Source organism: Actinosynnema sp. NPDC004786, from assembly GCF_053601135.1.
In genome coordinates this window covers 56,333-170,004 of sequence record NZ_JBSGBG010000014.1, presented here as the reverse complement: position 1 = coordinate 170,004, position 113,672 = coordinate 56,333, and the positions used below count along the sequence as shown (strand labels likewise).

The 113,672-nt window shown below is 72.8% G+C and carries 112 protein-coding genes, 1 pseudogene and 1 riboswitch (2 of these 114 running past the window's edge); of the genes and pseudogenes, 34 read left to right on the top strand and 79 right to left on the bottom strand.

Annotation, left to right across the window (positions count from 1 at the left end):
* The 3 genes from ACWEFJ_RS15550 to ACWEFJ_RS15540 form a co-directional block, all read right to left on the bottom strand.
* Positions 1-1,011, bottom strand: the 5' portion of a protein-coding gene (locus ACWEFJ_RS15550; RefSeq protein ID WP_378092783.1) for a Fic family protein. The gene continues 486 nt to the left of window position 1, outside the view; only the first 1,011 of its 1,497 coding nucleotides appear in the window; it begins with the start codon at positions 1,009-1,011; its stop codon lies off the left edge, out of view.
* 39 nt (positions 1,012-1,050) lie between these two features.
* Positions 1,051-2,181: an aminotransferase class V-fold PLP-dependent enzyme gene (locus ACWEFJ_RS15545; protein ID WP_449714096.1), complete on the bottom strand. Its 1,131-nt coding sequence runs from the start codon at positions 2,179-2,181 to the stop codon at positions 1,051-1,053.
* A 61-nt stretch (positions 2,182-2,242) separates the two neighbouring features.
* Positions 2,243-3,787, bottom strand: a complete 1,545-nt coding sequence (locus ACWEFJ_RS15540) for an ABC transporter substrate-binding protein (protein ID WP_378092745.1) — start codon at positions 3,785-3,787, stop codon at positions 2,243-2,245.
* Between the two features lie 29 nt (positions 3,788-3,816).
* Here ACWEFJ_RS15540 and ACWEFJ_RS15535 point away from each other — a divergent pair, with 29 nt between their 5' ends.
* Positions 3,817-4,593: a carbon-nitrogen hydrolase family protein gene (locus ACWEFJ_RS15535; protein WP_378092747.1), complete on the top strand. Its 777-nt coding sequence runs from the start codon at positions 3,817-3,819 to the stop codon at positions 4,591-4,593.
* Positions 4,594-4,705: 112 nt separating this feature from the next.
* Positions 4,706-5,650, top strand: a complete 945-nt coding sequence (locus tag ACWEFJ_RS15530) for a DUF2382 domain-containing protein (protein WP_378092749.1) — start codon at positions 4,706-4,708, stop codon at positions 5,648-5,650.
* Between the two features lie 46 nt (positions 5,651-5,696).
* Here the strand turns inward: ACWEFJ_RS15530 and nadC are convergent, their stop codons facing one another.
* The 3 genes from nadC to nadA all read right to left on the bottom strand — a co-directional run bounded on the left by nadC (position 5,697) and on the right by nadA (position 9,239).
* Positions 5,697-6,527, bottom strand: a complete 831-nt coding sequence (nadC, locus tag ACWEFJ_RS15525) for a carboxylating nicotinate-nucleotide diphosphorylase (protein WP_449714111.1) — start codon at positions 6,525-6,527, stop codon at positions 5,697-5,699.
* 2 nt (positions 6,528-6,529) lie between these two features.
* Positions 6,530-8,152, bottom strand: a complete 1,623-nt coding sequence (locus ACWEFJ_RS15520; protein ID WP_378092751.1) for an L-aspartate oxidase — start codon at positions 8,150-8,152, stop codon at positions 6,530-6,532.
* Positions 8,153-8,219: 67 nt separating this feature from the next.
* Positions 8,220-9,239 carry a quinolinate synthase NadA gene (gene nadA / locus ACWEFJ_RS15515; protein WP_378092754.1) on the bottom strand — a complete coding sequence of 340 codons (1,020 nt, stop codon included), beginning with the start codon at positions 9,237-9,239 and terminating at the stop codon, positions 8,220-8,222.
* Positions 9,240-9,303: 64 nt separating this feature from the next.
* On the opposite strand from nadA, the gene ACWEFJ_RS15510 reads away from it, so the two are divergent.
* The 5 genes from ACWEFJ_RS15510 to ACWEFJ_RS15490 all read left to right on the top strand — a co-directional run bounded on the left by ACWEFJ_RS15510 (position 9,304) and on the right by ACWEFJ_RS15490 (position 13,740).
* Positions 9,304-9,993: an NUDIX hydrolase gene (locus ACWEFJ_RS15510; RefSeq protein ID WP_378092756.1), complete on the top strand. Its 690-nt coding sequence runs from the start codon at positions 9,304-9,306 to the stop codon at positions 9,991-9,993.
* Positions 9,990-10,670: an LON peptidase substrate-binding domain-containing protein gene (locus ACWEFJ_RS15505; RefSeq protein ID WP_449714095.1), complete on the top strand. Its 681-nt coding sequence runs from the start codon at positions 9,990-9,992 to the stop codon at positions 10,668-10,670. The genes ACWEFJ_RS15510 and ACWEFJ_RS15505 overlap by 4 nt, the downstream gene beginning before the upstream one ends.
* 30 nt (positions 10,671-10,700) lie before the next feature.
* Positions 10,701-11,453, top strand: coding sequence for a type I 3-dehydroquinate dehydratase (gene aroD / locus ACWEFJ_RS15500; protein WP_378092760.1), 753 nt, complete (start codon positions 10,701-10,703; stop codon positions 11,451-11,453).
* 278 nt (positions 11,454-11,731) lie between these two features.
* Positions 11,732-12,991 (top strand): MFS transporter, encoded by a 1,260-nt coding sequence (locus ACWEFJ_RS15495; RefSeq protein WP_449714094.1) that lies wholly within the window; start codon positions 11,732-11,734, stop codon positions 12,989-12,991.
* Positions 12,988-13,740 (top strand): putative hydro-lyase, encoded by a 753-nt coding sequence (locus tag ACWEFJ_RS15490; RefSeq protein WP_449714093.1) that lies wholly within the window; start codon positions 12,988-12,990, stop codon positions 13,738-13,740. The genes ACWEFJ_RS15495 and ACWEFJ_RS15490 overlap by 4 nt, the downstream gene beginning before the upstream one ends.
* A gap of 6 nt (positions 13,741-13,746) precedes the next feature.
* Here the strand turns inward: ACWEFJ_RS15490 and ACWEFJ_RS15485 are convergent, their stop codons facing one another.
* From ACWEFJ_RS15485 to bioD, 4 genes are all read right to left on the bottom strand, one after another.
* Positions 13,747-14,343, bottom strand: a complete 597-nt coding sequence (locus ACWEFJ_RS15485; protein WP_449714092.1) for a DUF2567 domain-containing protein — start codon at positions 14,341-14,343, stop codon at positions 13,747-13,749.
* 40 nt (positions 14,344-14,383) lie between these two features.
* Positions 14,384-14,587 carry a biotin synthase auxiliary protein BsaP gene (gene bsaP / locus ACWEFJ_RS15480; protein ID WP_449714091.1) on the bottom strand — a complete coding sequence of 68 codons (204 nt, stop codon included), beginning with the start codon at positions 14,585-14,587 and terminating at the stop codon, positions 14,384-14,386.
* Complete coding sequence (gene bioB / locus ACWEFJ_RS15475; RefSeq protein WP_449714090.1) at positions 14,584-15,600, bottom strand: biotin synthase BioB; 1,017 nt, start codon at positions 15,598-15,600, stop codon at positions 14,584-14,586. Before bioB ends, bsaP begins: the two co-directional genes overlap by 4 nt.
* Positions 15,601-15,716: 116 nt before the next feature.
* Positions 15,717-16,433 (bottom strand): dethiobiotin synthase, encoded by a 717-nt coding sequence (gene bioD, locus ACWEFJ_RS15470; protein ID WP_378092771.1) that lies wholly within the window; start codon positions 16,431-16,433, stop codon positions 15,717-15,719.
* A 187-nt stretch (positions 16,434-16,620) separates the two neighbouring features.
* On the opposite strand from bioD, the gene ACWEFJ_RS15465 reads away from it, so the two are divergent.
* Positions 16,621-16,860, top strand: a complete 240-nt coding sequence (locus ACWEFJ_RS15465; protein ID WP_378092773.1) for a glutaredoxin family protein — start codon at positions 16,621-16,623, stop codon at positions 16,858-16,860.
* A gap of 1 nt (position 16,861) precedes the next feature.
* Positions 16,862-17,485, top strand: a complete 624-nt coding sequence (locus ACWEFJ_RS15460) for a hypothetical protein (RefSeq protein ID WP_449714089.1) — start codon at positions 16,862-16,864, stop codon at positions 17,483-17,485.
* Here the strand turns inward: ACWEFJ_RS15460 and ACWEFJ_RS15455 are convergent.
* The 3 genes from ACWEFJ_RS15455 to dnaE form a co-directional block, all read right to left on the bottom strand.
* A complete protein-coding gene (locus tag ACWEFJ_RS15455) occupies positions 17,465-18,733 on the bottom strand; it encodes an adenosylmethionine--8-amino-7-oxononanoate transaminase (RefSeq protein ID WP_378092775.1) in 1,269 nt (422 codons plus the stop codon). The two genes, ACWEFJ_RS15460 and ACWEFJ_RS15455, sit on opposite strands and share 21 nt — an antisense overlap.
* Positions 18,720-19,952: a cytochrome P450 family protein gene (locus tag ACWEFJ_RS15450; RefSeq protein WP_378092777.1), complete on the bottom strand. Its 1,233-nt coding sequence runs from the start codon at positions 19,950-19,952 to the stop codon at positions 18,720-18,722. The genes ACWEFJ_RS15455 and ACWEFJ_RS15450 overlap by 14 nt, the downstream gene beginning before the upstream one ends.
* A gap of 88 nt (positions 19,953-20,040) precedes the next feature.
* On the bottom strand, positions 20,041-23,574 hold the full coding sequence (gene dnaE, locus ACWEFJ_RS15445) for a DNA polymerase III subunit alpha (protein WP_449714088.1): 3,534 nt from the start codon (positions 23,572-23,574) through the stop codon (positions 20,041-20,043).
* 167 nt (positions 23,575-23,741) lie between these two features.
* Between dnaE and ACWEFJ_RS15440 the strand changes: the two genes are divergently transcribed.
* Positions 23,742-24,653 carry an AsnC family protein gene (locus ACWEFJ_RS15440; protein ID WP_378092781.1) on the top strand — a complete coding sequence of 304 codons (912 nt, stop codon included), beginning with the start codon at positions 23,742-23,744 and terminating at the stop codon, positions 24,651-24,653.
* Positions 24,654-24,798: 145 nt separating this feature from the next.
* Here the strand turns inward: ACWEFJ_RS15440 and ACWEFJ_RS15435 are convergent, their stop codons facing one another.
* The 5 genes from ACWEFJ_RS15435 to ACWEFJ_RS15415 all read right to left on the bottom strand — a co-directional run bounded on the left by ACWEFJ_RS15435 (position 24,799) and on the right by ACWEFJ_RS15415 (position 30,686).
* Positions 24,799-26,004, bottom strand: coding sequence for a multidrug effflux MFS transporter (locus ACWEFJ_RS15435; RefSeq protein WP_378085072.1), 1,206 nt, complete (start codon positions 26,002-26,004; stop codon positions 24,799-24,801).
* A 107-nt stretch (positions 26,005-26,111) separates the two neighbouring features.
* Entirely contained in the window at positions 26,112-27,044 is a 933-nt protein-coding gene (locus ACWEFJ_RS15430; protein ID WP_449714087.1) for an RluA family pseudouridine synthase, read from the bottom strand.
* Entirely contained in the window at positions 27,041-27,625 is a 585-nt protein-coding gene (gene lspA, locus ACWEFJ_RS15425; protein WP_378085068.1) for a signal peptidase II, read from the bottom strand. The genes ACWEFJ_RS15430 and lspA overlap by 4 nt, the downstream gene beginning before the upstream one ends.
* 23 nt (positions 27,626-27,648) lie before the next feature.
* Complete coding sequence (locus tag ACWEFJ_RS15420; protein ID WP_449714086.1) at positions 27,649-28,983, bottom strand: aminotransferase class V-fold PLP-dependent enzyme; 1,335 nt, start codon at positions 28,981-28,983, stop codon at positions 27,649-27,651.
* Between the two features lie 39 nt (positions 28,984-29,022).
* Positions 29,023-29,137, bottom strand: a riboswitch (SAM riboswitch).
* A 67-nt stretch (positions 29,138-29,204) separates the two neighbouring features.
* Complete coding sequence (locus ACWEFJ_RS15415; protein WP_378085064.1) at positions 29,205-30,686, bottom strand: potassium/proton antiporter; 1,482 nt, start codon at positions 30,684-30,686, stop codon at positions 29,205-29,207.
* Positions 30,687-30,894: 208 nt separating this feature from the next.
* Here ACWEFJ_RS15415 and ACWEFJ_RS15410 point away from each other — a divergent pair, with 208 nt between their 5' ends.
* On the top strand, positions 30,895-31,845 hold the full coding sequence (locus ACWEFJ_RS15410) for a M28 family metallopeptidase (protein WP_378085062.1): 951 nt from the start codon (positions 30,895-30,897) through the stop codon (positions 31,843-31,845).
* On the opposite strand, the gene ACWEFJ_RS15405 is transcribed toward ACWEFJ_RS15410, so the two are convergent.
* On the bottom strand, positions 31,842-32,123 hold the full coding sequence (locus ACWEFJ_RS15405) for a DUF167 domain-containing protein (RefSeq protein ID WP_378085060.1): 282 nt from the start codon (positions 32,121-32,123) through the stop codon (positions 31,842-31,844). The two genes, ACWEFJ_RS15410 and ACWEFJ_RS15405, sit on opposite strands and share 4 nt — an antisense overlap.
* Complete coding sequence (locus ACWEFJ_RS15400) at positions 32,116-32,664, bottom strand: TetR/AcrR family transcriptional regulator (protein ID WP_378085058.1); 549 nt, start codon at positions 32,662-32,664, stop codon at positions 32,116-32,118. The genes ACWEFJ_RS15405 and ACWEFJ_RS15400 overlap by 8 nt, the downstream gene beginning before the upstream one ends.
* Before the next feature lie 58 nt (positions 32,665-32,722).
* Here ACWEFJ_RS15400 and ACWEFJ_RS15395 point away from each other — a divergent pair, with 58 nt between their 5' ends.
* The 4 genes and pseudogenes from ACWEFJ_RS15395 to ACWEFJ_RS15380 form a co-directional block, all read left to right on the top strand.
* Entirely contained in the window at positions 32,723-33,187 is a 465-nt protein-coding gene (locus tag ACWEFJ_RS15395; RefSeq protein WP_449714085.1) for an SRPBCC family protein, read from the top strand.
* 68 nt (positions 33,188-33,255) lie between these two features.
* Positions 33,256-33,816 carry an RNA polymerase sigma factor gene (locus tag ACWEFJ_RS15390; protein ID WP_378085054.1) on the top strand — a complete coding sequence of 187 codons (561 nt, stop codon included), beginning with the start codon at positions 33,256-33,258 and terminating at the stop codon, positions 33,814-33,816.
* A 98-nt stretch (positions 33,817-33,914) separates the two neighbouring features.
* Positions 33,915-34,481 (top strand): RNA polymerase sigma factor, encoded by a 567-nt coding sequence (locus ACWEFJ_RS15385; protein WP_378085086.1) that lies wholly within the window; start codon positions 33,915-33,917, stop codon positions 34,479-34,481.
* 490 nt (positions 34,482-34,971) lie between these two features.
* A pseudogene (locus ACWEFJ_RS15380) lies at positions 34,972-36,030 on the top strand (transposase family protein); the annotation flags it as partial.
* Positions 36,031-36,151: 121 nt separating this feature from the next.
* On the opposite strand, the gene ileS reads toward ACWEFJ_RS15380, so the two are convergent.
* The 16 genes from ileS to ACWEFJ_RS15300 all read right to left on the bottom strand — a co-directional run bounded on the left by ileS (position 36,152) and on the right by ACWEFJ_RS15300 (position 52,255).
* Positions 36,152-39,259 (bottom strand): isoleucine--tRNA ligase, encoded by a 3,108-nt coding sequence (ileS, locus tag ACWEFJ_RS15375; protein WP_449714084.1) that lies wholly within the window; start codon positions 39,257-39,259, stop codon positions 36,152-36,154.
* Positions 39,260-39,544: 285 nt separating this feature from the next.
* Positions 39,545-40,141, bottom strand: coding sequence for a hypothetical protein (locus tag ACWEFJ_RS15370; protein ID WP_449714083.1), 597 nt, complete (start codon positions 40,139-40,141; stop codon positions 39,545-39,547).
* Between the two features lie 28 nt (positions 40,142-40,169).
* A complete protein-coding gene (gene wag31 / locus ACWEFJ_RS15365) occupies positions 40,170-40,985 on the bottom strand; it encodes a DivIVA-like cell division protein Wag31 (RefSeq protein WP_378085048.1) in 816 nt (271 codons plus the stop codon).
* Between the two features lie 45 nt (positions 40,986-41,030).
* Positions 41,031-41,315, bottom strand: coding sequence for a YggT family protein (locus ACWEFJ_RS15360; protein WP_233812844.1), 285 nt, complete (start codon positions 41,313-41,315; stop codon positions 41,031-41,033).
* Between the two features lie 20 nt (positions 41,316-41,335).
* Positions 41,336-41,953: a cell division protein SepF gene (locus ACWEFJ_RS15355; protein ID WP_378085046.1), complete on the bottom strand. Its 618-nt coding sequence runs from the start codon at positions 41,951-41,953 to the stop codon at positions 41,336-41,338.
* A gap of 70 nt (positions 41,954-42,023) precedes the next feature.
* On the bottom strand, positions 42,024-42,722 hold the full coding sequence (locus ACWEFJ_RS15350) for a YggS family pyridoxal phosphate-dependent enzyme (protein WP_449714082.1): 699 nt from the start codon (positions 42,720-42,722) through the stop codon (positions 42,024-42,026).
* On the bottom strand, positions 42,719-43,423 hold the full coding sequence (gene pgeF / locus ACWEFJ_RS15345) for a peptidoglycan editing factor PgeF (RefSeq protein WP_378085042.1): 705 nt from the start codon (positions 43,421-43,423) through the stop codon (positions 42,719-42,721). Before pgeF ends, ACWEFJ_RS15350 begins: the two co-directional genes overlap by 4 nt.
* Positions 43,424-43,761: 338 nt before the next feature.
* Entirely contained in the window at positions 43,762-45,090 is a 1,329-nt protein-coding gene (gene ftsZ / locus ACWEFJ_RS15340; protein WP_378085040.1) for a cell division protein FtsZ, read from the bottom strand.
* 209 nt (positions 45,091-45,299) lie between these two features.
* Positions 45,300-45,812: a DinB family protein gene (locus ACWEFJ_RS15335; RefSeq protein WP_378085038.1), complete on the bottom strand. Its 513-nt coding sequence runs from the start codon at positions 45,810-45,812 to the stop codon at positions 45,300-45,302.
* 84 nt (positions 45,813-45,896) lie between these two features.
* Positions 45,897-46,655 (bottom strand): cell division protein FtsQ/DivIB, encoded by a 759-nt coding sequence (locus ACWEFJ_RS15330; RefSeq protein WP_449714081.1) that lies wholly within the window; start codon positions 46,653-46,655, stop codon positions 45,897-45,899.
* A complete protein-coding gene (gene murC, locus ACWEFJ_RS15325; RefSeq protein ID WP_378085034.1) occupies positions 46,652-48,049 on the bottom strand; it encodes a UDP-N-acetylmuramate--L-alanine ligase in 1,398 nt (465 codons plus the stop codon). The genes ACWEFJ_RS15330 and murC overlap by 4 nt, the downstream gene beginning before the upstream one ends.
* On the bottom strand, positions 48,046-49,149 hold the full coding sequence (gene murG / locus ACWEFJ_RS15320) for an undecaprenyldiphospho-muramoylpentapeptide beta-N-acetylglucosaminyltransferase (RefSeq protein ID WP_378085032.1): 1,104 nt from the start codon (positions 49,147-49,149) through the stop codon (positions 48,046-48,048). Before murG ends, murC begins: the two co-directional genes overlap by 4 nt.
* 41 nt (positions 49,150-49,190) lie before the next feature.
* Positions 49,191-50,642 (bottom strand): putative lipid II flippase FtsW, encoded by a 1,452-nt coding sequence (ftsW, locus tag ACWEFJ_RS15315; protein ID WP_378085030.1) that lies wholly within the window; start codon positions 50,640-50,642, stop codon positions 49,191-49,193.
* A 148-nt stretch (positions 50,643-50,790) separates the two neighbouring features.
* Positions 50,791-51,159: a hypothetical protein gene (locus ACWEFJ_RS15310; protein WP_449714080.1), complete on the bottom strand. Its 369-nt coding sequence runs from the start codon at positions 51,157-51,159 to the stop codon at positions 50,791-50,793.
* Between the two features lie 36 nt (positions 51,160-51,195).
* Positions 51,196-51,387, bottom strand: coding sequence for a DUF397 domain-containing protein (locus ACWEFJ_RS15305; RefSeq protein ID WP_449714079.1), 192 nt, complete (start codon positions 51,385-51,387; stop codon positions 51,196-51,198).
* Positions 51,388-51,406: 19 nt separating this feature from the next.
* Positions 51,407-52,255, bottom strand: coding sequence for a helix-turn-helix domain-containing protein (locus ACWEFJ_RS15300; protein ID WP_449714078.1), 849 nt, complete (start codon positions 52,253-52,255; stop codon positions 51,407-51,409).
* A 101-nt stretch (positions 52,256-52,356) separates the two neighbouring features.
* Between ACWEFJ_RS15300 and ACWEFJ_RS15295 the strand changes: the two genes are divergently transcribed.
* A complete protein-coding gene (locus tag ACWEFJ_RS15295) occupies positions 52,357-52,650 on the top strand; it encodes a hypothetical protein (protein ID WP_378085020.1) in 294 nt (97 codons plus the stop codon).
* On the opposite strand, the gene murD is transcribed toward ACWEFJ_RS15295, so the two are convergent.
* From murD to mraZ, 8 genes are all read right to left on the bottom strand, one after another.
* Positions 52,638-54,002 (bottom strand): UDP-N-acetylmuramoyl-L-alanine--D-glutamate ligase, encoded by a 1,365-nt coding sequence (murD, locus tag ACWEFJ_RS15290; protein ID WP_378085019.1) that lies wholly within the window; start codon positions 54,000-54,002, stop codon positions 52,638-52,640. The genes ACWEFJ_RS15295 and murD overlap by 13 nt on opposite strands.
* A 2-nt stretch (positions 54,003-54,004) precedes the next feature.
* Positions 54,005-55,093: a phospho-N-acetylmuramoyl-pentapeptide-transferase gene (gene mraY / locus ACWEFJ_RS15285; protein ID WP_378085017.1), complete on the bottom strand. Its 1,089-nt coding sequence runs from the start codon at positions 55,091-55,093 to the stop codon at positions 54,005-54,007.
* A complete protein-coding gene (locus ACWEFJ_RS15280; protein WP_378085015.1) occupies positions 55,090-56,550 on the bottom strand; it encodes a UDP-N-acetylmuramoyl-tripeptide--D-alanyl-D-alanine ligase in 1,461 nt (486 codons plus the stop codon). The genes mraY and ACWEFJ_RS15280 overlap by 4 nt, the downstream gene beginning before the upstream one ends.
* Positions 56,547-58,124, bottom strand: coding sequence for a UDP-N-acetylmuramoyl-L-alanyl-D-glutamate--2,6-diaminopimelate ligase (locus ACWEFJ_RS15275; protein ID WP_378085084.1), 1,578 nt, complete (start codon positions 58,122-58,124; stop codon positions 56,547-56,549). Before ACWEFJ_RS15275 ends, ACWEFJ_RS15280 begins: the two co-directional genes overlap by 4 nt.
* A gap of 482 nt (positions 58,125-58,606) precedes the next feature.
* Complete coding sequence (locus ACWEFJ_RS15270; RefSeq protein WP_449714077.1) at positions 58,607-60,511, bottom strand: peptidoglycan D,D-transpeptidase FtsI family protein; 1,905 nt, start codon at positions 60,509-60,511, stop codon at positions 58,607-58,609.
* 46 nt (positions 60,512-60,557) lie between these two features.
* Entirely contained in the window at positions 60,558-61,190 is a 633-nt protein-coding gene (locus ACWEFJ_RS15265; RefSeq protein ID WP_449714076.1) for a hypothetical protein, read from the bottom strand.
* Positions 61,187-62,134 carry a 16S rRNA (cytosine(1402)-N(4))-methyltransferase RsmH gene (gene rsmH / locus ACWEFJ_RS15260; RefSeq protein WP_378085009.1) on the bottom strand — a complete coding sequence of 316 codons (948 nt, stop codon included), beginning with the start codon at positions 62,132-62,134 and terminating at the stop codon, positions 61,187-61,189. The genes ACWEFJ_RS15265 and rsmH overlap by 4 nt, the downstream gene beginning before the upstream one ends.
* Positions 62,135-62,299: 165 nt before the next feature.
* Positions 62,300-62,731, bottom strand: coding sequence for a division/cell wall cluster transcriptional repressor MraZ (gene mraZ / locus ACWEFJ_RS15255; RefSeq protein ID WP_073899631.1), 432 nt, complete (start codon positions 62,729-62,731; stop codon positions 62,300-62,302).
* Positions 62,732-63,193: 462 nt separating this feature from the next.
* Here mraZ and ACWEFJ_RS15250 point away from each other — a divergent pair, with 462 nt between their 5' ends.
* Genes ACWEFJ_RS15250 through ACWEFJ_RS15240 form a run of 3 tightly spaced genes read left to right on the top strand, consistent with a single transcriptional unit; the run spans position 63,194 to position 68,040 of the window.
* On the top strand, positions 63,194-64,303 hold the full coding sequence (locus ACWEFJ_RS15250) for an AAA family ATPase (RefSeq protein ID WP_449714075.1): 1,110 nt from the start codon (positions 63,194-63,196) through the stop codon (positions 64,301-64,303).
* A gap of 1 nt (position 64,304) precedes the next feature.
* Positions 64,305-65,570 (top strand): DUF58 domain-containing protein, encoded by a 1,266-nt coding sequence (locus ACWEFJ_RS15245; RefSeq protein WP_378085004.1) that lies wholly within the window; start codon positions 64,305-64,307, stop codon positions 65,568-65,570.
* A gap of 1 nt (position 65,571) precedes the next feature.
* Positions 65,572-68,040, top strand: coding sequence for a transglutaminase TgpA family protein (locus tag ACWEFJ_RS15240; RefSeq protein WP_449714074.1), 2,469 nt, complete (start codon positions 65,572-65,574; stop codon positions 68,038-68,040).
* Positions 68,041-68,385: 345 nt separating this feature from the next.
* On the opposite strand, the gene ACWEFJ_RS15235 is transcribed toward ACWEFJ_RS15240, so the two are convergent.
* From ACWEFJ_RS15235 to ACWEFJ_RS15210, 6 genes are all read right to left on the bottom strand, one after another.
* Positions 68,386-68,769: a DUF3040 domain-containing protein gene (locus ACWEFJ_RS15235; protein ID WP_378085000.1), complete on the bottom strand. Its 384-nt coding sequence runs from the start codon at positions 68,767-68,769 to the stop codon at positions 68,386-68,388.
* A gap of 1,267 nt (positions 68,770-70,036) precedes the next feature.
* Positions 70,037-70,954, bottom strand: coding sequence for a hypothetical protein (locus ACWEFJ_RS15230; protein WP_449714073.1), 918 nt, complete (start codon positions 70,952-70,954; stop codon positions 70,037-70,039).
* 168 nt (positions 70,955-71,122) lie between these two features.
* Complete coding sequence (locus ACWEFJ_RS15225; protein ID WP_378084997.1) at positions 71,123-71,389, bottom strand: hypothetical protein; 267 nt, start codon at positions 71,387-71,389, stop codon at positions 71,123-71,125.
* A gap of 85 nt (positions 71,390-71,474) precedes the next feature.
* On the bottom strand, positions 71,475-72,116 hold the full coding sequence (locus ACWEFJ_RS15220) for a Crp/Fnr family transcriptional regulator (protein ID WP_378084995.1): 642 nt from the start codon (positions 72,114-72,116) through the stop codon (positions 71,475-71,477).
* 238 nt (positions 72,117-72,354) lie between these two features.
* Positions 72,355-73,638, bottom strand: coding sequence for a DNA polymerase IV (locus ACWEFJ_RS15215; RefSeq protein WP_378085082.1), 1,284 nt, complete (start codon positions 73,636-73,638; stop codon positions 72,355-72,357).
* 39 nt (positions 73,639-73,677) lie between these two features.
* On the bottom strand, positions 73,678-74,778 hold the full coding sequence (locus tag ACWEFJ_RS15210; RefSeq protein WP_378084993.1) for an amidohydrolase family protein: 1,101 nt from the start codon (positions 74,776-74,778) through the stop codon (positions 73,678-73,680).
* Between the two features lie 36 nt (positions 74,779-74,814).
* On the opposite strand from ACWEFJ_RS15210, the gene ACWEFJ_RS15205 reads away from it, so the two are divergent.
* A complete protein-coding gene (locus ACWEFJ_RS15205; protein ID WP_449714072.1) occupies positions 74,815-76,146 on the top strand; it encodes a glutamine synthetase in 1,332 nt (443 codons plus the stop codon).
* Positions 76,147-76,153: 7 nt separating this feature from the next.
* On the opposite strand, the gene shbA is transcribed toward ACWEFJ_RS15205, so the two are convergent.
* The 3 genes from shbA to ACWEFJ_RS15190 form a co-directional block, all read right to left on the bottom strand.
* Complete coding sequence (shbA, locus tag ACWEFJ_RS15200; protein ID WP_449714071.1) at positions 76,154-76,765, bottom strand: RNA polymerase sigma factor ShbA; 612 nt, start codon at positions 76,763-76,765, stop codon at positions 76,154-76,156.
* Between the two features lie 210 nt (positions 76,766-76,975).
* A complete protein-coding gene (locus tag ACWEFJ_RS15195) occupies positions 76,976-77,566 on the bottom strand; it encodes a sigma-70 family RNA polymerase sigma factor (protein WP_378084987.1) in 591 nt (196 codons plus the stop codon).
* 78 nt (positions 77,567-77,644) lie between these two features.
* The gene (locus tag ACWEFJ_RS15190; RefSeq protein WP_378084985.1) at positions 77,645-78,367 is read right to left on the bottom strand and encodes a class I SAM-dependent methyltransferase; all 723 of its coding nucleotides are present in this window, start codon (positions 78,365-78,367) and stop codon (positions 77,645-77,647) included.
* A 34-nt stretch (positions 78,368-78,401) separates the two neighbouring features.
* Here ACWEFJ_RS15190 and ACWEFJ_RS15185 point away from each other — a divergent pair, with 34 nt between their 5' ends.
* From ACWEFJ_RS15185 to ACWEFJ_RS15170, 4 genes are read left to right on the top strand one after another with little or no spacing between them, the layout of a single operon-like run.
* A complete protein-coding gene (locus ACWEFJ_RS15185; RefSeq protein WP_378084984.1) occupies positions 78,402-79,238 on the top strand; it encodes a ParA family protein in 837 nt (278 codons plus the stop codon).
* Entirely contained in the window at positions 79,235-79,867 is a 633-nt protein-coding gene (locus ACWEFJ_RS15180) for a LysE family translocator (RefSeq protein ID WP_449714070.1), read from the top strand. The genes ACWEFJ_RS15185 and ACWEFJ_RS15180 overlap by 4 nt, the downstream gene beginning before the upstream one ends.
* A complete protein-coding gene (locus ACWEFJ_RS15175; protein WP_378084980.1) occupies positions 79,854-80,648 on the top strand; it encodes a DNA-formamidopyrimidine glycosylase family protein in 795 nt (264 codons plus the stop codon). The genes ACWEFJ_RS15180 and ACWEFJ_RS15175 overlap by 14 nt, the downstream gene beginning before the upstream one ends.
* Positions 80,649-80,658: 10 nt before the next feature.
* Positions 80,659-81,681 carry a quinone-dependent dihydroorotate dehydrogenase gene (locus tag ACWEFJ_RS15170; RefSeq protein ID WP_449714069.1) on the top strand — a complete coding sequence of 341 codons (1,023 nt, stop codon included), beginning with the start codon at positions 80,659-80,661 and terminating at the stop codon, positions 81,679-81,681.
* Position 81,682: 1 nt separating this feature from the next.
* Here the strand turns inward: ACWEFJ_RS15170 and ACWEFJ_RS15165 are convergent, their stop codons facing one another.
* Positions 81,683-82,078, bottom strand: a complete 396-nt coding sequence (locus ACWEFJ_RS15165; protein WP_449714110.1) for a MarR family winged helix-turn-helix transcriptional regulator — start codon at positions 82,076-82,078, stop codon at positions 81,683-81,685.
* A 130-nt stretch (positions 82,079-82,208) separates the two neighbouring features.
* Between ACWEFJ_RS15165 and ACWEFJ_RS15160 the strand changes: the two genes are divergently transcribed.
* Positions 82,209-82,988, top strand: coding sequence for a nitroreductase/quinone reductase family protein (locus ACWEFJ_RS15160; protein ID WP_449714068.1), 780 nt, complete (start codon positions 82,209-82,211; stop codon positions 82,986-82,988).
* A 6-nt stretch (positions 82,989-82,994) separates the two neighbouring features.
* Here the strand turns inward: ACWEFJ_RS15160 and ACWEFJ_RS15155 are convergent, their stop codons facing one another.
* From ACWEFJ_RS15155 to rimO, 7 genes are all read right to left on the bottom strand, one after another.
* Positions 82,995-84,239: a uracil-xanthine permease family protein gene (locus tag ACWEFJ_RS15155; RefSeq protein WP_449714067.1), complete on the bottom strand. Its 1,245-nt coding sequence runs from the start codon at positions 84,237-84,239 to the stop codon at positions 82,995-82,997.
* A gap of 229 nt (positions 84,240-84,468) precedes the next feature.
* Entirely contained in the window at positions 84,469-85,248 is a 780-nt protein-coding gene (gene pspM, locus ACWEFJ_RS15150; RefSeq protein ID WP_449714066.1) for a phage shock envelope stress response protein PspM, read from the bottom strand.
* A gap of 16 nt (positions 85,249-85,264) precedes the next feature.
* Positions 85,265-86,122, bottom strand: coding sequence for a PspA/IM30 family protein (locus ACWEFJ_RS15145; protein ID WP_449714065.1), 858 nt, complete (start codon positions 86,120-86,122; stop codon positions 85,265-85,267).
* Between the two features lie 283 nt (positions 86,123-86,405).
* Complete coding sequence (locus ACWEFJ_RS15140; protein ID WP_378084967.1) at positions 86,406-86,834, bottom strand: helix-turn-helix domain-containing protein; 429 nt, start codon at positions 86,832-86,834, stop codon at positions 86,406-86,408.
* A gap of 156 nt (positions 86,835-86,990) precedes the next feature.
* Positions 86,991-87,464, bottom strand: coding sequence for a CinA family protein (locus ACWEFJ_RS15135; RefSeq protein ID WP_449714064.1), 474 nt, complete (start codon positions 87,462-87,464; stop codon positions 86,991-86,993).
* Positions 87,461-88,045, bottom strand: coding sequence for a CDP-diacylglycerol--glycerol-3-phosphate 3-phosphatidyltransferase (gene pgsA, locus ACWEFJ_RS15130; protein WP_378084963.1), 585 nt, complete (start codon positions 88,043-88,045; stop codon positions 87,461-87,463). Before pgsA ends, ACWEFJ_RS15135 begins: the two co-directional genes overlap by 4 nt.
* Entirely contained in the window at positions 88,042-89,418 is a 1,377-nt protein-coding gene (gene rimO / locus ACWEFJ_RS15125) for a 30S ribosomal protein S12 methylthiotransferase RimO (protein WP_449714109.1), read from the bottom strand. Before rimO ends, pgsA begins: the two co-directional genes overlap by 4 nt.
* A 722-nt stretch (positions 89,419-90,140) precedes the next feature.
* On the opposite strand from rimO, the gene ACWEFJ_RS15120 reads away from it, so the two are divergent.
* The 4 genes from ACWEFJ_RS15120 to ACWEFJ_RS15105 all read left to right on the top strand — a co-directional run bounded on the left by ACWEFJ_RS15120 (position 90,141) and on the right by ACWEFJ_RS15105 (position 92,764).
* Entirely contained in the window at positions 90,141-90,641 is a 501-nt protein-coding gene (locus ACWEFJ_RS15120; protein WP_378084957.1) for an amino-acid N-acetyltransferase, read from the top strand.
* A 63-nt stretch (positions 90,642-90,704) separates the two neighbouring features.
* Positions 90,705-91,568 (top strand): MerR family transcriptional regulator, encoded by an 864-nt coding sequence (locus tag ACWEFJ_RS15115; protein ID WP_378084955.1) that lies wholly within the window; start codon positions 90,705-90,707, stop codon positions 91,566-91,568.
* A gap of 139 nt (positions 91,569-91,707) precedes the next feature.
* Positions 91,708-91,977: a hypothetical protein gene (locus ACWEFJ_RS15110; RefSeq protein WP_378084953.1), complete on the top strand. Its 270-nt coding sequence runs from the start codon at positions 91,708-91,710 to the stop codon at positions 91,975-91,977.
* Between the two features lie 355 nt (positions 91,978-92,332).
* Entirely contained in the window at positions 92,333-92,764 is a 432-nt protein-coding gene (locus ACWEFJ_RS15105; protein WP_449714063.1) for a phospholipase, read from the top strand.
* A gap of 57 nt (positions 92,765-92,821) precedes the next feature.
* Here ACWEFJ_RS15105 and ACWEFJ_RS15100 read toward each other — a convergent pair whose 3' ends face one another.
* Together ACWEFJ_RS15100 and ACWEFJ_RS15095 are read right to left on the bottom strand one after the other, a co-directional pair.
* A complete protein-coding gene (locus tag ACWEFJ_RS15100; RefSeq protein WP_378084949.1) occupies positions 92,822-93,499 on the bottom strand; it encodes a glycoside hydrolase family 12 protein in 678 nt (225 codons plus the stop codon).
* Between the two features lie 240 nt (positions 93,500-93,739).
* Positions 93,740-96,202, bottom strand: coding sequence for an FtsK/SpoIIIE family DNA translocase (locus ACWEFJ_RS15095; protein ID WP_378084947.1), 2,463 nt, complete (start codon positions 96,200-96,202; stop codon positions 93,740-93,742).
* Between the two features lie 130 nt (positions 96,203-96,332).
* Between ACWEFJ_RS15095 and ACWEFJ_RS15090 the strand changes: the two genes are divergently transcribed.
* Positions 96,333-97,112 (top strand): lysophospholipid acyltransferase family protein, encoded by a 780-nt coding sequence (locus tag ACWEFJ_RS15090; RefSeq protein ID WP_449714062.1) that lies wholly within the window; start codon positions 96,333-96,335, stop codon positions 97,110-97,112.
* Between the two features lie 37 nt (positions 97,113-97,149).
* Here the strand turns inward: ACWEFJ_RS15090 and ACWEFJ_RS15085 are convergent, their stop codons facing one another.
* The 9 genes from ACWEFJ_RS15085 to thyX all read right to left on the bottom strand — a co-directional run bounded on the left by ACWEFJ_RS15085 (position 97,150) and on the right by thyX (position 104,778).
* On the bottom strand, positions 97,150-97,323 hold the full coding sequence (locus ACWEFJ_RS15085; RefSeq protein ID WP_449714061.1) for a DUF397 domain-containing protein: 174 nt from the start codon (positions 97,321-97,323) through the stop codon (positions 97,150-97,152).
* A complete protein-coding gene (locus ACWEFJ_RS15080) occupies positions 97,295-98,152 on the bottom strand; it encodes a helix-turn-helix domain-containing protein (RefSeq protein ID WP_449714060.1) in 858 nt (285 codons plus the stop codon). The genes ACWEFJ_RS15085 and ACWEFJ_RS15080 overlap by 29 nt, the downstream gene beginning before the upstream one ends.
* Before the next feature lie 104 nt (positions 98,153-98,256).
* On the bottom strand, positions 98,257-98,826 hold the full coding sequence (locus ACWEFJ_RS15075) for a dienelactone hydrolase family protein (RefSeq protein WP_449714059.1): 570 nt from the start codon (positions 98,824-98,826) through the stop codon (positions 98,257-98,259).
* A 31-nt stretch (positions 98,827-98,857) separates the two neighbouring features.
* Positions 98,858-100,540 (bottom strand): ribonuclease J, encoded by a 1,683-nt coding sequence (locus tag ACWEFJ_RS15070; RefSeq protein WP_378084937.1) that lies wholly within the window; start codon positions 100,538-100,540, stop codon positions 98,858-98,860.
* The gene (dapA, locus tag ACWEFJ_RS15065) at positions 100,537-101,433 is read right to left on the bottom strand and encodes a 4-hydroxy-tetrahydrodipicolinate synthase (RefSeq protein WP_378084935.1); all 897 of its coding nucleotides are present in this window, start codon (positions 101,431-101,433) and stop codon (positions 100,537-100,539) included. The genes ACWEFJ_RS15070 and dapA overlap by 4 nt, the downstream gene beginning before the upstream one ends.
* Positions 101,434-101,471: 38 nt before the next feature.
* Positions 101,472-102,092 carry a TIGR03085 family metal-binding protein gene (locus ACWEFJ_RS15060; protein WP_378084933.1) on the bottom strand — a complete coding sequence of 207 codons (621 nt, stop codon included), beginning with the start codon at positions 102,090-102,092 and terminating at the stop codon, positions 101,472-101,474.
* Positions 102,093-102,101: 9 nt separating this feature from the next.
* The gene (locus tag ACWEFJ_RS15055; protein WP_449714058.1) at positions 102,102-103,559 is read right to left on the bottom strand and encodes a serine/threonine-protein kinase; all 1,458 of its coding nucleotides are present in this window, start codon (positions 103,557-103,559) and stop codon (positions 102,102-102,104) included.
* 70 nt (positions 103,560-103,629) lie between these two features.
* Positions 103,630-104,019, bottom strand: a complete 390-nt coding sequence (locus tag ACWEFJ_RS15050; RefSeq protein WP_449714057.1) for an ACT domain-containing protein — start codon at positions 104,017-104,019, stop codon at positions 103,630-103,632.
* Between the two features lie 6 nt (positions 104,020-104,025).
* On the bottom strand, positions 104,026-104,778 hold the full coding sequence (gene thyX / locus ACWEFJ_RS15045) for an FAD-dependent thymidylate synthase (protein WP_449714056.1): 753 nt from the start codon (positions 104,776-104,778) through the stop codon (positions 104,026-104,028).
* A gap of 110 nt (positions 104,779-104,888) precedes the next feature.
* On the opposite strand from thyX, the gene ACWEFJ_RS15040 reads away from it, so the two are divergent.
* Both ACWEFJ_RS15040 and ACWEFJ_RS15035 read left to right on the top strand, forming a co-directional pair.
* A complete protein-coding gene (locus ACWEFJ_RS15040; RefSeq protein ID WP_378084925.1) occupies positions 104,889-105,410 on the top strand; it encodes a toxin-antitoxin system HicB family antitoxin in 522 nt (173 codons plus the stop codon).
* A 12-nt stretch (positions 105,411-105,422) separates the two neighbouring features.
* Positions 105,423-106,310: a DUF4097 family beta strand repeat-containing protein gene (locus ACWEFJ_RS15035; protein WP_378084923.1), complete on the top strand. Its 888-nt coding sequence runs from the start codon at positions 105,423-105,425 to the stop codon at positions 106,308-106,310.
* A 22-nt stretch (positions 106,311-106,332) separates the two neighbouring features.
* Here ACWEFJ_RS15035 and ACWEFJ_RS15030 read toward each other — a convergent pair whose 3' ends face one another.
* The 4 genes from ACWEFJ_RS15030 to ACWEFJ_RS15015 form a co-directional block, all read right to left on the bottom strand.
* Positions 106,333-107,502 carry an MFS transporter gene (locus tag ACWEFJ_RS15030; protein WP_449714055.1) on the bottom strand — a complete coding sequence of 390 codons (1,170 nt, stop codon included), beginning with the start codon at positions 107,500-107,502 and terminating at the stop codon, positions 106,333-106,335.
* On the bottom strand, positions 107,499-108,086 hold the full coding sequence (locus ACWEFJ_RS15025; RefSeq protein ID WP_378084919.1) for a TetR family transcriptional regulator: 588 nt from the start codon (positions 108,084-108,086) through the stop codon (positions 107,499-107,501). The genes ACWEFJ_RS15030 and ACWEFJ_RS15025 overlap by 4 nt, the downstream gene beginning before the upstream one ends.
* Before the next feature lie 53 nt (positions 108,087-108,139).
* Positions 108,140-109,153, bottom strand: coding sequence for an aldo/keto reductase (locus ACWEFJ_RS15020; RefSeq protein WP_449714054.1), 1,014 nt, complete (start codon positions 109,151-109,153; stop codon positions 108,140-108,142).
* 63 nt (positions 109,154-109,216) lie between these two features.
* On the bottom strand, positions 109,217-110,428 hold the full coding sequence (locus ACWEFJ_RS15015) for a winged helix-turn-helix domain-containing protein (protein ID WP_449714053.1): 1,212 nt from the start codon (positions 110,426-110,428) through the stop codon (positions 109,217-109,219).
* A 357-nt stretch (positions 110,429-110,785) separates the two neighbouring features.
* Between ACWEFJ_RS15015 and ACWEFJ_RS15010 the strand changes: the two genes are divergently transcribed.
* Together ACWEFJ_RS15010 and ACWEFJ_RS15005 are read left to right on the top strand one after the other, a co-directional pair.
* Positions 110,786-111,337, top strand: coding sequence for a GNAT family N-acetyltransferase (locus ACWEFJ_RS15010; protein ID WP_378084913.1), 552 nt, complete (start codon positions 110,786-110,788; stop codon positions 111,335-111,337).
* A 79-nt stretch (positions 111,338-111,416) separates the two neighbouring features.
* Positions 111,417-111,863: a hypothetical protein gene (locus tag ACWEFJ_RS15005; RefSeq protein WP_378085074.1), complete on the top strand. Its 447-nt coding sequence runs from the start codon at positions 111,417-111,419 to the stop codon at positions 111,861-111,863.
* Here ACWEFJ_RS15005 and ACWEFJ_RS15000 read toward each other — a convergent pair.
* The 3 genes from ACWEFJ_RS15000 to dapB all read right to left on the bottom strand — a co-directional run.
* Complete coding sequence (locus ACWEFJ_RS15000) at positions 111,814-112,200, bottom strand: PRC-barrel domain-containing protein (RefSeq protein ID WP_378084911.1); 387 nt, start codon at positions 112,198-112,200, stop codon at positions 111,814-111,816. The genes ACWEFJ_RS15005 and ACWEFJ_RS15000 overlap by 50 nt on opposite strands.
* Before the next feature lie 230 nt (positions 112,201-112,430).
* On the bottom strand, positions 112,431-112,886 hold the full coding sequence (locus tag ACWEFJ_RS14995) for a hypothetical protein (protein ID WP_378084909.1): 456 nt from the start codon (positions 112,884-112,886) through the stop codon (positions 112,431-112,433).
* Between the two features lie 8 nt (positions 112,887-112,894).
* Positions 112,895-113,672, bottom strand: partial view of a 4-hydroxy-tetrahydrodipicolinate reductase gene (gene dapB / locus ACWEFJ_RS14990; RefSeq protein ID WP_449714052.1) — the 3' portion only. The gene runs 14 nt beyond the window's last position; 778 of the gene's 792 nt are visible here — the last part of the coding sequence; its start codon lies beyond the right edge, outside the window; the stop codon is at positions 112,895-112,897.

Sequence of the window (113,672 nt, the reverse complement as noted above, 5' to 3'; positions counted from 1 at the left end):
CTTCCGCTGGATCCCGTCGGCGAGTGCGGCGACCCTGGCGGACCGATCGACCGTTCCGCCGGCGGCACGCAGCTCCCGCAGTCGACCGATCCCCGCTTCGAGCACGGTCAGGGCGCCCCCGCCCTCGGCGAGCGCGTGCTCGGCGGCCACCGGGCGCTCCAGCTCACTGCGCAGGGCGCCGATCTCCAGTTCCGCGAAGAACCGCACCAGCGGCCGCAGGTCACCCTCGTTGGCCTGGTCCAAGCACCGCAGGTAGCGGGTGCGCTCCCGCCTGTCCACGACCAGCGGCGCCAGGTCGTGCTTGAGCAGGATGAGCAGCGTGAGGCACCGCGCAACACGACCGTTGCCGTCCTCGAACGGATGAATCCGGACGAAGCGGTGGTGCAACCACGACGCTTGGATGATCGGATCGCGGTCGCCGTAGTCGTGGTACAGCTCGACCAACCGGTCCATCTGCGACGCCACCTGCTCGGGAGGGGTGTACTCGAGCAGTGACCCATCCGGTCGAGTCACGTGGTTGACCTGCTGCTTCCACTCACCGTGGTGCAGAGTCGCCTGGAAGACCATGCCGGTCGGACCCGTGGCGGTGTACGTCGACTGCCGCCTGGTGAGTGCGACGTGCAGTTCCTTGATGAGGGACACCGACAGGTCCCGCCCTTCACGGGCGGACTGGACCAGGAATTCCAGGGTTTCGTACTGGGACCGGACGACTTCGAGCACGTCCTCGTTGACGGAACCGTCACCCGCGCGGGCAACCGCGTCAGCCGTCAGCCCTTCCGCGACCAAGGCTTCCGTGACGCCCCAGTCGATGTCGTAAAGGCGCTCGATGATGCCCGTTTCAATGGCATGGCGGCGCAACGACCTCCGACGCGCCTCGTGGAATGCCTCGTCGTTGGCCGAGACAACGGATTTCCACGCACCTTGGATGGCCCGTACCGTGTCGAGCAGCGGCTGGAGGTCGCCGTTGAGCGTGGGAAGCGGTTCGACCTCAGTCCACGGCATGTCGGCCATCGTCACCGGCGGATGGTATCGCCGGTCAGGCGACTACCTTCACCGGGCGCACCTGCTGACGGCCGCCACGGCCTGATCGACCTGCGCGGGCTCGACGAAGTAGTGCGGTGACGCCCTCACCACCTCGGCGAGCCCGCGCCGGGTCATGTCCAGCAGCGTGGACGACGCCGTGCTGACGGTGACGGTGACGCCGTCGCGGGCCAGCCGGTCGCGCACCTCGGTCGCCGGCAGGCCGTCCACGGTGAACGTGACGATGCCCGACTTGCGCACGCCGGGGTCGCGCACCGTCACGCCGGGCAGCGCGGCCAGGCCCTCCCGCAGCCGCCGCGCGCGGTCGCCGACCTCCCGTTCGATCACGTCCAGGCCCTTGGCCAGCGCGTACCGGACCGCCGCGATGAGGCCGAGCCGGTCGGCGACGCTCGACTCCCAGATCTCGTGCACCCGGGCGTCGTCGCGCAGCCGGATCTCGTCCGGCGCGACCCACTCGGCGCTGTGCAGGTCGACCAGCCGGGGCCGCAGGCGGGCGGCGGCCTCGCGGCGCACGACCAGCACGCCCGTGCCGCGCGGACCGCGCAGCCACTTGCGCCCGGTGCCCGTGATCAGGTCCACGCCCAGCTCGTCGGCCCGCACCGGCAGCTGCCCGATCGACTGGCACGCGTCCAGCAGCACCAGCGCGCCCACCTCGTGCGCGACCTCGGCCACCTCGCGCGCCGGGTTCACCAGGCCGCTGTTCGTCGGCACGTGCACCAGGGAGACGAGCTTCACCCGCTCGTCCAGCATGTCCTTCAACGCGGTCACGTCCACCTGCCCGGACGGGTCCGACGGCACCGCCTCGGCGGTCGCGCCGACCTCGCGCGCCCGGTGCAGGATCGGGATCGCGGTGCCCGCGTACTCCGCCTCGCTGAACAGCACCCGGTCGCCCGCGGCCAGCGGCACCGCGTCGAACGCGGTCAGCCACGACCGGGTGGCGCTGTCGGTGAACGCGACCTCGTCCGGCGACGCGCCCAGCAGCTCGGCCACCACCGCGTAGCCCTCCCGCAGGTCGTCGGCCCGCTCCCGGGCGGCGACGTACCCGCCGACCTCGGCCTCCCGCCGCAGGTGGCCGATCACCTCGTCCAGCACCTCGCGCGGCGGCAGGGAGGACCCGGCGGAGTCGAGGAAGATCGTCACTGCGTCCCCTTAGGCTCGTGGATACCCCACTATCGCCAACGGAGTGCAAGAAGACCAGGGGTCAGCGGGGAGTCCACTTCTCCAGGTTCCACCACGGCCCCCAGGACAGCGCGCCGCGCTCGGCCGGGTCCACGACCTCCTGGTAGCCGTTCCAGTTCTCCCGCACCACGTACGTGTGCTGCACGGAGGCCAGCACGACCATGCCGGGCGCGGCCACGTACGCCCGCTGGAACTGCTTGTACGCCGCCGCCCGCTGCGCCGGGTCCAGCAGCGTGCGGCCGGTGTCGAGCGCGGCGTCCACCTGCGGGTTCGAGTAGCCCCACGGGTTCGGCGTGTGCAGCTGCCGGTAGGTCATCAGGTCCGGGTCGAACGGGGTGCCGCCGCCGTGCAGCGACGCGTCCGCGCCGAGCCGGGGCGTGATGGCGTCCGGGCTCAGCCCCGCGAGCTGCACGTCGATGCCGACCGCCTTGGCGTCCGCGGCGAACGCGGTGGCCAGGTCGGCCCGCACCACGTCGCCGATCGGGTACATCAGGGTGAACCGTGCGGGCACGCCGCCCCGCGCCCGCACGCCGTCCGCGCCGCGCACCCAGCCCGCCTGGTCGAGCAGCAGCTCCGCCTGCGCCTTGTCGTGGGAGAACCGGGCCCCGGTCTCGACGAACTCCGGCAGCGCCCCGGGCACCGGCGTGCTCGCCGGCTCGCCCTTGCCGCCGAGCAGGTTGTCGACCATGCCCTTGCGGTTGACCGCGTGGTTCAACGCCATCCGGATCGCCGCGTCGCCGGTCACCGGCCCGGTGGGCAGCGTGACCGCGCGCAGGTCGGCGGTGCGGTGCGTGATCACCCGCAGGCCGTTGGCGTTGCCGAACGACGCGGCCAGCCGGGGCGGCAGCTCGGTGCCGTCGAACTCGCCCGCCTGCATGCGCTGGGCGCGCGTGTTGTCGTCCGGCACGAACACCACGGTCAGCTTGCGGATCCCGGGCTCGCCGCCGAAGTAGGAGGCGTTGGCCTCCAGCACCATCCGGTCGCCCTTGCGCCACTCCACGAGCTTGTACGGGCCGGTGCCGACGGGCCGCACGTCGCGCAGCGGCACGTCGAACGCCTCGCTGGGCAGGATGCCGAGCACCAGCGTGTGCGGGAACGCCGCCCACGGCCTGGCCAACGTGAACCGCACGGTGCGCACGTCGAGCTGCTCGACCCCGGTCAGCTCCGCGTACGCGGCCCGTTCGGTCGAGCCGGACGCCGGGTCGAGCAGCGCCCGGTAGGTGGCCACCACGTCCTCGGGCCCGAACGACGTGCCGTCGGTGAACTTCACGTCCTCGCGCAGCGCCACGGTCCAGCTCAGCCCGTCCGCGGCGGGTTGGGGCGCGTCCGCCGCCAGCCGGGGCCGCACCGACCCGTCCGCGCGGTGGTCCACCAGCCCGTCGTAGAGCTTGGACACGCCCTCGCGGCCGTAGCCGAGCAGCGGGTTCAGCGTGGTCGGCTCGACCGGGTCGGCCAGCACGAGCGCGCTGTTGTCCGACGTGCCCTCGGCGCTGGGCGTCGTCGTGCCGGTGCAGCCCGCGGCGGCGAGGACGGCCGCGACGACGAGCGGGGGCAAGAGGGAGCGCACGGGACCCGACACTACCTAGAGTGGGCCGCATGCGTGTCGCCCTGTGCCAGATCAGCTCGTCCACCGACCCGGCGGCCAACCTCGACCTGGTGCGTTCGGAGACCGCGCGCGCGGCGGCCGGCGGCGCACGCCTGGTGGTGTTCCCGGAGGCCACGATGTGCCGGTTCGGCGTGCCCCTCGGGCCCGTGGCCGAGCCGCTGGACGGGCCGTGGGCGAGCGCCGTGCGCGACATCGCCGACGAGCACGGCGTGGTCGTGGTGGCGGGCATGTTCCGGCCCGCGCCCGACGGCCGCGTGACGAACACCCTGCTGGTCACGGGCGGCGGGCACCACGTCGGCTACGACAAGATCCACCTGTTCGACGCGTTCGGGTTCACCGAGTCCCGCACGGTGGCGCCCGGCGCCGCGCCGGTCGCGGTGACCGTCGACGGCGTCACGATCGGCCTCACCACCTGCTATGACGTGCGGTTCCCCGAACTGTTCCGGGAGCTGGCCGACCGCGGCGCGACGGCCGTGCTGGTGTGCGCGTCGTGGGGCGCGGGTCCGGGCAAGCGCGAGCAGTGGGAGCTGCTGGTGCGCGCCCGCGCGCTGGACTGCACGTCGTGGGTGCTGGCGTGCGGCCAGGCCGACCCCGGCGTGGACCACGGCGCGCCCACCGGCGTGGGCTACAGCACGGTCGCCACGCCGCTGGGCGCGGTGGTCGAGCAGCTGGCCGGCGAACCGGGTCTCATCCTGACCGAAGTGGACACGGAGAGTGTCACGCGCGCGAGGGAAACGTTGCCCGTCCTGGCGAATCGTCGTCTCTGAATCTCTTTCGGGGGGCGTTGCCTCACACGAACAGGTGGCGGCCGAATAGGTGGCGTCGGGCCGCGGGAAGCCTCCTCCGGGACGAAAAACGAGACCCGGAGGGGACACGGCCATGATCAACCAGGCCGAAGTGGACCGCCTGTACGACTGCGAAGTGATCGACGAGCACGGTGAGCGCATCGGCTCGGTGAAGCAGGTGTGGCTGGACGACCGGGACGGGCGCCCCATGTGGGCCTCCGTGCACACCGGGCTGTTCGGCCTCAAGGAGTCGTTCGTGCCGATCCAGGACGCGACCCTGGGCGACGGCGTCGTGACCGTGCACGTGGACAAGCAGCAGGTCAAGGACGCGCCCCGGATCGACGTGTCCGACGAGCACATGTCCGACCAGCAGCAGGACGAGCTGTACGCCTACTACGGCCTGATCCCGTCGCACCGCACCGGCGAGCACGACCGGCTCCCGGGCCGGGAGCGCACCGGGACCACCGGCCGCACCGAGACCAAGCCGATGTCCGGCACGGGCCGGACGGGTCAACCCGCCGGGGCGGCGGGCACGGGCCGGACGGGACCGCAGGGCGGTATGCCGCAGGGCGAAGCCACCCGGGCGGCGGACGCCGGCCGGACGGGGCCCCAGGGCGGCATGCCGCAGGGCGACGTGCGCGGCCGCGGCCGCCACGAGGCCCGCGAGGGCGGCGACTCCGTCACCCGCTACGAGGAGGACATCGAGGTCGGCACCCGCGACGTCGAGGCCGGCCGGGTGCGCCTGGTCAAGCACACGGTGACCGAGCAGCGGGACGTGAGCGTGCCGGTGACGCACGAGGAGGTGCGCGTGGTGCGCGAGCCCGCCGAGGGCGCGCCCACCGACCGCGCGTTCACCGACGAGGAGGCCGAGGTGACGCTGCGCCGGCAGGAGCCGGTGGTCGAGAAGAAGACCAAGCCGGTCGAGAAGGTCCGGCTCGACAAGCAGAGCGTGACCGAGGAGGAGCACGTCCGCGGCGAGGTGCGCAAGGAACGGGTGGACGTGGAGCGCGACGACCGGACCAGGCGGCGCGACTCCTGAACAGGGCGTGCCCGCGCCTGTGCCCCGGGCGCGGGCACGCTCCCGCTCAGCGCAGGTCCAGCCCCAGGTCGAGGGCCGGCGCGGAGTGCGTGAGCCCGCCCACGGCCAGGTAGTCCACGCCGGTTTCGGCGTAGGCCCTGGCCACGTCCAGCGTCAGCCCGCCGGACGCCTCCAGCGCGACACCGCCCGCCCGGCGCACCGCCTCCGCGCACTCGGCGGGGGTGAAGTTGTCCAGCAGGACCAGCTCCGCGCCCTCGGCCAGGGCCTCGTCGAGCTGGTCCAGCGAGTCGACCTCGACCTCGCACGCCAGGTGCGGCGCGTGGGCCCGCACGGCCGCCAGCGCGGCCCGCACCGAGCCCGCGGCGCGCACGTGGTTGTCCTTGATCAGCACCGCGTCGCCGAGGCCGAGCCGGTGGTTGACGCCACCGCCGCAGCGCACCGCGTACTTCTCCAGCAGCCGCAGGCCCGGCAGCGTCTTGCGGGAGTCGCGCACGCGGGCCTTGGTGCCCGCGACCTCGTCCACCCAGGCCGCGGTCAGGGTGGCCACGCCGGACAGGTGGCACAGCAGGTTCAACGCGGTCCGCTCGGCGGTGAGCAGGCCGCGCACCGGGCCGCGCAGGACCAGCGCGGGCTCGCCGGGCACGGCCTTGTCGCCGTCCTCCCGCCGCTCCAGCACCTCCACGTCGGCGACCTGCCGGAACACCTCCAGCGCCACCGGGATGCCCGCGAGCACCCCGGCCGCGCGGGGCGTCAGCTCCGCGACCGCCACCGCGTCCGCCGGCACGGTCGCCTCCGTCGTCGCGTCCGCGCCGTACCGGAGGTCCTCCTCCAGCGCCGTCGCGATCACCCGACGCGCGTCGTCCAGGTCCAGCTCGATGTTCACGCCACTCCCCTCGCCACCGCGGGATCGGCCAGCACGGGCTGGCCGGACGGGTTGAGCCGGACCACCTGGCTGCGCTGCCCGCGCACGTCGTCCCGCTCGGTGAAATCGGTGCGCACGTGGCACCCGCGCGACTCCTCGCGCTCCGCCGCGGCCGCGATCAACGCCCGCGCGGCCACCGTGAGCGCGGCGTCCTCGACCAGCTGCCGGCTGTCCAGCACGCGGTCCGCGGTGGACAGGTCGAGCACCGAGCCGACCACGGCCAGTCCCTCGGCGTCGCGGCCGATCGCCGCGTAGCGGGACATGACGCGCTGCAACGAGTCCCGGTCCGCCACCGGCGCGGTCGGCAGGTCCACCGCGACCGCCGCGAGCGGGCGGGCCAGCACGCCCAGCGCGAGGTCCGCCGCGACCGCCTCGGCCGCGCGCGTGCCCACGACCAAGCCCTCCAGCAGGCTGTTGGAGGCCAGCCGGTTCGCGCCGTGCAAGCCGGTGCGGGCCACCTCGCCCGCCGCGTACAGGCCCGTCACCCCGGTCCGTCCGTCCACATCGGACACCACGCCGCCGCACGCGAAGTGCGCCGCGGGCGCGACCGGGATCGGGTCGGCCGCCGGGTCGACGCCCGCCGCGAGGCAGGCCGCGTGCACGGTCGGGAACCGGCGCGCGAAGTCGGAGATGCCCGTGGCATCGAGGAAGACGTGGTCGTCCACGCCGCCGGGGCCGTCGGCCATGTGCCGGGTGATCGCCGCGGCCACCACGTCGCGCGGCGCGAGGTCCGCCAGCGGGTGCACGCCGCGCATGACCCGCGCGCCGGTCGCGTCGACCAGCACCGCGCCCTCGCCGCGCACCGCCTCGGTCACCAGCGGGCAGCGGCCCCGTGCGCCGCGCCCGGTGTAGAGCACGGTCGGGTGGAACTGGACGAACTCGACGTCCGCCGCCACCGCGCCCGCGCGCAGCGCCAGCGCGAGGCCGTCGCCGGTGGCCACCTCCGGGTTCGAGGTGGCCTGGTAGAGCTGGCCGAGGCCGCCGGTGGCCAGCAGCACGGCGGGCGCGCTGAGGACGCCGGGCACGCCGTTGCCGTCCAGCACCAGCAGGCCGCACACCGCGCCGAGCGGCGTGCGCACCGCGTCCACCGCGATGTGGTCCTCCAGCAGCGGCACCCGGCCGTCGGACGCCGCGGCCAGCAGCGCCCGCTCCACCTCCGCGCCGGTCGCGTCGCCGCCCGCGTGCACCACGCGGAACGCGCTGTGCCCGCCCTCCCGCGTGCGGGCCAGCCCGCCGGTCGGCGCGGCGTCGAACACCGCGCCCCGCTCGCGCAGCCGCGTCACCGCGGCCGGGCCGTCGGCGATGATCGCCGCGACCGCGGCCTCGTCGCACAGCCCCGCGCCCGCGACCAGCGTGTCCCGCACGTGCGCGTCGACCGTGTCGCCCTCGTCGTGCTCGCCGGGCAGCACGACCGCCACGCCGCCCTGCGCCCACCGCGTGTTGCCGTCGCCGCCGGCCGCCTTGGTCACGACCAGGACCCGCAGCCCCAGCTCACGCGCGCGCAGCGCCGCCGTCAGCCCGGCCACCCCCGTGCCGACCACGAGCAGGTCGGCGCGGGCCTCCCACAGGGGCGTGCTCATGACTCCTCCTCGCCGGGGCTCGGAGAACCCGTGGGCGTGCTCGTGGCGCGCGACGGCGCCACCCCGCTCATTCGCCGCCGCCGGGCTGCCCGATCTCGATCATGCGCTGCACCGCGCCCTGCGCCCGCTTCGCGGTCTCCAGGTCGACGTGCACCTCGTCCTTGCCCTCCCGCAGCCCGCGCAGCAGCGCGGCGGGGGTGATCATCTTCATGTACCGGCACGACGCCCGGTCGTTCACCGCGCGGAAGTCGATCTCCGGCGCGGCCCGGCGCAGCTGGTGCAGCATGCCGATCTCGGTCGCCACGAGCACCGACTTCGCGCTGGTCCGCCGGGCGGCGGTGATCATGTCGCCGGTCGAGAGGATCTTCACCTTGTCGGCCGGGACGGTGCCTTCGCCCGCGAGGTAGAGCGCCGACGTGGCGCAGCCGCACTCGGGGTGGATGAACAGGTCCGCGTCCGGGTTCGCGGCCGCGCGCTCGGCCAGCTCCGGGCCGTTGATGCCGGCGTGCACGTGGCACTCGCCCGCCCAGACGTGCAGGTTCTCCCGGCCCGTCTCGCGCTTGACGTGCGCGCCGAGGAACTGGTCCGGCAGGAACAGCACCTCCCGGTCCTCCGGGATCGACCGCACCACGTCCACCGCGTTCGACGACGTGCAGCAGATGTCGGTCTCGGCCTTCACCTCGGCCGTGGTGTTGACGTAGGAGACGACGATCGCGCCGGGGTGCTCGGCCTTCCACGCGCGCAGCTGCTCGCCCGTGATCGAGTCGGCCAGCGAGCAGCCCGCCCGCTCGTCCGGGATCAGCACGGTCTTGTGCGGCGCGAGGATCTTCGCGGTCTCGGCCATGAAGTGCACGCCGCAGAACACGATGGTGGACGCGTCGCTCGCGGCCGCGATGCGGCTCAGCGCCAGCGAGTCGCCGGTGTGGTGGGCGATGTCCTGGATCTCGGGCAACTGGTAGTTGTGCGCGAGGATGACCGCGTCGCGCCGCCGGGCCAGCTCCAGCACCTCGTCGCGCCAGGCGGCGTCCGGCGCGATGCCGTCGTAGGCGCCGTCGGAGGTCCGCTCCACGTAGGCGGTGGCGACCATGGGTTCCTCCCTTGAGCCAGGTTTTCGCCTAACGGTCGAAAACGTGGCCGATAGTATCAGCCGAGTGGGACTGGCGGTACATGAGGTGCTGGCCGCGGTGCTCCAGGTGAGAGCCGGATCACTCCAGGTCATGCTGTGGGAACGTGCCCGGGAACCGCACGCCCGCCGCTGGTCGCTGCCGGGTGGCGGGCTCGGCGACGACGAGGACGTCGAGGCGTCGATCCGGCGTCAACTGGCGGAAAAAGTCGACGTGCGACAGTTGTCACACGTCGAGCAGCTGGCCGTGTTCAGCAACCCGGCGCGGGTGCCGGGGCCGCGCGTGGTCGCGACCGCGTTCCTCGGCCTGGTGCCCTCGCACATCGACCCGGTGGTGCCGGCGGACACCGCGTGGCACCCCGTGGACGCGCTCCCCCCGACCGCGTTCGACCACGAGGCGATCTGCGTCCGGGCCCGCAGCCGGCTCGCGTCGAAGCTGTCGTACACGAACCTCGGTTTCGCGCTGGCCCCGCCGGAGTTCACCATCTCCGCCCTGCGCTCGCTGTACTCGGCGGCGTTGGGCTACAAGGTCTCGGCGACGAACCTGCAACGCGTGCTGTCGCGGCGGGGGCTGCTGGAGCCGACCGGCGGGACCATGCAGTCCGGGCCGTCCGGCGGCCGGCCCGCGGCGCTGTTCCGGTTCGTGTCCGGCGAGATGCGGGTCACCGACCCGTTCGCCGTGCTGCGGCCACCCTCCACCCGTAGCTTGGGGTCGTGACCACGACGCTGCCCCTGTTCCCGCTGGGCACCGTGCTGCTGCCCGGAGCGTCCCTGCCGTTGCACGTGTTCGAGCCGCGGTACCGGCAGCTCACCGTCGACCTGGTCACGGGCGCGGTGCCGGAGCGGACGTTCGGCGTGGTGTCGATCAAGCAGGGGTGGGAGGTCGGCGCGGAGAACGTGGCGGCGCTCCACGACGTCGGCTGCACGGCCGTGCTGCGGGAGGCGCGGCGGCTGCCGGACGGCCGGTTCGACCTGACCACCCGGGGCGGCCGGCGGTTCCGGCTGCTGGACGTGGACGAGGACAGCGCGCCGTACCTGGTGGCGTCGGTGGAGTGGCTGCCGGACACGGCGGGGCCGCCGGAGGTCGAGGCGGTGCTGCCGCTGCTGGCGGAGAGCGCGCGGGCGGCGCACGGCCGGTACCGGGAGGCGGCGTTCCAGAGCGCGGGGCGGCGGCCGCCGGGGCCGGACGTGGCGGTCGCGGACCTGGCGTACGCGCTGGCGGGCGACTGCCTGCTGACGATGGAGGACCGGCAGCGGCTGCTGGAGGAGACCTCGCCCGCCCGGCGGCTGCGCCTGGTGCGGAAAGTGCTGCACCGCGAGGCGGGCATTCTGGACGCGTTGAGCGCCGTGCCCGCGCCGTTGTCGGAATTGGGCCACCTGCCTCATCGCAACTGACCTGTTCGGCCGTCGGTGTACGATCCGGGAATGAGCACCATGCGCGCGCTGGTCGACGGCGGTGTCCCCCTCGTCGCGGTGAGCTTCGACGACCACGAGAGCGCGCGTGCGGCGGCGGAAGCCCGTTCCCTCGGGGTGGACGTGGCCGAATTGCGCATCGACCGGTTCGCCCGGACCGACGTCGACCACGTGCGCGAGCAGGTGCGCGCGTTCTCGGGGTTGCCGGTGCTGGCGACCGTGCGCTCGGCGGCCGAGGGCGGCGGTTGGACCGGGTCGGAGGAGGCGCGGCTCGAGGTGTTCCGCGCGGTCGCGCCGCTGGTGGACGCGGTGGACGTCGAGTTGTCGTCCGGCGCGATCCTGGCCGACGTGATCGCCGCGGCGCGGGCGCACGACACGCTGGTGATCGTGTCGTACCACAATTTCGACCACACCCCGGACGGGGCGGAACTCGCCGAGGTCGCGCGTGCCGCGAAAGAGGCCGGCGCGGATGTGGTGAAGATTTCCACGATGGCGAACTCGAACGCGGACCTGAAAGTCCTCGCGTCATTGTTGGTGAATGCGGACGACGATTCGAAAATGATCGTGATCGCGATGGGCGAGATCGGCACGGCGTCCCGCATCTTCTTCCCGGCGCTCGGTTCGCTGGTGACTTACACGTTCATCGGGCACCAGCCCACGTCGGGTCAGCTCGACTTCGCCGAGACGTTCCGGCTCATGCGCCGGTTCCACCCGGCGTACGACCGGCGCAAGAGCGCCGAGCCGGAGCCGAGCGCGACCGCCTGACCGGCGTCACCCCCGTGCCGCACGTCCCGCCACGACCGGAGCGTGCGCTTCGGCGTGCCCCGAGCGTTGAACTCGGGGGTCCTGAACGTAGGACTCTCAGGTCCTGAACGTAGGACTCTCAGGTCCTGAACGTAGGACTCACGCGTTCTGAACGTAGGACACGCGTGTTCTGGAGGTAGGACACGCGAGGGTCGCTCGATTGCAGTATCGTGGGATTGTTCAACAATCCTCTACGGTGTGGGGCACGGCACACCCACACCAGCGAGGTGATCAGCGACATGAGCACCACGGACACCGACACCGCGAGGGGCGGACCGCTCGCCTGGTTCCACTCGCTCGGCCGCGACGGCAAGCGGGCCTTCGTCGGCGCGTTCGGCGGCTACGGCCTCGACGCGTACGACTTCCAGGTCCTGCCCCTGGCCCTGTTCGCCATCACCGCCCACTTCGGCCTCACCACGGGCCAGGCGGGCCTGCTCAACACCGTCACCCTGGTCGTGTCCGCCCTCGGCGGCGCGATCGCGGGCATCCTCGCGGACCGCGTCGGCCGCGTCCGCACGCTCATGGTCACGGTCGCCACCTACGCCGTCTTCACCGTCCTGTGCGGCTTCGCCACCAGCTACGAGACGCTGCTGGTCTTCCGCGCGTTGCAGGGCCTGGGCTTCGGCGGCGAGTGGGCGGCGGGCGCGATCCTGGTCGCCGAGTACTGCAAGCCGCGGTACCGGGGCCGGACGGTCGCGTTCATCCAGAGCTCGTGGGCCGTCGGCTGGGGCCTGAGCGTGGTCGTCTACACCGCCGTGTTCAGCTTCCTGCCGCAGGACGTCGCCTGGCGCGTGCTGTTCTGGACCGGCGCGATCCCCGCGCTCCTCGTGTTCTACGTCCGCCGCAACGTCAAGGACGCGCCGAAGGCCGAGCGGGCGTTGGGCGCGAACCCGCGCAAGGGCAGCTTCGGGGCGGTCTTCCGGGGCGGGCTCGGCCGCACCACGCTGTTCGCCGCGCTGCTGGCCACCGGCGTGCAGGGCGGCTACTACACCCTCGCCGTCTGGGTGCCCACGTTCCTCAAGACCGAGCGCGGGCTCAGCGTCGTCGGCACCGGCGGTTACCTGGCCCTGCTCATCGGCGGCGCGTTCACCGGTTACGTCACCGGCGGCTACCTGACCGACCTGCTGGGGCGCAAGCGCACGTTCACCCTGTTCGCCGTGCTCAGCGCCATCCTCATCGTGCTGTTCACCCAGGTCCCGCCCGGTGCGAACGGCCTGATCCTGCTGGTCACGTTCCCGCTCGGGTTCACCACGTCGGCGATCTTCAGCGGCTTCGGCTCCTTCCTCGCCGAGCTGTACCCGACCGAGCTGCGCGGCACCGGCCAGGGCTTCACCTACAACTTCGGCCGCGCGGTCGGCGCGTCCTTCCCGGCCCTGGTGGGATTCCTGGCGGACGGCATCGGCGTGGGCGGCGCGATGATCTTCGGCGCGCTCGGCTACGGCGTCGCCGTCGTCGCGCTGCTGGGCCTGCCCGAGACGAAGGGGGTGGAGCTGCGATGACCCCGGAACAGGTGCGCCGCGGCCACCGGGGGCCGACGGCCGGCCTCGCGGACGGCTACGCCCAGGCCAACCTCGTCGCGGTCCCCGCGGACTGGGCCTACGACGTGCTGCTGTTCGCCCAGCGCAACCCCAAGCCGTGCCCGGTGCTGGACGTCACCGACGCCGGTGACACCACGACGGTGCTGGCGCGCGACGCCGACCTGAGGCGCGACCTGCCCCGCTACCGGGTCTGGGAGCACGGCGAGCTGGTCGACGAGCCCACCGACGCGTCCTCGCACTGGCGCGACGACCTGGTCGCGTTCCTCATCGGGTGCAGCTTCACGTTCGAGTCCGCGTTGAAGCAGGCGCACGTCCCGCTGCGGCACGTCGAGCAGGGGCGCAACGTGCCGATGTACGTCACCGACCGCGAGTGCCGCCCGGCGGGCCGCCTGCACGGGCCGGTGGTGGTGTCGATGCGGTACGTCCCGGCCGACCTGGTCGGGACCGCCCGGGAGGTCACCGCCCGGATGCCCGCGGTGCACGGCGCGCCGGTGCACGTGGGCGACCCCGCCGCGCTCGGCATCGCGGACCTGGACCGGCCGGACTTCGGCGACCGCACCGAACCGCACGCGGGCGACGTGCCGGTGTTCTGGGCGTGCGGCGTCACGCCGCAGGCGGCGGTGATGGCCTCGAAACCACCGTTCGCGATCACCCACGCGCCGGGGCACATGTTCGTCACGGACGTGCCCGACTCGGCCTACCGGGTCTGAGCCGGGCTACCCCAGCCGTCGACCGAGGTCGTCCAGGCCGTTCCACGCGGCCAGGCAGCCGTAGGCCAGCGCCGTGCCCAGGGGCCACGCCAGCACGCCCCACCACGTCTCCAGCACCGGGGCCAGGGCGAGGACGTCACCCACCCGGGGCGCGGTGTCGACGGCGTACCGGCCGGCCGCCGCGCCGGTGCCGGTGAGCTGCGCCAGGTAGGCCGCCACGGCCGCGCCGAGCGTGGCCGCGAGCATCACCACCGGTCCCCGCCGCTCCCGCAGCATCCACACCGCGATGCCGGTGAGCAGCCCGGCGCCCAACCCCATCAGCACGAACACCATCAGCCCGTCGAGCCGGTGGTAGCTCTCGCCGGTGACCGCGATCATCGACCCGTCCTGCTGCGCCACCACGTTCTGCGGCGGCGCGAGCCACGCCCACAGCCACCCCACGGGCAACCCGAACAACGAGATCGCGGACAGCACGGAGAACGCGGGCAGCAGGTCGCGCTTCACCACCACGCGCGGCCGTTGCGCCACGTAGTAGTACTCGAACGCCGGCGCGGGTGGCACCCGAACGGGCGTCGCCCGCTCGTCCACCGGTTGCTCCGCCACCCGACGACCTCCCTGCACCCGTGACCCGACGCAGGGCAGGTTACCGCGCGGAGGTGATCTCGCCGTGACGGCTGCACGTGGCCGTCCACCCGCTGGGGGTCACCTGCACCACCATCCGGCGCGCGCACTCGGCGCAGAACCGCGGCGGGTCGATCACGCCGAGCCGCGACGCGCACGCGGCGTGATCGGCCCCGTCCCGCTCCTTGCCGCAGAACCCGCAGTACGCCGGCGCTCCGCCCGTCACAGCGCCTTGCCCAGTTCCTTGATCGGCATCGACAGCTCGGTCAGCATGTCCAGGTCGTCCTGGGCCGGGCGGCCGAGGTTGGTCAGGTAGTTGCCGACGATGATCGCGTTGACGCCGCCCAGCATGCCCTGTTTCGCGCCGAGGTCGCCGAGGGTCAGCTCGCGGCCGCCCGCGAAGCGCAGGATCGTGCGCGGCAGGGCGAGCCGGAACGCGCCGACCGTCCGCAGCGCGTCGGGGCCCTCGACCACCGGGTAGTTCTCGTAGGGCGTGCCGGGGTTGGGGATGAGGAAGTTCAGCGGCACCTCGTCGGGCTCCAGTTCCGCGAGCTGCACGGCGAACTCGGCGCGCTGCGCCGGCGTCTCCCCCATGCCGATGATGCCGCCGCAGCAGACCTCCATGCCGGCCGCGCGGACCATCGTCAGCGTGTCCCAGCGCTCCTCCCACGAGTGCGTGGTGACCACGTTCGGGAAGTGCGAGCGCGCCGTCTCCAGGTTGTGGTTGTAGCGGTGCACGCCCATGTCCACCAGCTCGTCCACCTGCTCCTGCGTGAGCATGCCGAGCGAGCAGGCGATCTGGATGTCGTTGCCGTCCTCGCGGATGGCCTTGATGCCGTCGCGCACCTGCGACAGCAGCCGCTTGTCCGGCCCGCGCACGGCGGCGACGATGCAGAACTCGGTCGCGCCGGTCTCCGCGGTCTGCCGGGCCGCCCTCACCAGGCCGGGGATGTCCAGCCACGCCGAGCGCACCGGGGACGGGAACTGGCCGGACTGCGAGCAGAAGTGGCAGTCCTCGGGGCAGCCGCCGGTCTTGAGCGAGACGATGCCCTCGACCTCGACCTCCGGTCCGCACCAGCGCATCCGGACCGCGTGGGCCAGCTCCAGCAGCTCCGGGATCCGCTCGTCGGGCAGCCGCAGCACCTCCAGGACCTGCTCCTCGGACAGCCCGACGCCCCGCTCCAGCACCTGCTCGCGGGCGACGCCCAGGACATCGACCTGTTCGGGGGCTGCGGTCACGGCTTCTCCTCGTCGACTCCGGCGGTGGTCCGCCGAGCAGTCTGCCGCACCGACCCGGACGCGCCCCAGCGATGTGCGTCACTGGCCGCGGTGGACAACCCGGTCGGCGTACCGCGTCAACAGGTGTGCGGCGCGGCGAACTTCTCCGGGTCGAACGTGCCGCCGAACCACGGCGACAGCCCTTCCCGGGCCGCGGCGAGGAACTCGGCCCGACCCAGCGCCGCCGCGCCGTCCGGAAGCACGCCCAGCAGCGGCGCGCCCGCGGCCTCGGGCAGGTCCACCAGGTTCGTGCGCGAGGCCAGGTCGGGCTCGGCGGGCCAGCGGCCGACGACCACGCCCACGGACTCCAGGCCCCGGCGGAGCAGCGCCTCGGCGGTCAGCGCGGTCGTGTTCAACGTGCCCAGGCCGGCGTGCGCGACCACGAGCACCGGCGCGTTGAGCGCCCAGGCCGCGTCGGCGATGGTCGAGCCCGCGTCGTCGAACCGGACCAGCAGCCCGCCCGCGCCCTCGACCAGCACGAGGTCGTGCGTCTCGTCCAGGGCCACGGCCGCCGAGGCGACCTGGCTGGGGTGCACGGTCGGCAGCCCGGACCGGCGGGCGGCCGTGGCGGGCGCCAGCGGGTCGGGGTAGCGGCGCAGCTCCCGCGTGGTGACGGGGCCCGCGAGGCGGACCACTTCGGCGAGGTCGCCCGGCTCGCCGTCGGCGACACCGGTCTGGGCGGGCTTGAGCACGGCGACCCGTCGACCGTCGGCCGAGGCCAGGGCCGCCAGGGCGGCGACGACCACGGTCTTGCCGACCTCGGTGCCCGTGCCGGTGATCACGAGGACGCTCACGGGCACTCACCCTAAGCCTGTGCGGAGCGTCGCGGGTCCCGCTGTGTCGCAGTCACCACTACGAGTGAGCGAAAGGGCCACGGTCGGGGCGGTGCGGCGGCCGAAGGGGTGCCTGCGGGACGGCGAAGTGCGGCCGCTCGACCGATGCGCGGACCGTAACGGGCTTTCGCGTTCTACAGTCACCTGCATGAGTGAGATCGTTCTCTACGGCGCGGACTGGTGCGGCGACTGCCGGCGGGCGAAGGCGTGGCTGCGCGAGCACGAGGTGCCGTTCACCGAGATCGACGTCGAGCAGGACGACGCGGCGCGCGACCGGGCCGTCGAGTTCGCCGGCGGGCGCAAGAACATCCCCGTGGTCGTGCTGCCCGACGGCCGCGTCCTGGTGGAGCCCACCAACACCGAGCTGGCGGCGGCGGTCGAGCGCTGACGTGGGCAAGAAGGGCAGGCGCAAGCGTCGCCAACAGATCACGCAGCGCACCCGCGACAACGCCTCGATCCGCGCCGCCGAGGCGGTGCAGCGGAAGGGCTGGTTCCAGCGGCAGAGCGGCGGCGTGCAGACCCTGGTCATCCTGGGCGGCATCGCCGGCGTGGTGCTCGGGCACGTCCTGCTGTGGGGCACCGTGTTCCCGGCCGTCGGCGAGGTGGTCGGCCGGGTGCCGGTCGTGTCGACGGTGACCGGGTGGCTGTTCGGCGGCGGCGCGTTCATGGCGTGGGGCGTGTTCGCCCTCAACCTGGACGTCGCGCGACCGGAGACGGTCGCGCGGCTGCGGACGATCGCCTGGGTGTGGACCGCGGTCGCGGCGCTGTGCGTCCCGACCGGCTACGCCAACGGCATCAGCCTGCCGGTGGACTTCTGGGCCGGGGTGTACGCGAGCGCGTACGGCGTGATCGCCACGCCGCTGGTCCTGGGCGTGGTCGCGCTGTTCTGGTGGCTGCTGGTCACCAAACTCGCGGGGCGCAAGGACGGACCCGGCCACCAGGCCGTCGGCTGGATCTGCGTCGGTTACGCGACGCTCCTGCTCGTGTGGGGCTCAACCCTGCTGCGCCTGTGACGCCTCGGCCGCGGCCACCACGGCGGCGGCGATCGCGGCCACGTCGTCGTCCGTGCTGACGAACGGCGGCATGGTGTAGATCAGGTCGCGGAACGGCCGCAGCCACACGCCGTGCGCGACGGCCGCCGCGGTGGCGGCGGCGACGTCCACCGGGTGGTCGAGCTGCACCACGCCGATCGCGCCGAGCACCCGCACGTCGCCGGGCGCCCCCGCGAGGCCCGACCGCAGCCCCGCCTCGATCCGCCGCACGGACCCCCGCCAGTCCTGCGACAGCAGCAGGTCGGTGGAGGCCAGCGCCACCGCCGAGGCCAGCGGGTTGCCCATGAACGTCGGCCCGTGCGCCAGCACCGGCACCTCGCCGCGCGAGATGCCGTCGGCCACCCGCGCCGTGCACAGGGTCGCGGCCATCGACAGGTACCCGCCGGTCAGCGCCTTGCCCACGCACATGATGTCCGGGCTGATCCCGGCGTGGTCGGCGGCGAACAGCTCGCCGGTGCGGCCGAAGCCGGTGGCGATCTCGTCGAAGATCAGCAGCACGTCGTGGGCCAGCGTCAGCTCGCGCAGCACGTGCAGGTAGCGCGGGTCGTGGAAACGCATCCCGCCCGCGCCCTGCACCACCGGCTCCACGATGACGGCGGCCAGCTCGTCGGCGTGCGCCTCGACGAGGTCCGCCAGCCGCTGCACGTACGCGGTGTCCAGGTCGCGCGGGGGCGCGGGGGCGAACACCTGCTCCGGCAGCACGCCGCGCCACAGCGAGTGCATCCCGCCCTCCGGGTCGCACACGGACATCGGCTGGAACGTGTCGCCGTGGTAGCCGCCGCGCCAGGTCAGCAGCCGCCGCTTGGCCGGCCGCCCCCGCGAGCGCCAGTGCTGCAGCGCCATCTTGACCGCGACCTCGACCGACACCGACCCGGAGTCGCACAGGAACACGTGCCGCAACGGCTCGGGCGTGATCTCCACCAGCCGCGCGGCCAGGGCGACCGCGGGCTCGTGGGTCAGGCCGCCGAACATGACGTGGCTCATCCTGCCGAGCTGGTCGCGCACCGCGGCGTCCAGCACGGGGTGCCGGTAGCCGTGGATCGCGGCCCACCACGACGACATGCCGTCGACCAGCTCGCGCCCGTCGTCCAGCCGGAGCCGGACACCCTCGGCCGAGGAGACCACCAGCGGCTCGTGGGTGCCCGGCATCGGGCCGTACGGGTGCCAGACGTGCGCCCGGTCCAGCTTCAGCAGCTCATCGCGATCCACGGGGCGTCAGGCTAACCGGCAGCGACGCCAGGCCGCGGATGAGCGTGCCCGGCCGCCACCGCAGGTCGTCCGGCTCGGCGGTCAGGGCCACGTCGAACCGGTCCAGCAGCCGCCCGATCGCGATCTCGCCCTCCATCCGGGCCAGCGGCGCGCCCAGGCAGTAGTGGATGCCGTGCCCGAACGCGAGGTGCCCGGTGGCCTGCCGGGTGATGTCGAACCGGTCGGGGTCCGGGAACCGGGCCCCGTCGCGGTTCGCGGCGGCCAGCGACACGACCACCACGCTGTCCTTGGGGATGACCACGTCGCCCAGCTCCACGTCCTCGTCGGTGTAGCGGAACGTGGCCTGGTTGACCGGGCTCTCGAAGCGCAGCACCTCCTCCACCGCGCCGGGCAGCAACGTCCGGTCGGCGCGCAGCTCCTCCAGCTGCGCCGGGTCGCGCAGCAGGTGGAACACGCCGTTCGCGATCAGGTTGACCGTGGTCTCGTGCCCGGCGACCAGGAGCAGGAACGCCATGGCGATCAGCTCCATCCGGTCCAGCCGGTCGCCGTCCTCGTCGGCCTGCACGAGCGCGGAGAAGAAGTCGTCACCGGGCGCGACGCGCTTCTGCTCGACCAGCTCCTGCAGGTAGGCCGCCATCCGGCCGCCCGCCTCCTGGATCACGCCGGGCTCCGAGCCGGCGCCGCTCACCAGCACGTTCGACCACGCGCGGAACTCGTCGCGCCGGTCCAGCGGCACGTCGAGCATCTCGCAGATGACCGTGATGGGCAGCGGGAACGCCAGCGCGTCGACCAGGTCGACGTCGCCCTTCTCCCCCGCCTCGTCCAGGAGCCGGTCGGTGATCTCCGCGATGCGCGGCCGCAGCTGCTCGACCCGCCGGGCGGTGAACGCCTTCGTGACCAGCTTGCGCAACCGGGTGTGGTGCGGCGGGTCCATGTTCAGCATGTGCTGGACCAGGGCCTCCTCGAACTTCGTCGGCTCGTTGCCCGCCAGCTGGTTGGCCGCCACGACCTCCGGGAAGCGGTCATAGTGCTTCCGGAAGCGCGCGTCGGCCAGCGCGACCCTGGCCTCCTCGTACCGGGTGACCAGCCACGCCCTCGTGCCGCGCGGCAGCACGATCGGGCTCGCCGCCGCCTGCTCGCGCAGCCGGGCGTGGTAGGCGTGCGGGTCGGCGAAGTACTCCTCGCCCAGCACGTCGAGACCGGCGATCTGCTCCCCCAAGGGAATCCCCTCCTCGTTTGAGTTAACCCTGTTCACTCAAACGATCCGAGACCCCCTCGTGTCCCCGATCCCGCCCTCTGTCACCCGATCAGCCCAAGCACCCCGGTCCGAGCAGAGCCTTCAAATCCCCCATAAGGGACGGGGTGGGAGTAACCCGAAGGGCGTCGTCCAGCTTCAGCACCGTGTTGCGGCTGCTGTTGATGATCAGGTTCAGGTGGACCTCGGTCGTGCCCGGGTGGGCCGAGAGGACCTCCTTGAGCGAGGTGACGAGCTTCGGGTCGCAGCGCGAGGCCGACACCTTCAGCTTCAGCGCCTGCGCGCCCAGCTCCGACAGGTCCGGCACGACCAGGTCGTTGGCGATCAGCGAGATCCGGTCCTCCCGCTTGGCCACGCGCGCCTTGACCAGCACGATCGCGTCCTCGGCCACCGACATGCCGTGGACCATGTAGCTCTTGGGGAAGAACAGCACCTCGATGCCACCGGCCAGGTCCTCCAGCTGCGCGGACGCCCACGGCTCGCCGTTCTTGTTCACCCGGCGGGTGACCGAGGCGAGGATGCCGCCCAGCGTGACCTGCGTGCCGTCCGGCACGTCGCCTTCCAGGATGCGCGGGATCGTGGTGTCGGAGTAGGAGCTGAGCACCTGCTCCACGCCGTTCAGCGGGTGGCCGGACACGTACAGGCCCAGCATCTCGCGCTCCAGCGTGAGCTGGTGCTTGGCCTCCCAGTGCTCGTCCGGGATCTTGACGTCGAACACCGAGACGCCCTCGCCGTCACCGCCGCCGTCGCCGAAGAGGTCGAACTGGCCGCGCGCCTCTTCCTTCTTCGTCAGCATGATCGCGTCGACCGCCTCGACGTGGACCATGTGCAGGCCCTTGCGCGGGTGGCCGAGCGAGTCGAACGCGCCCGCCTTGATCAGCGATTCGACGACCTTCTTGTTGCACGCCTGCACGTCGACCTTGCGCAGGAAGTCGGAGAAGTCGGCGAACTTCCCCTTCTCCTTGCGGGTCTTGATGATCGCGTCGACCACGTTCGCGCCGACGTTGCGGATAGCGCCCAGGCCGAACCGGATGTCGTCGCCGACCGCGACGAACTCCCGCTCCGACTCGTTGACGTCCGGCGGCAGCACGGTGATGCCCATCCGGCGGCACTCGGCCAGGTAGACGGCCGACTTGTCCTTGTTGTCCGAGTTCGTGGTCAGCAGGGCCGCCATGTACTCGCCGGGGTAGTTCGCCTTGAGGTAGGCGGTCCAGTACGCGATCAGGCCGTAGGCGGCGGAGTGCGCCTTGTTGAACGCGTAGTCGGCGAACGGGACCAGGATGTCCCACAGGGTCTTGATGGCCTCCGGCGAGTAGCCGTTGTCCAGCATGCCCTTCTCGAAGCCGGTGAACTCCTTGTCGAGGATCTCCTTCTTCTTCTTGCCCATCGCGCGGCGGAGCAGGTCCGCTTGGGCCAGCGAGTAGCCCGCCACCTTCCGCGCGATCGCCATGACCTGCTCCTGGTACACGATCAGGCCGTACGTCGTGTCCAGGATCTCCGCCAGGGGCTCCTCCAGCTCCGGGTGGATCGGCACGATCTCCTGCTGCTTGTTCTTGCGCAGCGCGTAGTTCGTGTGCGAGTTCGCGCCCATCGGGCCCGGCCGGTAGAGCGCGATGACGGCCGAGACGTCCTCGAAGTTGTCCGGGCGCATCAGCCGCAGCAGGTCCCGCAGGGCCCCGCCGTCGAGCTGGAACACGCCCAGGGTGTCGCCGCGGCCCAGCAGCTCGTAGGTCTTCTTGTCGTCCAGCGGCACGGACGAGATGTCGATCTTGCCCTTGCCGTTCAGCTCGATGTTCTTCAGCGCGTCGTCGATCGTGGTGAGGTTGCTCAGGCCCAGGAAGTCCATCTTCAGCAGGCCGAGCGTCTCGCACGTCGGGTAGTCGAACTGGGTGATGATCGAGCCGTCCTGCGGGCGCATCCAGACCGGGATGTGGTCCATCAGCGGCTCCGCGGACATGATCACCGCGCAGGCGTGCACGCCCGCGTTGCGGATCAGGCCCTCCAGGCCGCGGCCGGTGTCGATGATCTCCTTGACCTGCGGGTCCGTCTCGTACAGCGCCCGGACCTCGGCCGCCTCGGAGTAGCGCTTGTGCGACGGGTCGAACACGCCCGCCAGCGGGATGTCCTTGCCCATCACGGCGGGCGGCATGGCCTTGGAGATGCGGTCGGCCACGGCGTAGCCCGGCTGCCCGTACAGCACGCGGGCGGAGTCCTTGATCGCCGCCTTCGCCTTGATCGTGCCGAACGTGATGACCTGGGCGACCTTGTCGACGCCCCACTTCTCGGTGACGTACCGGATCACGTCACCGCGCCGGCGCTCGTCGAAGTCGATGTCGATGTCGGGCGGGCTGACGCGGTCCGGGTTGAGGAACCGCTCGAAGATCAGGCCGTGGGCCAGCGGGTCGAGATCGGTGATGCCCATCGCGTAGGCGATCAGCGCGCCCGCGGCCGAGCCGCGGCCGGGGCCGACGCGGATGCCGTTGGACTTCGCCCAGTTGATGAAGTCGGCCACCACCAGGAAGTAGGACGGGAAGCCCATCTGGAGGATGACGTCGATCTCGAACTCGACCTGCTGCCGGTGCACCTCGTCCACGCCGTCCGGGAACCGGCGGCGCATGCCCGCCCAGACCTCCTCGCGGAAGTACTCGGCCTCGGACTTGCCGTCCGGGGTCGGGTAGCGCGGCATCAGGTTCTGGAACGCGAACATGCCGGTCGTGTCGACCTTCTCGGCCACCAGCAGGGTGTTGCGGCACCCCTCCTGCCAGGCGTCGGAGGAGTCGATCGCGCGCATCTCCTCCGGCGACTTCAGGTAGTAGCCCGTGCCGTCGAACTTGAACCGGCTCGGGTCCTGCAGCGTCTTGCCGGTCTGCACGCACAGCAGCGCCTCGTGCGCCTCGCGGTCCTCGGCGTAGGTGTAGTGCGAGTCGTTGGTCACCACGAACGGGATGGCGAGCTTCTTGGCGATCTCCAGCAGACCGCCCCGGACTCGGCTCTCGATCTCGATGCCGTGGTCCATCAGCTCGACGAAGAAGTTGTCCGCGCCGTAGATGTCGCGCCACTTCGCGGCGGCCTCCAGGGCCTCCCTCTCGTGGCCGAGGCGGAGCCGGGTCTGCACCTCGCCGGACGGGCAGCCGGTGGTCGCCATGAGGCCCGCCGAGTGCTCGGCGATCAGCTCGGCGTCCATCCGCGGCCACTTGCCCAGCTGGCCCTCGGTGGACGCCTTGCTGGACAGCTTCATCAGGTTGTGCAGGCCCTCGTTGGTGCGGGCCCAGATCGTCTGGTGGGTGTACGCGCCGCTGGCGGAGACGTCGTCGGCCTTCTGGCCGGGGTCGCCCCACAGCACGCGCTTCTTGTTGAAGCGCGAGTCCGGCGCCATGTACGCCTCGATGCCGATGACCGGCTTGATGCCCGCGGCGGTCGCCTGCTTGTAGAAGTCGTACGCGCCGTACATGTTGCCGTGGTCGGTGATCGCGGCCGCGGGCATGCCCATCCGCTCGCACTCGGCGAACATGTCCTTCAGCTTGGCCGCGCCGTCGAGCATCGAGTACTCGGTGTGCACGTGGAGGTGCACAAACGAGTCGGACACCCAAACCCCCCTGAAGATCGCAGCGGGCCCGGGACTGGCGCTCGGGCAGAGACCCGCCGACCCTACAACGCACGAAGATCACCGACCACGACCGGGGCTTGATCGTGTCGTGACGTCCCGGCGGGTCAATGGGGCGCGGGAGTTGCCGGGCGGGTAGCGTTCAAGGTGTGGTAGCGCCGGACCCCGTCGACGCCCGTCTCCTGGCCATGATCGCCGAGATGGGCCGTGCCGCCGTGCACGAGGTGGCCGCACGGCTGGGCATGGACCCGCGGGAGGCCGCCACCCGGCTGATCACGTTGTCCGGCAGCGGGTTGCCGCTGCTCGTGGGCGTGGAGTGCGACCCGAACGGCATCCGCAAGGCGCTGGCCAACAGCGTGGCGTGGGGCAACTACTCGGGGCCCGGCGGGCAGGCCGTCCGCGGCACGCCGAGCGGTCCGTACCCGCCCGTGCAGGGCACGCCGTCCGGCTCCTACCCCGGCCACCCGGTCCCGCAGGGTCCGCCGAGCACGCCGTTCCCGGCGCAGCCGCACTCCGGGCCGCAGCCCGTGCCGACGGGGCCGCCGTCCGGGCCGGTGCGCGTGCCGGAGCCGATGAGCACGTGGGGCGTGCCGGGCACGTCCGGGTGGGCGCGGGGCGACCAGGCGCCGGCCCCGCGGTCGCGCACGGGCAAGATCGGCAGCACGCTGGAGACCGAGGGCCTGGAGGGGGCGCGGTTCACGATCCAGCTGGTCGAGGTGGTCGACCCGGCGGATTTCCTGTTCACCGCGGCCGGGTACAAGCTGGCGGCCGGCGAGCGGGCCGTGGTCGTGCACACGGAGCTGTCGAACATCGGCCAGGTGCCGTTCAACGCCCTGCCGGACATGTACCTCGTGCTGATGACCAACAAGGGCGAGACGGTGAGCAAGGCCCCGGTGTCGCTGTCGTCCCGGCCGCCGCACAAGATCGGCGTGCAACCGGGCGAGACCGCCGGCGGCCACACCGTCTACGTGCTGCCCGAGGACACCGTGATCTTCTCCGTCCGCTGGAGCGCCCGCCCCGAAACCGACCTGAACACCCTGGTCTGGACCATCGACGACTAACGCGCGTGTCCTACGTTCGGAACGCGCGTGTCCTACGTTCGCGTACCCCGAGTTGAACGTTCAGGACGACCGGACCTTGTTCTGAACGTTCAACTCGGGTGTTCCGAACGTAGGACACGCGCGACGCGGACGTAGGACACGCCGGTTAGCGGGTTGGGGTGGGGTCGCGGGTGATGCCCAGGTCGCCCCTGGTCAGGGTGAGGAAGGTCAGCAGGGCCAGGAAGGTGGAGGCGGCCATCACGGTCACCATCGGCAGGACGCTGGCCGAGCCGCCGGCGCCGACCAGCGGGGCCATCAGGCCGCCCACCAGGAACGTCGTCACCCCCAGCACGGCGGACGCGCTGCCCGCGGCCTCCGGGTGCCGGGCCATCGCCAGCGAACCGGCGTTCGGCATGAGCAGTCCCACGCTCATCGTCAGCACGAACAACGGCGGCAGGAACGTGGCCAGCCCACCGCCCACCAGCCCGCCGACCAGCAGCCCCGCCCCGCCGGTCGCCGCACCCACCAGCCCGATCGTGAGCAGCGGCCGCGGCATGATCCGCCCGGTCAGCCGGGTGTTGAGCACCCCGGCCAGCACGATCGCCACCGAGTTCGCGCCGAACACCAGGCTGAACTGCTGCGGCGACAGCCCGTACACGCCCTGGAGCACGAACGACGCCCCCGCCACGTACCCGAACAGCGCCCCGAGCGCCAACGCCGACGCGACCGCGTAGCCGACGAACTTCCGGTCGGCCAGCAGCCCGCCGAACACCTTGAGCGTGAGCAGCAGGTTCGCCGGGCGCCGCCGGTGCCGCGGCAACGTCTCCGGCAGGCCGAACACCAGCGCGACCAGCAGCGCCGCCCCGATCAGGGCGAGCGCGACGAACGTCCCGCGCCAGCTGGTGAACCGCAGCAGCTGACCGCCCAGCACCGGCGCGACCACCGGCCCCAGGCTGTTGACCAGCATGATCAACGACATGAACCGCGCCATCGCCAGTCCCTCGAACCGGTCGCGCGCCACCGCCATCGCGATCACGAACCCCGACGCCACGCCGAGCCCTTGGAGCAGCCGCAACCCCGACAGCGCGAGCGCGCTGGGCGCGACGGCGCAGACCAGCGAGATCACCACGTAGCTGCCGATGCCCACCAGCAACGGCCGGCGCCTGCCCCACGAGTCCGACAGCGGACCCACCACCAGCTGCCCGGCCGACAGGCCCAGGATGAACGTGGTCAGCGAGAGCTGGATCTCCGACTCGGTCGAGCCGAACTCCGCGGCGATGCCCGGGAACGCGGGCAGGTACGCGTCGATCGAGAGCGGTCCGAGCAGGCACAAGGTGCCCAGGAGCGCCACCAGCCGGGCCCTGTTGTCCATCCGCCACCCCCACGTCGTCCGGCAAAAGCTTCGCAAGCCAAACGATCCCGTGGAAAGCGATATGTCCTACGTCACGTGCGAGGCGAAAGTGTTGCGCCCCAACGGGGTCAGTACCCCTCCGCGCGCAGCAGCTCCAGCGCGTTCGCGAGGTCGGCGGGGTACTCGCTGGTGAACGACACCCACTGGCCGTCGGCCGGGTGGTGGAAGCCGAGCGTCCGGGCGTGCAGCCACTGCCGCGTCACACCGAGGCGCTTGGCCAGCACCGGGTCCGCGCCGTAGGTGAGGTCGCCGACGCACGGGTGCCGCAGCGCCGAGAAGTGCACCCGGATCTGGTGCGTCCGGCCGGTCTCCAGGTGCACGTCGAGCAGCGACGCGGCGCGGAACGCCTCCACCACCTCGTAGTGCGTCACGCTGGGCTTGCCGTTGGCCATCACGGCGAACTTGTAGTCGTGCTTCGGGTGCCGGTCGATCGGGGCGTCGATGGTGCCCTTGATCGGGTCGGGGTGGCCCTGCACGAGCGCGTGGTAGAGCTTCTCGACCGTGCGCTCCTTGAACGCGTACTTCAACGCCGAGTAGGCGCTCTCGCTCTTGGCCACGACCATCACGCCGGTCGTGCCGACGTCCAGCCGGTGCACGACGCCCTGCCGCTCGGCCGCGCCGGACGTGGCGATCCTGATCCCGGCCGCCGCCAGGCCGCCCACCACGGTGGGGCCGGTCCAGCCGGGGCTGGGGTGCACGGCCACGCCGACCGGCTTGTCGACCACGATCACGTCGTCGTCCTCGTGCAGGATCTCCAGGCCCTCGACGGGCACGGCCTGCACCTGCACCGGGCGTTCCGGCTCGGGCAGGGTGACCTCCAGCACGGAGCCCGCCACCAGCCGGTCGGACTTGCCCGCGGGCTGCCCGTCGAGCACGACGTCACCCGATTCGGTCAACGCGGCGACGGCGGTGCGGGACAGGCCGAGCAGCTTGGCCAGCCCGGCGTCGACCCGCATCCCGTCCAGGCCGTCCGGCACGGGCAGCGTGCGGTAGCCGCTCATGCGCCGGCCTTCTTGGGGTCGGCCTTCTTCTCCACGCGGGTGCCGTCGTAGTCGCGCTGCAACAACGCCATCAGCACGATCACGCCGCCGCCCACGCAGATGGCCGAGTCGGCCAGGTTGAACACCGGGAAGAAGTTGCCCCACGGGTCGAGCACGGAGATGAAGTCGACCACCCCGCCGCGCAGCGGGCCGGGGGCGCGGAAGATCCGGTCGACCAGGTTGCCCATCGCGCCGCCCAGCACCAGGCCGAGGCCGATGGCCCAGCCGACCGACCGCAGCCGGCGCGCGATCCACAGGATGAACACGACCACGCTGGACGCGATCAGCGCGAGGATCACCGTCCAGCCCTCGGCCAGGCCGAACGCCGCGCCGGTGTTGCGGATCAGCGGCAGGTAGAGCAGGCCGCCGAACAGCTCGATCGGCTCGCGCCCCTCCAGGTTCTCCACCGCGATGACCTTGGTGACCAGGTCGAGCGCCAACACCAGCGGCGCGATGACGGCCAGCAGCAGGACCCGCCGCTTCGGCAACGGGGCGTCCGGCTGGTCCGGCGTGTCCGGCTCGGTGTGGGGATCGGTGCTCACCGGGCCATTGTCCAGCATCGGAGTCAGCGCAGGAACGGCGGGAGCGCGCGCTGGTCGTCCAGCGGGGTCCAGCGGCCGTCCCGCTGCTCGTACTCCCACCGCGAACCCTCGGTGACGAGCCTGCGCAGCGCGGCGATGAAGCGGTCCACGTGCTCCTCGGTGGTGCCCAGCCCGATGGACGCGCGCAGCGCCCGCTCGCCCCCGGTGAGGCGGTGCACCGCCACGTGGGCGCAGAACGCGCCGTCGCGCACGCCGATGCCGTGCTCGGCGGACAGGGCCGCGGCCAGGTAGCCGGCGTCGTGGCCGCCCACGGTGAAGCTCACCACGCCCACCCGGTCGTGGTCGGGGCCGAACAACGCCAGCTCGCGCACGCCGGGCACGGTCCGCAGCCCTTCGCGGAGCCTGGCCAGCAGCACGCGCTCGTGCGCGGTGGTCCGCTCCCAGTGCCGGCCCAGCACGTCGCAGGCGACGGCCAGGGCGTGCACACCCACCACGTTCGGCGTGCCCGCCTCGTGCCGCTCGGGCACCGCCGACCAGGCCACGCCCAGCCGGTCCCCGTGGTCGGTGACGCGGGCCGTCGCGCCGCCGCCGACCAGGTAGGGCTCGGCGGCCTGCAACCAGTCGGACCGGCCGACCAGCGCGCCCGCGCCGAACGGCGCGTAGACCTTGTGCCCGGACAGCACGGTGTAGTCCACGTCGAGCGCCCGCACGTCCACCGGCCGGTGCGGCGCGAGCTGGGCGGCGTCGAGGGCGATCCGGGCGCCGTGCCGGCGGGCGACCCGGGCCAGCTCGGCGACCGGCCACACCTCGCCGGTCACGTTGGACGCGCCGGCCACCACGACCAGCCGGGGGCCGACGGGGGCCTCGCGCAGCGCCCGGTCCAGGTCCAGGGTCGCCTGGGCGGGCGAGGCGGGGGCGCGCAGGCGGCGCACGTGCGGACCGCGCCACGGCAGCAGCGCGGCGTGGTGCTCGGTGTCGAACAGGATCACGGCCGTGTGCCGGGGCAGGCTCCTGGCCAGGAGGTTCAACGCGTCGGTGGTGTTGCGGGCGAACACCACGGCGTCGGTGTCGCGGGCGTTGAGGAACCGCCGGACGGACGCGCGGGCCTGCTCGTAGACCTTGGTGCTGACCTGCGAGGCGAAGCCCGCGCCCCGGTGCACGCTCGCGTACCAGGGCAGCACCTCGTCCACCGCGTCGCGCACCTGCTCCAGGCACGGCGCGCTGGCCGCGTGGTCGAGGTTGGCGTACTCGACGCGCTCGCCGGTGACCAGCGGCACGCGCAGCGACGCGCCCACCACCCGCGGCAGCGCCGCCTGCTCGGGGCCGGCAACCGTGGTGCGGGGAACTGCGATCGTCATGACGCCCTCCGGAGGGTCCGGGACCCCGTCACCAGAGGGAGCCCGCGCTTGCCGGACGCCCTGCGCGCCAGGCCAGGTCCTCACCAGGGGCACCCCACCGCGGTTGGAGGGTTGCCGGCCAGCGAGCCTGGGCTTCGCGCTGGCACTCATGACCTTCGCCCCGACGCTAACGCAGCCCGCTCGCTCCCGTCGAGCGGCGTTCACATCCTGGGAGCGGAACGTCAGGGCAGGCCGACGTCGCCCTTCCAGCGGGCGTACCGGCCCGCCCGGTCGACGGCCCGGATGCGCTGCTCGGTCGCCGTGCGCATGGCCTCCGTGCACACCACGAGCAGTTGGTCGTGCTCCTGGAGCCGGGTCGTCGGCTGCGGCGTGAAGCCCTGCTCGTCGCGCACGACCAGGCTCACCGAGGACCCCGGCGGCAACCTCAGCTCGGACAGGTAGACGCCGTGCAGCTTGGAGCCGGGCTGGATGCGGACCTGGAGCAGCTCCGCGCCCAGCGCGTCCAGCGCCGACGAGTCCACCTGCACCTCGTGCGCCTCGCCGGACTTGACCAGCCGCAGCCACTTGGCGAGCCACGGCAGGGTGGTGCCCTGGACCACGGTCAGCACGACGACCAGCACGAACACCGCGTCGACCAGCCGCTGCGCGCCCGGCACCTGGCCGATCAGCGGGATGAGGGCGAACACGATCGGCACGGCGCCGCGCAGCCCGGACCACGACACGAACACCTGTTCCCGCCAGGGCACCCGGAACGGCAGCGAGGCGAAGAACACCGACAGCGGCCGGGCCAGCAGCACCAGCACCGCGCCCGCGACGAGCGCGGGCACCAGCGCGTCGAGCAGCCGGTCGGGCGAGGCGTACAGGCCGAGCAGCACGAACAGCCCGATCTGCGCGACCCAGCCCAGCCCCTCGGCGAACGACAGGGTGTCCGACCGGTGCGGCAGCCGCGCGTTGCCGAGCACCAGCGCGGCGGTGTAGACGGCGAGGAAGCCGGACGCGTGGGCGAGGTCGCCGAAGGTGTAGGCGAGCAGGCAGACGGCGACCGTGGCCAGCGGGTACAGGCCCGTGGCGGGCAGCGCGGCCCGGCGCAGCGCGACGCCGCCGACCCAGCCGAGCGCGATGCCGATCAGCCCGCCGGCGACCAGCTCGTAGACCATCAGCAGCGGCGCGGTCCAGGTGATCGGGTCGGGCGAGGCGAGCAGCACGACGGCGATGTAGACCGGGGCGTCGTTGATGCCGGACTCCAGCTCCAGCGCGCCGATGAGCCGCTTGCCGACCCCGACCCCGCGCAGCACGCTGAACACCGCCGCGGCGTCGGTGGACGACAGCACCGCGCCCCACAGCAGCGCCGTGCGCCAGTCCATGTCCAGCAGGAAGTGCAGCGCGAACCCGGTGACCGCGATGCTCACGCCGACGGCCACCGTGGACAGCGTGATGCCCAGGCCCAGCGCCGGTCTCACGGCGTTCCACCGGGTGGTGAGGCCGCCCTCGGTGAGGATCAGCACGAGCGCGACCGTGCCCAGCGACCGGGTGAGGTCCGCGTCCTCGAACTGGATGCCCAGGACCGCCTCGCCGAGCAGCACGCCGATGCCGAGGTAGAGCAGGAGCGACGGCAGACCGAGCCGGATCGAGACCCGCACCGCGATGACCGAGATGAGCAGAACCGCGGCGGCGATGCCCAGGTAGCCCGTCACACCGCCCACTCGACCTCCACGCGTCGTCCACCCTCGTCACTCGACGGGGTCATTCTCCCTGGTCCCCCCGATATGGACTAATCCGGCACCGCGACGCAGCGTCACCAGTCGAACGCCCCTAGCGCGACGCCCGCCGAACCGGGCACGGTGAAGATCGGGTCCGCCGCCCCGGTCACCTCCCTACCGTCCCCGAGACACCTTCCCTGCGGGAGTCACCGTGAAGTTGCGCACGATCTCCATCGCGCTGGTCACCACCGGCGCGCTCCTGGGCTCGGGCCTCGGCTCGGCCACCGCCGCGCCACCGCCGTCCGCCCTGGCCGGGCCGAACATCCCGGTCTCCGCCGTCCAGGCCGACCTCGCCCAGCTCCAGAGCATCGCCACCGCCAACGGCGGCAACCGGGCGCACGGCCGGCCCGGCTACCTCGCCTCGGTGAACTGGGTGAAGTCCAAGCTCGACGCCGCCGGCTTCACCACCCGGGTGCAGTCGTTCACCAGCAGCGGCGCCACCGGCTACAACCTCATCGCCGACTGGCCCGGCGGCGACCTGAACAACGTGGTCATGGTCGGCGGGCACCTCGACAGCGTGACGGCCGGTCCGGGCATCAACGACAACGGCACCGGCTCGGCCGGGCTGCTGGAGGTCGCGCTGGCCGTGCGGTCGAGCGGTTTCCAGCCCACCAAGCACCTGCGGTTCGCCTGGTGGGGCGCGGAGGAGCTGGGCCTGGTCGGCTCGACGTACTACGTGAACTCGCTGTCCACCACGGACCGCTCGCGGATCGACGCGTACCTGAACTTCGACATGATCGGCTCGCCCAACCCCGGCTACTTCGTCTACAGCGCGTCCGGGCAGCCGTCCGGGTCGCTGGCCCTCCAGCAGACGTTGCAGGGTTACTTCACCTCGATCGGCGTGCAGACCGAGCTGACCAGCGTGGGCGGCCGGTCCGACCACGCGGCGTTCGCACGGGCCGGCATCCCCGTCGGCGGCACGTTCACCGGCGCGGAGGGCATCAAGACGTCCGCCCAGGCGCAGAAGTGGGGCGGCACGGCGGGCACCGCGTTCGACCGCTGCTACCACCGCTCGTGCGACACCACGGCCAACGTGAACGCGACCGCGCTGGACCGCAACACCGACGCCATCGCGCACGCGGTGTGGACGCTGGCGGCCTAGTCCCCCAGCAGCCGCGCCAGCACCTCGGCGGCGGCGGCCGGGGCAGGGTCCACCAGCACGACCTTGTCCCGGCCGCGCTCGCCCGCGACCACCGCGACGTCCTGCCGGCGCACGCCGAACGCCTTGGCCAGCGCCCGCCGCACGGCCTCGTTGGCCTTGCCCTCCACGGCCGGCGCGGCGACCGCGACGACCAGCGCGCCGTCGCCCCACCGGCCGCCGACGGCCTCGCGCTTCGCGCCGGGCTTGACCCGGACCGCGAACCGGAACGGGTCAGGCACGCGACACCACCGCCGCCAGCGTCTCCTCCAGCAGCGCCGGGCGCTCCCCGAGCACGTCCGGCGCGGCCGACAGCAACTGCGCCTGCCCGAGGTAGGCGGAGTAGGCGAGCACGGCCCGCCGGCGCGCCACGTCGGCGGGGAACCCCAGCTCCCCGAACAACGCCTCCAGGTAGCCGAGCCGGCGGTCCGTGACGCGCCGCAGCACCGGGGCCACCGCCGGGTCGTCCTTGGCGGCGAGCATGGCCAGTTCCACCGCGCTGTGCCGCGTGCGTTCCAGCACGGTCCCGAACAGCAGCCGCAGCCTCGCCGCCGGCTCCGCCACCGACTCGACCAGCTCGATCACGGCCTCGGTGTGCTCGCGCTCCCAGCGTTCGAGGGTGGCCTTGAGCAGGGCTTCGCGGTTGGGGAAGTGCCAGTAGGCGCTCCCCTTGGTCGCGCCGAGCCTGGCCGCGAGGGGTTCCACGGCGACCGCCGCGACGCCGCCCTCCGCCAGTGCCCGCAACGCCACCGCGGTCCAGTCGTCGCGCGTCCGCCGTGCCATGACTCCATACGCTACCGTACGGTGTCGGACCATACGGTCCCGTACGGAGGTGGTCGTGATGATCCGGAACGTGCACACCCGCCCGATCCCCGACAGCGCGGCGCTGGTCGACCGGCTGGTCGAGCTGTGGCCGTCCGACCGGTGGCCCGCGCTGGTGCTCGACCGCCCGCTGGGCGTGGGCGCGGACGGCGGGCACGGGTTCGTCCGCTACCGCTGCACCGCGCACGTGCCCGGCCGACGGGTCGAGTTCGCGTTCGACCCGACCATCGGCATGGTCGGCACCCATGTGCTGGAAGCGGTCCCGGGCGGGTTGCGGCACACTCTGACCGGTCGGCCGCGCGGCCTGATGCGCCTGGCCTGGCCGCTGGCCGTGCGGTGGTTGCACGACGCGCTCATCGAAGACCTGCTCGACAACGCGGCCCGCGCCGCCGGTCGGCCGCCCGCCCGGCCGGCCCGGTGGTCGGCGTGGGTCCGGCTGCTGCGCACGGCGGCGGCCAGGAGGGGTGACCGGCGACCCGCCTGACCGTCTTTCCTCCACAACCCCCGGTCTCGTCCGTCTTCCCGGTACCGGGACCAGAGGGGGGAGGGTTCGTGACGCCGGAGGATCCCGACGACCACGCGGCCACCTTCAGCGACTTCTACCACCGGGAGCGCACCAGGCTGTTCCGCTTCGCGGCGGTGATGTCCCCCCACCTGGACCACGAGTCCGCGGTGCAGGAGGCGTTCGTGACCGCGTGGCGCCACTGGCCGGTGATCGCCCCGAGGTCCAGACGTGCTTGGCTGGTGAGGACGATCCGCAACCTGCTGGTGGACCAGGCCCGCCGGCGGGAGCTGCCGGGGGACCTCACCGACGAGGTCGTCGCCCGGCAGCGCGGCACGTACCGCGTCCTGGTGCCCCGGCAGCGGGACGCCGAGACGTGGCACGAGCTGGTCAGCACGCTGGCCGCGGTCGCGAACCTGCCGGACCACCTGCGCACGGCGCTGGTGCTGCGGTTCTGGGACTTCGACGACGGCGAGATCGCCGACGTGCTGGGCTGCCGGCGGTCGTCGGTGCGGCGGTACGTGTCGCACGCGAGGGCGAAGGTCAGCGAGCAGGTCGGCAACACCGAACGCCGGGTGCGCGGCTCCCAGCGCGGGAAGGAGACGTCATGAGCGACGAGCTGGACCCCCGGCTGGACCACCTGCGCGCGGAGCTGGCCGAGGCCATCCCGGAGGACCCCGGCCGGGACGAGCTGGGCGTGGCGGCGATCATGGCGCAGGCGTCGCGGTACGAGCGGCAGGCCGCCCTGGTCGTGGCCGCGCAGGAGGGCTCGAAGGCCGCGCTGGACTCCCTGGTCGCCGAGCTGACCCCGCTGGTGTGGCACGTGGCCCGGGGCAACGGCCTGGACGAGACCACCGCCGAGGACGTCGTGCAGACGGTGTGGCTCAGCCTCCTGCGCCACCTGGAGCGGCTGACCGAGCCGCGCGCCGTGGCCGGCTGGCTGATCGTCGCCACCCGGCGCGAGGCGCAGCGGGCCTGGCGCGACCGCAACGGCCGCCCCGCCCTGTCCACCGACTCGGCCGTGGACATGCCCGACGACCGCTGGCTGCCGGAGCCGGAGGCGCTGCGCGACGACCGCGACCGCCGCCTCTGGCGCGCGTTCAACGCCCTGTCCCGCCGCTGCCAGGAACTGCTCCGCCTGACCGTGCTGGCGGGTCGGGCGGAGTACCGGGCCGTGGCCGAGGCCCTGGCCATGCCGCGCGGCTCCATCGGCCCGACCCGGGGCCGGTGCCTGACCCAGCTGCGGAACAGCCTGGAGCGCGACGACGTGCTGTGACGGTCCGGTCGGCTCGGCCGACCCCCGCGGCACCAGCTCGACGGGGAACGCGCGGTCCACCCGCACCGAGTCCGGCGGGAACAGGGACACATCCATGCCGACGCGGGCGGCGACCGCCTCCCGCACGGCGTCGGGCCTCGCAGTGCCGGAACAGCGTCACCGCGCGGTCGCGCACGACCGCCAGGTGCTGATCAGCCCTTGGAGACGGACCTCGCCCCGGACGACGACCCGCGAGCCGCGCGTCCACCGACCCCGGCTCCCCGCGCAGCGGGTCGACGAGTTGTCCACAGGTCAGCGCCGAGCGGCTGACTTCGTCCTCCCCCGCCGGCAGGATAAAAGCAGGGGTCCCCCGCCCGGGGCAGGGTTCCGGCAAAGTCGTTTGTGCTGTTCAGGGCCTGAATGCGGGGCGGGCACGGCGCTCTGGTCGATCATGTGATTGTCGAAGTCGCATGATCTGGGCAGTGCCGTGCCCGCGTTGTCATCCTGTCCGATGGCCGGTGTTGTCGATCGGCCGGCCTCGGTGCCGGTCGGGCAGGTCGCCGGCCTGCGGGTGTTCATGGAACGGGTGCCGGACCCGCGCGAGCGTCGGGGTGTGCGGCATTCGTTGACCTCGATTCTGTCGCTCGCGGCGGCTGCGGTGGTGGCGGGGGCGCGGTCGTTCACGGAGATCGGCGAGTGGGCCGCCGATGCGCCGCAACGATTGTTGGAACGGCTCGGGGTCCGCTTCGACATTGGTCCGGGACGGTTCGTCGCGCCGGGGGAGTCCACGGTGCGGGTGTCATCGCTGGTGGACGGCGACGTGCTGGACGCGGTGATCGGCGCTTGGCCGGCCTCGCGGACGCCCGAGGGGGACCCGGCCGATCCGCCGCGGGCGGTGGCGGTGGACGGCGAGTCGGTGGCCGGCACGTTCGGCCCGGCCGGCGGGTCGGGGGTGCATCTGATGGCCGCGTTCCGCCACGACACCGGGATGGCGGCCGGTCGGCGGCAGGTGCCCACCGGCGGCGAGTCGGCCGGGTTCGTCCCGCTGCCCGACACCGTCGACCCGACCGGTGTGGTGGTGACCGCCGACGCGCCGCACACCCAACGCGCCCACGCCCGCTACCCGCACGCACGCGGGGCGCACTGCGTGTTCACCGTCAGGACCGGATGGCCGAAGGTCTACACCCGGCTCGACTCCCTGCCCCGGGGACGACATGCCCGTGCCGGTGTTCGCCGAGCGCGGGCACGGCCGCACCGAACCGCGCACGATCCGGGTCGCCCCGCTCGGGGAGCACGGTTTCGGCGAGGTGGACTTCCCCCACGCCCGCACCGCGTTCCCGATCGAGCGCTACCGGACCTGCCGGACCACCGGCCGGCGCGGCGCCTGCACCGCGTCGGGGGTGAGCAGCCCGACCGGCCACGATGCCACCCCGCCCGCATCGCCGAACTCGTCAGAGGCCACTGGCGGATCGAGAACCGGCTGCACTGGGTCCGCGACGTCACCTACGACGAAGACGCCTCCCGCGTCCGCACCGGCAACGCACCCCGCGTCATGGCCAGCCTGCGCAACCTCGCCATCAACGCCCCACGCCTCGCAGGCCACACCAACATCGCCAAGGGGTTGCGGACCATGGCCCGCAACCCCCAACGACCACTCCAACTACTCGGATCCGGGCGACCGGGCGTGGTGCTCAGATCCGGGCGACCGCGACCCGGACCTTCTGCCCGTCGCCGACGACACCGTCCGACCCGTGGTCGACCTCGCCGTACTCGACGGACCCCGCCAGGGTCTCCTCCTGCACGAACGCCTCGAACCGGCGCACCGCGTCCGCCACCGCGTCGGGCAGCCGCAACGTCAACGCGATCCGGTCCGACACCTCCAGCCCGGCGTCCTTGCGCGCCTGCTGCACCACGCGCACCAGGTCGCGCGCGACGCCCTCGGCGGCCAGCTCCTCGGTCACCTCGGTGTCCAGCACGACCAGCCCGCCGCTGTCGGGCAGCGCCGCCGTCGCGCCCCGGTCCGTGGCGACCAGCCGCTGCTCGTACTCCTCCGGGAACAGCTCGATCCCGGCGGCCACGACCTTGCCGTCCACCTCCTGCCAGTCACCGGCCTTCACGGCCTTGATGACCTTCTGCACGTCCGGCCCCAGCCGGGGCCCGGCGGCGCGGGCGTTGACCGCGAGCTGGAAGTGGCCGTGCGCGTCCACGTCCGTGGTCAGCTCGACCTCCTTGACGTTCACCTCGTCCCGCAGGACCTCGGTGAACGGCTCCAGCTGCGCCACGTCCGCCGCCGCGATCACCAGCCTGGCCAGCGGCAGCCGCACCCGCAGCTTGTTCGACTTGCGCAGCGACAACGCCGTGGACGCCACCTGCCGCACCTGGTCCATCGCGGCCACCAGGGCGTCGTCCGCGGGCAGGTCCGCCGCCACCGGGTAGTCGGTCAGGTGCACCGACCGGCCGCCGGTCAGCCCCCGCCACACCGACTCCGCGGTCAGCGGCAGCAGCGGCGCGGCCACCCGGCTCACCACCTCCAGCACGGTGTGCAGCGTGTCGATCGCGTCCCGTTCGCCCGACCAGAACCGGTCGCGCGAACGCCGCACGTACCAGTTGGTCAGCACCTCCAGGAACTCCCGGATCGACGCGCACGCGCCCGAGATGTCGTAGGCGTCGAGCTGCGCGGTCACCCCGGCGACCAGGTCGTGCGTCTTCGCCAGCACGTACCGGTCCAGCACGTGCTGCGAGTCCGTCCGCCAGCGCCCCTCGACCCCCTCCGCGTTGGCGTACAGGGCCAGGAAGTACCAGGAGTTCCACAGCGGCAGCACGGCCTGGCGCACCGCGTCGCGGATGCCGCGCTCGGTCACCACCAGGTCGCCGCCCCGCAGGATCGGCGACGCCATCAGGAACCAGCGCATCGCGTCCGAGCCGTCCCGCCGGAACACCTCGTTGACGTCCGGGTAGTTCTTGCGCGACTTGGACATCTTCTGCCCGTCGTCGCCCAGCACGATCCCGTGCGCCACGCAGTTGCGGAACGCGGGCCGGTCGAACAACGCCGTGGCCAGCACGTGCATGGTGTAGAACCAGCCGCGCGTCTGGCCGTTGTACTCGACGATGAAGTCACCGGGGTAGTGGTCCTCGAACCACTCCGCGTTCTCGAACGGGTAGTGCACCTGCGCGAACGACATCGAGCCGGACTCGAACCAGCAGTCCAGCACCTCCGGCACCCGGCGCATGGTCGACTTCCCGGTCGGGTCGTCGGGGTTCGGCCGGGTCAGGGTGTCGATCACCGGCCGGTGCAGGTCGGTCGGGCGCACGCCGAAGTCGCGCTCCAGCTCGTCCAGCGAGCCGTACACGTCCACCCGCGGGTACTCCGGGTCGTCCGACACCCACACCGGGATCGGCGAGCCCCAGAACCGGTTGCGGGAGATGTTCCAGTCGCGGGCGTTCTCCAGCCACTTGCCGAACTGGCCGTCCCTGATGTGCTCGGGCACCCAGTTGATCTGCTGGTTCAGCTCGACCATGCGGTCCCGGAACTTCGTCACCGCGACGAACCACGACGACACCGCGCGCTGGATGAGCGCGTTGTCGCACCGCCAGCAGTGCGGGTACGGGTGGTCGTAGGTCTCGTGGCGCAGCAGCAGGCCCGCTTCCTTCAGGTCGCGGATGATCGCCTTGTTCGCCTCGAAGACCTGCAACCCCTCGTACGGCGGCACCTCGGAGGTGAACCGGCCGTGCGCGTCCACCGGCACGACGACCTCGATGCCCGCCGCGTCCGTGACGACCTTGTCCTCCTCACCGAAGGCGGGCGCGATGTGCACCATGCCCGTGCCGTCCTCGGTGGTGACGTAGTCGGCGGCCAGCACCTGGTGCGCGTTCTCCCGGCCGAGGAAGAAGCCGAACGGCGGGGTGTACTTGCGGCCCACCAGGTCGGAGCCCTTGCAACGGGCCACGACCGGCGGCTCCTCGCCCAGCTCGCGCGCGTACGCCGCGACGCGGGCCTCGGCGAGGAGGTAGCGCTCGCCGTTCGCCTCGACCGTGACGTAGTCCACGTCCGGGTGGACGGCGGCGGCCAGGTTCGACGGCAGCGTCCACGGGGTCGTGGTCCAGACGAGGGCCAGCTCGCCGGTCTCCAGGCGCAGGCCGACGGTCACCGCCGGGTCCTGCCGGTCCCGGTAGGTGTCGTCCATCTTGGTCTCGGTGTTGGACAGCGGCGTCTCGCAGCGCCAGCAGTACCAGAGCACCCGGAAGCCCTCGTAGACCAGACCCTTGTCCCACAGGGTCTTGAAGGCCCACATGACGCTTTCCATGTAGTCCAGGTCGAGGGTCTTGTAGTCGTTGTCGAAGTCCACCCAGCGGGCCTGCCGGGTCACGTAGTCGCGCCACTGGTCGGTGTACTGGAGCACCGACGTGCGGCAGACCTCGTTGAACTTCTCGATGCCGAACGCCTCGATCTCGCTCTTGGACGAGAACCCGAGCTGCTTCTCCGCCTCGACCTCGGCGGGCAGGCCGTGGGTGTCCCAGCCGAAGCGGCGCTCGACGTGCTTGCCGCGCATGGTCTGGTAGCGGGGGACGACGTCCTTCACGTACCCGGTGAGGAGGTGGCCGTAGTGCGGCAGGCCGTTGGCGAAGGGCGGGCCGTCGTAGAAGACGAACTCGTTCGCCCCGTTGTCACCGGCCGGGCGGGCCTCGATCGACGCCTGGAACGTCCCGTCGGACTTCCAGAAGTCGAGCACGCCCTCCTCGAGGGCGGGGAAGGACGGCTGGGAGGGAACGGACCCCTCGCCTGCCTTCGGGTAGGCCATCGTGCAGCTCCTCGCGTGCGTCCAACCGGCTCACGGGGACGACACGCCGGGCACGGCGCACCGCGGTACCACCCCGCTTGCCAGGGCGCGAAGGCTCTGGCCTCTCTTTTCGACGGCTGTGACGGGCCGCACCCGTCCGGTTCTACTGAGGTCCGCTGGACCCGTTCTTCCGGAGGCTCCCCGGTGATGGCCGGATCGACGCCGTGCTGCACCCAGGGTAGCCGAACCGCGCAAACCACTTCTCCGGGTTCACGCGCTGGAGGCTCGCCGCGGCTCGCCCGGTGCTCAGTCCTGGCCGGCGGCCCGCTCGCGGTCGGCCGTCGACCCCTGCTCGCCGGCGCGGTCCCGGTCGGCCGGATCCCGGTCGGCCGACGGGGTCGCGGCTCGTCGCGCGGCCGCGAGGCCGGCGTCCGGGCGGCACACCGCGCACGGCGTGAAGCCGAGCTGGCGCGCCTCGCTCACCGGCAGTCCCAGCGAGGGCCGTGCGGCCAGCCACGAGCACCCCGCGAGGTGGTAGCGCGGGCGTTCGTCCACCACCCGCACCTCGTCCGTGAGATCGCTCACGACCAACGCGTCGGCGGCGTCCGTGTCCTCCTCGCCCGGCTCCGGTTCTGCCTGATCAGGTGAACTTCGGGGGGCCTCGACCGCAGCGCCCCCGAGCGCCGCGGCGTGATCACCACCGCTAACCTGGTGATCAACGGCTGCGGTGCCGGCAGCCCTGGCGCCCGACCGGCGGCGGAGCCACCAGTCGAGCGCCAGGACCACGGCAGCGGCCCCGCTCGCGCCCACGGACAGCCAGGCCCAGTACGTCTGGGCGCTGGTGAGCGCGGGCACGAGCAACCCCAGGGCTGCCAGCACCAACAGCAGGACTATGGAGAGCACGTGCAGCAGACTAGATCAGCTGCGCCGGTCAGCCGGCCTCGGCGCGCGCCCCGAACGAGTACCCGCCCTGCTGACGTCCCTCGGACGGCGCCGCGGGGGCGCGGTCCTGGAGGTCGCGCAGCGAGGACTCCAGCATCGTCTTGAGCCGGGTGCGGTACTCGCGCTCGAAGGTCTGCAGCTTGTCGATCTGCTTCTCGAGCGTGTTCTTCTCCTGGGTGATGTTGCCCATCACCTCGGCGTGCTTGCGCTGCGCGTCGCGGTCGAGCGCGCTGGCCTTCTCGCGGGCCTGCCGCTCCAGCGTCTCGGCGCGGGTCCGCGCGTCGTTGAGCATGGTCTCGGCACGCGTGCGCGCCTCGTTGACCATCGTGTCGGCCTTGGCCCGCGCCTCCGACAGGAGCTGCTCGGACTTGGTCCGGGCCTCCGACAGCATGCCGTCGGCCTCGGCCTTGGCCTCGCCGGTCAGCCGGTCGGCCATCTCCTGGGCCAGGCCGAGCACCTTGGCGGCCTGCACGTGGTGGTCGCCACCACCGCCGGGCGAGGTCTGCTCCAGCGCCGAGGGGGGCGGCACCGGTGCGAGCCGGCGCGGCTCGTCCACGACGCGGCTGGGGCCGACGCCTGCGGCAACCTTCGCCCGAGCGTCCTCGAGGTCGGCACGCGCGGTCTCGACCTGCTGGTCGAGCTGCTCGACCTGCTGGCGCAGGTCGTTGTTCTCCTCGATCAGGCGGGCCAGCTCGCCCTCAACCAGGTCGAGGAACGCGTCCACCTCGTCCTCGTTGTAGCCCCGCTTGCCAATCGGCGGCTTGCTGAACGCGACGTTGTGCACGTCCGCGGGGGTCAACGGCATCAGATCACCTCACGCACTCCTGGGCTGTGGACATCCCTGGTCCCCTCACCTGGGATCGGCTACTCGCATCAGAATGATAACGACCAGCAACAGCACAATAATGGACAAGTCCAGACCGATGCCGCCGATCCGCACCGTCGGGATGAGCCGACGCAGCAGGCGGACCGGAGGATCGGTCACGGTGTAGACGGTCTCAAGCGCCACCGCGACACCGCCCGCAGGCCGCCATCCCCTGGCGAAACTACGGACAAGCTCCACGACGACACGCGCCGTGAGCAGCAGCCAGAACGAGAACAACACGTAGTAGACCACGAGCCAGAGGGCATCCACATGCTCAACTGTGCCACCAGTCAGCCCTGGTTGAGGAACCCGCCCTCCGCGAGCCGCCTCCGGTCCTCCGCCGTGACGTCGATGTTCGGCGGTGAGAGAAGGAACACCTTGTTGGTGACCTTGTCGATCGAGCCGCGCAGGGCGAAGGCCAACCCGGCCGCGAAGTCGACCAGCCGCTTGGCGTCCGCGTCATCCATGTCGGTGAGGTTCATGATCACCGGCGTGCCGTCGCGGTAGTGTTCGCCGATGGTCCGCGCCTCGTTGTAACTGCGCGGGTGCAGCGTGGTGATCCGGCCGAGCGGGTGGCTCGCCGGCTCCGGCACGGACCGCGGCCTGCTGACCGGCTCGCGCTGGGGCTCCACGGCCAGCGCGCCGTGCGTGTCCGCGCTCCACGGCCGGCGCGGACGGGCGCCGCGCTCCGGCTCGTAGTCGTCCGCCTCGTCCAGCTCGGCGCGGTAGCCGTTGAACGAGCGGCGACGGGGGCTGCGCTGCTCCGGGTACGGCTCGTAGTCGTCGGAGTCGGCGTACCCGGACCGGTAGTCCGCGTAGCGCCGGTCGTCCTCGTAGGCGGCCGGGTCGTCGGCGTACTCGGCGGGAACCATCCCGAAGTAGGCCTTCAGCTTGTGAAACCCGCTCATGCTCGAGCCCTTCCTCCGCCGAGATCCCTACCCGCAAGGACGTCGCGGCCGTCCCAGAGGTTCCGGACAGTTACGGCGAGGCTAGTCTCCGGCTGCCCAGCAACGCTGTTCCGACACGCACGCACGTGGATCCGTGCGCGATCGCATCCTCCAGGTCACCGCTCATCCCCGCCGAGATCACGGTGGCATCGGGATGATCGGCCCGCAAGCGGGTTACCGCTTCGTATAGAGCAGCAAACGCCCGTTCTGGAGACATCCCAATGGGTGCGACGGTCATCACACCACGCAGATTAAGTTCATCCGATCGTGCTACGTGATCGGCCAATCGCGGAAGGTCACCGATCGGGTGACCGCCCCGGGCCTCGTCGCCGTCGATGCTCACCTGGACGAGCACGTCGACGGGCTCGGTGGCGGCCTTGGCGACGGCGTCGGCGAGCCGGATCGAGTCGATCGTGTCGATCCGGTCGGCCCAGCGCAGGACGGACTTGGCCTTGTTGCGCTGGAGCGAGCCGACCATGTGCCAGCGGGCCGGCGCGCCGGGGCGCAGCTCGGCGAACTCGGCGGTCTTGCGACCCGCCTCCTGGTCGCGGTTCTCGGCGAACGCGGTGAGCCCGAGGTCGCTGAGGAGGGCCACGTCCTCGGCGGGGAAGGTCTTGGTGACGGCCAGCAACTCGACCTCGTCCGGCGACCGGCCGGCGGCCGCGCAGGCATACGCGATGCGTTCCCTGACCTCCGCCAGCGACAGGGCCAGCTCCTCGCGCCGGTTCACGGTTCCATCCAGACGACGCCCGCGAGCCGACCCGTGCCCGGGTCGCGGCGGTGGCTGAACAGGGACTTCTCCTCGACCGTGCAGCGGGGGTCCACGCCGATCCGGGCCACGCCCGCGTCGGCGAGCTGCTGCCAGATGCCGGCGCGCAGGTCGAGGGCGGGCTTGCCGGAGCGGGTCTTCGACGCGCTGCCGGGCAGGTGCTTCTCGACGTCGTCGCGCATCGCGGCGGGCACCTCGTAGCACTGGCCGCAGACGGCGGGGCCCAGCAGCACCTCGATGCGCTCCCTGGCCGCGCCCAGCTCGACCATGCGGTCCAGGGTGGCCGGGACGACGCCGACCCGCGCGCCGACGCGGCCGGCGTGGACGGCGGCGATCACGCCCGCCTCCGGGTCGCCCAGGAGCACCGGGACGCAGTCGGCGGTGAGCACGACGAGCCCGAGCCGTTCCCGGGTCGTGACGACGGCGTCCGTGGCCTCCAGCGGCTCGTCCACCGGTCCGTCCACGACGCCGACCGTGCGGCCGTGCACCTGTTCCATCCAGACCAGCCGGTCCGGGGCGAGCCCGATGCCCTCGGCCAGCCGGCGCCGGTTGGCGGCGACGGCGGCCGGGTCGTCCCCGACGTGGTCACCGAGGTTGAACGAGTCGAACGGAGCCTGGGACACCCCACCCTCACGGGTGGTCACGACACGACGGATGCGCACCCCCCAAGCTTCCCATCCCCGAGAGTCCAACCCCCAACCCGCGTGAGTCCAACGCTCACGGCGCGAGAGTCCAACGTTCGCGGCGCGTGAGTCCAACGTTCGCGGCGCGTGAGTCCAACGCTCACGGCGCGAGAGTCCAACGTTCGCGGCGCGAGAGTCCAACGTTCGCGGCGCGTGAGTCCAACGTTCGCGCACCGTGAGTTCAACGCTCAGAACCCCCGAGGTCACGCGTCCGGGCCGACCGGGCGGGCCGTGAGCGTTGAACTCGGGGGTCCTGAACGTAGGACTCACGCGACGTGAACGTAGGACTCACGCGCGCTGGAGGTTGGACTCTCGGGTTAGCGGCGCATGAACGGGGGGACGTCGACTTCGTCGTCCGGGTCGTCGGTCACGGGGACGGCGCGGTTCGGCAGCGAGCCGCCGGTGTTCGGCGACAGCGACCGCGGCATGGCGGGCTGCGGCGTGGAGTACGGCGAGGTCTGGCCGGACTGCGGCTGCGGCGGCACGGTCGGCCGCGCCGGGACGACCGGTGGCGGCTGCTCCACCGGCGGCACGGCCTGCGGCTGCGGCTGGGCCGGCTGCGCCTGCGGCACGGGCTGCGCCGCCTGCTGCACCGGCTGGGGTTGGGCGTGGTTCACCTGACCCGCGGTGGCCGGCGCCACCGGTGTGCCGCGCGGTGGGCTGGACAGCGCCTGCGGCTCCAGCTTCTTGTGCGTCGGCCCGCCGCTGTCGAACCCGGCCGCGATCACCGTCACGCGGACCTCGTCGCCGAGCGAGTCGTCGATGACCGTACCGAAGATGATGTTCGCGTCGGGGTGCGCCGCCTCCTGCACCAGCGAGGCGGACTCGTTGATCTCGAACAACCCGAGGTCGCTGCCGCCGGCGATCGAGAGCAGCACGCCGTGCGCGCCCTCCATCGACGCTTCCAGCAACGGCGAGTTGATGGCCTTCTGCGCGGCCTGCACCGCCCTGCCCTCGCCCCGCGCCGAGCCGATGCCCATCAACGCGCTGCCCGCACCGGACATGACCGACTTCACGTCGGCGAAGTCCAGGTTGATCAGACCCGGCGTGGTGATCAGGTCGGTGATGCCCTGGACACCGGACAGCAGCACCTCGTCCGCCGAGCGGAACGCGTCCATCAGCGAGACGCCGATGTCGCCGAGCTGCAGCAGCCGGTCGTTCGGGATCACGATGAGGGTGTCGCACTCGTTGCGCAGCGCCTGGATGCCCTCCTCGGCCTGCTTGGCCCGGCGCTTGCCCTCGAACGAGAACGGCCGCGTGACCACGCCGATGGTCAGCGCGCCGAGCTTGCGGGCGATCGAGGCGACCACGGGCGCGCCGCCGGTGCCCGTGCCGCCGCCCTCGCCGGCGGTCACGAACACCATGTCCGCGCCCTTGAGGACTTCCTCGATCTCCTCGCGGTGGTCTTCGGCGGCCTTGTGGCCGACTTCGGGGTTGGCGCCTGCGCCGAGGCCGCGGGTGAGTTCGCGGCCGATGTCGAGCTTCACGTCGGCATCCGACATGAGCAGCGCCTGGGCGTCGGTGTTCACCGCGATGAACTCGACGCCCTTGAGCCCGACCTCGATCATGCGGTTGACGGCGTTGACACCGCCACCGCCGATGCCGACGACCTTTATCACCGCGAGGTAGTTGTGCGGGGGCGTCATCGGTCCGCCTTCCTGATCGTGTCCGTGCTCATGTGCTGGAGTGGATGACCACCGGTGTCACAGCCCGGACGGATCTCCACCCGGATTGAAACTCTCAACCAGAGGTTCAGAGTTATGTCAACCCCGTATGTTCCTGCTGGACGTTATGCACCACGAATGCCTCGGTCCAGCAGCCACGCCGTGTTGTGTCCTGACCGGGTGAGCGGTCCCTACTCGCCGGTCACGCCGTCGAGCAGCTCCCGCACCACGTCCAGGTGTCCCGCGTGCCGACCCGTTTCCTCGATCATGTGGATCAGCACCCAGCGCGCGGAAAGCCGTTTGTCGCCGCGGAACACCACCTCGTGGTCGAGGTCGAGGCCCGCGACGAGTTCCCGACTCACCGCGCACTGCGAAGCGTAGTCGGCGAGCAATCCGGAGATCGTCTCGCCCGGCTCGATGCGCCAATCGGCGTCCGGGTCCTCCCTCGTGTAGGGGGCGCGCGACGGCCGCCCGTGCAGGGCCACCTCGAACCAGTGGTGCTCGACCCAGCGCAGGTGCTTCACGATGCCCGCGGCCGTGTTGAGCTGCGACGGGAGCACCGACCGGGCGGCGTCCGCGTCGGACAGGCCGGCGCACTTGAACTCGATCGTGCCCCGCAGGAAGTCGAGGAACCCGCACAACAGGGTGCGTTCGTCCCCGGTGTGGGGCAGCTCGATCCGGTTGTCCACCGGTGTCTGGGTCATTCCCGAAGTATCGCCGCGGGAACGCGGCACGACGATCCACTTTCGCGGATACGCGATGTGGCGGGTTTCACCGGCCCACCGCGTTTAGGACACGGTCGGCAGCTCCGGGCTGGACACGTCGAACACGGTGCCCTTGCGGGTCATGAGCACCTGGAGCACGGCGGCCTTGCGCGGGGTGTCGGCGGACGAGCCCCACCGGGCCTCGCGACCGGCGCTCAGGGCGAGCCGCACGTCCGACGGCGAGTCCGCCGTGACGCTCAGCACGTCCGCGCGCAGCCCCTCCGGGATCCCGGTCAGCACCTCCACCGCCGCGACGACCGCGTCCCCCGCCACCCGCAGCTCCGGCAGCCCGGCGGGCGGCTGCGCCACGGTGGCGTAGTCCCTGCCGGTCACGTCGACCAGGTGCGCCCCGTCCGGGGCCATGATCACGCCGACCGGCTCCCGCTCGTCCACGGTGAGCCGCACGGTGCCGGGCACGGCCCGCTCCACCACCACCCCGGCGACGCGGGGCAGCTCGCGGACCCGCGCGGCGACCGCGTCGACGTCCACGCGCACCAGCGGCGTGCCGGACTCGACCGCCGCCGCCGCCCGGACCTCGTCGGCGGTCAGGTTGACGGTGCCCCGCACCTGGACCTCGCGCACGCCGAGCACGGGCGTGAACCAGACCGTGCAGACCACGACCGTGACCACGAGCATGACGAGGATCGCGCCCAGCCGGCGGCGCACCACCTGGCGCCGGTGCAGCTCGGCGCGCGTGGGGCGGCGGGGCGGGCGGCGACGCGCCGCCGGACGGGAGCCGGGGTTGGCCGCGCCGGGACGGCGGCGCGCCGCCTGCGTGCTCATGTCCTGTCCAGCTCCCCGACGATCTCCGGCCCGAGCATGGTCACGTCGCCCGCGCCCATGGTCACGACCACGTCGCCCTCGGTCACCATGCCCGCGACCAGCGCGGGCACCCGGTCGAACGACGGCTCGTAGACGACCTGGCCGACGTCCAGCGGCACCAGGCCCGAGACCAGCGCGCCGGTCACGCCGGGCTCCGGCTCCTCCCGCGCGCCGTAGACGTCGAGCACCACGACCGCGTCGGCCAGGCCGAGCGCGGCGGCGAACTCCTCGGCGAACAGCCTGGTCCGCGAGTACAGGTGCGGCTGGAACACCACGACGAGCTTGCCGTCGCCCGCGACCGGGCGGGCGGCGGTGATCTGGGCGGCCACCTCGGTCGGGTGGTGGGCGTAGTCGTCGTACACCCGCACGCCCCGCGCCTGGCCCTTGAACTCGAACCGGCGGCGGACGCCCCCGAACGCGGCCAGGCCGAGCAGCACGCCCTCGCGGTCGGCGCCCAGCTCCAGCGCGGCGACCAGGGCGGCGATCGCGTTGTTCGCCATGTGCTCGCCGGGCACGGCCACCCGCACGTCGAGCACCTCGCCGTCCAGCTCCACCTTGGCCACGCCGCCCGAGTCGGCGGGCTGGTAGTCGGCCAGGCGGGCCGAACCGGGGCCGGTGGCCGTGCGGCCGTACGTGCGCACCCGGAGCCCCCGGCCGGCGGCCCGTTCGGCGAGCGCCGCCGAGCCCGGGTCGTCGGCGCACGCGATCAGCACGCCGTCGGGCCGGATGCGCTCCAGGAACGAGTCGAACACCGCCACGTACGCCTCGACGGTGCCGTGGTGGTCGAGGTGGTCGGCCTCGACGTTGGTCACGACGGCGACCGAGGGCGAGAAGAACAGGAACGAGCCGTCGCTCTCGTCGGCCTCGGCGACGAACACGCCGCCGGTGCCCTGGTGGGCGTTCGCGCCGGACTCGTTGAGGTCGCCGCCGATCGCGAACGACGGGTCCATCCGGCACTGCTGGAGGGCGACCGTGAGCATGGAGGTGGTGGACGTCTTGCCGTGCGTGCCGGCGACGCAGGCCACCCGGTGGTCCAGCATCAGCGCGGCCAGCGCTTCGGCACGCCGCAGCACGACCGCGCCCCGGGCGCGGGCCTCGACCAGCTCGGGGTTGTCCTCGCGGATCGCGGTGGACACCACGACCGCCGTGGGACCGCCGGGCAGGAGGTCGAGGTTCGCGCCGGCGTGGCCGACCGCGATCTCCGCGCCCTGCGCCCGCAGCGCGAGCACGGTGCGCGAGTCCTTGGCGTCCGAGCCGGACACCTGCCCGCCGCGGGCCAGGAGGATCCGCGCGATGCCGCTCATGCCCGCCCCGCCGATGCCGACGAGGTGCACGCGCTCCAGGACGTCGCTCACTTCTCGACCACCTCGAGCACCATGCGGGCCAGCACCTCGTCCGCCTCGCGGTACCCGGTGCTCAGCGTGGCCGTGGTCATCGCGGCCAAGCGGTTGCGGTCGGCGACCAGCGGGACCACGTTCGCCGAGACCCACTCCGGCGTGAGCTGGTCGTCGGGCACCAGCAGGCCACCGCCGGCGGCGACCACGGGCTGGGCGTTGAGCGACTGCTCGCCGTTGCCGATGGGCAGCGGCACGAACACCGCGGGCAGGCCCACGGCGGACACCTCGGCGACGGTCATCGCGCCGGACCGGCACAGCACCGCGTCCGCGGCGGCGTAGGCCAGGTCCATCCGGTCCAGGTACGGCACCGGCACGTACGGCGGCGCGCCCGGCACGCTCTGCACCGCGACGGTGTTCTTCGGGCCGTGCGCGTGCAGCACCGCGATCCCGGCCTGGGCGAACGCGGACGCCGCGCCGGACACCGCGTTGTTGATCGACCGCGCGCCCTGCGAGCCGCCGAACACCAGCAGCGTCGGCGCGGTCGGGTGCAGGCCGAAGTGGGCTCGGGCCTGCTGCCGCAGCTCGGACCGCTTGAGCGAGGTGATCGAGTAGCGCAGCGGGATGCCGATGATCTCGGCGTCGGTCAGGCCCGAGTCGGGCACCGCGGCGGCGACCCGGGCGGCGAACTTCGCGCCGACCTTGTTGGCCAGGCCGGCCTTGGCGTTGGCCTCGTGCACCACGATCGGCACCCGGCCGCGGGCGGCGAGGTACGCGGGCAGCGCCACGTACCCGCCGAAGCCGACCACGACGTCGGCGTGGACGCGTTCGAGCACCTCGCGGGTGTGCTTCACCGCGCCGCGCACCCGCAGGGGCAGCTTGAGCAGGTCCGGCGTCGGCTTGCGCGGCATCGGCACCGGCGGGATCAGCTCGAGCGGGTAGCCCCGGGCCGGCACGAGTCTGTTCTCCAGACCGCGTTCCGTGCCGAGCGCGACCACCCGCGCGTCGGGCCGGAGCCGCATGACCGCGTCGGCCAGGGCCAGGGCGGGCTCGATGTGCCCGGCGGTGCCGCCTCCGGCGACCACCACGCACGGTCCGGCCTGCTGGGGAACCCCGGTCACGCACTTCCTCCTCGCGTCGATGTACCGCTCTGTGGGTGTGGCTAGCGCCCGTCACGCCGCCTGGACCGCACGTCCCGGTCCTGGCCGGCCTTACGGGAGTCGCGACGACGGTACTCCGACGGCGGAGCGTGACGGCCGGCCATCCTCCGCTCGTCCACCGGCGGCGGCGCGGCCTTGCGGTTGCGGGGCGGCGGCGAGGGCCGCACGGGGCGGCGCTTGGGCGGCGGCTTGTAGACCTCGGGCGCGGGCAGCTTCAGCACGCCGCCGACCCGGCCGGGGCCGAGCGACCGCAGCGCCGAGACCGCTTCCGGCTCGTGACGTGCGCAGTTGGCCAGGATGCCGAACACGAACATCGTGGTGACGACCGACGTGCCGCCGGAGGAGATCATCGGCAGCGTGATGCCGGTGACCGGGAGCAGCTGCACGACGTAACCGATGTTGATCGCGGCCTGCGCGACCAGCCAGACGGTCAGCGTCGCGGCCACGATGCGGATCCACGGGTCGGTGTTGCGCGCCGCGATCCGCAGGCCGACCACCGCGAGCAGGGCGAACAGGCCCAGCACCAGCAGGCAGCCGATGAAGCCCAGCTCCTCGCCGATGACGGCGAAGATGAAGTCGCTGTGCACGTTGGGCAGGTAGCGCCACTTCGAGCTGCCGTTGGTGAGGCCCTTGCCGAAGAACCCGCCCTCGGCCAGCGCGTACAGCGCCTGCAACGCCTGGAGCCCCGCGCCCTGCGGGTCCGCCTCCGGGTTGAGGAACGTCTGCACCCGCTGGAGCCGGTACTGCGCGCCGAGCGCGAGCACGAGCGCGCCCGCGACGGCCCCGATCGCGATGATGCCGAAGATCCGCATGGGCGCGCCGACGAACCAGAGCAGGCTGATCAGCACGACACCGAGCGTGATCGTGCCGCCGAGGTCGGGCTGGAGCATGACGAGGGCGAACACCAGCATCGCCACCGGCACGACCGGGACCAGCAGGTGCCGGTACTGGTCCAGCAGGGCGCGCTTGGTGACCAGGACGTGCGCGCCCCACAGGGCCAGGGCGAGCTTCGCCGGCTCGATCGGCTGGAACGAGATGGGCCCGATCGTGAACCACGACTGCGCGCCGCTCAGGACCGTGCCCAGCGGGGTGAGGACCAGGACGAGCAGGATGACGGAGGCGAGCATCGCCATCGTGCTGCCGTGCCGTACCGCGCGCAGCGGCACGCGCAGCACGATCAGGAAGACGACCGCCCCGACGCCCACGTACAGCAGTTGCTTCTTGAAGACGCTGTAGGCCGACGCGCCCTCCGCCACCTCGCCCGGCGCGGACGCGGACAGCACCATGATCAGGCCCAGCACGGTCAGCATGCCGAAGATCGCGAGCAACAGGTGGAAGTCCGCGAGCGGGCGACCCAGCCAGGCGGTCAACGACGTGCGCACCGCGACCACGCGCTTGGTGCGCTGTGCCCTGGGCGGTCGCTCCCCCACCGGCTTCCGGTCCACCGCAGTCATGCGCCCATCGTCTCCCGGCGGGGGCGGCGAAACCCGTCAATCGCTCGCGTGTCGCGCGACGCGGCCGTGATCGAAGTCGATTATTCGCCCAGCGCGTCCCGCCACCGGACGGCGGTCGGGCGAGCGGCGGTGGTGCGGAACTCGTCGATCAGGTCGACCAGGGTGGACAGGAAACCCCCGTCCCCGGGTGGAAGTAGCCGCTGGTCGAGGTGTGGTGTTCGGGCGAAGCCGGGTCTCCGACGCTTTGGCAGAATTCGTCTTCACCGGCGTACTCCACGTACCCGAACCCACCTCGTACCACGACGATGACCTGGTGGTCGGGGACGGTCTGCCCGGTGATCGAATCCACTTCAACCGGCCGCGACGAGTGGATCAACTGGGCCTCGCTGGTGTCGGGTCGACCGAGCCGGTGCACCAGGCCCTCGATATCGGCACGCGTGGCGAGCCGGTCCTTGTGCACCTCGCGCTCGTCCAACGTCCCGGGTACGAAGTCGGCCCAGATCGCTTCGATCGTCATCTGGTCGCCCAGGTCGAGGACGCGTCGGCTACCGCCTCAAGACTGGTTGAGAGTGCCCCGCTTCGCCCCGTTCAGGAAGACCGCCATCGCCGACCCGCTGAACTCCAGGACGGGACCGGTGGCGTTCTTGCTGTCCCGAACCCGGAACGCGCCCGCCGACGCGGCCACCTCCACGCAGTTGCCGCCCGCGCCGTTGCTACGGCTGCCCTTGCGCCATTCCGACCACATCACGCGCTCCCGAGACGAGCTAGAGATCAGCGATCACCCCCTTGATGAACTCGGCCGACTCCCGCACGTTGAGCGCGGTGGCCCTGAGGTGATCCAGCACCAGGCTATACCGCTCCAGATCGGCGGCCTCGTCCAGATAGACGCCGCCGGTCAGGTTGTCCAGGTAAACGATGCTCGGGTAGCCGTCGAACCGCAGCAGCGAGAACGCGGTCCCCATCGCCATGTGAGGTCCGTTGTCGAAGGGCAGCACTTGGAGCACGACATTCGTCAAGAGTGACATGGCGAGCAGTCGCTCCAACTGCCGGCGATCGGCCTGCCGATCACCTGTGGTGCGGCGGAGCGCCGCTTCGTCCACGATGGCCCACACCGACAACGAGCCGTCGGTGACCCGATTCTGGCGGGTCTGGCGCAAGGCGACCTTCCGCTGGACGACCTCGTCCGGCACATCCGGGGAGTAGGCGCGCAACACCATGGCCGCGTATTCCTCGGTCTGGAAGAGACCTGGTACGAGGTCGATCTCGAAGGTGTTGATCATCGCCGCCTCGGACTCCAGCACCACGAAATCCGAGAACCAGTCGACCAACCCATCGCCGAACACGTGCCAACGGCCGCGCTGCTTGGCGATCCTCGCCAACCTCTCCAGCCAGGTCAGGGTATCGGGATCGGCGTTGTACAGTTGACCGAGCGCGCGGGCGTCCACAATGGACACGCCGGTGCTGCCCGCCTCGATCCGACTGATCTTGGACTTGGAAAACGCCAGCGCCTCGACCACGTCGTCGAAGCTCATCCCGGCCTGCTCGCGAAGCTGGATCAGCGCCTTGGCGAGCAGTCGCCTCCGGACACCCGGACCGGTGTTGCCTTGCGTCATGATCGGATGCTACCGGCAATATGGCACACCGAAAGGGTGAACTTCGAGATATGCCGGAGTGAGATATTGCAGATCGACTCGGCGTGGAGCACCGTTAGGGCATGACTTCACCTGCGCTGGCTCGCGCCTTTCACCTGCTCGACCAGGACATGCTGGGCTACCTCGACGCGGTCGAGCTGCTGACCGACGAACACGAGTCCGACGACGCCACCGTCCTCGCCGTGGCCCGCACCGAGGTCCCGCGCCTGATCGCCGCCCTGCGCGGCACGCTCGGCGACCACCAGCCCGACCCGGACGGCCGGTGCCGGGGCTGCGCGCCGACCCCGTGGCCGTGCCCGGTGATCGACGCCGCCCACGCCTACCTGAAGGACCCGGACAGCATCTACCCGCGCTGACCGACGATCCCCAGCACCGCGTCGGCGAACGCCTGCCCGCGGTGCGCGTAGTCGGTGAACATGTCCATCGACGCCGCCGCCGGGGCGAGCACGACCGCGTCCCCGTCCCGCGCCATCGACCGGGCGGCGCGCACGGCGTCCTCCATGGTGGCGTCGTCCAGCACCACGACCGGCACGGAGGGCGCGTGCCGGGCCAACGCCTCCGCGATCACCCCGCGGTCCGCCCCGATCAGCACCGCGCCGCGCAACCGGTGCGCCTCCTCGCGCACCAGCTCGTCCACCGACGCGCCCTTGAGCAACCCGCCGGCCACCCAGACCACGCTCGCGTGCGACCGCAACGACGCCGCCGCCGCGTGGGGGTTGGTGGCCTTGGAGTCGTTGACGTACGACACCCCGCCGTCCGTGGCGACGAGCACGGCCCGGTGCGCGCCCGGCCGGAAGTCGCGCAGCCCGCGCGCCACCGCGTCGGCCGACACGCCGTGCGCCCGCGCCAGGGCCGCCGCCGCCAGCGCGTCCGCGATCCCGGGCGGCCCGCCGGGGTGCACGTCGGCGGCCGGCAGCAGCACCTCGTCGGACGCGCCGAAGGCCCGGTCCACCAACTGCCCGTCGTGGACGCCGAGCTGCCCCTCCTCGGGCGACCCGAGCGTGAACCCGACGTGCGCGGCGGCCGGCGACGACGCCAGCAGCGACGCCACCACGGGGTCGTCCACACCGCCCACGGCGACCTCGCCGGTGAGCACCCCGGCCTTCGCCGACGCGTACGCCTCGAACGTGCCGTGCCAGTCCAGGTGGTCCTCGGCCAGGTTCAACAGCACCCCGGCGAACGGCCGCACGGACGGCGACCAGTGCAGCTGGAAGCTCGACAGCTCGACCGCCAGCACCCGGCGGCCGGCCAGCAGCGCGTCGACCACGGGCAGCCCCACGTTGCCGCACGCCACCGCGTCGATCCCGGCCGCCCGCAGGATCGACTCCAGCATGCCGACCGTGGTCGTCTTGCCGTTCGTCCCGGTCACCGCGAGCCACGTCGGCGGGTCGGCCAGCTCCAGGCCCATCCGCCAGGCCAGCTCGACCTCGCCGATGACCTCGATCCCGGCCGCCGTCGCCGCCTCCAGCAGCGGGCTGGAGGGCCGCCACCCCGGGCTGGTCACGACCAGGTCCGTGCCGGGCGGCGGCTCCGCCAGGCCGGGCGTGAGCGTCACGCCCGGCAGCAACTGCTCCAGCGCGGCGAGGCGGTCGGCCGAACCGTCGGTCACGGTGACCGCCGCGTCCGCCGCCAGCAACGCCTCCGCCGCGGACCGCCCGGTCACGCCGGCGCCGGCGACCAGGACGTGACGACCTGCGAGGAACCCCATCGTCAGCTCTCGACCGCGGTGAGCCACTCGCTGTAGAACAGGCCGAGCCCGAGCATGCAGCACATGCCCGCGAGCAGCCAGAACCGGATGATCACCGTGGTTTCCGCCCACCCGGCGAGTTCGAAGTGGTGGTGGAACGGGGCCATGCGGAACAACCGCCGTCTCGACGTGCGGAAGACCGCGACCTGGAGCACCACCGACAGCGCCTCGACCACGAACAGACCGCCGATGACGACCATCAGCAGCTCGGTGCGGGTGGCGATGGACAGGCCGGCGACCAGGCCGCCCAGCGCGAGCGAGCCCGTGTCGCCCATGAAGATCTTGGCGGGCGCGGCGTTCCACCACAGGAAGCCGATGCAGCCGGCCATCGCGGCGGCGGCCACCAGCGCCAGGTCCAGCGGGTCGCGCACCTCGTAGCAGCCGGCCACGAGCAGGTTCGAGCAGTTGTAGCGGAACTGCCAGAAGCTGATCACCACGTAGGTGCCGAGCACCATCGCGGACGTGCCGCCCGCCAGGCCGTCCAGGCCGTCGGTCAGGTTCACCGCGTTCGACCACGCGCTGATCGCGGCGTAGCAGAACACCACGAACCCGACGACGCCGAACGACACCACGGCGATGTCGCGCACGAACGACAGGTTCACCGACGCGGGCGTGAGCCCTTCCCGGTTCGGGAACTGCATGACCAGGATCGCGAAGATGATCGTGGCGACGAACTGGCCGACCAGCTTCGCGGTCTTGTTCAGGCCCAGGTTGCGCTGCTTGCGGATCTTGATGAAGTCGTCCAGGAAGCCGACGATGCCGAGCGACGTGGTCAGCATCAGCACCAGCAGGCCGGACGCGCTGGGCGTCTGGTCCTGCGCGGACGCCGACATCGAGTTCACCAGGTGCGCGCCGAGGTAGCCCGCCCACATCGCGACCAGGATCGCGACGCCGCCCATGGTCGGCGTGCCGCGCTTGGTCTTGTGGCTCTGCGGACCCTCTTCGCGGATCTCCTGGCCGAAGCCCTGCCGGGAGAAGATCTTGATCAGGTAGGGCGTCAGCATGATCGACGCGATCAGCGCGATGGCCGCCGCGATGAGGATGCTCTTCACTTGCTGACCGCCTCCAGGAGAGCCTCGGCAACCCGCCACAGGCCGTATGAGTTGGATGCCTTCACCAGGACGACGTCACCCGGCCGCACCTGGTCGCGCAGCAGCTCGACGGCCGCCGTCACGTCGGGCACCAGAATCGCTTCTTCGCCCCAAGATCCTTCCAGGTGCGCGCCCTGGTGCATCGCGCGGGCGTCCTCACCGACCACGACCAGCTTGTTGATGTCCAAGCGGACCGCGAGCCGGCCGATCTCGTCGTGCGCGCGGACCGAGTCCGCGCCCAGTTCGGCCATCGGACCGAGCACCGCCCAGCTCCGGCGGGCGGGCGTGGTGGAGCGGGAGATGGTGGCGAGCGACTTGAGCGCCGCACGCACCGACTCCGGGTTGGCGTTGTACGCGTCGTTGACGATCGTCACACCGTCAGGACGTTCGGAGACCGCCATGCGATGCGCGGAGACGCGTTCGGCGTTGCCGAGGCCCTGCGCGACCTGATCCGGCGTCGCGCCCAGTTCGAGCGCGATGGCCGCGGCGGTGAGGGCGTTGCCGACCTGGTGCGGCCCGTGCACGGCGAGCCGGACGGCCGCCTCGCCCTGCGGCGTGACGAGCGTGAAGCGGGCGCGGGCCTGCTCGTCCAGCTCGATGTCCCGCGCGCGGACCTGCGCGTTCGCGTTCTCGCCGACGAAGACGACCTTGGCCTTGGTGCGGTCGGCCATGCCCGCGACGAGCGGGTCGTCGGCGTTGAGCACGGCGATGCCGTCCTCGGGCAGGGCCTCGACCAGCTCGCCCTTGGCCTGGGCGATGCCCTCGCGGGAGCCGAACTCGCCGACGTGCGCGCTGCCGACGTTGAGGACCGCGCCCACGCGGGGCGGCGCGACCCGGCACAGCTTGGCGATGTGCCCGACGCCGCGGGCGCTCAGCTCCAGCACCAGGAAGCGGGTGTCCTCGTCGGCGCGCAACGCCGTCCACGGGTGGCCCAGCTCGTTGTTGAACGACCCCGGCGGCGCGATGGTCGGTCCCAGCGGCGCGAGCACCTGGGCGATGAGGTCCTTGGTGGACGTCTTGCCGGACGACCCGGTGACGCCCACGATCGTGAGGTTCGGCAGCCGGTCGGTGACGTGCCGGGCGAGCTTCGCCAGCGCGGCGAGCACGGCCGCGCCCGCGCCGTCGGTGTCGCCGGACAGCACGTAGGCGTTGCCGCCGTCGCGCTCGACCGGGGGCACGATGACGGCGGGCGCGTCGACCTCCCGGCCCGCCAGCACGCCGACCGCGCCCTGCGCCACCGCCTGGGCGGCGAAGTCGTGCCCGTCCACCCGTTCGCCGGGCAGCGCGAGGAACAGGCCGCCGGGCGTGACCTTGCGCGTGTCGAACTCGACGGTGCCGGTGACGACCTCGTCGCCGGTGGCGCGGTGCAGCGTGCCGCCGACGACCTCGGCGATCTCGGCGAGGCTGAGCTGGATCACCGGGTGGCTCCTCTGATCGCCGCGGTCAGTGCGTCCACGTCGGAGAACGGGTGCACGACGCCCGCGACCTCCTGGCCCGTCTCGTGGCCCTTGCCCGCCACCACGACGACGTCGCCGGTGCGCGCGAGCGACACCGCGTGCTCGATGGCGCGGCCCCGGTCGCCGATCTCCACGACCTCGCCGCGCTCGTCGTCCGGCACGGCCAGCGCGCCGGCCAGCATCGCCGCGCGGATCGCGGCCGGGTCCTCGCTGCGCGGGTTGTCGTCGGTGACGATCAGGACGTCGCTGCGCCGCGCGGCCTCCTCGCCCATGAGGGGGCGCTTGGCGGTGTCGCGGTCGCCGCCGCAGCCGAGGACCGTGATGACCCGGCCGGTGGCGCGGGCGCGGACCGCCTGGAGGGCGAGCGCGACGGCGGCGGGCTTGTGGGAGTAGTCCACGACGGCGGTGAAGTCCTGCCCCTCGTCCACGCGCTGCATCCGGCCGGGGACCTGGACGGTCCGCAGGCCCTCGCGGACGGCGTCCAGCGGGACGCCCTGGGTGTGCAGGCAGGCGATGGCCAGGAGGGCGTTGGCGACGTTGAAGTCCCCGGGCAGGCTCAGCTCGACGTCGAGGGTGATCCCGTCCGGGCCGTGCGCGGTGAACGCCTGCTCGCCGGTCGTGGAGACGGTCACGCCGGTGGCCGTCCAGTCGGCGGGCTTGGTGGTCGCCACCGTCGTGGTGTGGTCCTTGACCAGGCGCGGACCCCAGTCGCCGTCCACGCAGACCACCTCCGTGCGGGCCCGGCCGTCGAACAGCTCGGCCTTGGTCCGGAAGTAGTCCTCCATGTCCGGGTGGAAGTCGAGGTGGTCCTGGGAGAGGTTGGTGAACGCCCCGACCGCGAACCCGACGCCGCCGACGCGGCCCAGGCGCAGCGCGTGGGAGGAGACCTCCATCGCCACGTCGGTGGTGCCGCTCTCGACCATCACGGCGAGCAGAGCCTGGAGGTCCGGGGCTTCCGGGGTGGTGAGGGCGCTGTCGAGCCGGCGGCCCGCGAGGCGCGTCTCGACGGTGCCGATGAGCCCGGTGGCGCGGCCCGCGACGCGGAGCGCCGACTCGATCATGTAGCTGGTGGTGGTCTTGCCGGACGTGCCGGTCACGCCCCACACGTTCAGGTCGGCGGACGGGTTGCCGTAGACGCGCGCGGCGAGCTGCCCCAGCACCGCGCGGGGGTCGGGGTGGACGAGCACGGGCACGTCGCGGACCTTGGCCGCGCCCTCCGCGTCGGTCAGCACGGCCACCGCGCCGTGCCCGACGGCCTGGGCGGCGAAGTCCGCGCCGTGCACCCGCGTGCCGGGCAGCGCGGCGAACAGGTCACCGGGCCGCACGTGCTGGGCGCGCAACGTCACGCCGCTGACCCGGACGTGCGCCCGGTCGGGGGCGGTCAGGTGCGCGTCGACGGTCGTGGCTAGCTCGGACACGGCAACGGGCGGGGTGCGGGAAGGGCGAGGCGGGGCGGTCGCGACCTTGCCCTCGAGCTTGGCAGGCACGCGCGGAAGGCTACCGGCGCACGGAGAGTGTTCGCCCGGCACGTCCATTGCGGACCTGTCCACCAGGTCCGCAATACGCCACAACCGGCGAATCCGCCACTCGGGGACGGGCGGGCACGCCGGCTTCCCGCCACCGCGCCTCCCGACGGCTCGGGCGATCCGACCGCGCCGCGGAATCCCCCGAAATCCCCACCGGACATGCCGGCCACGGCCACCACGCGTTGCGCCGCGCGGCGCGCCGTCGAATCGTGGTCGCATTCCGCCGGGATCGGGCGGAATCCGGGCACCGGCCCTTCCGGGCACCGGCCCTTCCGGCCACCGCCGCGCGCATTCCCCTCGCGGGCGGTTCCCGATGCCCGCGACGGCGTCTTCCCCGCTCCCGGGCCTGCCGCGGCACGATGGCCGCACCCGTGCCGAGGGCGGATCCGAGCCCGCCCGACGGTTCCCGGAACGGGCTGCCCACCCCTCTCGGCGCGAAGGCGGCACACCACGCGCGGGATTTCACCGGATCGGGGCGCTCCGAATGCCGATCAGCGCACCAGCGGCACGACGGGGGATTGTTCGGCGGACATCGGGAGTTGGTAGCGCTGCGCCAGGTAGGACGCCACGTCGTGGAACAGCGGCGCGGCGGACTGGGGGTTGCCGGTCGGGTTGTCGAGCATGATGCCCACGACGAACCGCGGGTTGTCGGCGGGCAGGATGCCGGCGAACGTGATCCAGTACTGCGAAGTGCTGTAGCAGTCGCACTTGGGGTCGATCTGCTGCGCCGTGCCGGTCTTGCCGCTGATCTGGTAGCCCGGCAGCGCCGCCGGCGCCCCGGTGCCGCTCTCCACCTGGTCGCCGGGCACGTTCTGCACCACCGCCCGGAACATGTCGCGCACCGCCTTGGCGGTCTGCGGGGACACCACGCGTTCGGTCTCGGCCGGGTCGATCTCCTTGCGGCCGCCGTCGGCGGAGACCTCGGCGCGCACGATCCGCGGCGCGATGCGCACGCCGTCGTTGGCGATCGCCTGGTACATCCCGGTCATCTGCAGCAGCGTCATGCTGAGGCCCTGGCCGATCGGCAGGTTGCCGAACGTCGAGCCGGACCACTGCTGCAACGGCGGCACGTAGCCCGCCTCCTCGCCGGGCAGCCCGGACCCGGTCCGCTCGCCCAGGCCGAACCGGCGCAGCATGTCCGCGTACCGGTCCTGCCCGATCTTCTGCGCGGTCAGCAGCGTGCCCACGTTGGACGACTTCGCGAACACGCCGGTGAAGGTCATGTCCAGCGGCCCGTGCTGCCACCAGTCCTGGATCACCCGGTCGGCGACCTTGATCCTGCCGTCGACCTGCAACACGCTGTCCGGCTGGTAGATGCCGTCCTCGATGGCGGTCGCGGCGGTCACCACCTTGTTGACCGAACCGGGCTCGAAGACCGAGGTGACGGCGATGTTGCGGAGCTGGTCCTCGCCGGCCCTGCCGAAGTCGTTCGGGTCGAACGTCTTGTCGTTGGCCATGGCCAGGATCTCGCCGGTGCGGCTGTCCATCACCACCGCGGACCCGCTGCGCGCCGAGGTCTTGCGCGTGTAGTCGGTGACCATGCGCTGCAACGCGTACTGCGTGTCCACGTCCAGCGTCAGCTCCAGGCTCTTGCCGGGCACGGCGGCGGCCAGCTCGCGCGACCGGTTGGGACCGGGGATCACGACGTTGTCGTTGCCCTGCACGGTGTCCACGATGCGCTGCCCGTTGCGGCCGGCGAGCAGGTTGTCCTGCGCGATCTCCAGGCCGAGCAGGCCGTGCGTGGCGGGCGGCTCCGTGTCCTTGCGCCAGTTCGCCGCGCCGATGATGTTCGACGCGAGTTCGCCGTTCGGGTACACGCGCACGGCCCGGTACTCGGACCCGACGTTGTTGTACTTCTCCGTGATGACGGCGGCCTTGGCCGGGTCGACGTTGTCCACCAGCTCCACGTAGGTGGTGTCCCGGGACAGCTTGGCGAGCATGGTGTCCCGGTCGGTCTTCTGGCCGGAGACCTCCTTGCCCAGCGTCTGCTCGATGAACGCGGCGATGTCGGCGAGGCGTTCCTGGTACGTGCCGATGTCCGGGTTGGCCTCCTGCGCCGCCGCCCACTCCTGGCGCATCCGCGGCGGCACGACGTAGAGCGCGCGGGCCTCCACGCTGAACGCCAACTGGTTGCCGTTGCGGTCCAGGATCGAGCCGCGCGGGGCCGGGATGTCGATCGGCGTGGCGCGCTGCTGCTGCGCCTGCGCCGACAGCGCCTCCGCCTGGAAGCCCTGGACCTGCACCAGCTTGATGCCCGCCAGGAGCAGCGCGCCCACGAGCAGCAGCCGGCCCGTCGCCAGGCGGACCCTGCTGTTGCCGCCGCGCCGCCGCCGGGGAGCGGGGCCGCGGACGGACAACGGGCGGCGCACGGGTCTGCCCCGGCTGGGCCCCGGCATCACTGACCTCCTGGTACCGGCTGTGCCACGGTGTGTTCCCTGGTTCCTAGCCCTGCGGCTGCTGACCCGCCTGCCGGCCGGGCGCGTCCGCACCGGTCTGGCCCGGCTCGGGCGGCTGGGCGGCGGTGGTCGGCTGGCCCGTGGGCTGCTGGGCGTCGGCGGGCGGCGCGGTGGACGACGTCGGCGGCGGTTGGACGGCCGACGGCTTGCCGTGCACCTCGACCGACCCGTCCGGCAGCTGCCGCAACCGGGCCGGGTCGCCGGCCGGGACCAGGCCCAGCTTCGCCGCGGCCTCGGCCAGGCTCGGCGGCGACTCGGCCAGCGCCACCTCGCGGCGGAGCTGCTCGACCTGCCGGGCGAGCCTGGTCTCCTCGGCCCGCGCGTCCTGCAACCGGTACGAGTCCGCCGTCGCCTGGGTGGACAACCACATGATCGCCGCGATGCCCGCGCCGAGCACGAGCATCACCATCACCACGAACGGGGCCTTGGGGGCCACCACGGGCTGCCGCGTCACCGACCGCTTGCGCGGCGACGTGCGCGCCGCGCGTCTCGCGTAGGCGCGGTCCGCCGCGGCGGACCGGCGGCGCTCCGGCGGGACGGCCTTGAGCGCCCGCTCGCGCGGCTTGGACGACCTGGCCGGGGACGGCGCGCCGCCACCGGTCCGTGCCGGTGCGGTCATGTCGCCTCCCGGATGCGTTCCGCCGCTCTCAGTCGCACCGGAGCGGCCCTGGGGTTCTCCTCGACCTCCTGCTCGGTCGCCTGTTCCGCGCCCCTGGTCACCAGCTTCAGCTGGGGGCCGTGGCCGGGCAGCTCGACCGGCAGGTCCTGCGGTGACGTGGAGCTGGCCAGCGCGGCGAACGCCCGCTTGACCATCCGGTCCTCCAGCGACTGGTAGGACTCCACGACGATGCGCCCGCCGACGGCGAGCACCGACAGCGCGGCGGGCAGCGCCAGCCGCAGCGACTCCAGCTCCTGGTTCACCTCGATGCGCAACGCCTGGAACGTCCGCTTCGCCGGGTGGCCGCCGGTGCGGCGGGTCGCCGCGGGCACCACGTCGTAGAGCAGCTCGACCAGCCGGCCGCTGGTGGTGAACGGCTCGCGCTCCCGTTCCCGCGCCACCGCGCCGGCGATCTTGCGGGCGAACCGCTCCTCGCCGTAGTCGCGCAGCACGCGGGTCAGGTCGTCCACCGAGTAGGTGTTCAGCACGTCCGCCGCCGTCATCCCGGTGCCCGCGCTCATCCGCATGTCCAGCGGCGCGTCCTTGGCGTAGGCGAACCCGCGCTCCTCGGCGTCCAACTGGAGCGAGGACACGCCCAGGTCCATCAGGATCCCGTCCACCTTCGCGCCGCCGACCGCCGCGACGATCCCGTCGTACGTCGTCTGCACGAGTTCGACGCGGTCGCCGAACGGCTCCAGCCGCCGCCGGGACAGCTCGATGGCCTGCGGGTCGCGGTCCAGGCCGATCAGCCGCACCCGCGGGTGCGCCCGCAGCACCGCCTCGGAGTGCCCGCCCAGGCCGAGCGTGCAGTCCACGAACACGGCGTCCCGATCGGCCAGCGCGGGGGCCAGCAGGGCCAGGACGCGATCGAGCAACACCGGCACGTGCCGAGCCCGCTCCACCACGTCCCCTCCCTGGATGGTCCCCCTCACAAGATGAAAATTCGGGTGTCGTCAGGTCCCCGCCCGCCCGTCGGACCTGGCGCCGGGGAAGGTGCGCCAGGGCCGAAAGCCGAGCGGACCGAGGCCTCACGGCACCCGAAACCTCGAACAACGGCCGATCCCGTCGAGCTAGAAGACGCCGGGCAGCACCTCCTCGCGGGCCGTGGCGTAGCTGTCCTCGTGCTCCTCGAGGTAGCGCTGCCACGCCTGCGCGTCCCAGATCTCCAGCCGGTTGATCGCGCCGATGACCACGCACTCCTTGGTCAGGCCCGCGTACCGCCGCAGCTCCGGTGCGATCGACACCCGGCCCTGGCCGTCCGGCCGCTGCTCGTCGGTGCCGGCGAACAGGTAGCGCTGGTAGGCGCGGACCGCCTCGTTCGTGAACGGAGCCTCCGCCACCTTGCGCGCCATCTGCTCGAACTCGGCCCGGGGGAACACGTAGAGGCAGTGGTCCTGGCCCTTGGTGACCATGAGACCCCCCGCTAGCGCGTCCCGGAACTTCGCAGGCAGCGTCAGTCGGCCCTTGTCGTCCAGCCTCGGGTAGTGCGTGCCCAGGAACACGGCGCCACACCTCCCGACGCCGGAAGCGTCACTTCCGACCGCCAGTGAGGCCCCCGTCTGCCCCACCGGCCGCCACAGTACCCCACTTTTCACCACAGTCAACGCTGAAACGGGTGGTTGCACCGGCCGTGCCGAAGCGTTTACGCAGGTAGAGCGAAGATGGCCGACGTGGAGCGCGGTGGGGGACGACGACGCCGACCACCTCCGCGGGTGAGCCGATCCGGCCCGAACTCCACCCGGATGGACCAACGAAATCGGGCAAAACCGGTTCGCCGGCGGTCCCGGTGGGGAATCGTGGTGGAGCGGGGTGGACGGCCACCGGCCGCGGGCCCGTGGAATCCACGAGCGCGAAACTGTTCAATCGGTGTAGGGCGCTTCGCCCTGGTTTGACACACTGCGTGAAACGCTCACCGCCACCGCGAACCGGTCGCGGTAGGGCCGCGCCCTGCTCCAGGAGGTCGAGTGACTCCGAGTACACAGCCAGCCGCGCTGCCAGAGAACTCCTACGGCGGCGGCGCCGCGCCCGCGGTGAACCACGCGAACAACGCGACCCACCCGCAGGTCAGGCCGGAGGAAGCGCTCGCCGAGCTGCACGCCGCGGTCGGCCGGATCGCCGCCAACGTGGAGAAGGTCATCGTCGGCAAGCCGGACGTGGTCCGGGTCGCGCTGGTCACCCTGCTGGCCGAGGGCCACCTGCTGGTCGAGGACGTGCCCGGGGTCGGGAAGACGTCGCTGGCCAAGGCGCTGGCCCGGTCCATCGACTGCACGGTCAGCCGCATCCAGTTCACCCCGGACCTGCTGCCCAGCGACATCACCGGCGTGTCGATCTACAACCGGCAGGACAACGACTTCGAGTTCCGCCCCGGCCCGGTGTTCGCGAACATCGTGGTGGGCGACGAGATCAACCGCGCGTCGCCGAAGACGCAGTCGGCGCTGCTGGAGTGCATGGAGGAGCACCAGGTCACGGTCGACGGGCAGACCTACCCGCTCGGCTCGCCGTTCATGGTGATCGCCACCCAGAACCCGATCGAGATGGAGGGCACCTACGCCCTGCCCGAGGCCCAGCGCGACCGGTTCACCGCGCGGGTCTCCATCGGGTACCCCGACCCGCAGGCCGAGCTGGCGATGGTGGACGAGCACGCGGGCCACGACCCGATGGCCGACCTGCGGCCGGTGTCCGACGCCGAGCAGGTGCTCCGGCTGGTGCAGGTCGTGCGGCGGGTGCACCTGTCGCCGGAGATCCGCCGGTACGCGGTGGAGCTGGTCGGCGCCACGCGGCGGCTGCCCGAGCTGCGGCTGGGCGCCTCGCCGCGGTCGACGCTCCAGCTCGTGCGGGCGGCCAGGGCGCAGGCGGCGTTGGCGGGCCGCGACTTCGTGGTGCCCGACGACCTCCACGCGGTCGCCGTGCCGGTGCTGGCACACCGCCTGGTGCTGACCGCCGAGGCGCAGGCGGCCCGCCGGTCGGCGGCCGACCTGGTGCGCCAACTGGTCCAGCGGGTGCCCGTGCCGCAGGCGGCGATGGACCCCACCGGGCAGTTCCTGCACAACATCAACCCCAACCACCACCGCTGACATGCGCGGGGCCCTGTCCGGGCTGACCACCCGGGGCCGGTGCCTCCTGGCCGCGGGGTTCGCGGCCGGGTTGTGCGCGATCGTGCTCAACGAGCGGGACCTGCTGCGCGTGGCGGCGTTCGTGGTGGCCCTGCCGCTGCTCGCGGCCTGGCTCGCGCAGCGCGCCAAGGTCGGGCTGCACGCGACCCGGTTCCTGCACCCCAGCCGCGTCCAGGTGGGATCGGCCACCGACGTGCGGGTGGAGTTGCGCAGCGCCGGGCGGGTGCCGACCGGCGGGCTGCTGCTGGAGGACGCGGTGCCGTACGCGCTGGGCGCGCGCCCGCGGTTCGTGGTGGAACGGCTCCCGCGCAACACGGTGACCGTGCTGCGGTACCCGCTCAAGCCGGTGATGCGCGGCGTCCAGCAGGTCGGTCCGCTGCTCGCGCGGATCACCGACCCGTTCGGCCTGGCCGAGTTCGACCGCGAGCTGGCGGGTCGCAGCCGGCTGGTCGTGGTGCCGCGGGTGGTGCCGCTGGCCGGGCTGCCGAACGGTTCGGGGATGGGGTCCGGCGACGACGGCTCGATCCGGCTGCGGGCCGGCCAGGGCGAGGACGACGCGGTGGTGCGCCCCTACCGGCACGGCGACGACCTGCGGAAGGTGCACTGGCGGTCCACCGCGCGGCGCGACGAGCTGATGGTCCGGGTCGAGGAGCGGCCGTGGCGCGGCGGCACGACCGTGCTGCTGGACCACCGGCTGGTCGCGCACCGGGGCAGCGGCCCCGGCGCGAGCCTGGAGTGGGCGGTGTCCATGGCCGCCTCGATCTGCCTGCACCTGCACCGCTACGGCCACCGGGTGCGCCTGGTCGGCGACGACGGCCGGGTGCTGGCGGGCGGGCCGGGTGACAGCGGGTACAGCGACTCGGTGGTGCTGGACGCGCTGGCCGCGCTGCCGCCGTCGCACCGCCGCGAGCCCGCCGTGGGCGTGGACCCCGGCGCGGGCCAGGAGGTCATCGCGATCCTCGGCGGCAGCACGCCGTCGGTGATCGACTCGCTGATCCGCAACCGGCCGCGCGGGATGCGCAGCCTGGCGGTGGTGCTGGACGTCCGGGCGTGGGCCGCCCCGTCGGAGGACCCGGCGCCCGACGCCGCCGAGGCCGAGCGGCTGCTCGGCGGCGCGGGGTGGGGAGTGGTGGTGGCGCGGCCGTCCACGCCGATGGGGCAGGTCTGGCAGGAGCTGTGCCACAGCGCGGGCAACCGCGGCCCGGTGGTGCGCGCGGAGGTGGGCTGACGTGACCGGCAGGACGTCCGCGGTGGGCGGCGACAACTGGGTGGTGAGCGCGACGCCGGCGGTCGCCGGCCTGGCCACGCTGTGCGCGGCGACCGCGTTGTCGAGCGTGATCGCCGGCGTGCTGTGGCTGGTGTACCTGGCGGTGGCCATCGCGGTCGTGGGCGGCACGGGTGTGCTGCTGCGGGCGACCCGGCTGCCCACGCCCGTGGTCGCGCTGGGTCAGCTCGTCGCGCTGATGTGCCTGCTGGTGACGATCTTCACGCGCAGCGGTGTGCTGGTGGTGCTGCCCGGTCCGCAGTCCTTGCAGGACCTGGTGTCGGTCCTGGGCGACGCGATGGCCGAGGTGCAGACCGGGGTGCCGCCGGTGCCGGACAGCCCGGCCATGCGGTGCCTGGTGATGGTCGCGATCGGGCTGGTCGCGATCCTGGTCGACCTGCTGGCCGTCGGCCTGGCCGCGCCCGCGGCGTCGGGGCTGGTGCTGCTGTGCGTGTTCGCGGTGCCCGCGTCGCTGGCCGACGAGATGCTTCCGCTGTGGACGTTCGTGTTCGGCGCGGCGGCGTTCGCGCTGCTGCTGGCGGTGGACGGGCAGCACCGGCACTCGGCGTGGCGCGGCCGGTTGGCGAGCGGCGGGCAGAGCGGGTCCGGGCCGGCGGCGACCGCGGTCGCCGGGCTCGCGGTGGTGGTGGCGCTGGTGGCCGGGGCGAGCTTCACGCTGGTCGGCACGGTCGGGCGGCTGCCGGGCACCGGTGAGGAGATCGGCGGCGGTTCGGGCGGGTTGGGCATCGACCCGATGACGCAGCTGCGGGGCATGCTCAACCAGGGCGCGCCGCGCGAGCTGTTCCGGGTGCGGGACATGCCGGCCACGTCGGCGTACCTGCGGGCCATGACGTTGCGGCAGTACGTGCCGGACAAGGGTTGGGAGCTGGGCGGGAACATGCCGGAGGGCGTGCCCGCGAACGGGCCGCTGCCCGTGCAGCCCGGCGACCAGGGCGGCGGCGAGGTCACCGGGGTCCGGATCGAGCCGGTGAACTGGGTGGACAACTGGCTGCCGGTGTACGGACAGCCGCGGGCCGTCCAGGGGGCGGAGGACAACTGGAGGTACGACCCGGAGCGCGGGATGATCTACAGCGTCCGGCCGCGCCGGTCCGGGGAGTACACGTTGCAGACGGTGTTCGACACGCCGTCTGCGGACACGCTGCGGCGGGCGGCGGGCCCGGTGGACGTCGACCAGTCGTACCTGGACGCGCCGGGCGTCGAGGGCCGGGTGGCCGCGCTGGCGCGGCAGATCGTGGCCCCGCACGACAACCAGTTCGACCAGGCGACCGCGTTGTACCGGTACTTCACGGACGGGACGCAGGGCTTCGAGTACACGACCCAGACCGCGGACACGGACACGTCGGTGGACGCGCTGGAAGACTTCGTGTTCAACGGCAAGAAGGGGTTCTGCGAGCAGTACGCGTCCGCGATGGCGATCATGGCGCGGTCGGTCGGCATGGCCTCGCGGGTGGCGCTCGGCTTCACCGCCGGGTACGCCACCGGCGACGTGCAGACGATCACCTCGCAGGACGCGCACGCGTGGGTGGAGATCTACTTCCCCGGGCACGGCTGGATGACGTTCGACCCGACGCCGCTGTCGGACGGGCGCGGCGTGACCCCGCCGTACATCTCCGGTCTGGAGGCGGACGACGAGGAGGACGGTTCCAGCGCCGGCGCGACGACCACCACGACCACGACCACGACGCCGGGCGCGTCGGCGTCCGCCTCGGCGACGCCGGGACTGACCGGTGAGGACGGGCAGGCGCAGGCGGCGGAGCCGACGCCCACCTGGCACGTGGTGTCGCTGGCGGTGCTCGGGTTGATCGCGTTGCTGGCGACGGCGCTGGTGGTGGCCGGTGCGCGGCTGTGGCGGTTCGGTCGCGGGTCCGGGCCGGTGTGGCTGAGGTCGGCGGCCCTCGTGGCGGCGGCGGTGGCGTGGGGTGTCGTGCTCGGGCTGCTGGTGGCGCTGGTGTCGTGGTGGTTGGCGGTGGCGCTGCTGGCGCTCGTGGCGGCGGCGACCCCGGCGGCGGTGCGGACGTGGCGTCGGCGGCAGCGGTTGCGGGCGGTGGCCGGGTTGGGGCCGGACGCGGCGAGCGCGGCGTGGCAGGAGCTGGTGGCCGAGTCCGTGGACCGCGGCACGCGGGTGCCGAGCACGGAGACCGTGCGGGTGGCCGCGCGACGGCTCGTGCGGGTGCACAACCTGGACGAGCAGGGGCGGGAAGGGCTGCGCGCGGTCGTCGGGGCGGTGGAGCGGTCCTGGTACAGCGCGCACTCGGCGGCGGACCCGGCGCTGCCCGGCGCGGTGGAGGACGTGCGCCAAAGCCTGAACCGCAACGCGCCGCTGGCGTTGAAGGCGAAGCTCCTGCCCCGGTCGGTGCTCCAGCCGAAGGCGCCGGCCGAGCCGGAGCCGGCGGAGGCCGGTTCGACGGTGTGACGGTGTGACGGGTCCTGGTCCGGTTCGCCGGTCCAGGACGCACACCCGCCCGACCGGGTCGTCTCATCACTCCGCGGACCGGGGTTGTTCTGCACCCCGCGACCGGGTCGTCCCGCGGACCAGGGCTGTCCCGCGGACCAAGGCTGCCCCGCACTCCGGGGACGGGGTCGTCCAGCACTGGTTGGCCGCACACCGCGGCCTGGGTTGTCCCGCCCTCTGCCGACCGGAGTTGTCCTGCGCGCACCGGCCGCGACCCGGACCGGATCGTCCCGCACGCACACGGCCCGCCCCGGAGGTGATCGGGGCGGGCCGTGTGCGTTGTTCGGTCGGGCTGTCTCGCGCGGACTACTCGTCCTCGAAACGGCGACGGAAACGTTCTTCCATCTTCTGTGAGAACGAGCTGCGGCTGGGCCGGCTTCCCTCTTGGCTGGGCTCTTCGGCACCCTGGTCACCACGACGCAGCGTCGTCACGGTGAGCAGTACGCCGAAGAACATCAACAAGAAGCCGACTACGCTCACCACCGGGATACCAGCGAGCTTCGGCAACATCACACCCGTCACCAGCAGCGCTACACCCACGGCGAACAACGCGATGCCCTGGATGCGACGCCGTCGTGACGGCTTGCGCAGCTTGGCACCGCGCACTGTGGATGCGAACTTCGGGTCCTCGGCGTAGAGCGCGCGCTCGATCTGGTCGAGCAGTCGCTGCTCGTGCTCGGAGAGTGGCATGGCTCCTCCTCCGGCACAGCGGTCGCGGGCGCCGGGTAATCACGGTTGCCGCCGGTCCCGGCGGACGCCCCGCCCTGGGGGCGTCACAACCAGGATACGATTCGGGAGCCCTGCCGACTACCCAGTCCGTGCCCCTAAGCGGTTCGTTCTGTCACCATCATCCTCACGGGGCAATGGTCAGACCACCGTGAGGTCGTGCGGGCCGGGCCGAGGTCAACTGTCAAGACCTGCGAAAGCCCGGTCGTTCACTCCCCCGAGGGGGTGAGTGGGAGGGCATGCACACCGAGCCGAGCCCCCTGCACCCGCCCGACACCCGACTCGCCCCGCACGGGGTCGCCCTTTCGGCATCGCGCGACTACGCAACGTCACTCTCTTGCGACCACGCGATCGGCAGAAGATCGAGACGCAGATCACAGCCGCGCCGCGCCGCCTGCTCCCGGTTCCCGATCTTGCCGAAGATCGAGTTCGGGAGCACGAAGCGGCACCCCGCCCGCCTCGGGGCCGGACCGGCGCTCCCTCCCGGCTCACCACCCCGCCGGCCCCGCCGGACCTGCCTGTCGCCCACCCCGGCCCGACCCGCCTGTCGCCCACCCCCGCCCGGCCTGCCTGTTGCCCGACCCCGCCCGACCCGCACAGGCCGGGCTGACTCGCCCTCCCGGCTCACCACCCGCCCGGCCCCGCCCGACTCGCCCGCCCGACTCGCCCGACGCGCCGACCCGCCCGGTTTGCATGCCCGGCACGCGCGCTCCCCCACACCGGCCGACCTGCTTGCCCTGGCGAACCCGCTCGCCCCTCGCCCCGCCAAGGGCCTGCCCTGCCAACTCGCCCGAGGTGCCGGCCCGCCCGAGCTGCCTGCCCGGCGCGCACGGTCCCCACGCCGGCCGACCCGCTCGCCCCTACCCGCCAAGGGTCTGCGCGGCCGACTCGCCCGGCCGGCCAGACCCGCCCGGCCTGCCTGCCCGGGGGGTGCGGTTCCCGACAGCGGCCGACTCGCTCGCCCAACCCGGCCCGGCCCGGCCCGCCCCGCACCGCCCCGCACCGCCCCGCACCGCACCGCACCGCACCGCCAAGTGTCTGCCCGTCCGCCAGGTGCCAGACCGGCTGCCAGGTGCCAGACCGGCTGCCAGGTGTCAGGCCGGCTGCCCGGCGGACTGTTCGGGTGACGGGTGCCCGGACCGCTGGCCGCTGTCGCCCAGCCGCCAGGTACCCGGCCCGCTTGGGTGGAGGTGGTGAGGGGTGGTGGGCGTGAGGGGGCCGGGTGGAGGGGTTAGAGGTGGTGGAGGGGTGTGCGGTGGATTGGAGGGATCGGGCGGTGGGTGGCTTCGGTGGCGGCTCGGAGCAGGTCTTGGGCGACGGCGGTTGGGGATTGGCGCAGGCGGGTTGGGGTGGTGTGCAGGACGACGGCTCCGGCGGCGGAGAGGGGGTCCGGGCGCGGTGGGCGTGGGCTGTTGAACCGCCAGGCCAGGGCCAGGCCGTCCCACCAGGCGTCGGCGACGCCCAGGGGGCGGCCGTCGGCGGACTTCAGGAGCGCGCCCCACGTGGGTGGGGGTAGGGGTAGGTCGTCGAGGACGGCCCTCGCCCACGCCTGCGGGACGGAGCGGACGCCGTCGGCCAGTTCGGAGAGGACTTGCCTGGCCGGTTCGGATCCGCGGGCCAGTCCTGGTCTCAGGTCGGAGACCGGGACGCCGCCGTGGCGGACGACCTCGGTCAGGACCGCCCGGATGTCGTCACGCACGCGCAGGGCCTTGGCGGCGTCCACGGCGGCCCGGGCCAGGGGCGCGGTCAGGAAGCCCCGGCGCAGCACCGGGTCCGGTGGGCGGCGGACGCGGGTGAGGCGGACCTTCGCGGCCGGTTCGATCGGGCGGGTGACGAGGACCTGGACCGGGCCGGTGGCGGGCAGGGCCCGCATGCCGTGCAGTTGCAGCGCGTCCAGGCCGGTGAGCAGGCTCTCCGGACCGCCGTACCGCAGCGCCGCCCGCGCGAGTTGGGCACGGGTCGGCGGTGTTCGGGCCAGCAGCAGGATGCCGGGCAGGACGTGCTGCCACGGCCCGTGCGGGCGGCAGCGGACGGCCAGTTCCTCGCTCGGCAGGCCCAGGGCCAGCAGCTCGGACGCGGTCACGACGCGGTGGGGAAAGAGGCCGCCCAGGGCGTCCAGGTCGATGGTGGTGCGGTTCGTGGTGCGCATGGGTCCACCATCGGCCGTGGGCCGGGGTCGGTCGATGGGGAGATCGCGAACTGTGGACAACTCGATGGCCTGTGGACAACTCGACGCGAAATGGGGCCTCCCGCAGACCCGACCGTCTGCGGGAGGCCCCTGTGGACGGCGGTCACCCCTCGTTGACCGCCGCGTGCTCTACAGGCGGACGAGCTCCTCGGCGACCTCGACGTCCGGCTCGCCCCGGACCGGGCGGGCGGTGCGGACCTCGCGCCACGCGTCGTAGACGGCGACCAGGCCGCCCGCCAGGGCGACCGAGACGGCGGCCGCGACCACACCGTCGACATCGGACACGAACACGATCACCACGGTCGCCCACGCCATGACGGCGGTGAGGGCGAGGGTGCTCGCCAGCCGCTCGGCGAACCGCCGACGGGACTTCGCCTGCTCCTCGATGTGGCTCATGACTCCCCCTCTGAACTCGGCTGATGCCTCATTTGTAGGAGGTTCGGACGTCGAGTTCTGCGTCAGATGACGCACAAGGCCACATTCACGTGGTGAAGTCGTAGAGCCGGCTCACGTGGTGGATGTCGATCTTCCGCCGGCCGGTGCTGATAATGCCCTCCTCGCGCAGCGCGCGCAGCACCCGGACGAGCGATTCGCGGGACGTGCCCGCGATCCCCGCGAGGTCTTCCTGGCTCAACGCGATCACGCCCTGGTCGGCGATCCCGCGCCGCAACGCCATGTCGATGAGCACGGCCGCGACGCGCTGCGTGGCCGTGCCGCTGATCTGCATGCGCTGGCGGTCGGTGTCGCGTTGCCGCGCCACCACGACGGTCAGCACCGTCCAGGCGATGCGCGGGTGCCGCTGGCACAGCGCGGCGAACGCGCTCGCCGACAGCACCAGCGCCCGCACCGCGTTCAACGCGCGCACCGTCGCCGAACGCGGCCGACCGTCCACCGCCGAACGCTCACCGACGATGTCACCGGCCCCGCGCACGGCCAGCACCTTCTCGCTGCCGTTGGCCGTGGTCGCGGTCACCCGCAGCAGACCGCTCCGGATGACGAGCACGTGCCGCGTCACCTCGCCCTCGTGGCAGATCACCGAGCCGGGCGGGTAGTCGCGCTCGACACCGGTCGCCGTGAGCACCTCGTGCTCGGCGGGTGTGAGCAGACCCCAGAACCGATCCACGACACCACTGTGCCGGGTGATCGACGCGCACGACCCCGTCCACGCGCCGCGACCACCCGAACGGCTCGGTTCCCGGAACGGGAAACCGAACGCCGCACCACCCGGTGCCCAACGCCGCACCACTCGACCCGGGCTTCCGGTCGAGGTGCGCGGCCGGGTTCGAGAACGAGCCGGTGCTCCGGGAGCCGGACCGGCGAACATGGCCGACGGTCCGGTGCCTGCGGTCGGGGCGCGGGGTCTAGGGTTCGCGGTCCGGTTTGGGCTCGCGCAGGCCCGACCTGGTCGGGCCCTGGTTCAGCAGCGACGCCGGGCGGACCGCCGCCGCGCCGAACCGGGACCGCGCCTGGTCCGCCGCCTGCTCCGCCTCGCGCCGGCCGCGCTCCGGCGCGTCGAACATCAGCTGCTCGCCGTCGTCGCCCTGGACCAGCTGCTCGATCCGCACCCCGATCAACCGCACCGCGCCCGGCGGCACCTGCTCGTCCAGCAGGGTGGCCGCCGTCTTGTAGACCTCGTGCGCCACGTCCGTCGCCACCCGCAGCGTCCGCGACCGGGTGATCGTGGTGAAGTCGGAGAACCGGACCTTGATCGACACCGTGCGCCCGCGCAGCCCCCGCGCCCGCAACGTCGCCGCCGAGCGCTCCGACAGCCGCAGCAGCTCCCGGCGCAGCAGCTCGCGGTCGAAGTGGTCGACCTCGAAGGTCTCCTCCGCGCCGATCGACTTCTCCCGCGTGACCGGCACGACGGGCCGGTCGTCGTGCCCCTGCGCCAACGCGTGCAGGTGCTCGGCCAGCGCCACGCCGATCAGCCGGCGCAGCCGGGGCAGGGGCGTCGCGGCCACGTCCGCCACCGTCTCCAGCCCGACCCGGTCCAGGGCCTCGGCCGTCCGCTGCCCCACGCCCCACAGCGCCGACACCGGCAACGGGTGCAGGAACGCCAGCACCTCGTCCCGCGGCACGACCATGAGTCCGTCCGGTTTGCACATCCCCGACGCGAGCTTGGCCAGGAACTTCGTCGGCGCGACGCCCACCGAGCAGGTGATCCCGTGCGCCTGCTCCACCTGCTCGCGGATCAGCTGCGCGAGCTGGGCGGGCGTCCGCCGGGTCCGCTTCAGCGCGCCGCTCACGTCCAGGAACGCCTCGTCCAGGCTCAACGGCTCCACGAGCGGCGTGAGGTCGCGGAAGATCGCCATCACCCCGCGCGAGACCTCCTGGTACCGGGCGAAGTTCGGCGGCACGAACACCGCGTGCGGCGCGAGCCTGCGCGCGTGCGAGGTCGGCATGGCGGAGCGCACGCCGAACTCGCGGGCCAGGTAGTTCGCCGACGCGACCACGCCCCGGTTCGCCGTGCCGCCCACGACCACCGGCTTGTCGGCCAGCTCCGGCCGGTCGCGGATCTCGACGGAGGCGTAGAAGGCGTCCATGTCCACGTGCAGCATCGAGCAGCCGGTGTCGTCCGGCCAGACGTCGCCGCGGGCGCGGAAGCGGTCGACCAGACCGCGCGGCAGGTTGGCGCTGCGGCCCACCGACCACCCCCCGTCCGAGCCGAACACCCGTTCGAAACCCTACTCCAAGCGGTACGCGCGGTGCGCGTTCTCCCACCCGATCAGGCGAGCGACGCGTTCGGCGTCCGCCAAGGCGAAAGCATGCTCCCGCAGCCCGGCGGACAGGAAATCGGACAGCGCGCGGCGGAAGAACAACGCGCCCAGGTAGTACAGCTCGCCCAGCGCGAACGCGTCCGTGGAGAACAGGAACTTGCCGAACGGCACGATCTCCAGCGCCTCCGCGAGCACCCGGCTCGCCCGGTGCGCCACGGCGTGCGTGGCCAGGCCCACGTCCACGAACACGTGCGGGAACACCTGCGCCAGGTACGCGGCGTGGCGGTGGTACGGGTAGTTGTGCAGCAGCATGACCGGCACGCCGAGCGGCGCGGTGGCCCGCAGCAGGTCCGTGAGCAGCAGCGGGTCGCACCGGTGCAGGGACAGGTCGGCGTCGCCGTAGCCGACGTGGAACTGCACCGGCAGCCCGCGGTCCAGCGCCTCCCACACCAGGAACCGGCTGATCACGGCGTCCGCGCACCGGGTCGAGCCGGACGTCAGCCACCGGCCGGCGGCGGCCACGACCTCGCGGTCCGAGGGCCGCGCCGGGTCGAGGTCGAGCCCCACCCGGTAGGCCGCGATCGACTTCGCCGCGACCGCCGGCGTCGCGTTCAACGCCTCCCGCACCCTCGTCGGGAACGCCGCCGCTCCCCCGGCCACGACGTCCTCCGCCAGGCGCTCCAGCCGCAGCACGGAGAGTTCACGCGAACCGGTGAACCTGGTGGGCAGCACGAAGCCCTCCGGCCACGTGCCGCGGTCCACCAGGAACGTGGAGATCTCCGCCGCCGACACCATCGCCCGGTTCACCTCGGCCGCCCCGAGCGACCGCCGCCGCGCCAGGTACTCGTCGGGCGGCGCGAGCGGCGGCAGGTCGAGCAGGGGCGCGCACCAGCGCCGCACGGCCAGGCCGAGCGACGAGTCGAACAACGACGTGCCCAGCGGTGACACCGAGTCGGCCTCGGTCAGGTTCGACTCGAAGCCGTCCCGGTCCAGGTCGGTGCCGAGCACCCCGTGGCAGTGGTGGTCCACGAGGCGCAACGACGCCACGCACGGCAGCAGCGGGTCCACTTGTTGAACAGTAGTGACCTGGTGTAACCACGCCAGATGGACACTGCGGAGCGGGAGCACCGGCGGGCCCTGGCCGCCGACCTCGTGGACGACCTGCTGGAGCAGGACGTGGTCGCGGTCGCGCTCACGTGGGTGGACCACAGCGGCATCACGAGGGTCAAGTCCGTGCCGCTCGCCGCGCTGCCCGACGCCGCCGCGGACGGCGTGGGCGCGTCCCCGGTGTTCGACGCGTTCCTGCTGGACGACACGATCATCGCCGGGCGGCACGCGGGCGGCCCGGTCGGCGACCTGAGGCTGTTCCCGGACCTGGACCGGCTGACCGCGCTGGCCGCCCAGCCGGGCTGGGCGTGGGCCCCGGCCGACCGCTTCGACCGGCAGGGCGAGCCGCACCCCCAGGACGAGCGCGGCCTGGCGCGGGCGGTGGCCGACCGGCTCACCGTGCACGGTTACGAGGTCCGGGCCGGGTTCGAGGTGGAGTGGGTGGTGGGCCGCGGCGGCACGGACGAGTTCCGGCCCGCCACCACCGGGCCCGCGTACGGCCACGCCCGCCAGGTCGAGCTGTCCGACTACGCCGCGGACCTGCTGTCCGCGCTGGCCGAGCAGGACGTCGAGGTGCTCCAGTTCCACCCCGAGTACGCGCCGGGCCAGTTCGAGCTGTCCACCGCGCCGGAGGACCCGGTGCACGCGGCGGACACGTCGGTGCTGGTCCGCGAGACGGTCCGGGCGATCACGCTCCGGCACGGTATGCGCGCGTCGTTCTCGCCGAAGGTCACCGCCGACGGCGTCGGCAACGGCGGTCACCTGCACCTGAGCCTGTGGCGCGACGGCCGCAACCTGTTCGGCGGCGGGGAGGGCTGGTTCGGCCTGACCGCCGACGCCGAGGCGTTCGCCGCCGGCGTGCTGCGGCGGCTGCCCGCGCTGTGCGCGATCGGCGTCCCCTCGGTGGCCGGCTACCTGCGGCTGGTGCCGCGGCAGTGGGCGGGTGCGTTCGCGGTGTGGGGCCTGGAGAACCGGGAGGCGGCGCTGCGCCTGGTGGCGGGCCGCGACCTGGAGGTCAAGTGCTACGACCTGTCGGCCAACCCCTACCTCGTGGTGGCGGCCACGATGGCGGCGGGCCTGGCCGGGATCGTCGACTCCGCGCGGCTGCCCGAGCCGGTCGGGGTCGACCCGGCGGACGTGCCGGGCGCCGAGCGCCTGCCGACGTGCCTGGAGGAGGCCGTGGCGGCGTTCGAGGCGGACGAGGTGCTGACCGAGGCGTTCGGCGCGGAGTTCGCCGCGACGATCGCCGACGTGCGGCGCGGCGAGATCGCCCGGTTCGCCGACTGCTCACCGGAGGAGGTCGCCGCGCTGACCCGCTGGCGGCACTGAGGCCCCGTCAGGCGCCCTGCCGGGCTTCGTCCAGCACCTTGCGCAGCCGCGCCAACGCCCGGTGCTGCGCCACCCGGACCGCGCCGGGGGTCGAGCCGACCGCGTCCGCCGTCTCCTCGGCGGACAGGCCCAGGACGACGCGCAGCACCAGGATCTCGCGCTGCCGGTCCGGCAGGACGTCCAGCAGCCTGCCCATCCGGTCCGACAGCTCGCCCTGCAACGCCCGCAGCTCGGGACCCGGCTCGGGGCCCGCGCTGTCCGGCAGCTCCGGCACGGACTCGGCGCGGTTGCGCGCCGCCGCCCGGTGCGCGTCGGCGACCTTGTGCGCCGCGATCCCGTACACGAACGCCAGGAACGGCCGGCCCTGCTCCCGGTAGGAGGGCAACGCCTTCAGCACCGCGAGGCAGACCTCCTGGGCCACGTCCTCCGCCGACGCCGACCACCGCTGCCCGCCGCCCACCCGGGCCCGGCAGTACTTCACGACCACGGGTCTGATCTCGGCCAGCAACGCCTCGACCGCACGCCGGTCACCGCGGACCGCCGCGGCCACGTGAGACTCCGGCCCTCCTTCCACTCGTACCGGTGAAGAGGACGCGACGTCCGAGCACTGCACGGACATCACCGCCCTCCCCGCATCACCGCGGAATCCCGGCGGAACCGCACAACCCACCACCACTGCTGCCATCGCGAGCTCCTCGGCGTCCGCGCGCTGGACGACCCTCGGGGGCACATGCGAACGCGACGCCGGTCCCACTCCCAGATGACGCAAGTCACGGGAAGTTACGCCGAATGGCCGCGTTTGGAACCCGAACGGAGCAACGAGCCCCCCTCATGTTCTGCGCTGCGTGATCAACGAGCGCTCGATTTCGCGTCTCAGCCGGGTCAGCGCCCGGTGCTGCGCGACCCGGACCCCGCCGGGCGAGGCGTCCACCACGGCGGCGGTCTGCTCGGCCGAGAGCCCGACGACCACCCGGAGCACGAGGATCTCCCGCTGCTTCTCGGGCAGCCGGCGCAGCAGCTCGCCCATGCGCTCGGTCAGCTCCAGCCGCAACGCCGTCTGCTCGGGGCGTCCCGTCTCGTCGTCCGGCGCGTCCGGCACCTCGGGCACCGGCTCGGACCGGCTGCGCAGGGCGGCGCGGTGCGCGTCGGCGACCTTGTGCGCGGCGATCCCGTACACGAACGCCAGGAACGGCCGACCGTGGTCCTGGTACGTCGGCAACGCGGTCAGCAGCGCCAGGCACACCTCCTGCGCCACGTCGTCGGCGGAGGTGAACGACCGCTCCTGCCTGCCCACGCGGGCGCGGCAGTAGCGCACGACCAGCGGGCGGACGACGGCGAGCACCGAGGCGATGGCCCGGCGGTCCCCGGCGACGGCCGCGCGCACCGCGGCGTCCAGGTCCTCGGGCGCGGGTCCGGCCATCAGCCGGCCCCGGCTAAGTGCGGGTCTCCCATGGCGGCGTCCTCTGCGGTAGGCGGCGGAAGCTCCGTTCTACCGCACTCAGGCCGGCCTGCGGCCCAGGACGTGCAGACGGGCGGCGACGTCCCGCAGCGGCGGCCGCGTCGACGCGGCCAGTTCCAGCTCGGCCAGCGCCTCGGCCGCGCCGGGGCTGGACTCCAGCACCGACCCCGGCACCAGGTCCGACACCACGCCGTGGCCCTGCACCAGCTCGACCTTCAGCCCGGCGGCCAGGACCAGCGCCTCCAGCCCGGCCACGTCGAACCGGCGCAGCAGCGGGTCGCGGGTGCCGGCGAGCTGACCGGCCTCGTCGTCCAGCAACCGCCGGGCGTCCACCAGCCGGCCCGCGATCGCGCGGTGCAGCACGGCCGCGTACCGGTTCGCCACCAGCAGGGACACCGCGCCGCCCGGCGTCGCCGCCGCGGCCAGGGCGGCGAGCGCCGCGCCGACGTCGTCCACGACCTCCAGCAGCCCGTGGCCGAGCACGAGGTCCGCCGAACCGTCCCGGTCCAGCGCGTCGGTGTCGCCCTGCACGGCCGTGATGCGGTCCAACACGCCCTGGTCCGCCGCGCGGCGGTGCAACGTGGCCAACGCGTCCGGGCTCGGGTCGACCACCGTCACCGCGCACCCGGCCACGGCCAGTGGCACGGCCCACACGCCGCTGCCGCCGCCCACGTCGAGCACCCGCGGCGGTTCACCGCCCCGGCGGTCGCGCGCGGCGGCCAGCTCGGCGTCGAGCACCCTGTGTACGGCGTCCGGTCGCATGGACGTAGAGCGTAAGGGCCGTAGGCTGCACTACGTGCATACGGTGGCGGTGCTCAGCCTCAAGGGTGGCGTTGGGAAGACGACGGTCGCGCTCGGTCTCGCGTCGGCGGCGTTGCGGCGCGGCGTCCGGACGCTGGTCATCGACCTCGATCCGCAGTGCAACGCCACTTCGACGCTGGAACCCGGCGACACCGAGGCGAGCATCTACGACGTCCTGCGGGACCCGAGCCGCGAGACGCTGGACAAGGCGATCGCGCCGAGCGCGTGGGGCGACGGCGTGGACGTGCTGGCCGGGTCGGAGGACGCGGAGTCGCTGAACCACCCCGACCCGGGCGAGACCCGGCTCGGCCGGCTGCGCGAGGCGTTGCGGCTGCTCCAGGACGACGAGGAGCCCTACCAGCTCGTGCTGCTGGACTGCCCGCCGTCGCTGGGCCAGCTCACCCGGTCGGCGTTGGTCGCGGCGGACCGCGCGCTGCTGGTCACCGAACCCACGATGTTCGCGGTGGCGGGCGTGCAGCGGGCGTTCGAGGCGGTGCAGGCCGAGCGCGAGCACAACGCCGACCTGCAACCCCTCGGCGTGGTGGTGAACCGGGTGCGGCCCCGGTCGCACGAGCACCAGTTCCGCATCGACGAGCTGCGCGACATCTTCGGGCCGCTGGTGATGCCGGTGGCGCTGCCGGACCGGCTCGCCGTGCAGCAGGCGCAGGGCGCGTGCATGCCGATCCACGAGTGGGGCACGCCCGGCGCGCGTGAGGTCGCGTTGGCGTTCAACCTGCTGCTGGCCCGGATCCTGCGGATCAGCCGCAGCCGCCGGCGGGCCGTGCACCGCGACTTCGACGACGAGGAGATCGAGGAGGCGGTGGAGGCGTGAGCGCGACGGCGCTCGCCGCGTTCACCGTCGCGGCGCTCCTGCTCACGATCACGCCCGGCCTGGACACGATGATGCTGCTGCGCATGGTGCTGGGCGGCGGGCGCGGAGCCGGGCTGGTGGGCGGGTTCGGCACCACGCTGGGCTGCCTGGTGTGGGGCGCGGCGAGCATCGCCGGCCTGACCGCGCTGCTGGTCGCGTCGCGGTTCGCCTACGACGTGGTGCGCTACGCGGGCGCGGCGTACCTGCTGTGGCTGGGCGGTTCGGCGCTGTGGAAGTCGTGGCGCGGCGCGCTCGACCGGCCCGCGGACGTGCCCCCGATCACGCCGGGCCAGGCCCTGCGGACCGGGTTCACCACGAACCTGCTCAACCCCAAGATCGGCGTGTTCTACCTGAGCCTGCTCCCCCAGTTCCTGCCCGCCGACCAGGCGTCGGCCGGGTGGGGCGCGCTGCTGGTCGGCGTGCACGTGGGCATCGGCCAGGTGTGGCAGGTCGTCGTGGTGTGGCTGGCCGGCCGGGCGGCGCTCGTGCTGACCAGGCCGCGGGTGCGGCGCTGGACCGAGCGGCTGACCGCGTCCGTGCTGGTCGGGTTCGGCCTGAAGGTGGCGTTCGACCCCGGTGCCCGAGGGTGACACGGTCTTCCTGGCCGGGCAGCGCCTGAACGAGGCGCTGGCCGGCCGCCGGCTCCTGCGCGGCGAGCTGCGCCACCCGAGGTGGGCGACGGCCGACCTGAGCGGCCGGGACGTGCTGGGCGTGCGCTCGGTCGGCAAGCACCTGTTCACCCGGTTCTCCGGCGACCTGAGCCTGCACAGCCACTTCCGGATGGACGGCGCGTGGCACCTCTACCGGCCGGGCGAGCGCTGGCGGCGGCCCGGCCACCAGGTGCGCGCGCTGCTGGAGGTGCCGGACCGGGTCGCGGTGGGCTTCGCGCTGCACGACCTGGAGCTGCTGCCGACCGGCGAGGAGTCGCGGCTGGTCGGCCACCTCGGTCCGGACCTGCTCGGCGAGTGGGACGACGGGCGGGCCGCCGAGGCGGTGGCCCGGCTCGCCGCCGACCCCGACCGGGAGCTGGGGTTGGCGCTGCTGGACCAGCGGGTCGTGGCCGGCGTGGGGAACCTCTACAAGGCCGAGGTGTGCTTCCTGCTGGGCGTCTCGCCGTGGAGCCCGGTGTCGGCGGTGGACCCGGCGGAGGCCGTCCGGCTGGCACGCAAGCTGCTGCTGGCCAACGCGTGGCGGCCCGAGCAGAACACGACCGGGCTGCCGGGGCGCGGGCGGCAGCACTGGGTGTTCGAACGGGCGGGCAGGCCGTGCCTGCGCTGCGGCACGAAGGTCCGCGTGGGCGGGCAGGGCGCGGGGGTGCTGGAGCGCCCCGCGTACTGGTGCCCGCGCTGCCAGCCAGGGCCGATCGCTTAGGGTGGCCGCCGTGGTCTACAAGAGCGTGGTGCGCAAGGCGTTGTTCCGGATGCACGGCGGCGACGCGGAGCGGGTCCACGAGACCACCCTCGGCGTGCTGGAGAAGCTGAGCCCGGCGGCGAAGCTCGTGCGCCGCGGGCCGGTCGCGCCGCGCACCGTGTTCGGCGTGCGGTTCCCCAACCCGGTCGGCCTGGCCGCCGGGCTGGACAAGAACGGCCGCGCGCTGCCCGCGTGGGGCGCGCTCGGGTTCGGGTTCGTCGAGGTCGGCACGGTCACCCGGCACCCCCAGCCGGGCAACCCCAAGCCGCGCCTGTTCCGGCTGCGCGACAGCGAGGCGATCATCAACCGGATGGGCTTCAACAACGACGGCGCGCTGGAGCTGGCCAACCGGCTCGACCGCCTCGGCCCGCTGTCCGTGCCGCTGGGCATCAGCCTGGGCAAGTCCAAGGTCACGCCGGTCGAGGACGCGGTGGAGGACTACCGCACGTCCCTGCGCGCGCTCTACCGCCACGGCGACTACTTCGCGATCAACATCAGCTCGCCCAACACCCCGGGCCTGCGCAGCCTCCAGGACCGCGGCGCGCTGACCGAGCTGCTGTCCGCGCTCAACGCGACCGCGCACGAGCTGGCCGGGTCCGCGCCGCGCAAGCCGATCCTGGTCAAGATCGCGCCCGACCTCACCGACGAGGCCATCGGCGAGCTGCTGGAGGTGTGCGCGGCGCACGAGGTCAGCGGCCTGATCGCGACCAACACCACGTTGTCGCGCGACGGCCTGGCCCCCGCCGACCGGCGCCTCGCGGACGAGGCGGGCGGGCTGAGCGGCAAGCCGCTGGCCGCGCGGGCGCGCGAGGTGGTGCGGTTCGTCAGCCGGGAGACCGACGGCGCGCTGCCGATCATCGGCGTCGGCGGCATCGCGAGCGCCGATGACGCCAAGCGGATGCTGGACGCGGGCGCGAGCCTGGTCCAGCTCTACACCGGGTTCATCTACGAGGGGCCGGGCCTGGTGCGGCGGATCACCCGCGCGCTGCGGTGACTCACGCGTCCAACGCGTCCTCGTAGGCCCTGAAGGTCTCCACGAAGACCCGGCGCTGCTCGGGCGTCAGCGGCTCCAGCGCGACCCGCCACGCCCGCGCTCCCCTGGCCAGCCACGCGTCGATCGCGGGCCGCCGGGCGTCGGTGATGCTGACGATCCGCCTGCGCCGGTCCCGCTCGTCCTCACGGCGTTCCAGCACGCCTTTGCGGCTCAGCTCGGCCACCATCAGGCTGACCGTCGTCGGCGCCACCTCCAGCCGCTCGGCCAGGTCGTTCACCGTCGCCGGGCCGTCGAACAGCAGGTAGGACAGCAGCGACAGGTGCCGCGGCGCGAGCGCCAGGGACGCCAGCTCGTCCGGCACCTTGAGCCGCTTCGCCCGGCCGACGATGCGCGGCATGAGCAACAGCAACGCCCGGATGGCGTCATCGGTGGTTGACACCCGGCACCGGCCTCCTTACCTTTGACCTCAAAGAGGTTTTGCTTTCAAAGCAAAACCGTCGTGACAGGTCAGACTAGTGGGGGCACGCGTGAACGAGCCGGTCATCGAGGAGTTCCGGGCCAACGGCGGCCTGGTCGCGGGCCCGTTCGAGGGCGTGGACCTGCTGCTCCTGACCACGGTGGGCGCCCGCACGGGCAAGCCGCGCACCACCCCGCTCGCCTACGCGCGCGACGGCGGGCGGCTGCTGGTGTTCGGCACGAACGGCGGCGGGCGCCGGCACCCGGACTGGTACCGCAACCTGGTCGCCGACCCGCAGGTCACGATCGAGGTCCGCGAGCACGGCGCGGTCCGGGCGCACGCCGCCCGCGCCGTGCCGCTCGAAGGGGCCGAGCGGGACCGCTTCCACGAGCTGCGGGCACGGCACGACCCGGCGTTCCGCGCCTACGTCGAGGCCACGACCAGGGCGATCCCGGTCGTCGCCCTCACCGTGCTGCGGCTCGACCCGGCGCGGGTCGCGGCGCTGGGCGCGCAGCTGCGCCGGCACCACGACGACCTGCGGGCGCGGCTGCGGCGGCTGCGCGCCGACCCGGCCGCCGGCCGCGATTTGCGCGACCACTGCCTCGCGTTCTGCGACGCCCTGCGGGTGCACCACCTCCGCGAGGACGGGGCGTTCACCGCGTTCGAGGACCACGACCCCGCGCTGGCGCCGGTGCTGGCACGGCTGCGCGAGGAGCACCGCGTCGTCGCCGGGGTGATCGCGGAGATCGCCGCCCTGTCAGGCGACCCGGAGCGGCTGCGGCCCGAGCTGGACCGCCTGGAGGAGCGGTTGGAGGCGCACTACGCCTACGAGGAGGAGCACCTCGGCTGAGGGGCGTCAGACGCCGCGGGCGGCGCGGAGCCAGCGCAGCACCGGGTGCAGGATCACCACGAGCAGCGAGCCCCAGACCAGGCCGCCCAGCTCCATGTCGCCCAGCTCCAGCGTCAGGTCGCCCACGCCCGCGACCAGGGCCGCGCCGCCCACCAGCGCGTTGCCCGGGTTGGTCAGGTCGACCCGGTTGTCCATCCAGACCCGCACGCCGACCAGGCTGATCAGGCCCAGCAGCACGAGCGTGGCGCCGCCGACCACACCCGCCGGGATGGTGGAGAGCAGCGCGGTGAGCTTCGGCGAGAACGAGATCAGCACGGCGGCCACGCCGGTCACCGCGTACGCGGCCGTGGAGAAGACCTTGGTCACGCCCATCACGCCGATGTTCTCGGAGTACGTCGTGGTGCCCGAGCCGCCGCCGAAGCCCGCCAGGGCCGTGGACACGCCGTTGGCGATGATCGAGTCGCCGACGTTGCCGTCGAGGTTGCGGCCGGTCAGCGCACCGATCGCCTTGACGTGGCCGACGCTCTCCGCGACCAGCACGATCACCACCGGCAGCACCAGCAGCGTCACCGTCGGGCGCAGCTCCGGCGCGTGGAACTCGGGCAGGCCCAACCAGGCGGCGCGGCCGACCGCGGCCGTGTCGACCAGGCCGAGCCCGAAGCCGAGCGCCCACCCGGCGACCACGCCGATCAGCACGGAGAACCGGAACGCCGAGCCGCGGCCGAGCACGCCGCACAGCAGGATGATGCCCATCGTCACCACGGCGGGCAGCGGCTGCTGGGCGAACGAGTCGGTGGCCCGGTGCGACAGGTTCAGCCCGATCAGCACGACCACCGCGCCGGTCACCACCGGCGGCATCACGGCCTCCAGCAGCCGCACGCCCAGCGCCTTCACCGCGACCCCGAGGATGATCACCAGCAGGCCGGCCGCGAGCACGCCGCCGAGCTGCGCGGCGATGCCCTCGTCGCGGGCGGCCGACAGCGGCGCGATGAACGCGAACGACGCGCCGAGGTAGCTGGGCACGCGGTTGCGGGTGATCACGATGAACAGGAGCGTGCCGACGCCCGAGAACAGCAGCGTGGTGCTGACGGGGAGCCCGGTGGTGGCGGGGACGAGGATCGTGGCGCCCGTCATCGCGACCAGGTGCTGGGCGCCGAACCCGATGGTGCGCGGCCAGCTCAGCCGCTCCTGCGGCGCGACGGCGTCGCCATCGGTGGGGCGGCCATCACCGCGCACGGTCCACAACGCCACTCAACGACCTCCCCGGCGACCAGGACGGACCACGCTGTCCGACCCGAGGATCCTGCCACGCCAAGTAGTGGCCGCAGCTATGTAACGGTCTGATAATCACACGATCGCAGCAGCGTACGCCACTGTGGCGGCGAGGTTGGCCCAACTTCGTTACGCAACGTGACGTAGTCGGCGTTCGTGCAGATGGCCGCGCGGCCACCGGGTGCGGGGATCCGCACCGGGGGCGTGATCAGCGCGACAGCTCGCGCAACGCCGACGCCAGACCGGCCAGGTGGTCCGTCGCGTCGCCCAGCACCTGCCGGGGGTTGGACGCGGTGCTCTCGGCGAGCACCCGACCGGCCGCGGCGACCAGGCCGCAGTAGCCGTCCACGCCCTCGTCCAGCTGCGCCCGCAGCCGGCGCACGCCCTCGACCAGCGGTGCGCGGTCCAGCGGCGGCGCGGTGTCGCGCGCCCGTTCCACGGCCTGGAGCTGGCGGGACACGGCCCGGATCGCGGAGGATGCCTCGGCGCCGGTGGCGCGGGCCTGCTCGACCGAGTCGGTGGGGATGGACGTCAGCGCCGCCGAGTCGAGCTGGCGCAGCAGCTCCCGCAGCGTGTCCTCGGCGTCCTCCAGCCGTTCCATCGGCTGGCGCGCGGCCGACGAGCGCGCGGGCAGCGGCTCGCGCACCGGCGCGACCTCCAGCTGCTTGCGGGCGGCGTCGATGCCCCTCATCTTCAGGTTCGTGCGCACGGCCAGCACGGACGTGCCGGCGAACCCGAGGGCCGCGGCGACGCCGGCGCCCGCGCCGAGCACACCCACCAGGGTGAGCGTGCCCACGACCGCGAGCAGGGCCAGCACGATCAGCCAGAAGGTCAGCACGCGGCTCGACCGGCGGTACCGCCGGTCGAGCTTCGCGCGCGGGTCGTTCCAGGCGGCGTACCGCCGTTTCACCTGGTCCGCGAGTTGCCCTTGGAGCTGGCCGCCGATGATCTGGACGATCTCACCGGCCGCCTTGCGCCGGGGTTCCATCGCGGACACCACCCTCTCAGCCCTGGCTCGCCGGCGGGTTCTGCTGCATCTGCTGGGTCGGCTGCGCCTGCGCCTGCTGCACCCGCTGCTGGATCTCCTGCTGGATGCTCGCGCTCGCGGGCTGGCCGCCGGTCACCTCGCCGGCGACCTTGCCGCCCGCCATCGAGGCGCGGATCTGCTCCAGCCGCGACATGCCCGCCATCTCGGTGGTCGACTGCTGGACCTCCAGCATCCGGCCCTGCACCGAGTTCTGCGCCAGCTCCGCCGACCCGAGCGCGGTGGTGTACCGCTTCTCGATCTTGTCGCGGACCTCCTCCAGCGACGGCGTGTTGCTGGGCGCGGCCAGCTCGGTCATCTGGCGCAGCGAGTGGGAGACCTGCTCCTGCATCTTCGCCTGCTCCAGCTGGCTGAGCAGCTTGGTGCGCTCGGCGAGCTTGCCCTGCAGCACCATCGCGTTGCGCTCGACGGCCTGCTTGGCCTGGGTCGCGGCCTGCAACGCCTGGTCGTGCAGGGTCTTGAGGTCCTCGATGCTCTGCTCGGCGGTCACCAGCTGGGTGGCGAAGCCCTGCGCGGCGTTCTCGAACTGCGTCGCGCGCTGCTCGTCGCCCTTGGCCCGCGCCTCGTCGGCGAGCACGAGCGCCTGGCGTGCGGATGCCTGGAGCTTCTCCACCTCACCGAGCTGGCGGTTGAGCTTCATCTCGAGCTGGCGCTGGTTGCCGATCACCGCGGCGGCCTGCTGGGACAGCGCCTGGTGTTGCCGCTGAGCCTCCTCGATGGCCTGCTGGATCTGCACCTTCGGGTCGGCGTGCTCGTCGATTTTCGACGAGAAAGCCGCCATGAAGTACTTCCATGCCTTCACGAAAGGGTTGGCCATCTCCTACGCCTGCCTTCTCCGCACTTCCCTGGCTCGCGCTCGTGATTGGCAACGACCCGGTGCCGGTGTTGGTTCCATCGTGTCAGTTGTCCCGCGCTGCTTCCACCGACCCGGGGAGATCTCCGGGTTCACCCTGAGTCACCCCCGACTTTCGTCGGCATGGTCATCCTGCCCCGCGCGCCCCCGGTGGACGCGGCGACCCCACACCGGGTTGCCAAGTCGTTGCAAGCGCGGAGAGCCGAGCCGGTCGGACCGGCTCGGCTCTGGCACGGGTGAACTGGGGTTACGCCGCCACCACCGCGTCGCGCGGCTTGCTGATCGAGGTCGAGAGCCGGTGCGTGAGCACGGGCTGAAGCCGCAGGTCGGACAGGTCGTTGCCGATCACCGCGGGCACCAGGCTGCCGCCCTCCAGGCCCGCCGCCGCGGCGGGCGCGGTGCTGCGCTCGGCCAGCTCGGCAGGCGTGGGCACGGGCTGCTGGACCGCGCCGATGTCCGAGGCGACCAGGTGCAGCAGCTCCGACAGGGGCAGGTCCAGCGCTTCGCAGATCGCGGCCAACAGCTCGCTGGACGCCTCCTTGCGGCCACGCTCCACCTCGGAGAGGTACCCCAGGCTGACGCGGGCGGTCCTGGAGACCTCGCGCAGCGTGCGGCGTTGGGTGGTGCGGGCATGGCGGAGCCGATCACCGATCGCCTCGCGTAGCAGCACGGTCATCGCGCGCCTCCTTCCGGCCGGCCGTGCCACCACGTTACCGACCCGTCCCGTCGACGGGCAGTGACTTCCCGACACGTCCGCCAAGGGCGAACGAGTGAACTGCCGGGTAAGTTCCCGCGTGCGTGGTCGGCGATGAGGGGGAACGCCCTGCTCACGTCACTCGACGGGGATCTTGAGGTGGTCCAGCAGGAGATCCAGGGCCGCGACCGTCGAACTCTTGCGGACTTCGTCACGGCCACCACCCAGAGTGAGCGTGCGCACGACCGAAACGGACGGACCGGACAAACCGACGTGCACCGTGCCCGGCGCCACCCCGTCCTGCGGGTCCGGGCCCGCCACCCCGGTCAGCCCGAGGCCCCACGTCGCGCCGCAGCGGGCGCGTGCGCCCTCGGCGAGCTGCCGGGCCACCTCGGGGTGCACCGCGCCGTGCTCGGCCAGCAGGGCGGCGTCCACGCCCGCGAGCGTGTGCTTGAGGTCCGTGGCGTAGACGACGAGACCGCCGCGCACCACGGCGCTGGCGCCGGGCACGGAGGCCAGCTCGGCGGTCACCAGGCCGGCGGTCAGCGACTCGGCCGCGGCGACGGTCTCGCCGCGGTCCCGGAGCGCCCGGACGACGTCGGCGGCGGTCACGCCCCGGCCACCGCGCGCTTGCCGCGGGCCCGCAGCCGGAAGGCGCGGATCACGTAGTCGACGCCCGTGACGACGGTCAGCACCACGGCCGCGCCCATGGTGACCACCGGGAGCAGGTCCAGCCAGGGCGGCAGCGGCAGCAGGTACAGGCCGATGGCCACGATCTGCACGAGCGTCTTGGCCTTGCCGCCGCGGCTGGCCGGGATCACGCCGTGCCGGATGACCCAGAAGCGCAGCAGCGTGACGCCCAGCTCGCGCACGGCGATGACGACCGTCACCCACCACGGCAGCTCACCCAGCAGGCTCAGGCCCACCAGCGCGGCGCCGGTCAGCGCCTTGTCCGCGATCGGGTCGGCGATCTTGCCGAAGTCGGTGATCAGGCCCAGCTTGCGGGCCAGGTTGCCGTCGACGTGGTCGGTGACCGACGCCACGGCGAACACGCCGAAGGCGGCCAGCCGCCACCACGGCTGGTGGCCGCCCTCGGCGAACAGCAGGTAGAGGAACACCGGCACGAGCACCAGCCGGGACATCGTCAGCACGTTGGCGATGTTCAGCACCGGCACGCGCGCGGGTTCGGTCACCTCGGGAGCACCTCGATCGCGGAGACGACCAGGTCGACGCCCTCGGACGCGTCGACCCGGCAGCGCACCAGGTCGCCGACCCGCAGGCCGTCGGCGTTGGTGATCACGCACTCGCCGTCCACCTCGGGCGCCTGGTGGGCGGCCCGGCCGACGCAGTCGTTCTCGTCGTCCTCCGCGGTCTCGACCAGGACGACGACCTCGTCGCCGACGCGCTCCTCCGCGCGCTGCGCGGTCAGCTCCTCGACCAGGTTCGACACGCGGGCGACGCGTTCGGCGATGGTGTCGGCGTCCAGCTTGCCCGGCAGGCCCTCGGCCTCGGTGCCGTCCTCGTCGGAGTAGCCGAACACGCCCACCGCGTCCAGGCGGGCGGCGGTGAGGAAGCGCTCCAGCTCGGCCACGTCCTCCTCGGTCTCGCCGGGGAAGCCGACGATGACGTTGCTGCGGATGCCCGCGCGCGGCGCGTGGGAGCGGATCTGCTCGACGAGGCCGAGGAAGGACTCGGTGGAGCCGAACCGGCGCATCCGGCGCAGCACGGGCTCGCTGGAGTGCTGGAAGGACATGTCGAAGTAGTCGGCGACGCCCTCGGTGGTGGCGATGGCCTTGACCAGGCTCGGCTTGGTCTCCGCGGGCTGGAGGTACGACACGCGGACGCGGTCGATGCCGGGCACCGCGGCGAGCCGCGCGAGCAGCCGCTCCAGGCCGCCCAGCTCGCGGGGCAGGTCCTTGGCGTAGGAGGTGGAGTTCTCGGAGACCAGGAACACCTCGCGCACGCCCTGCTCGGCCAGCCACATCGCCTCGGCCACCACCTCGTCCGGGTGGCGGGACACGAACGCGCCGCGGAACGACGGGATGGCGCAGAACGCGCACCGCCGGTCGCAGCCGGAGGCGATCTTCAGCGGCGCGACGGGCGTGTCCGCGAGGCGGGTGCGCAGCACGCGCGGGCCCCAGCCGTGCCCGGGCACCTGCACCTCCTCGACCGCGGCCGGCCGCTGGACCGGGGTGAGCGGGAGGAGGGTGCGGCGGTCGACCGGCTGGTGCGACGCGATGGCCTGGCCGGCGAGGACGTCGTCCAGGCGGTCGGCGAGGTCGGCGTAGTGGTCGAACCCGAGCACGGCGTGCGCCTCGGGCAGGCTGTCGGCCAGCTCGGCGCCGTAGCGCTCCGCCATGCACCCGACCGCGACCACCTTCGCGCCGCTGTCGGCGGCGGCGAGGAGGGTGTCCACGGAGTCCTTCTTGGCCGACTCCACGAAGCCGCACGTGTTGACCACGACCACGTCGGCTTCGTCGTCGACCAGCTCCCAACCGCCGGCGGTGAGGCGGCCGGCGAGTTCTTCGGAGTCGACTTCGTTGCGGGCGCACCCGAGGGTCAGCATGGCGACGCGCTTGGACGTGGTGGGGGAAGACACGGTGCTCAGCGTAACCGGCGCGGCCGCCCCCACCCTTCGCCCGCCCGCCTCGCGCCTCGGGGATCGACGCACGGGAGTCGGGCCGGGTGTCGGCGGGTGGTCGTCCCGGCGCGGTGCGTTCGGCCGCGGGTGGTCGGCCCGAAATCGGCGGGCCACCGCTCCGCGATTCCCGTCGGGGCGGACGAATCGCGACGGCAACGGAATTCCGGCGCTGAGGCCGATTCACACCCGGACGGGCCCGGACCGCGGCGAGCGACGGCATTCGGAATGCGCCGGGACCGGGGTCGGACCCGGTTACCGCGCCTCTCCGCGGCGGAAGCCCGCCACCGGGGCCGCCAGGCGCGGTGCCAGTCCGCGGAGACCGGCCATGGTGGCACCGGACCAGGACCACGGTCCAGCCCTCTGCGGCCGCAAAGGGGGAGGCAAATGAAGACTGCTCGTATTTGCCCCCTCGCCGAGGAGATGCCCACGGGTCCTGTAGGCAGCCAATGCGACGGCGCGCCACATTGACCCATTGGAGTGCAGTTCCGATTTGCCCCCCGAAGTTGTGTCGACACACCTCGGGTTGTGTGCACGCAAACGACGCCGACGCCCTCGCCACTCGCCGACACGGGCCGCGTCACGACGGGCCCGCATGACGCGGCTCACCTGAGTGCTCGGCGTGGGGAGGCTGGGCATACGTTTGCACCGTGAACGACCCGATCAACGTGCGGCGCGCCCGCACCGGTGACGTGAGAGCCATGAAGGCGCTCATCGACGCCTACGCCGGCAAGGTGCTGCTGGCCAAGCCGCTCGTCACGCTCTTCGAGGACATCCAGGAGTTCTGGGTCGCCGAGGAGGACGGCGTGGTGCTCGGCTGCGGCGCGCTGCACGTGCTGTGGGAGGACCTGGCCGAGATCCGCACGGTCGCGGTGACGCCCTCGGCGTTGGGGCGGGGCATCGGGCACCGCATCGTCAGCCGGTTGATCGAGACGGCCCGCGAGCTGCAACTGGAGCGGTTGTTCGTGTTGACCTTCGAGACCGAGTTCTTCGGTCGGCACGGCTTCGTGGAGATCGACGGCACGCCGGTGTCCCCCGAGGTGTACGAGGAGATCATGCGGTCGGCCGACGAGGGCGTGGCGGAGTTCCTCGACCTCTCGTACGTCAAGCCGAACACCCTGGGCAACTCGCGCATGCTGCTCCACCTGTAACTCTTCGAGTGAAAACTCGAAGAGTCTTGACTCAACGAACACCGACCCGTCACGATCGGTGGCGTGGAGCAGGCGCAGGAGCAGTTGACGGTCGACGAGCTGGCGGTCCGGGTGGGCCTGCCCGGCAGCACGATCCGCATGTACCAGACCAAGGGCGTGCTGCACGCGCCCCGCAGGCAGGGCCGCGTCGCCTACTACGACGCCTCCCACGTGGAGCGCCTCGCCCTGGTCCAACGCCTCCAGGCCCGCGGCTTCTCGCTGCCCGCCATCGCCGAGCTGGTCCGGGCGCGGGAGAAGGGCGCGAGCGTCGCGGCGGTGCTCGGGGTCGGCGACGAGGAAGGGCCTGACGACTGGGTCCGGATCAAGGTCCGCGACATCAGCCGCCTGGTGCCGCTGGGCGACGTGCGCCCGCGCGTGCTGCGCCGCGCCGTGCAGCTCGGCCTGGTCCGCTGGCGGCGCGGCTGGCCGCACGTGCGCCGGTGGGCCCTGGAGGCGGGCAACCGCCTCGCCGCGCTGAGCGTGCCCAGCGACGACGTGCTCGACAAGTTCGCGAACCTCCGCCAGGCCACCGACGGCATCGCGGCGGACTTCGTGGAGGTGTTCGAGCGCAGGCTGTGGCCGCAGCTGGCGGACAACGCCGACCAGGAGGACCAGCTCGACCGGATGCGCGCGCTGCTCGTGGAGCTGACCTACACGGCCGAGACGGTGGTCATCGGCACGCTGCGCGAGTCGATCCGCGACGCCGCCGAGGAGTTCGCCCGCCGCCACCAACTGCTGCCCGGCGACGACTTCCGGCCCGCCTGGGTGGAGGAACCGGTGCCCATCGCGGAACGTCTCATCGAGACCGACGAGGACGAGTTCCCCGACGAGCCGGCGATCCGGCGGTTCCTCGACCGGGGCGACGACCACGACGAGCCTGTCCGGTGAACGCGCTCGTGCCCGACGTCGGGGCGGGGGTGTCGGTCGAGCGGTCCGAGCCGGTGCTGAGGGGTTCGGCTCGCCCGCTCGACCACCCCGGCGGCGCGCGGAGGCGTCCGGTCGCCCGCGGCGGGCGGAGGGGGACGCCGTGATCGCACTCGTGGGCGCGCTGGCGACCCTGCGCGCCGGATACCGGTACGACCGCTCGATCGGCAGGCACCCGCTGCGGTCCGGCGTGAAGCGGCTGCTGTTCTGGGTGCTGGTGTTCGTCGTGGAATCGCTGGTGGTGCCGCCGGTGGCCGCGGCGGTCGGCCCGGTGGTGGCCCTGGTGGCGTTCGGGTACCTGATGGCGGTCGGCCTGGTCGGGCCGTGGGTGTCGGAGTACTACCGCCGACGGGGGTGCGCCCCGGGCGCGTAGGTCCGATGTGGACCGGGGTGCGGCTGCGCGAAGTGGCGGGTGACGCACGGGATCGCCTCGGCGGACGAGCCGGCGTTGCCCGGGATCGGGCAACGCGGTGGGCGATCGGGCCCGGTCGCGGTGGGCGGGGTGGCGCAGCCGGTCTGCCCCCGGGTGGCGCAGCGGCGGCTCGGGGGGCGCGCGGCCGTCGGCGCACCCCTTGGCGCTGCGGGAACCCCGACGCCGGCCCGTGCGGTCGGTCGCGGTCCGCTCAACGTTCACCCGTCGTTGCCGCGGTATGAGCCGATCGGGGCTGTCGGGCGTCGATCCCCCGCCGGTAAGAACCCCTCAAACCCGAATACCGAGGGGAAGAACAGTGCTCGCGAAATCCCTGCGCAACGCGTTCGCCGTCGTGGTCGCCTCGCTCGCCCTGCTGGCCGGCGCCGGCGTCGGCCAGGCGGCCATCAACGCGCCCGCCGTGACCGACGACTACCTCTTCAGCAAGACCCTGTCGCAGTTCAGCTCGCTGCGCGCGCAGCGGCCGTACAGCGACCAGCTCGACTGGTCGTCGGACGGCTGCTCGTGGTCGCCGGACAACCCGTTCGGGTTCAAGTTCCTGCCGGCGTGCCACCGGCACGACTTCGGCTACCGCAACTACAAGCGGCAGGGCCGGTTCACCGAGTCCACCCGGCTGACGATCGACAACAAGTTCAAGTCGGACCTCTACAACCAGTGCGCGGGCAACTGGACCTGCAACCGCACGGCCGACCTGTACTACCAGGCGGTGCGCGAGTTCGGCGCGAGCTGACGCCCCGGCCCGTCCCACCGGCCCGGTGCGGCCGGGTCGGCGGGACGGGCGGCGCGGTCAGGTCGTGATCGAGAAGCTGTTCGACCGGAAGTCCATGCCGCCCGACGACGACGTGATCTCGAACCCGAACTGCACGTCGCCGACGGTCACGTCGCCGTACCAGCCGCGCGACCCGATCCACTTCAGCACCGCGAGCACGTCGACCGTGCCGGCGTCGGTGTTGCTCGTCCGCACGAACGAGAACACGGCGTTGGAGCCGTTCGAACCGCGGTACACGTCCCAGGTGTGGCCGCCGACGGACACCGTCGTCTGCCTCGACCCGATCGGGCCGACCGCGCCCTGCTTGTTCATCCAGATCATGATCTCGTACGCGTGGTTGTCGGCCCAGATGTCATATGTCGTCGCATACGCGCCCGCCCCCGGCCGGGTCACGTTGAACGAACTGGAAAGCCGGCTCAGCGAACTGAGCTTGCGGTTGACCATCTTCGCCGAGTGCGGGTACGACTTCACGCCGCCGGTGTTCGGGTGGTTCGCCCACACGCCCCAGTTGCTGTAGGAGTTCGCCCAGATCGACTGGAACCCGGCTCCGGAGCCCCAGATGTTGTTGCGGACCGTGTACCCGCCGTTCGACCAGGTCGCCCACTGGTCGCTGGACGACCAGGTGGCGGCCTGAGCCACCCCGGTGGCACCGAGCAGGGACCCCACCAGGGCGATCGCGAGAGCGGCTGAACGCATCCTCTTCATGGCGCTTCTTCCCGGGCATCGTTGCCCACGTCGTCGCACCCTCTGTCGAAGCGCTTCGACGCTTCGGCGGAAGGCGTCCGGATGATCTGTCGGGAGCGGCGGAGAAGAAAAACTATCGCAGCTCGCTTCACGTCCGGTCAAACGCGTGGCGTGAATACGACAATTCGATCCGTTCGACCGGAATGTTCGACCGGAATTCGACGTCGAACCCGCCCGGGAACCGAGGCGGGCTCAGTCCTCCGGCTCGTCGTCCGGCCCGGAGCCGCCGCGGATGAGGTAGACCACGGAATCCAGCTCGTCCGGTTTGATCAGCACCTCGCGGGCCTTCGAGCCCTCCGACGGCCCCACCACGCCACGCGTCTCCAGCAGGTCCATGAGCCGGCCCGCCTTGGCGAACCCGACCCGCAGCTTGCGCTGGAGCATGGACGTCGAGCCGAACTGGGAGGTGACGATCAGCTCGGCCGCCTGGATCAGCAGCTCCAGGTCGTCGCCGATGTCGGCGTCGATCTCCTTCTTCTCGCCCGCCTTCGCCGCCGTCACGCCGTCGGTGTACTCGGGCTGCGCCTGGTCCTTGGTGTAGTTGACGATCTCGGCGATCTCGTCGTCCCCGACGTACGCGCCCTGGATGCGCACCGGCTTCGACGCGCCCATCGGCAGGTACAGGCCGTCGCCCATGCCGATCAGCTTCTCCGCGCCCGGCTGGTCCAGGATGACGCGGGAGTCGGTGAGCGACGACGTGGCGAACGCCAGCCGCGACGGCACGTTCGTCTTGATCAGGCCCGTCACCACGTCCACCGAGGGCCTCTGGGTCGCCAGCACCAGGTGGATGCCCGCCGCACGCGCCTTCTGCGTGATCCGGACGATGGCGTCCTCGACGTCGCGCGGCGCGGTCATCATCAGGTCGGCCAGCTCGTCCACGATCGCCATGATGTAGGGGTACGGCCGGTACTCGCGTTCGCTGCCGGGCGGCGCGGTGATCTCGCCCGACCGCACCTTCCGGTTGAAGTCGTCGATGTGCCGCACCCGGTTGACCTGCATGTCCTGGTACCGCTGCTCCATCTCCTCGACCAGCCAGGCCAGCGCGGCGGCGGCCTTCTTCGGCTGGGTGATGATGGGCGTGATCAGGTGCGGGATGCCCTCGTACGGCGTCAGCTCGACCATCTTCGGGTCGATCAGGATCATCCGGACCTCGTCCGGCGTCGCCCTGGCCAGCAGCGAGACGAGCATCGAGTTGACGAAGCTCGACTTGCCGGAACCCGTGGAGCCCGCGACCAGCAGGTGCGGCATCTTGGTCAGGTTCGCGGTGACGAAGTGGCCCTCGATGTCCTTGCCCAGCCCGATGACCATGGGGTGGTTGTCCTTGACCGTGGACGGCGAGCGGAGCACGTCGCCCAGCCGCACCATCTCGCGGTCGCTGTTGGGCACCTCGATGCCGACCGCGGACTTGCCGGGGATGGGCGCGAGCAGCCGCACGTTGTCCGTGGCCACCGCGTAGGCGATGTTCTTGGTCAGCGCGGTGATCTTCTCGACCTTCACGCCGGGTCCCAGCTCGACCTCGTACCGGGTGACCGTCGGGCCGCGGGTGAAGCCGGTGACCTGCGCGTCGATGGAGAACTGGTCGAGCACGCCGGAGATGGCCTCGATCATGAGGTCGTTGGCCTTGCTGCGGGCCTTCGGCGCGTCGCCGTCCTTGAGGATGGTCGGCGGCGGCAGGCGGTAGTCGCCCTCGACCGCGCGCACGGCGATCGCGGCCGTCTTCGGGGTCTCCGGGGTCGCCTTCGGCTTGGGCGTCGGCCTGACCGGGGGCGGCGGGGGCGGCGGCTCCTCGTCCAGCGGCAGCTCGGGCTGCTCGTCGGCGTCGGGCGCGGTCGCGGCCTGGCGGCGGCTGCGGGACGGGCGGCGCAGCTTGACCGGCTTCTCCTCGACCTCGGCCACCGGCTCGCCGTCCTCCTCGACGCCGAACCCCTCGACCCGGTCGGACCTGCGGTGCAGCAGACCGCCGAGCCGCGCGGGCACCTCGCGGACCGGCACGTGCACCAGCAGCAGCACGCCGTACCCGAAGATCAGCACCAGCAGCGGGCCGGCGACCCACGGCGTGAGGCCCTGGGCGAGGAACCCGCCGGAGAGGTAGCCGAGCGCGCCGCCCGCGTCGCGGCGGGCGACCGGGTCCATCGGCAGGCCGCCCGCGAGGTGGAACACGCCGAGGAAGCCGACGGCCACCAGGATCGCGCCGATCACCAGGCGTGGCCGCGCCTCCGGATTGGGGTCGGTGCGCATCAGCGTCACGCCGATCGCCAGCAGCACCACGGGCACGATCACCGCGGGGCCGCCGACGGAGCTGCGGACGGCGACGTCGACCCACTGGCCGACCGGTCCGCCGGCCTGCCACCACACGCCCGCGGCGGTGATCACGGCGACCGAGATGAGCAGCAGCGCCAGGCCGTCGCGGCGGTGCGCGGGGTCCAGCTCCTTGCCGCGGCCGACCGCCCGGACGACCGAGCCGACGCCGCGGCCGAGCACGCCCCAGACCCGGCCGACGGAACCGGAGGACCGCTTCGCGGGCGCGCGTCTGGCAGGCGACCGCTTGGCCGCCGGTCGCGCCGCCCCGGCGCGGGACCCGCCGGACCGCGGCTTCGACCCGGATCCGGAGCGGCGGGTCGTGCCCTTGCGCGAGGTCCCAGTTCGGCCGGCCATGGTGTATACGGTAGTCCCTCCCGCCCCAGCAGCCCCAACGCTCACGGCGGGACGTGACGTGCGCGGCCCGACGCCCATGGTTGCCCCGAACCCGGTGCGCCGACACCTCGACACGCCGTAGCCTGCGCGCGTGCCCACACCACTGCTGTGGCGCGTGCTGACCACCGTCGACCGAGGGTTCGTCGGTCTCAGCGGACGACTCGAAGTCACCGGCGACATCCCGGCGGACCTCCGGGGACGTCCACTGCTGCTCGCGTCCAACCACATCGGCAACCTCGACCCGTTCGTGCTGATCGCGGCGTGCCGCAGGATCGGTGTCGCGCCGCGCTTCCTGCTCGCGGGAGGGCTGCTCGACGCGCCGATCATGGGTCCCGCGCTGCGGGCGTCCGGCCACCTACGGGTGGACCGCGCGGCGGCGGACGTCGGCGACGCCTACCACCGCACCGTCGAAGCCCTCCAACGCGGCGGCGACCCCATCGCCATGTACCCGGAGGGCCGGATCAGCCTGGACCCCGGGCTGTGGCCGGAACGGGGCAAGACCGGCGCGGCCAGGCTCGCGCTCAGCGGCGACATCCCGGTGGTGCCGGTGAGCCAGTGGGGCGCGCACGAAGCCGTCTACTGGGGCAACACGCGGGTGAGCGGGTGGCAGGACTTCAAGCCCTACCTCACGTCCTACGTGCGCGGGCTGCGGCGGCGGCCGACGTTCAAGGTGCACTTCGGCAAGCCGGTCGACCTGTCCGGGCTGGCGGACGGCAGGCCCGGCGACGCGCGGCGGGCGCACGAGCGGATCATGCGCGCGATCACCGAGGGCCTGGTGCCGCTGCGGCCCGACGAGCCGGACCTGCCGAAGTTCCACGACCCCACGCGGCCGACGACGGGCAGGAGCCCGTGGCGGCCGACGTCGGGCTGAGGCCGGCGCGGTCGTCCCCGACGACCGCGCCACCGGCCTACAGGCGATCGAGGAAGGCGCGCCACGCGGCAGGGCTGAACACCAACCGCGGAGTGGTGTTCTTGGAGTCCCGCACGCCCACGGCCTCGGACGCGACCACCACCTCGACGCAATCCGTGCCCTCGTTGGCGCTGTAGCTGCTCTTACGCCACTTCGCTTCCTCCAGCCGCACCTTTGGCCTCCCGGAGCCGGTCGTATCGGTCCGCCCACCTGGCGAACGCCGACCGCGATTGTTCCTCAGTGAGTGCGACCCGTGCGAGGTCGTTGCAGCACATCAGATACGCCCGGGTGGCTTCGGCGGTGTCCAGGAACAAGGACTCCGAGCCGTGCTCGACGTAGGTCACGGGGAGGTAGTCCTCGAACGTCATGAAGGTGAAAGCCGTGCGCAACGACACCGGCATGGAGGTCGACAGCGGGATCAGCCGCACACCGCCTCGGAACAGCAATTGCAGTAGCTGTTCGTACATCACCTGAGGGCCACCGACCATGTTGTGCAGGACGGCTTCGTGGATGAAGAAGCGGCCCTTGGGCGCTCCCGGCCGGTCGAAGATCCTCTGCCGCTCCATTCGGTTCGCGACGGCCTCGTCGGCGTTCGCCGTGGTCATCAGCGAGCGCGCGTACTCGGCAGTCTGCAACAGACCCGGCATGAACAGGTTCTGGTAGCAGCAGATCGTCTTGGCGGCCTGCTCGTGGATGATCAGGATGCGCAGGCTGTCCGGCATCGCGACGCCGTGCGGGCGGACGTAGTGGCCCGTCGGAGGTTCGTGCGCCAGCGCCATGATGCGCTCGAAGGTGTCGGGCTCGGCGCGGAGGTGCCCGACGAACCGGGCGATGTCCGTCGGGCTGGTGCCGCGCGTCCCGCCCTCCAGCTTCGAGAGCTTGCCCGCGGACCAGCCCAACTCCTCGATCAACGTCCCGGTCTTCACCCGCGACCGGCGACGGGCCTGGCGGAGGGCGTCACCCAGCTCCCGGCTGAGCGCGTTCGACATGCGTGACTCCATGCGGGCACGCTAGGGCCGCCTGACCTGCGGTTTCCAGCCGGTCGGGCCGATTCCACCCCAAGGGATCAGGTGTGTACCGGTGGTACCGAACCCCGGGCCGGCGGCTAGTTCAGGAACGCCAGCACGCGTTCCATCAGCAGCACGGCGGCCACCTCGTCGTAGGACGACAGGCTGGGGTCGGCGAACAGGTGCCGGTCGCCGGGGTAGAGGAACAGCTCGCCGTCCGCCGCGCCCGCGACCAGCGCACGCGCCGCGTCGATGTCGCCGTCGTCCACGAACAGCTCGTCGCCCGCCATGGCGTGCACCTGCACGGGCACGGTGGCGGGCCACGCGGACCCGAACTCCGACACCGGCACGCACGCGCTGAACAGCAGCGCGCCGGCCGCGCCGGGCTTGGTCTGGGCCAGCATCTGCGCGGGCAGCACGCCGAGCGAGAACCCGGCGTAGACGACGTCGCCGCGCAGCCCTTCGGCCGCCTGGAGGCCGCGTCCGGCGATCGTGCCGTACCCGACCCGCTCCGCGTAGTCCAGGCCGTCGCCCAGGTCGACGAAGACCTGTCCCTCGAACAGGTCCGGCACGTGCACGGTGTGCCCGGCCTCCGCCAACTGCTCGGCGAAGGCCGCGACACCGGGCGTCAACCCGTGCGCGTGGTGGAACAGCAGCACCTCGGCCACGTCACGTCCTCTCCACCCCGCGCACGGGCGGTCAGTCCACGGGGATGATGGTGGGCACGATCATCGGCCGGCGGCGGTAGGTCTCGGCGACCCAGCGGCCCACCACCCGGCGCACGGCCTGGGCGATGCGGTGCGAGTCGGTGATCCCCTCGGCCTCGGTGCGGGACAGCTCCATCTCCACCAACGAGATCGCCTGGTCCAGCGCCTTCGGGTCGTCGGAGAAACCGCGGCCGGACACGGTCGGCGGCGCGACCGCCCGGCCGGAGCTGGAGTCGACGGCCACGGTGATCGCGATGAACCCGCCCTCGCCCAGCACGAGCCGGTCGGACAGCGTGGACTCGCCGACGTCGCCGACGGACAGGCCGTCGACGTAGACGTGGCCCACCTCGACCTTGCCGCTGATCGCGGCCTTGCCGTCGACCAGGTCCACCACCACGCCGTCCTCGGCGATGACGACCCGGTCGGGGTTCACGCCCGTGGCCACGGCCAGCGCCGCGTTCGCCCGCAGGTGCCGCCACTCGCCGTGCACCGGCATCACGTTCGACGGTCGCACGGCGTTGTAGAGGAACAGCAGCTCGCCGGCCGGCGAGTGGCCGGACACGTGCACCTTGGCGTTGCCCTGGTGCACCACCGTCGCGCCGAGCCGCGCCAGGCCGTTGACCACGCCGAACACCGCGTTCTCGTTGCCCGGGATCAGCGACGACGCCAGCACGATCGTGTCGCCCGCCCGGATCGAGATCTGCCGGTGCTCGCCGCGCGCCATGCGCGACAACGCCGACAGCGGCTCGCCCTGCGACCCGGTGGAGACGAAGAGGACCTGGTCCTCGGGCATGTCCATGGCCTCGTTGAGGTCCACGAACAACCCGTCCGGCACGTTGAGGTAGCCCAGCTCGGCCGCGATGCCCATGTTGCGCACCATCGACCGGCCCACCAGCGCGACCCGCCGGCCGTACTGCACGGCCACGTCCAGCACCTGCTGCACGCGGTGCACGTGGGAGGCGAAGCAGGCCACGATCACCCGCTGGTTGGCCTTGCGGACGACGTTCTCCAGCACCGGCCCGATCTCGCGCTCCGGCGCGACGAACCCCGGCACCTCGGCGTTGGTGGAGTCCACCAGGAACAGGTCGACGCCCTCGTCGCCGAGCCGGGAGAACCCGGCCAGGTCGGTCAGCCTGCCGTCCAGCGGGAGCTGGTCGAGCTTGATGTCGCCGGTGTGCAGCACCAGGCCGGCCGCCGTCCGGATCGCGACCGCGACCGCGTCCGGGATGGAGTGGTTGACCGCGAAGAACTCCAGCTCGTACGGCCCGAACGCGCGCCGCTCGCCGTCGGTGATCTCCATCAGCTTCGGCGTCTGGCGGTGCTCCTTGCACTTGGCCGCGAGCAGCGCCAGGGTGAACCGGGAGCCGACCACCGGCAGGTCGGGGCGCAGCTTGAGCAGGAACGGCACCGCGCCGATGTGGTCCTCGTGCCCGTGGGTGAGCACGAGCGCCTCGATGTCGTCCAGCCGGTCCTCGATGGCCCGGAAGTCCGGCAGGATCAGGTCGACGCCGGGCTGGTCGTCCTCCGGGAACAGGACGCCGCAGTCCACGACGAGCAGCCGGCCGGCGTGCTCGAACACCGTCATGTTGCGGCCGACCTCGCCGATGCCGCCCAGTGCGACGACGCGCAGACCTCCGTCGGGCAGTGCGGGCGGGGGTGAGCTCGGGTTGATCACGCGTTGACTCCCAATTCGGCCTCGACGGCCTCGATGTCCTCGGTTGATGCGGGTACCAGTGGCAGCCTCGGATCCCCCACGTCCAGGCCGCGCAAACGCAGCGCGGTCTTGGCGTAGGTGACGCCGGGCATCCGGCTGAAGGGCCGCAGCAGCGGCAGCAGCGACTGGTGGATCGCGGTCGCGCCGGCGACGTCGCCGGACTCGAACGCGTCGAGCAGGTCGCGCAGCCGGTCGGCGGCGATGTGCGAGATGACGCTGACGAAGCCCACCGCGCCGACCGACAGCCACGGCAGGTTCAGCGGGTCGTCACCGGAGTAGTAGGCCAGGTCCGTGGCCGCGATGACCTTGCTGCCCGCGAGCAGGTCGCCCTTGGCGTCCTTCACCGCGACGATGCGCGGGTGCTCCGCCAGCCGCAGCAGCGTGTCCACCTCGATGGGGATGACGGTGCGCGGCGGGATGTCGTACAGCATCACGGGCACGCCGACCTGGTCGGCCACGGTGGTGAAGTGCGCGCGGACGCCCTCCTGGGTGGGCCGCGAGTAGTACGGGGTGACCAGGAGCAGCCCGTGCGCGCCCGCCGCCTCGGCCTGCTTGGCCAGGTGCACGCTGTGCGCGGTGTCGTACGTGCCCGCGCCGCTGACCACGGTCGCGCGGTCGCCGACCGCCTCGACCACGGCGCGGACCAGGTCGGCCTTCTCGGCGTCGCTGGTGGTGGGGCTCTCGCCGGTGGTGCCGTTGACCACGAGACCGTCGTTGCCCAGCTCGACCAGGTGCTCGGCGAGCCGCTGCGCCTTGCCCAGGTCCACCGCCCCCTCGGCGTCGAACGGGGTGACCATGGCGGTGAGCACGCGGCCGAAGGGTCGGCCGGGCGAGGCGGTAGGACTTCCGGTCATGGCCGGAAATCTACCGCGTCACCCTCGGCAAGCTGCGACTACATGCTCCGGTCGAGGCCGCGCACCAGCCGCACGGCGTCCTCCTCGCCGTCGTACTCCACCCGTGCGGCGGACCGGCCGAAGACGTGCACCAGCAATTCCGAGACCTGCCCGGTCAGCACCACGGGGTTCGCGCCACGCCTGGCCACGACCGCCTCGCCGTCCGGGCGGCGCAGCACCACCCCGACCGGGCTCTTGCGGTACATCAGCCGGGCGGTCGGCGCGAGCCTCCGCCACAGCACCGCGTCCCGTACCGGATCGGGTGAACGCGGCTCCCAGCCGTCCCGCGCCCGGCGCACGTCCTCGTGGTGCACGAAGAACTCGACGGCGTTCACCAGCTCGTCCGCGAGGGCCTGCGGCGAGAGGCGTGGCGGGCCGACCCGGACCAGCTCGACCAGCTCGTCCCAGGGCCGGGCGGCGTAGGCGTCCTGGACGCGGCGGGTGTGCCCGGCGAGCGGCTTGAGCAGGATGCCCGCCGCCGCGTCCGGACGCCGTTCGCGCAGCACCAGGTGCGCGGCCAGGTCACGCGTGCGCCACGGGTCGCACAGCGTGGGCGCGTCCGGTCCCACCTCGGCGAACAGCTCGGTCAGCAGCCTGCGTTCGTCCTGCGCGACGCCCATGGCACCACGTTACTTGGCGTACACCTGGTCCTTCAGGGCCGTGCCATCCTTGTTCCACAGCACGCACACGACGTCGCGGTAGCGCTTGTCCGACGACGAGGAGGACGACGCCGGGTCCTCGGCCCACACGCCGGCGGTGGGCACGACCGCGGCGTAGCGGAACAGCGACTCCTTGTCCTCGACCGGCACCCGGTCGGACATGAAGTGCATGGTGCAGAAGTCCTCGGCGTAGTTGCGGAGCCACTCGTCGCCGGGGTAGGGCATCTTGTCCGACCCGAACGGCTCCGCCGCCGCGAAGACCTCGGTCCGGTGCGGCTCGTCGCAGTCGGTGTAGTTGACCGTGGCGTTGGGGTCGACCAGGTTGTCGCCGCACTGCCCGCTGCCCGGCTTGAACTGGGACGGCTCGATCGTGCCGCCGGGGCCGTAGGTGACCGTCTCGGCCATGGCGGCGGGCGGCTGGTCGGTGAACAGCCACCGGCCGAGGAACACGCCCGCGACCAGCAGCGCGACCGCCGCCAGCGCGCCCCCGGTGATCAGCACGCCCTTCAGCCACGGCTTCCGCACGGCGGTCGGAGCGGTGTAGTGCATGGTCTGCCGCAGCGGCGCGCCGAACCCGGTGGGCGGCGTCGGCTGGGCCACCGCGCGCTCCAGCATGGCGCGGGCCTGCGGGCCGGTCAGCCGGGCGTTCGGGTCGGGCATCAGCAGGCCGGTGATCACCGCGCCGAGCACGCCGTGCGCCCTGGTCAGCCGGGGCATCTCGTTCATGATCGCGTGCAGGGTGGACGCGGTGGTCGAGCGCTCGTAGGGGTTGACCCCCTCCACGGCGTAGCACAGCGTCGCGCCCAGCGCCCACAGGTCGGAGGCGGGCGACGCCTCGTGGCCGTGGATGCGCTCCGGCGACATGTAGGCGGGCGAGCCGATGAGGCTGCCGCTGGTGGTCAGGCGCGGGTCGTCCACGGCCTGGGCGATGCCGAAGTCGGTGAGCTTGACCCGGCCGTTCGGCGTGACCATGAGGTTGCCGGGCTTGACGTCGCGGTGCACGATCCCGGCCTGGTGGGCGGAGTCCAGCGCGGACAGCGCCTGGATCGCCATGGCGACCACCCGGTCCTGCGGCATCGGGCCGTGCGCGCTGATCAAAGTGGACAGCGTGGCGGCCTCGACCAACTCCATGACGATGTAGGTCATGCCGCTCTCGGCGACCACGTCGAAGACGGTGACCACGCCGGGGTCGTTCAGCCGGCCCGCGGTGCGCGCCTCGCGGAGCACCCGCTCCTCCAGCACGCGGCGCTCCTCCGGCGCGATGCCGTCGGGCAGGTGCAGCTCCTTGATGGCGACCTGGCGGCCGATCACGTTGTCCTGGGCCCGCCAGACGACGCCCATGCCGCCGCGCCCCAGCTCGGCGAGCAGGGTGTACCTGCCCGCGATCACACGCGGCTGGGCGCTCACACCCTGTGTCGGACCAGTCACCGTCACTCCTCGAAACCCGACCGCGGACCGGCGGAACGCTACTTCAGACCGTCCGTCGCCCGATCCGGTTTCACGGTTTCGTGACTTCGTGACCCGACGCACGCAGCGCCTGCACCGCCCTGGCCAGGTCGCCGGCCTTCACGAGCAGGTGGTCGGTGTCGTAAGTGGACAGCGCGAACAGGCTCACGCCCGCCGCGGCCAACTCGCCCGACAGGGCGGCCATGATGCCCGTGAGGGTGAACTCCAGCGGACCGCGCACGGTCAGCAACCGCCAGCCGGGCTGCGCGACGTCGGCGGGCGGCGCGTGGTCGACCGGGCACACGATCGACAGCTCCTCCGGCGTCCTGGTCACCGAGACCAGGCCCGGCGCGTCGAGCAGCCCGGCCGGGACCGGCGCGTCGGCGGGCAGCCGCACGATCGCGTACTCCCCCGGCCGGACGTCGACGATCAGCCGCTTCACGGGTCCTCAGCCCTCGGTGACCAGCGGGCTGGAGGCGACCTCGGTGCCGTCGGACAGCGTGGAGATGGTGAAGTCGGCGAACACGTTGGCCGCCGCCTTCTGCAGCTGGCGCAGGCACTCCACGGCCAGGGCGCGGATCTCCACGTCGGCGTGCTCGGTGGCGCGCATGGCGATGAAGTGGCGCCACGCCCGGTAGTTGCCGGTCACCACGATGCGGGTCTCGGTGGCGTTGGGCAGGATCGCGCGGGCCGCCTGGCGGGCCTGCTTGCGGCGGAGGGTGGCGCTGGGCACGTCGGAGAACTTCTCCTCCAGGCCCTTGAGCAGCTCGTTGTAGGCGTCGACGCTGGCCTGGGCGGCGGCCAGGAACTTCTCGTGCAGCTCGGGGTCGCCTGCGATGACGTCCGGCTCGACCATGGCGGCGTTGCGCTCGGGCACGTAGCGCTGGGACAGCTGCGAGTACGAGAAGTGGCGGTGCCGGATCAGCTCGTGCGTGAGCGACCGGGAGATGCCGGTCAGGTAGAAGCTGACCGAGCCGTGCTCCAGCACCGAGAGGTGGCCGACCTCGATGATGTGCTTGATGTAGCCCGCGTTCGTGGCGGTGGCCGGGTTGGGCTTGGTCCAGGACTGGTAGCACGCGCGGCCGGCGAACTCGGCGAGCGCCTCGCCGCCGTCGGCGTCGGTGGACCACGAGACGCCGTCCGGGGGGAAGAACTCCGTCTTCGCGATCAACTGCACCTTCGGCGACACCGTCTCAGCCATGGCCCGAACCCTAACCGAAGCCGCCGGTCGCGCCGGCCCTGCCGCGTGCCGTCATGAGCGACATCACCGGTCGCCTTGACTGATGTCAGATTTGACGTCATGGTGGTGTCATGGATCTGTCGCCGTACATCGCAGCACTGCGCGAGGACCTCGCGACGGCCGCGTCCGCCGGGGACGACAACACCCGGCGCACCGCGGCCCTGCTGTCCGCAGCCCTGGAGCCCGCCGCGCGGCTCGCGCTCATGAACGCGTTGTCCGACCTGGCCGCGGAGGTCACCGCGGCCCTCGACGGCCCCGTCGTCGACGTGCGGTTGGACGGACGGGACGTGCGGGTGGTCGTCACCGGCACGACCGCCCGGGAGGAACACGAACCGGAGCCGCAGGAGGTTCCCCGGCCCTCCGCCGGTGACGCCACGCGCGTCACGCTGCGGCTGCTGGACGAGCTGAAGGCCAAGGCCGAACAGGCCGCGGCGGCCCAGGGGATGTCGTTGAACACGTTCGTCGCGCAGGCCGTGCAGGGCGCGGTCGGCGGGCGGCGCGGCGGCGGGCACAAGCACTGGGGACCGCCGAAGGACCAGGCGGGCGGCGACTCGTCGTCGTCCTCGCGGGTCCGCGGCTGGGTGCAGGGCTGAGGAGGGGGACCGATGGAATCCGATGTGGTGCGGCAGCAGGGCTTCGACGTCGACGGCGTGGCGGAGATCGACGTCGCGCTGGTCGCCGGCCGGGTGCGGGTGCACCTGGTGGACGAGCCGGGCGTGCACGTCGAGCTGAGGCACGACCCGTCGCCGGGCGAGTCCTGGACCGCCGGCCTGAACGGGCTGCTGAACTGGGTGAACAACCAGTTCGGCACGGTGCCCGGCCAGCCGTCGGGGCCGGCCGAGGCGGTGCGGGACGCCCGGGTCGAGCTGTCCGGCGCCCGTCTGAAGGTGCACGCGTCCAAGGCGTTGCCGCTGCGCGCGGTGCCGCTGAGCGTGACCGTGCGCGCTCCGCTCGGCTCGCACGTGATCGCCAAGACGGGCTCGGCGGACGTCACCGTGACCGGCGCGGCCGGGCGGCTGGAGATCCAGACCGGCACCGGCGACGTGACCACCGACCAGGCGGACGCGCCGTCCCAGGTCAACTCGGGCTCGGGCAAGCTGCGGCTCGGGCCGATGCCGGGCGGGCTGCGGGCCAAGACCGGCAGCGGTGACGTCGAGGTGTCGGCGATCGGCGGCAACACGGTCATCTACACCGGCACCGGCGACGTGTGGCTCGGGGCCGTGCAGGACGACGTGCAGGTGCGCACGGGCGGCGGCGACGTCACGCTGGCCGACGCCGCGGCCGGCCGGATCCAGCTCGGCACCGGCTCGGGCGACGTCCGGGTGGGCGTGCGGCCGGGGGTGTCGGCGCAGGTGGACCTGGCCTCCAACTCCGGGTCGGCGCGCAGCGACCTGGACGTCTCCGACACCCCGCCGGAGACCGAGCCGGCCCTGTTCATCACCGGCCGGACCACCAGCGGCACCGCCCTGGTCACCACCGCCACCACGGCGTGACCGGCTCCGGGGCCCGCGGCGCTCAGGACGTGCCGCGGGTCCCGCGCTCCACCGCGCCGACGAGCGCGAACACCGCGCAGGCGCCCACGCCCAGCGCGGTCGAGAACACGGCGGCGTCGCCCGCGGCCAGGAACACCGCGCTCACCACGCTCGCCGCCGTGAAGCCCACGGCGGCGAACGAGTAGAGCACCGAGAAGCCGACCGACCACGAGCCGGCGGGCAGGGCCTCGGTGACGGTCAGGCTGCGCGCGGTGCTCGCGGCGGCCTGGAAGAACCCCGCGCAGCCCACCAGCACGACGGTGGCCACGGGCGAGCGCACCACCCCGACCGCCACCACGACCAGCGCGAACAGCGACGCGAGCACCAGGGTGTGCCGCAGCGCGTTCCCCGGCCGGCGGCGCAGGCCGTACAGGAAGCTGCCCGCGATGCTGGACACGGCCAGGGCGGACAGCGCCGCGCCGGCCCATGCCGCCGGTGCGCCGCGGTGCTCCAGCAGGCTCGGCAGCGTCACCTCGACCGCCGCCTGGAGCGCGAGCACGACCGTGACGACGACCACCGCCGGCCAGATCGCCCGCACGACGCGCGCGGACCCGCGCACGACCGCGTCGCCCTCCGCCCCCAGCGACCCGGGCAGCCGGCCCGCGACGACCGGCGTCACCAGCAGGGCGGCGGCGACGACGAGCAGCGCGGCGTCGGCGCTCCACACCGCCACCGCGACGCCCACCAGCGCCGGACCCGCGACCTGGCACGCCTGGTTCACGATCACGTCGAGCGCCAGGGCGCTCCCCCGGCCGTCCGGCGCGGACCGGACCAGCAGCGTGCGCAGCCCGCCGAACGTCCCGGCGGCCACCCCGCCGCCCACCGCCGCGAGCACCACGGCGGCGACCGGCAGGCCGAGCCGCAGCGACACGACCAGGCCGAGCAGCGCGACCGCCTCGGCCACCGCGACGCGGGACAGCTCCGGCCGCAGCGGCCGGCGCTGGAAGCGGGCGCCCATCCGCGGCGCGGCGACGGCCTCCCCGGCGGCGTACGCGCCCGCGATGACCGCGCCCCAGGCGTACGAGCCGGTGTGCTCGGCGGCCAGGAACACCGCGGCGAGCGGGACCGTGCAGACCGCCAACCGGGTGGCCACCGTGGCGACGAGCCACCACCACGTCAGCGGCCGGGCGAGCAGCTCCCGGTAGCCGGTCACCCGGCCGACCGCAGCCCCGCCACCAGCAGGGACACCACCGCGTCGAACGCCGCGTCGACGTCCGGGCCCGCCCACTCGGCGGCGTGGGCCGGGTCGTGGAAGCGCGCGGTGGCGTCGAACACCGCCTTGGCGCTCACGGCCGGGTCCGGGGTCGTGAAGTCGCCGGACGCCACCCCGTCGGCGACGATCCGGGTCAGGTCGCCGACCATGGCCTCGATGTGCGCGGCGACCACGGCGCTGTTCTCCCGCACCAGCACCGAGAACGTGGCGAACAGCTCCGGGTCGTCCAGCGCCTTCCGGCGCTTGGCCTCGAACAGGGCGGCGAGCCAGGAGCGCAGGCGCTCCGGCGCGGGGGTGTCGGCGGTGGCCACTCCGGCGAGCCCGGCGTGCGCCCGGTCGAGCCAGCGCTGGGTGACGGCCTCCCGCAGCGCCGCCTTGGTCGGGAAGTGCCGGTAGACGCTGCCGTGGCTGACGCCCAGCGCGCGGGCCACGTCCACCACGGTCGCCTTGGCCGGGCCGTACCGGCGCAGGACGTCCTCGGTGGTGCTGAGGATGACCTCAGCGGTCAGTGCGCCGTCCGCCACGTGCTGCCCCCTGGTGTCGCCTGCCGGTCCGGTCCATTGTGCGTGGACCGCGGTCAGCGCTCGCTGTCCAGGTGGGCCATCAGGGCGGGCGCGTAGCGGTCGCCGGCCACGGCGTCGGCCGGCACGGCGGCCTCGATCCGGGCCAGGTCGGCGGCCGTGAGCGTGACGTCGAGCGCGCCCAGGGCCTCCGTCAGGCGGTCGCGGCGGCGGGCCCCCACCAAGGGCACGATGTCCTCGCCCTGCGCCAGCACCCAGGCGATGGCGAGCTGGGCGACCGTGACGCCCTTCTCGGCCGCCACCGCGCGCAGGGCCTCCACCAGCGCGAGGTTGTGGTCGAGGTTGTCGCCCTGGAAGCGCGGCGAGACGGCGCGGAAGTCGGTCGGCTGCCGGGACGCGGTCCAGTGGCCCGAGATCAGGCCGCGCGACAGCACGCCGTACGCGGTGATCCCGACGCCCAGCTCGCGCGCGGTGGGCAGGATCGACCGCTCGATGCCCCGGGACACGAGCGAGTACTCGATCTGGAGGTCGGCGACGGGGTGCACGGCGTGCGCGCGGCGCAGCGTCTCCGCGCCCACCTCGGACAGGCCGATGTGGCGCACGCGCCCCTTCTCGACCTCCTCCTTGATCGCGCCGACGGTCTCCTCGATCGGCACCGCCGGGTCGAGCCGGGCGGGCCGGTAGACGTCGACGTGGTCGGTGCCCAGCCGGCGGAGGGTGTAGGCGAGGAAGTTGCGGACGGCTTCCGGCCTGCCGTCGTTGCCGTGCCAGCCGCCGTCCGCGTCGCGCAGCGCGCCGAACTTGACGCTGATCGCCACGTCCTCGCGCCGGCGCTCGCGCAGCGCCCGCGCGATCAGCAGCTCGTTGTGGCCCATGCCGTAGAAGTCGCCGGTGTCGAGCAGGGTCACGCCCGCGTCCACGGCGGCGTGGATGGTGGCCACGCTCTCGGCCTCGTCGGCCGGGCCGTAGAGGTCGGACATGCCCATGCAGCCCAGGCCGAGCGCCGACACCTCGGGACCGGTGGAGCCGAGGGCGCGGCGCGGCAGCACGCGATCGGTGGAGTTCGTCATGACCTCCACCATGCCAGTTGGGCTGACAGATTTCAACATCTGTCAGCCCAACGTCTCACGCGCTCACCGGACGACCGCCGTGAGAGCCGGGGCGAGGTCGCCCTTGGGCGCCACCCGGACGTCGTCCAGCTCCAGCCAGTCGGCCATGTGCCGCAGCTCGGCGGCCAGCTCGACCGCGACCCGGCCGACGTCCGCCGTCGGCTCGGAGTGCGCCGCCTGCACCCGCAGCACGCCCGCGGCCCGGTCCGCCTTCAGGTCCACCCGGCCCACCAGCTCGCCGTCCAGCAGGAACGGGAACACGTAGTACCCGTGCACTCGCTTCGGCGCGGGCACGTAGATCTCGATGCGGTAGAAGAAGTCGAAGATCCGCTCGGTGCGGGCGCGTTCCCAGATCAGCGGGTCGAACGGGCACAGCAGCGCCCGACCGGTGATCCGGCGCGGGACCCGCGCCTCCACGTGCCGGTACGCGGGGACGCCCCAGCCCTCCACCTCGACCGGCTCCAGCACCCCGGCCTCCACCAGCTCCGCCACCGCCTGCCGGCTGCGCGCGGGCTGGAGGCGGTAGTAGTCGCGCAGGTCCGGCTCGGTCGCCACGCCCATCGCCGTCGCCGCCCGCGCCACCAGCTCGCGCGCGCCCTCCTCCGCCGACACCGACAGCCGCCGGGCCAGCGCCTCCGGCGGCAGCACGCGCTCGCTCAGGTCGTACAGCCGCTCGAAGCCGCGCCGCGACCCCGTGGTCAGCACCCCCTCGCCGAACAGGTACTCGCACACCTTCTTGACCTCGGACCAGTTCCAGCCCCAGTGCTCCTTGGCCCGCGGCCCGCCGCCCGCCAGCGCCTTCTCGATCGCGCCCGCGCCGACCGGGCCCAGCTCCTTCACCACGGCCAGCACGTCGTCCACCAGCTGCGGCGTGCGCTCGACGATCGCCGTGTAGTTCTTCCACCAGCCCGGCCGCTTCGCCCCGGAGTGCAGCAGCGCCCAGTCCTCCAGCGGCACCAGGCTCGCCTCGTGCGCCCAGTACTCCACCAGCAGCCGCGGCTTGCGCGCGCTGTGCGCCCACGCGGCCTCGTCCACCAGCGACGGCGCGTAGGCGCCGAGCCGGCTGAACAGCGGCATGTAGTGCGCGCGGACGGCGACGTTCACCGAGTCGAGCTGCAACAGGCGAATCCGCGACAGCACCTTCTGCAGGTGCCGGCGGGTGGGCGCGGAAGCGGGCCGGGGGTCGGCGAAACCCTGTGCGCCCAGCGCGATGCGGCGGGCGACGTCTGCGCTCATTCTCTGCACGACTGGATGGTCCCACCGGGGTATGACAGTCACGCACGGTAGCCCGGACAGCGCACCCGCCCCCACCCGCGGCGGGACCGGAGGGGGCGCGGACCGGGCCGGACCCGGACCCGCCGGGCATCGGTTTCCCGAAGCCGCCCGGTGATCTTGCCGCCCGGACCGCCGGGGATCACCTCCACCCCGGCGGCGCGGTCGGCTCCGACCGGGCGGACGGCGGGTCGCCGTCCGCTCCCACCGGGAGGACGGCGGGCTCCGGGCGGCGTGCTCGTCGTCTCCCCGCGCGGGCGGCGGCCGGCTCGGCGGACCTGCCTCCGCCACCCGGCGGACCGGAGGGCTATAACAGTGCGCATGGCCGACGCCACCGTGCGCACCGCGCAGCCCGACGACGTGGCGGAGATCGCCCGCATCCACCGCGACACCTGGCGGACCGCCTACGCCGACCTCGTGCCCGCCGACGTCCTGGCGTCGATCGAGGTGGAGGAGACCGCGCCGGCCTGGGCCGATGCGGTCGGGCGCGGCCAGGTGCTCGTCGCCGCCGAGGGCGCGTGGACGGTCGGCTTCTGCGTCGCGGGCCTCGCGCCCGAGGACGAGGTGGCGCGGGCGGACGGCTCGCTGCCCGCGGACGCGGCGACCACGGCGCTGGTGAGCGTGCTCGTGGAACCCCGCTGGGGGCGACGCGGCCACGGCGGCAGGCTGCTCGCCACGGCCGCCCGCCGGCTGCGCGAAGCGGGCGCGACGCGGGGCGTCGCCTGGGTGCCGGAGGCGGACCGGGCCTCGATCGGCTTCTACGGCAAGGCGGACTGGGAGGCCGACGGCACGGTGCGCACGCTCGACGCCGGCGGGCGTCCGCTGCGCGAGATCAGGGTTTCCGGGGGGTTGGCCCTACTGCTCACGCCCTGATCCCGCGGGTAGCCTCGGCCGGGTGCTCGGGTTCGGGTGGGTGTGCCTCACGTTCAGCGTGGCCTTCGGCTCCGCGTTGATGCCTCTGATCAGCATCGAACTCTTCGTGATCGGCCTGGTGACCCAACAACCGGGCATCTCGTGGTGGTGGATCGGGCTCGCGGTCGCCCTGGGCCAGGTGCTGGGCAAGATGTTCTACTTCCTGGCCGCCCGCGGCTCGCTGCGCTTACCGGCGTTCCTCAGGCGCGAGGAGAAACCGGCGAAGCCCGTGGCGCCGTGGCGGCTGAAGTGGCGGGCCCGGCTGGAGTGGGTGCGGGCGCGCTGCCACCGGCACCCGCACTGGATGTTCGGCACGCACGCGGTCAGCTCGGTGGTCGGCCTGCCGCCGTTCATGTTCACCACCGTGCTCGCGGGTCTCGCGGGCATGTCGTCCTGGCTGTTCCTCTCCACGAGCGTGCTCGGCCGGTTCGCCCGGTTCAGCGTCCTGGCCGCCTCGCCCGCCGCGGTGGCGGGGTGGTGGCACTGACGCCCTCGCCCACCGGGCGCTCGTGGCGCACCAGGCGCTGCTCGGGCAGCGTCAACCCGTAGTGGTCGTGCAGTTCCAGCTGCTCGGCCTCGGACAGCTCCCGGTCGTCGACCTTCGGCGCGTCCTCCACCTCGCGCTTGTCCACGGGCACCACCAGCCTGCGGTCGCGCACCTGGGCGCCGCGGATCGGCACGAGCGTGGTCCCGGTCTCCCGGCGCACCGAGGCCCACAACGGGCGGCCACCGGCCAGCCACACGGCCGCGACCGGTCCGATGGGCCGGCCGTGGCGGTCCAGCACGTCACAGTCGTAGAGGCGGTCCACCGCTGCGCGTTCCATGCCTCCTCGGCTACCCGACCGAGCGCACGACCGCACTCGGAACCACCCGGACGTGTAACGGTCAGCCGAGCGCGAGGGCAACCCCGACGGCGGTCGCGAGGACGAGGCAGGCCACGGCCAACCGGAGGTTCTCCAACGTGTTCGCCATGTACTCACGGTAACGAGCACGCGTGAAAGATCCAAGGCAAGAGACCGTGAAGACCGGATGAATCACGTCTCAGTCGGCTGGATCACACCGTATTCGTCGGCGACTGGAACAGCTCGATCGCTCTCCGCATGGTCTCCCTCGCCCGACCGCGGTCACCCGCCAGGTCGTACGCCTGGGCCAGCAGGAACCACGCCCGCCAGTCGTCGGGGCGCGCCTCGACGTCGGCCCGGCGCCGGTCGAACCACTCGTCGGCGGCGTCCCGGTCCACCCGCCCGGACGGGCGACGCGGCAGCCCGGACGTGTCGAGGAGACCGCCCTCGGCGTCGAGCTGCCGCGCCATCCGCTCGGTGGTGAAGCCGAACCGCAGGTTCGTCCACGCGATCCACGCGCCGATCAGCGGCAGCACCAGCACCCCGACGCCGAGGCCGATGCCCACCGGGTCGCCGGTGCCCAGGAGCACCGCGGCCCGGCCGCCGAGCAGCACGAAGTACACCGCCAGCGCGGCGGTGATCAGGAACGCGACGGTGCGGGTCCTCACGCGGACCTTCAGAGGTCCATGTACTTGTCCAGGCCCACGGTGAGCCCCGGGTGCCGCGCGATCGACCGCACGGCCAGCAGCACGCCCGGCATGAACGACTTGCGGTCCAGCGAGTCGTGCCGCAGCGTCAGCGTCTCGCCCTCCGTGCCGAACACGACCTCCTGGTGCGCGATCAGCCCGGCCACCCGCAGCGAGTGCACCCGGACGTCGCCCACGAGCGTGCCGCGCGCGCGGTCGGCCTCCTGCGTGGTCGCGTCCGGCATCGGGCCGAGGCCCGCCGCCTCCCGCGCCCGCGAGATGAGCCGGGCGGTGTGCGCGGCGGTGCCCGAGGGCGCGTCCACCTTGCGCGGGTGGTGCAGCTCGATCACCTCGGCCGACTCGTAGTACCGGGCGGCCAGCTCGGCGAACCGCATGGACAGCACCGCGCCGATGGCGAAGTTCGGCGCGATCAACACGCCCAGCTCCGGCTTCGACGCCAGCCACTCCGCCACCGCGTCGAGCCGCTGCGCGTCGAACCCGGACGTGCCCACGACGGCGTGGATGTCGTTGTCCACGCAGAAGCGGAGGTTGTCCATCACCACGTCGGGGCCGGTGAAGTCGACCGCGACCCGGGCGCCGGCGTCGGCCAGGTCGGACAGCCGGTCGCCCGCGTCGACCGTCACGACGACTTCCATGTCCGCCGCGGCCTCGACCGCGCGGCACACCTCGGCGCCCATGCGGCCCCTGGCGCCGATGACGCCGACGCGGAGCGGTTCGGCCGAGGACCCGCTCGCGGGGTCGGGCGGG

Bases quoted from the DNA above. Each gene is read 5' to 3' on its own strand.
- ACWEFJ_RS15535 (WP_378092747.1), top strand. From the start codon at position 3,817: ATGCGTGTCGCCCTGTGCCAGATCAGCTCGTCCACCGACCCGGCGGCC.
- ACWEFJ_RS15530 (WP_378092749.1), top strand. From the start codon at position 4,706: ATGATCAACCAGGCCGAAGTGGACCGCCTGTACGACTGCGAAGTGATC.
- ACWEFJ_RS15520 (WP_378092751.1), bottom strand. From the start codon at position 8,152: ATGAGCACGCCCCTGTGGGAGGCCCGCGCCGACCTGCTCGTGGTCGGC.
- nadA (WP_378092754.1), bottom strand. From the start codon at position 9,239: ATGGTCGCCACCGCCTACGTGGAGCGGACCTCCGACGGCGCCTACGAC.
- aroD (WP_378092760.1), top strand. From the start codon at position 10,701: ATGAGCACCATGCGCGCGCTGGTCGACGGCGGTGTCCCCCTCGTCGCG.
- ACWEFJ_RS15495 (WP_449714094.1), top strand. From the start codon at position 11,732: ATGAGCACCACGGACACCGACACCGCGAGGGGCGGACCGCTCGCCTGG.
- ACWEFJ_RS15490 (WP_449714093.1), top strand. From the start codon at position 12,988: ATGACCCCGGAACAGGTGCGCCGCGGCCACCGGGGGCCGACGGCCGGC.
- ACWEFJ_RS15465 (WP_378092773.1), top strand. From the start codon at position 16,621: ATGAGTGAGATCGTTCTCTACGGCGCGGACTGGTGCGGCGACTGCCGG.
- ACWEFJ_RS15435 (WP_378085072.1), bottom strand. From the start codon at position 26,004: ATGGACAACAGGGCCCGGCTGGTGGCGCTCCTGGGCACCTTGTGCCTG.
- ACWEFJ_RS15430 (WP_449714087.1), bottom strand. From the start codon at position 27,044: ATGAGCGGCTACCGCACGCTGCCCGTGCCGGACGGCCTGGACGGGATG.
- ACWEFJ_RS15420 (WP_449714086.1), bottom strand. From the start codon at position 28,983: ATGACGATCGCAGTTCCCCGCACCACGGTTGCCGGCCCCGAGCAGGCG.
- ACWEFJ_RS15400 (WP_378085058.1), bottom strand. From the start codon at position 32,664: ATGGCACGGCGGACGCGCGACGACTGGACCGCGGTGGCGTTGCGGGCA.
- ACWEFJ_RS15395 (WP_449714085.1), top strand. From the start codon at position 32,723: ATGATCCGGAACGTGCACACCCGCCCGATCCCCGACAGCGCGGCGCTG.
- ACWEFJ_RS15385 (WP_378085086.1), top strand. From the start codon at position 33,915: ATGGCGCAGGCGTCGCGGTACGAGCGGCAGGCCGCCCTGGTCGTGGCC.
- ileS (WP_449714084.1), bottom strand. From the start codon at position 39,259: ATGGCCTACCCGAAGGCAGGCGAGGGGTCCGTTCCCTCCCAGCCGTCC.
- wag31 (WP_378085048.1), bottom strand. From the start codon at position 40,985: ATGCCGTTGACCCCCGCGGACGTGCACAACGTCGCGTTCAGCAAGCCG.
- ACWEFJ_RS15355 (WP_378085046.1), bottom strand. From the start codon at position 41,953: ATGAGCGGGTTTCACAAGCTGAAGGCCTACTTCGGGATGGTTCCCGCC.
- ftsZ (WP_378085040.1), bottom strand. From the start codon at position 45,090: ATGACGCCCCCGCACAACTACCTCGCGGTGATAAAGGTCGTCGGCATC.
- ACWEFJ_RS15335 (WP_378085038.1), bottom strand. From the start codon at position 45,812: ATGACCCAGACACCGGTGGACAACCGGATCGAGCTGCCCCACACCGGG.
- ACWEFJ_RS15330 (WP_449714081.1), bottom strand. From the start codon at position 46,655: ATGAGCACGCAGGCGGCGCGCCGCCGTCCCGGCGCGGCCAACCCCGGC.
- ftsW (WP_378085030.1), bottom strand. From the start codon at position 50,642: ATGACTGCGGTGGACCGGAAGCCGGTGGGGGAGCGACCGCCCAGGGCA.
- ACWEFJ_RS15310 (WP_449714080.1), bottom strand. From the start codon at position 51,159: ATGACGATCGAAGCGATCTGGGCCGACTTCGTACCCGGGACGTTGGAC.
- ACWEFJ_RS15305 (WP_449714079.1), bottom strand. From the start codon at position 51,387: ATGTGGTCGGAATGGCGCAAGGGCAGCCGTAGCAACGGCGCGGGCGGC.
- ACWEFJ_RS15300 (WP_449714078.1), bottom strand. From the start codon at position 52,255: ATGACGCAAGGCAACACCGGTCCGGGTGTCCGGAGGCGACTGCTCGCC.
- ACWEFJ_RS15295 (WP_378085020.1), top strand. From the start codon at position 52,357: ATGACTTCACCTGCGCTGGCTCGCGCCTTTCACCTGCTCGACCAGGAC.
- murD (WP_378085019.1), bottom strand. From the start codon at position 54,002: ATGGGGTTCCTCGCAGGTCGTCACGTCCTGGTCGCCGGCGCCGGCGTG.
- ACWEFJ_RS15275 (WP_378085084.1), bottom strand. From the start codon at position 58,124: ATGGACGTGCCGGGCGAACACTCTCCGTGCGCCGGTAGCCTTCCGCGC.
- ACWEFJ_RS15270 (WP_449714077.1), bottom strand. From the start codon at position 60,511: ATGCCGGGGCCCAGCCGGGGCAGACCCGTGCGCCGCCCGTTGTCCGTC.
- ACWEFJ_RS15265 (WP_449714076.1), bottom strand. From the start codon at position 61,190: ATGACCGCACCGGCACGGACCGGTGGCGGCGCGCCGTCCCCGGCCAGG.
- ACWEFJ_RS15245 (WP_378085004.1), top strand. From the start codon at position 64,305: ATGCGCGGGGCCCTGTCCGGGCTGACCACCCGGGGCCGGTGCCTCCTG.
- ACWEFJ_RS15235 (WP_378085000.1), bottom strand. From the start codon at position 68,769: ATGCCACTCTCCGAGCACGAGCAGCGACTGCTCGACCAGATCGAGCGC.
- ACWEFJ_RS15230 (WP_449714073.1), bottom strand. From the start codon at position 70,954: ATGCGCACCACGAACCGCACCACCATCGACCTGGACGCCCTGGGCGGC.
- ACWEFJ_RS15225 (WP_378084997.1), bottom strand. From the start codon at position 71,389: ATGAGCCACATCGAGGAGCAGGCGAAGTCCCGTCGGCGGTTCGCCGAG.
- ACWEFJ_RS15205 (WP_449714072.1), top strand. From the start codon at position 74,815: ATGGACACTGCGGAGCGGGAGCACCGGCGGGCCCTGGCCGCCGACCTC.
- shbA (WP_449714071.1), bottom strand. From the start codon at position 76,765: ATGTCCGTGCAGTGCTCGGACGTCGCGTCCTCTTCACCGGTACGAGTG.
- ACWEFJ_RS15195 (WP_378084987.1), bottom strand. From the start codon at position 77,566: ATGGCCGGACCCGCGCCCGAGGACCTGGACGCCGCGGTGCGCGCGGCC.
- ACWEFJ_RS15190 (WP_378084985.1), bottom strand. From the start codon at position 78,367: ATGCGACCGGACGCCGTACACAGGGTGCTCGACGCCGAGCTGGCCGCC.
- ACWEFJ_RS15165 (WP_449714110.1), bottom strand. From the start codon at position 82,078: ATGCCGCGCATCGTCGGCCGGGCGAAGCGGCTCAAGGTGCCGGACGAG.
- pspM (WP_449714066.1), bottom strand. From the start codon at position 85,248: ATGGAACCCCGGCGCAAGGCGGCCGGTGAGATCGTCCAGATCATCGGC.
- ACWEFJ_RS15145 (WP_449714065.1), bottom strand. From the start codon at position 86,122: ATGGCCAACCCTTTCGTGAAGGCATGGAAGTACTTCATGGCGGCTTTC.
- ACWEFJ_RS15140 (WP_378084967.1), bottom strand. From the start codon at position 86,834: ATGACCGTGCTGCTACGCGAGGCGATCGGTGATCGGCTCCGCCATGCC.
- rimO (WP_449714109.1), bottom strand. From the start codon at position 89,418: ATGCTGACCCTCGGGTGCGCCCGCAACGAAGTCGACTCCGAAGAACTC.
- ACWEFJ_RS15100 (WP_378084949.1), bottom strand. From the start codon at position 93,499: ATGCGTTCAGCCGCTCTCGCGATCGCCCTGGTGGGGTCCCTGCTCGGT.
- ACWEFJ_RS15095 (WP_378084947.1), bottom strand. From the start codon at position 96,202: ATGGCCGGCCGAACTGGGACCTCGCGCAAGGGCACGACCCGCCGCTCC.
- ACWEFJ_RS15080 (WP_449714060.1), bottom strand. From the start codon at position 98,152: ATGGAGTCACGCATGTCGAACGCGCTCAGCCGGGAGCTGGGTGACGCC.
- dapA (WP_378084935.1), bottom strand. From the start codon at position 101,433: ATGACCGGAAGTCCTACCGCCTCGCCCGGCCGACCCTTCGGCCGCGTG.
- ACWEFJ_RS15060 (WP_378084933.1), bottom strand. From the start codon at position 102,092: ATGGGCGTCGCGCAGGACGAACGCAGGCTGCTGACCGAGCTGTTCGCC.
- thyX (WP_449714056.1), bottom strand. From the start codon at position 104,778: ATGGCTGAGACGGTGTCGCCGAAGGTGCAGTTGATCGCGAAGACGGAG.
- ACWEFJ_RS15040 (WP_378084925.1), top strand. From the start codon at position 104,889: ATGGATCTGTCGCCGTACATCGCAGCACTGCGCGAGGACCTCGCGACG.
- ACWEFJ_RS15035 (WP_378084923.1), top strand. From the start codon at position 105,423: ATGGAATCCGATGTGGTGCGGCAGCAGGGCTTCGACGTCGACGGCGTG.
- ACWEFJ_RS15020 (WP_449714054.1), bottom strand. From the start codon at position 109,153: ATGACGAACTCCACCGATCGCGTGCTGCCGCGCCGCGCCCTCGGCTCC.
- ACWEFJ_RS15015 (WP_449714053.1), bottom strand. From the start codon at position 110,428: ATGAGCGCAGACGTCGCCCGCCGCATCGCGCTGGGCGCACAGGGTTTC.
- ACWEFJ_RS15010 (WP_378084913.1), top strand. From the start codon at position 110,786: ATGGCCGACGCCACCGTGCGCACCGCGCAGCCCGACGACGTGGCGGAG.
- ACWEFJ_RS15005 (WP_378085074.1), top strand. From the start codon at position 111,417: ATGCCTCTGATCAGCATCGAACTCTTCGTGATCGGCCTGGTGACCCAA.
- ACWEFJ_RS15000 (WP_378084911.1), bottom strand. From the start codon at position 112,200: ATGGAACGCGCAGCGGTGGACCGCCTCTACGACTGTGACGTGCTGGAC.